94 protein-coding genes, 1 rRNA gene and 1 other RNA gene are annotated in these 99,045 nt (G+C 35.1%); 40 read left to right on the forward strand and 56 right to left on the reverse strand.

All coding sequences use genetic code 11. The features are described from left to right. The first annotated feature begins 14 nt into the window (after positions 1–14). From rrf to trhA, 3 genes are all read left to right on the forward strand, one after another. Positions 15–126: ribosomal RNA gene (rrf, locus tag BMY56_RS16710) — 5S ribosomal RNA — on the forward strand. 106 nt (positions 127–232) lie between these two features. Then, positions 233–1,570, forward strand: a complete 1,338-nt coding sequence (locus tag BMY56_RS16715; protein WP_091626900.1) for an amidohydrolase family protein — start codon at positions 233–235, stop codon at positions 1,568–1,570. Between the two features lie 9 nt (positions 1,571–1,579). Continuing rightward, entirely contained in the window at positions 1,580–2,212 is a 633-nt protein-coding gene (gene trhA / locus BMY56_RS16720; RefSeq protein ID WP_091626903.1) for a PAQR family membrane homeostasis protein TrhA, read from the forward strand. Between the two features lie 38 nt (positions 2,213–2,250). On the opposite strand, the gene BMY56_RS16725 is transcribed toward trhA, so the two are convergent. Continuing rightward, positions 2,251–2,676, reverse strand: a complete 426-nt coding sequence (locus BMY56_RS16725) for a DUF4268 domain-containing protein (protein WP_091626906.1) — start codon at positions 2,674–2,676, stop codon at positions 2,251–2,253. After that, positions 2,677–3,348 carry a ZIP family metal transporter gene (locus tag BMY56_RS16730; RefSeq protein ID WP_091626908.1) on the reverse strand — a complete coding sequence of 224 codons (672 nt, stop codon included), beginning with the start codon at positions 3,346–3,348 and terminating at the stop codon, positions 2,677–2,679. A gap of 94 nt (positions 3,349–3,442) precedes the next feature. Between BMY56_RS16730 and BMY56_RS16735 the strand changes: the two genes are divergently transcribed. Beyond that, entirely contained in the window at positions 3,443–4,612 is a 1,170-nt protein-coding gene (locus BMY56_RS16735) for a THUMP domain-containing class I SAM-dependent RNA methyltransferase (RefSeq protein WP_091626911.1), read from the forward strand. Continuing rightward, a complete protein-coding gene (locus BMY56_RS16740; protein WP_091626914.1) occupies positions 4,609–4,839 on the forward strand; it encodes a hypothetical protein in 231 nt (76 codons plus the stop codon). The genes BMY56_RS16735 and BMY56_RS16740 overlap by 4 nt, the downstream gene beginning before the upstream one ends. Here the strand turns inward: BMY56_RS16740 and BMY56_RS16745 are convergent. Genes BMY56_RS16745 through rlmD form a run of 3 tightly spaced genes read right to left on the reverse strand, consistent with a single transcriptional unit; the run spans position 4,834 to position 7,502 of the window. Then, positions 4,834–5,601 (reverse strand): DUF6048 family protein, encoded by a 768-nt coding sequence (locus BMY56_RS16745; protein ID WP_091626918.1) that lies wholly within the window; start codon positions 5,599–5,601, stop codon positions 4,834–4,836. The genes BMY56_RS16740 and BMY56_RS16745 overlap by 6 nt on opposite strands. Continuing rightward, positions 5,582–6,088: a DUF6452 family protein gene (locus tag BMY56_RS16750; RefSeq protein WP_091626921.1), complete on the reverse strand. Its 507-nt coding sequence runs from the start codon at positions 6,086–6,088 to the stop codon at positions 5,582–5,584. Before BMY56_RS16750 ends, BMY56_RS16745 begins: the two co-directional genes overlap by 20 nt. Before the next feature lies 1 nt (position 6,089). Next, positions 6,090–7,502 carry a 23S rRNA (uracil(1939)-C(5))-methyltransferase RlmD gene (gene rlmD, locus BMY56_RS16755; RefSeq protein WP_091626924.1) on the reverse strand — a complete coding sequence of 471 codons (1,413 nt, stop codon included), beginning with the start codon at positions 7,500–7,502 and terminating at the stop codon, positions 6,090–6,092. Positions 7,503–7,721: 219 nt separating this feature from the next. On the opposite strand from rlmD, the gene rocD reads away from it, so the two are divergent. After that, a complete protein-coding gene (rocD, locus tag BMY56_RS16765) occupies positions 7,722–9,002 on the forward strand; it encodes an ornithine--oxo-acid transaminase (protein WP_091626929.1) in 1,281 nt (426 codons plus the stop codon). Positions 9,003–9,051: 49 nt separating this feature from the next. On the opposite strand, the gene BMY56_RS16770 is transcribed toward rocD, so the two are convergent. Genes BMY56_RS16770 through BMY56_RS16780 form a run of 3 tightly spaced genes read right to left on the reverse strand, consistent with a single transcriptional unit; the run spans position 9,052 to position 10,049 of the window. Further along, positions 9,052–9,390, reverse strand: a complete 339-nt coding sequence (locus BMY56_RS16770; protein WP_317040639.1) for a CCC motif membrane protein — start codon at positions 9,388–9,390, stop codon at positions 9,052–9,054. Positions 9,391–9,398: 8 nt separating this feature from the next. Beyond that, on the reverse strand, positions 9,399–9,728 hold the full coding sequence (locus BMY56_RS16775) for a CCC motif membrane protein (protein WP_091626934.1): 330 nt from the start codon (positions 9,726–9,728) through the stop codon (positions 9,399–9,401). A 15-nt stretch (positions 9,729–9,743) separates the two neighbouring features. Continuing rightward, the gene (locus BMY56_RS16780; RefSeq protein ID WP_091626937.1) at positions 9,744–10,049 is read right to left on the reverse strand and encodes a DUF2752 domain-containing protein; all 306 of its coding nucleotides are present in this window, start codon (positions 10,047–10,049) and stop codon (positions 9,744–9,746) included. Between the two features lie 60 nt (positions 10,050–10,109). On the opposite strand from BMY56_RS16780, the gene BMY56_RS16785 reads away from it, so the two are divergent. Further along, on the forward strand, positions 10,110–10,652 hold the full coding sequence (locus BMY56_RS16785) for a Smr/MutS family protein (protein WP_091626941.1): 543 nt from the start codon (positions 10,110–10,112) through the stop codon (positions 10,650–10,652). A 1-nt stretch (position 10,653) separates the two neighbouring features. On the opposite strand, the gene BMY56_RS16790 is transcribed toward BMY56_RS16785, so the two are convergent. Next, complete coding sequence (locus tag BMY56_RS16790) at positions 10,654–11,157, reverse strand: hypothetical protein (protein ID WP_091626944.1); 504 nt, start codon at positions 11,155–11,157, stop codon at positions 10,654–10,656. A gap of 114 nt (positions 11,158–11,271) precedes the next feature. Between BMY56_RS16790 and BMY56_RS16795 the strand changes: the two genes are divergently transcribed. After that, positions 11,272–12,420 carry a cysteine desulfurase family protein gene (locus tag BMY56_RS16795; protein ID WP_091626947.1) on the forward strand — a complete coding sequence of 383 codons (1,149 nt, stop codon included), beginning with the start codon at positions 11,272–11,274 and terminating at the stop codon, positions 12,418–12,420. On the opposite strand, the gene BMY56_RS16800 is transcribed toward BMY56_RS16795, so the two are convergent. The 3 genes from BMY56_RS16800 to BMY56_RS16810 are packed head-to-tail and all read right to left on the reverse strand — an operon-like array spanning position 12,421 to position 17,246. Beyond that, positions 12,421–13,074: a hypothetical protein gene (locus BMY56_RS16800; protein ID WP_091626949.1), complete on the reverse strand. Its 654-nt coding sequence runs from the start codon at positions 13,072–13,074 to the stop codon at positions 12,421–12,423. Positions 13,075–13,083: 9 nt separating this feature from the next. Next, positions 13,084–15,549 carry a TonB-dependent receptor gene (locus tag BMY56_RS16805; protein WP_091626952.1) on the reverse strand — a complete coding sequence of 822 codons (2,466 nt, stop codon included), beginning with the start codon at positions 15,547–15,549 and terminating at the stop codon, positions 13,084–13,086. A 5-nt stretch (positions 15,550–15,554) separates the two neighbouring features. Next, positions 15,555–17,246 (reverse strand): M23 family metallopeptidase, encoded by a 1,692-nt coding sequence (locus BMY56_RS16810; RefSeq protein WP_091626955.1) that lies wholly within the window; start codon positions 17,244–17,246, stop codon positions 15,555–15,557. A 194-nt stretch (positions 17,247–17,440) separates the two neighbouring features. Here BMY56_RS16810 and BMY56_RS16815 point away from each other — a divergent pair, with 194 nt between their 5' ends. The 4 genes from BMY56_RS16815 (at position 17,441) to rny (ending at position 19,822) form a co-directional block, all read left to right on the forward strand. Continuing rightward, a complete protein-coding gene (locus BMY56_RS16815; RefSeq protein ID WP_091626958.1) occupies positions 17,441–17,731 on the forward strand; it encodes a hypothetical protein in 291 nt (96 codons plus the stop codon). 12 nt (positions 17,732–17,743) lie between these two features. Next, complete coding sequence (locus tag BMY56_RS16820; RefSeq protein ID WP_079512228.1) at positions 17,744–18,040, forward strand: cell division protein ZapA; 297 nt, start codon at positions 17,744–17,746, stop codon at positions 18,038–18,040. A gap of 56 nt (positions 18,041–18,096) precedes the next feature. After that, positions 18,097–18,206: non-coding RNA, 6S RNA (ssrS, locus tag BMY56_RS16825), on the forward strand. A 47-nt stretch (positions 18,207–18,253) separates the two neighbouring features. After that, entirely contained in the window at positions 18,254–19,822 is a 1,569-nt protein-coding gene (gene rny, locus BMY56_RS16830) for a ribonuclease Y (protein WP_091626961.1), read from the forward strand. A 47-nt stretch (positions 19,823–19,869) separates the two neighbouring features. Here the strand turns inward: rny and BMY56_RS16835 are convergent, their stop codons facing one another. From BMY56_RS16835 to BMY56_RS16915, 17 genes are all read right to left on the reverse strand, one after another. Next, on the reverse strand, positions 19,870–20,190 hold the full coding sequence (locus BMY56_RS16835; protein ID WP_091626963.1) for a hypothetical protein: 321 nt from the start codon (positions 20,188–20,190) through the stop codon (positions 19,870–19,872). Between the two features lie 70 nt (positions 20,191–20,260). Continuing rightward, complete coding sequence (locus BMY56_RS16840) at positions 20,261–22,282, reverse strand: DUF349 domain-containing protein (RefSeq protein ID WP_091626966.1); 2,022 nt, start codon at positions 22,280–22,282, stop codon at positions 20,261–20,263. 148 nt (positions 22,283–22,430) lie between these two features. Continuing rightward, complete coding sequence (locus tag BMY56_RS16845) at positions 22,431–23,183, reverse strand: shikimate dehydrogenase family protein (protein ID WP_091626968.1); 753 nt, start codon at positions 23,181–23,183, stop codon at positions 22,431–22,433. Then, the gene (locus tag BMY56_RS16850; RefSeq protein ID WP_091626971.1) at positions 23,161–24,174 is read right to left on the reverse strand and encodes a DUF368 domain-containing protein; all 1,014 of its coding nucleotides are present in this window, start codon (positions 24,172–24,174) and stop codon (positions 23,161–23,163) included. The genes BMY56_RS16845 and BMY56_RS16850 overlap by 23 nt, the downstream gene beginning before the upstream one ends. A 12-nt stretch (positions 24,175–24,186) precedes the next feature. After that, positions 24,187–25,101 (reverse strand): DUF368 domain-containing protein, encoded by a 915-nt coding sequence (locus BMY56_RS16855; RefSeq protein ID WP_091626973.1) that lies wholly within the window; start codon positions 25,099–25,101, stop codon positions 24,187–24,189. 17 nt (positions 25,102–25,118) lie between these two features. Next, positions 25,119–26,522, reverse strand: coding sequence for a tetratricopeptide repeat protein (locus BMY56_RS16860; RefSeq protein WP_091626976.1), 1,404 nt, complete (start codon positions 26,520–26,522; stop codon positions 25,119–25,121). Between the two features lie 102 nt (positions 26,523–26,624). Next, complete coding sequence (locus BMY56_RS16865; RefSeq protein WP_091626979.1) at positions 26,625–27,800, reverse strand: aspartate aminotransferase family protein; 1,176 nt, start codon at positions 27,798–27,800, stop codon at positions 26,625–26,627. Between the two features lie 9 nt (positions 27,801–27,809). Next, a complete protein-coding gene (locus tag BMY56_RS16870; protein ID WP_394332507.1) occupies positions 27,810–29,513 on the reverse strand; it encodes an OstA-like protein in 1,704 nt (567 codons plus the stop codon). Positions 29,514–29,584: 71 nt separating this feature from the next. Beyond that, entirely contained in the window at positions 29,585–30,568 is a 984-nt protein-coding gene (locus BMY56_RS16875) for a ThuA domain-containing protein (protein WP_245737269.1), read from the reverse strand. Between the two features lie 25 nt (positions 30,569–30,593). Next, positions 30,594–33,755, reverse strand: coding sequence for a PVC-type heme-binding CxxCH protein (locus BMY56_RS16880; protein ID WP_091626984.1), 3,162 nt, complete (start codon positions 33,753–33,755; stop codon positions 30,594–30,596). A gap of 92 nt (positions 33,756–33,847) precedes the next feature. Beyond that, positions 33,848–35,284 carry a Gfo/Idh/MocA family protein gene (locus BMY56_RS16885; RefSeq protein WP_091626987.1) on the reverse strand — a complete coding sequence of 479 codons (1,437 nt, stop codon included), beginning with the start codon at positions 35,282–35,284 and terminating at the stop codon, positions 33,848–33,850. 11 nt (positions 35,285–35,295) lie between these two features. Beyond that, positions 35,296–36,093, reverse strand: a complete 798-nt coding sequence (locus tag BMY56_RS16890; protein ID WP_091626989.1) for a 3-keto-disaccharide hydrolase — start codon at positions 36,091–36,093, stop codon at positions 35,296–35,298. Positions 36,094–36,230: 137 nt separating this feature from the next. Beyond that, complete coding sequence (locus tag BMY56_RS16895; RefSeq protein WP_091626992.1) at positions 36,231–37,502, reverse strand: adenylosuccinate synthase; 1,272 nt, start codon at positions 37,500–37,502, stop codon at positions 36,231–36,233. Between the two features lie 19 nt (positions 37,503–37,521). Next, positions 37,522–37,998, reverse strand: coding sequence for a Fur family transcriptional regulator (locus tag BMY56_RS16900; RefSeq protein WP_091626995.1), 477 nt, complete (start codon positions 37,996–37,998; stop codon positions 37,522–37,524). Between the two features lie 49 nt (positions 37,999–38,047). Next, positions 38,048–40,252, reverse strand: a complete 2,205-nt coding sequence (locus BMY56_RS16905) for a RelA/SpoT family protein (RefSeq protein WP_091626998.1) — start codon at positions 40,250–40,252, stop codon at positions 38,048–38,050. 44 nt (positions 40,253–40,296) lie between these two features. After that, positions 40,297–41,529 (reverse strand): M48 family metallopeptidase, encoded by a 1,233-nt coding sequence (locus tag BMY56_RS16910; RefSeq protein ID WP_091627001.1) that lies wholly within the window; start codon positions 41,527–41,529, stop codon positions 40,297–40,299. A gap of 45 nt (positions 41,530–41,574) precedes the next feature. Next, complete coding sequence (locus BMY56_RS16915; RefSeq protein ID WP_091627004.1) at positions 41,575–42,387, reverse strand: TrmH family RNA methyltransferase; 813 nt, start codon at positions 42,385–42,387, stop codon at positions 41,575–41,577. Positions 42,388–42,472: 85 nt separating this feature from the next. Here BMY56_RS16915 and BMY56_RS16920 point away from each other — a divergent pair, with 85 nt between their 5' ends. The 7 genes from BMY56_RS16920 (at position 42,473) to BMY56_RS16950 (ending at position 47,022) form a co-directional block, all read left to right on the forward strand. After that, a complete protein-coding gene (locus BMY56_RS16920; protein ID WP_091627006.1) occupies positions 42,473–43,267 on the forward strand; it encodes a hypothetical protein in 795 nt (264 codons plus the stop codon). A gap of 99 nt (positions 43,268–43,366) precedes the next feature. After that, positions 43,367–43,609 carry a MoaD/ThiS family protein gene (locus BMY56_RS16925; RefSeq protein WP_091627009.1) on the forward strand — a complete coding sequence of 81 codons (243 nt, stop codon included), beginning with the start codon at positions 43,367–43,369 and terminating at the stop codon, positions 43,607–43,609. Next, complete coding sequence (locus tag BMY56_RS16930; RefSeq protein ID WP_091627011.1) at positions 43,609–44,028, forward strand: molybdenum cofactor biosynthesis protein MoaE; 420 nt, start codon at positions 43,609–43,611, stop codon at positions 44,026–44,028. Before BMY56_RS16925 ends, BMY56_RS16930 begins: the two co-directional genes overlap by 1 nt. A 112-nt stretch (positions 44,029–44,140) precedes the next feature. After that, entirely contained in the window at positions 44,141–44,614 is a 474-nt protein-coding gene (gene moaC, locus BMY56_RS16935) for a cyclic pyranopterin monophosphate synthase MoaC (protein ID WP_091627014.1), read from the forward strand. Beyond that, positions 44,598–45,188, forward strand: a complete 591-nt coding sequence (gene mobA / locus BMY56_RS16940) for a molybdenum cofactor guanylyltransferase (RefSeq protein WP_091627017.1) — start codon at positions 44,598–44,600, stop codon at positions 45,186–45,188. The genes moaC and mobA overlap by 17 nt, the downstream gene beginning before the upstream one ends. A gap of 2 nt (positions 45,189–45,190) precedes the next feature. Continuing rightward, positions 45,191–46,258 (forward strand): HesA/MoeB/ThiF family protein, encoded by a 1,068-nt coding sequence (gene moeB, locus BMY56_RS16945; protein ID WP_091627019.1) that lies wholly within the window; start codon positions 45,191–45,193, stop codon positions 46,256–46,258. Beyond that, complete coding sequence (locus BMY56_RS16950; RefSeq protein WP_091627022.1) at positions 46,249–47,022, forward strand: sulfite exporter TauE/SafE family protein; 774 nt, start codon at positions 46,249–46,251, stop codon at positions 47,020–47,022. The genes moeB and BMY56_RS16950 overlap by 10 nt, the downstream gene beginning before the upstream one ends. Before the next feature lie 15 nt (positions 47,023–47,037). Here BMY56_RS16950 and BMY56_RS16955 read toward each other — a convergent pair whose 3' ends face one another. The 4 genes from BMY56_RS16955 to moaA all read right to left on the reverse strand — a co-directional run bounded on the left by BMY56_RS16955 (position 47,038) and on the right by moaA (position 50,337). Further along, on the reverse strand, positions 47,038–47,514 hold the full coding sequence (locus tag BMY56_RS16955) for a hypothetical protein (protein WP_091627025.1): 477 nt from the start codon (positions 47,512–47,514) through the stop codon (positions 47,038–47,040). Between the two features lie 67 nt (positions 47,515–47,581). Beyond that, the gene (locus BMY56_RS16960) at positions 47,582–48,046 is read right to left on the reverse strand and encodes a hypothetical protein (RefSeq protein ID WP_091627028.1); all 465 of its coding nucleotides are present in this window, start codon (positions 48,044–48,046) and stop codon (positions 47,582–47,584) included. Between the two features lie 9 nt (positions 48,047–48,055). Continuing rightward, the gene (locus BMY56_RS16965) at positions 48,056–49,279 is read right to left on the reverse strand and encodes a molybdopterin molybdotransferase MoeA (RefSeq protein WP_091627030.1); all 1,224 of its coding nucleotides are present in this window, start codon (positions 49,277–49,279) and stop codon (positions 48,056–48,058) included. Positions 49,280–49,353: 74 nt separating this feature from the next. Next, the gene (moaA, locus tag BMY56_RS16970; protein WP_091627033.1) at positions 49,354–50,337 is read right to left on the reverse strand and encodes a GTP 3',8-cyclase MoaA; all 984 of its coding nucleotides are present in this window, start codon (positions 50,335–50,337) and stop codon (positions 49,354–49,356) included. 89 nt (positions 50,338–50,426) lie between these two features. Here moaA and BMY56_RS16975 point away from each other — a divergent pair, with 89 nt between their 5' ends. Continuing rightward, positions 50,427–51,533 carry an XdhC family protein gene (locus BMY56_RS16975; protein ID WP_143057839.1) on the forward strand — a complete coding sequence of 369 codons (1,107 nt, stop codon included), beginning with the start codon at positions 50,427–50,429 and terminating at the stop codon, positions 51,531–51,533. Here the strand turns inward: BMY56_RS16975 and BMY56_RS16980 are convergent. After that, positions 51,530–52,801: a cysteine desulfurase family protein gene (locus BMY56_RS16980; protein ID WP_143057840.1), complete on the reverse strand. Its 1,272-nt coding sequence runs from the start codon at positions 52,799–52,801 to the stop codon at positions 51,530–51,532. The two genes, BMY56_RS16975 and BMY56_RS16980, sit on opposite strands and share 4 nt — an antisense overlap. A 105-nt stretch (positions 52,802–52,906) precedes the next feature. Here BMY56_RS16980 and BMY56_RS16985 point away from each other — a divergent pair, with 105 nt between their 5' ends. The 8 genes from BMY56_RS16985 (at position 52,907) to BMY56_RS17020 (ending at position 60,994) form a co-directional block, all read left to right on the forward strand. Then, positions 52,907–53,776, forward strand: a complete 870-nt coding sequence (locus BMY56_RS16985; RefSeq protein ID WP_091627041.1) for an FAD binding domain-containing protein — start codon at positions 52,907–52,909, stop codon at positions 53,774–53,776. Between the two features lie 6 nt (positions 53,777–53,782). Further along, entirely contained in the window at positions 53,783–54,274 is a 492-nt protein-coding gene (locus BMY56_RS16990) for a (2Fe-2S)-binding protein (RefSeq protein ID WP_091627044.1), read from the forward strand. A gap of 24 nt (positions 54,275–54,298) precedes the next feature. Further along, the gene (locus tag BMY56_RS16995; RefSeq protein ID WP_091627047.1) at positions 54,299–56,665 is read left to right on the forward strand and encodes an aerobic carbon-monoxide dehydrogenase large subunit; all 2,367 of its coding nucleotides are present in this window, start codon (positions 54,299–54,301) and stop codon (positions 56,663–56,665) included. Between the two features lie 225 nt (positions 56,666–56,890). Next, positions 56,891–57,361, forward strand: coding sequence for an SRPBCC family protein (locus tag BMY56_RS17000; RefSeq protein WP_079512196.1), 471 nt, complete (start codon positions 56,891–56,893; stop codon positions 57,359–57,361). A gap of 66 nt (positions 57,362–57,427) precedes the next feature. Further along, positions 57,428–58,300 (forward strand): AAA family ATPase, encoded by an 873-nt coding sequence (locus BMY56_RS17005; RefSeq protein ID WP_091627049.1) that lies wholly within the window; start codon positions 57,428–57,430, stop codon positions 58,298–58,300. A gap of 91 nt (positions 58,301–58,391) precedes the next feature. Further along, positions 58,392–59,528, forward strand: a complete 1,137-nt coding sequence (locus BMY56_RS17010) for a vWA domain-containing protein (RefSeq protein ID WP_091627052.1) — start codon at positions 58,392–58,394, stop codon at positions 59,526–59,528. Next, complete coding sequence (locus tag BMY56_RS17015) at positions 59,521–60,522, forward strand: XdhC family protein (RefSeq protein ID WP_091627056.1); 1,002 nt, start codon at positions 59,521–59,523, stop codon at positions 60,520–60,522. Before BMY56_RS17010 ends, BMY56_RS17015 begins: the two co-directional genes overlap by 8 nt. A gap of 64 nt (positions 60,523–60,586) precedes the next feature. After that, positions 60,587–60,994 (forward strand): hypothetical protein, encoded by a 408-nt coding sequence (locus tag BMY56_RS17020; protein WP_091627058.1) that lies wholly within the window; start codon positions 60,587–60,589, stop codon positions 60,992–60,994. Positions 60,995–61,087: 93 nt separating this feature from the next. Here BMY56_RS17020 and BMY56_RS17025 read toward each other — a convergent pair whose 3' ends face one another. The 4 genes from BMY56_RS17025 to BMY56_RS17040 form a co-directional block, all read right to left on the reverse strand. Next, positions 61,088–63,487, reverse strand: a complete 2,400-nt coding sequence (locus BMY56_RS17025; RefSeq protein ID WP_091627061.1) for a penicillin acylase family protein — start codon at positions 63,485–63,487, stop codon at positions 61,088–61,090. A 205-nt stretch (positions 63,488–63,692) separates the two neighbouring features. Continuing rightward, positions 63,693–64,985, reverse strand: coding sequence for an amidohydrolase family protein (locus BMY56_RS17030; protein ID WP_091627149.1), 1,293 nt, complete (start codon positions 64,983–64,985; stop codon positions 63,693–63,695). 45 nt (positions 64,986–65,030) lie between these two features. Continuing rightward, the gene (locus BMY56_RS17035) at positions 65,031–67,985 is read right to left on the reverse strand and encodes an amidohydrolase family protein (RefSeq protein ID WP_091627064.1); all 2,955 of its coding nucleotides are present in this window, start codon (positions 67,983–67,985) and stop codon (positions 65,031–65,033) included. Positions 67,986–68,159: 174 nt separating this feature from the next. After that, entirely contained in the window at positions 68,160–69,227 is a 1,068-nt protein-coding gene (locus BMY56_RS17040; protein WP_091627066.1) for a DUF3810 domain-containing protein, read from the reverse strand. Positions 69,228–69,294: 67 nt separating this feature from the next. Between BMY56_RS17040 and BMY56_RS17045 the strand changes: the two genes are divergently transcribed. Beyond that, positions 69,295–70,740 (forward strand): aminoacyl-histidine dipeptidase, encoded by a 1,446-nt coding sequence (locus BMY56_RS17045; protein WP_091627069.1) that lies wholly within the window; start codon positions 69,295–69,297, stop codon positions 70,738–70,740. Between the two features lie 59 nt (positions 70,741–70,799). On the opposite strand, the gene BMY56_RS17050 is transcribed toward BMY56_RS17045, so the two are convergent. Genes BMY56_RS17050 through BMY56_RS17060 form a run of 3 tightly spaced genes read right to left on the reverse strand, consistent with a single transcriptional unit; the run spans position 70,800 to position 73,514 of the window. Continuing rightward, positions 70,800–71,936 (reverse strand): peptidylprolyl isomerase, encoded by a 1,137-nt coding sequence (locus BMY56_RS17050; RefSeq protein WP_394332508.1) that lies wholly within the window; start codon positions 71,934–71,936, stop codon positions 70,800–70,802. 13 nt (positions 71,937–71,949) lie between these two features. Beyond that, positions 71,950–72,501, reverse strand: a complete 552-nt coding sequence (gldI, locus tag BMY56_RS17055) for a gliding motility-associated peptidyl-prolyl isomerase GldI (RefSeq protein ID WP_091627071.1) — start codon at positions 72,499–72,501, stop codon at positions 71,950–71,952. Next, a complete protein-coding gene (locus tag BMY56_RS17060) occupies positions 72,498–73,514 on the reverse strand; it encodes a DHH family phosphoesterase (protein ID WP_091627073.1) in 1,017 nt (338 codons plus the stop codon). The genes gldI and BMY56_RS17060 overlap by 4 nt, the downstream gene beginning before the upstream one ends. Before the next feature lie 75 nt (positions 73,515–73,589). On the opposite strand from BMY56_RS17060, the gene BMY56_RS17065 reads away from it, so the two are divergent. Together BMY56_RS17065 and BMY56_RS17070 are read left to right on the forward strand one after the other, a co-directional pair. Beyond that, positions 73,590–74,618, forward strand: a complete 1,029-nt coding sequence (locus tag BMY56_RS17065) for an alkaline phosphatase D family protein (protein WP_091627075.1) — start codon at positions 73,590–73,592, stop codon at positions 74,616–74,618. 45 nt (positions 74,619–74,663) lie between these two features. Beyond that, a complete protein-coding gene (locus BMY56_RS17070; protein ID WP_091627078.1) occupies positions 74,664–75,083 on the forward strand; it encodes a nucleoside-diphosphate kinase in 420 nt (139 codons plus the stop codon). 68 nt (positions 75,084–75,151) lie between these two features. Here the strand turns inward: BMY56_RS17070 and BMY56_RS17075 are convergent, their stop codons facing one another. From BMY56_RS17075 to recF, 3 genes are read right to left on the reverse strand one after another with little or no spacing between them, the layout of a single operon-like run. Then, on the reverse strand, positions 75,152–75,448 hold the full coding sequence (locus BMY56_RS17075) for a DciA family protein (protein WP_091627080.1): 297 nt from the start codon (positions 75,446–75,448) through the stop codon (positions 75,152–75,154). Beyond that, entirely contained in the window at positions 75,448–75,864 is a 417-nt protein-coding gene (locus tag BMY56_RS17080) for a hypothetical protein (protein ID WP_091627084.1), read from the reverse strand. The genes BMY56_RS17075 and BMY56_RS17080 overlap by 1 nt, the downstream gene beginning before the upstream one ends. After that, on the reverse strand, positions 75,864–76,946 hold the full coding sequence (recF, locus tag BMY56_RS17085; protein ID WP_091627086.1) for a DNA replication/repair protein RecF: 1,083 nt from the start codon (positions 76,944–76,946) through the stop codon (positions 75,864–75,866). Before recF ends, BMY56_RS17080 begins: the two co-directional genes overlap by 1 nt. Positions 76,947–77,069: 123 nt before the next feature. Between recF and BMY56_RS17090 the strand changes: the two genes are divergently transcribed. The 7 genes from BMY56_RS17090 (at position 77,070) to BMY56_RS17120 (ending at position 83,241) form a co-directional block, all read left to right on the forward strand. Next, on the forward strand, positions 77,070–77,837 hold the full coding sequence (locus BMY56_RS17090; protein WP_091627089.1) for a tetratricopeptide repeat protein: 768 nt from the start codon (positions 77,070–77,072) through the stop codon (positions 77,835–77,837). Further along, positions 77,837–78,319, forward strand: coding sequence for a 6,7-dimethyl-8-ribityllumazine synthase (gene ribH / locus BMY56_RS17095; RefSeq protein ID WP_091627092.1), 483 nt, complete (start codon positions 77,837–77,839; stop codon positions 78,317–78,319). Before BMY56_RS17090 ends, ribH begins: the two co-directional genes overlap by 1 nt. Positions 78,320–78,407: 88 nt before the next feature. After that, positions 78,408–78,743 (forward strand): riboflavin synthase subunit beta, encoded by a 336-nt coding sequence (locus BMY56_RS17100; RefSeq protein ID WP_245737271.1) that lies wholly within the window; start codon positions 78,408–78,410, stop codon positions 78,741–78,743. Beyond that, positions 78,743–80,587, forward strand: a complete 1,845-nt coding sequence (gene mutL, locus BMY56_RS17105) for a DNA mismatch repair endonuclease MutL (RefSeq protein WP_091627095.1) — start codon at positions 78,743–78,745, stop codon at positions 80,585–80,587. The genes BMY56_RS17100 and mutL overlap by 1 nt, the downstream gene beginning before the upstream one ends. Beyond that, a complete protein-coding gene (locus tag BMY56_RS17110; protein WP_091627098.1) occupies positions 80,588–81,331 on the forward strand; it encodes a rhomboid family intramembrane serine protease in 744 nt (247 codons plus the stop codon). A gap of 3 nt (positions 81,332–81,334) precedes the next feature. Then, on the forward strand, positions 81,335–82,213 hold the full coding sequence (locus BMY56_RS17115; protein ID WP_091627101.1) for a rhomboid family intramembrane serine protease: 879 nt from the start codon (positions 81,335–81,337) through the stop codon (positions 82,211–82,213). Between the two features lie 5 nt (positions 82,214–82,218). Further along, the gene (locus tag BMY56_RS17120; protein WP_091627104.1) at positions 82,219–83,241 is read left to right on the forward strand and encodes an endonuclease/exonuclease/phosphatase family protein; all 1,023 of its coding nucleotides are present in this window, start codon (positions 82,219–82,221) and stop codon (positions 83,239–83,241) included. Here BMY56_RS17120 and BMY56_RS18945 read toward each other — a convergent pair. The 9 genes from BMY56_RS18945 to udk form a co-directional block, all read right to left on the reverse strand. After that, positions 83,222–83,542, reverse strand: coding sequence for a DUF6122 family protein (locus BMY56_RS18945; protein WP_091627108.1), 321 nt, complete (start codon positions 83,540–83,542; stop codon positions 83,222–83,224). The genes BMY56_RS17120 and BMY56_RS18945 overlap by 20 nt on opposite strands. Next, positions 83,542–84,165, reverse strand: a complete 624-nt coding sequence (locus BMY56_RS17130) for a WbqC family protein (protein WP_091627111.1) — start codon at positions 84,163–84,165, stop codon at positions 83,542–83,544. Before BMY56_RS17130 ends, BMY56_RS18945 begins: the two co-directional genes overlap by 1 nt. Before the next feature lie 31 nt (positions 84,166–84,196). Continuing rightward, a complete protein-coding gene (lepB, locus tag BMY56_RS17135; RefSeq protein WP_091627114.1) occupies positions 84,197–85,897 on the reverse strand; it encodes a signal peptidase I in 1,701 nt (566 codons plus the stop codon). Positions 85,898–85,994: 97 nt separating this feature from the next. Further along, positions 85,995–86,696, reverse strand: coding sequence for a 4-hydroxy-tetrahydrodipicolinate reductase (gene dapB, locus BMY56_RS17140; RefSeq protein ID WP_091627116.1), 702 nt, complete (start codon positions 86,694–86,696; stop codon positions 85,995–85,997). A gap of 2 nt (positions 86,697–86,698) precedes the next feature. Next, positions 86,699–87,346: a DUF5683 domain-containing protein gene (locus tag BMY56_RS17145; RefSeq protein ID WP_091627119.1), complete on the reverse strand. Its 648-nt coding sequence runs from the start codon at positions 87,344–87,346 to the stop codon at positions 86,699–86,701. Next, positions 87,339–88,247 (reverse strand): ParB/RepB/Spo0J family partition protein, encoded by a 909-nt coding sequence (locus tag BMY56_RS17150; protein WP_091627122.1) that lies wholly within the window; start codon positions 88,245–88,247, stop codon positions 87,339–87,341. Before BMY56_RS17150 ends, BMY56_RS17145 begins: the two co-directional genes overlap by 8 nt. Positions 88,248–88,249: 2 nt before the next feature. After that, a complete protein-coding gene (locus BMY56_RS17155) occupies positions 88,250–89,023 on the reverse strand; it encodes a ParA family protein (protein WP_091627124.1) in 774 nt (257 codons plus the stop codon). A gap of 187 nt (positions 89,024–89,210) precedes the next feature. Then, a complete protein-coding gene (locus tag BMY56_RS17160) occupies positions 89,211–89,543 on the reverse strand; it encodes an FtsB family cell division protein (RefSeq protein ID WP_091627127.1) in 333 nt (110 codons plus the stop codon). Then, a complete protein-coding gene (udk, locus tag BMY56_RS17165; RefSeq protein WP_091627130.1) occupies positions 89,543–90,157 on the reverse strand; it encodes a uridine kinase in 615 nt (204 codons plus the stop codon). The genes BMY56_RS17160 and udk overlap by 1 nt, the downstream gene beginning before the upstream one ends. Before the next feature lie 108 nt (positions 90,158–90,265). Between udk and BMY56_RS17170 the strand changes: the two genes are divergently transcribed. Then, positions 90,266–91,489: a multidrug effflux MFS transporter gene (locus BMY56_RS17170; RefSeq protein WP_091627133.1), complete on the forward strand. Its 1,224-nt coding sequence runs from the start codon at positions 90,266–90,268 to the stop codon at positions 91,487–91,489. 227 nt (positions 91,490–91,716) lie between these two features. Here BMY56_RS17170 and acs read toward each other — a convergent pair whose 3' ends face one another. The 3 genes from acs to BMY56_RS17185 all read right to left on the reverse strand — a co-directional run bounded on the left by acs (position 91,717) and on the right by BMY56_RS17185 (position 95,686). Continuing rightward, entirely contained in the window at positions 91,717–93,624 is a 1,908-nt protein-coding gene (acs, locus tag BMY56_RS17175; RefSeq protein ID WP_091627136.1) for an acetate--CoA ligase, read from the reverse strand. Between the two features lie 72 nt (positions 93,625–93,696). Continuing rightward, positions 93,697–95,391 carry a sodium:solute symporter family protein gene (locus BMY56_RS17180; protein WP_091627138.1) on the reverse strand — a complete coding sequence of 565 codons (1,695 nt, stop codon included), beginning with the start codon at positions 95,389–95,391 and terminating at the stop codon, positions 93,697–93,699. A 34-nt stretch (positions 95,392–95,425) separates the two neighbouring features. After that, a complete protein-coding gene (locus BMY56_RS17185) occupies positions 95,426–95,686 on the reverse strand; it encodes a DUF4212 domain-containing protein (RefSeq protein WP_091627141.1) in 261 nt (86 codons plus the stop codon). 825 nt (positions 95,687–96,511) lie between these two features. Between BMY56_RS17185 and BMY56_RS17190 the strand changes: the two genes are divergently transcribed. Next, positions 96,512–99,045 (forward strand): BspA family leucine-rich repeat surface protein (locus tag BMY56_RS17190; protein WP_091627143.1); only part of this gene is annotated, 2,534 nt, incomplete at its 3' end.

The raw sequence follows: 99,045 nt of genomic DNA on the forward strand, positions 1-99,045 counted from the left end.
TCCCGATCCAAAACTTAGGTGGCCATGGCGACGGGGCCCACCCCTTACCATTCCGAACAGGGAAGTTAAGACCGTTTGCGCCGATGGTACTGCTATACCAAGTGGGAGAGTAGGTAGCCGCCTTTTTCGAAAGCCCCTTACAGAAATGTAAGGGGTTTTTTTATGCCCGAAAAACAGATAATCTTTTACCGAGTAATTCCTTTTAGTATATTTAAATATCAAAATAAACAATATGAAAAGGATATTCTGCTTACTTCTTCTGGGTTCCATGGGAATCTTGGGTATAGCCCAAGAAAATAATATTAAAGCTCTGGTAGGTGGCACTCTTATAGATGGCTTTGGTTCAGAGCCTATTAAGAATAGTGTCATTATTATAGAGGGACAAAAAATAGTTTCTGTGGGTAATCAAGACAACACAGAAATCCCTGATAATGCAGAGATTATTTCTACGGAAGGAATGAGTGTTTTACCTGGCTTATGGGATATGCATGTTCATACGATGTTAAATGGCCATGCAGATTATGCATATTGGGATAAAACCTATCCACCTCTTTTAGAAAAAACTATCATGCCATCTTCTGCTCATCAATTATTAATGGCTGGTGTTACTAGTGCACGTGATCTAGGTGCACCTTTAAAAGAAAGTATTGCGGTAAGGGATGCAATTAATAACGGTGAGATTCCTGGAGCCACTTTATATGTGTCAGGACCGTTTATTCAGCATAAACCTTATCCTGGGACAGAAGATTTTAGATGGGGAATTGATGGTGTTGAAGATGCGCGAAAGAAAATAAGAAAACTAGCTGCCGCAGGTGTCGATATGATTAAGCTAATTGACCAAGATCAAATGTCGATGGCAGAAGTTCAGGCTATAGTAGATGAAGCCCATAAGAACAATTTAAAAGTTGTAGCTCATAGTCATAGACCTGAGGAGATTAGAAGAGGATTAATGGCTGGTGCCGATTGTTTTGAACATACTGGTTTATCATCTGCACCTGAATACCCTAATGATATTATGGAAATGATAAAGGAGCGTACTGCAGATATGAGCCAGGGCCCATTATTTTGGACACCTACAGTAGAAGTATTGTATAATTATGAATATATGCGAGATAATCCTGAATTTATTGATGAGGATTCTTGGCATAGAGGTTTACCGGATAGTGTGGTAACGGATATTAAAAAAAGTATTGAACATTCTGATCGTCTTCCATATTTTCAATTAACTTCAAGTCGAAGACCCACTCTTGAGACTAAAGTAAATCAATTATTAAATGCTGGTGTTGTTTTAATGGTTGGTACCGATAGTGGAATACCAATGAAATTTCATAGTCAATCGACTTGGAATGAGCTCGATGTCTGGGTAAATGAATTTGGAATTGATCCAATGTATGCAATTCGTGGCGCTACATATTGGCCATCATTATGGATGGGAGTATCAGATAAAGTAGGTACAATAACTCCTGGTAAATATGCTGATATTATAGCTGTAAAAGGTGATGTGTTACGATATATAAGTCTTTTGCAAGATGTAGATATGGTAATTAAACATGGTAAACGATATAAATAAAAGATATTAATGTCATATTTAGACACGATTGAAGAACATGAGAAGCTTAATGTCTTTTCTCATGCGGTAGGTTCCATTTTGGCAATTTTTGCCATGGTAATTTTACTAAAAGAGAATAGTTTTAAATCTTTCTATGCGGTATCTGGTGTAGTCATTTATAGTATTACATTAATTAGTATGCTTACGGTTTCTACCGTTTATCACGGTGTTACTAACAGAGTTTGGAAGCATAGACTGAGAATCCTTGATCATATTAATATTTATTACCTAATCGCAGGTACTTATACTCCTGTAGCACTAATTACCTTAATTGATGGTAATGGTTGGTTTATTTTTTTTACGGTATGGGGTATTGCCTTGTTTGGAACATTTTTAAAACTGTTTTTCACTGGTAAATATGAAATTCTGTCTTTATTGCTTTATTTGGTAATGGGCTGGCTTATAGTTTTTGATTTGGATAATCTAATTAAGAATACCTCAGAAAATGGTATTCAACTTCTTATGCTTGGCGGGGTATTTTACACTGTTGGTATAATATTTTACGCTATAAAAAAGATTCCTTATAATCACTTTATATGGCACTTGTTCGTGCTAGGTGGCGCAGTGAGTCATTGGTTTTTTATATACTTAGATGTAATATAAAAACAAAAAATAATTATTAGGTGTTAGGGTATTAAAAGCTAAGAATCAATGATGTCATTATACTCTTCAAAAAATATCTCAATCTTAAGCATAGATTGATTTAAAAACTCCATTGTTTCTCTCCAAGTATTTTTGTTGTGGATAGATACATTTATTAATTCTACATAGATTCTTGAAATTTCTTTTTTATTATCTAATAAAAAGAAATCTTCATAAACTGCTTCTGGAAGATACTCATCTAATAATATAGACTTTAGTGCTACTAATTTTTCCCAAACTTTTATCCGTTGCTCAAAATCGGTATCAACATCTATGGATACCATTGCCATTCTTAAATCGAAATGAAATTTAAAGGATAAGCCTTTTATTTTAGTTTTGTATAAAATCCATTTGTTCGGGAATGACTTTCCGAAGGCAATCCAAAATTCTTCACGTAATTTTCTAGAATCTTCCTTACTGAACATTTATAAAAAATAAGCTATAGTTATACCAAAAATGATGACTAATAGTTTGCGTAAGTTAAACTTATGGCCTTCAGAGCTTTCAAATAAAATTACAGTAGAAATATGTAAGAACACGCCTATTACCAATGCATTTAGATAGACCGCATATGTAGACAATATTTCTACAGTATGTGCTAAAAAGGTTCCAATAGGGGTCATAACTGAAAAAAGGAACATGAATAACCCTGCATGAAATGGTTTAATATTAGAACCTAGTAAAAAGATACTCAGAATAATAGCTATCGGAATTTTATGAATTAAAATACCATAAATAATAGTATCGTTCGAGCCAATCGGTAAGCCTTCTAATAAAGAATGTATACAAAGACTAATGAATAGTAACCATGGAAAATTTGTACTATCCTTTGAAATATGTACATGACCATGTTCTGCACCCTTAGAAAAGAATTCAAGAAATATTTGAAAAAGTATTCCTAACATTATAAATATTCCAATCGTTTTTGGATCACTGTGGTTGTATACCTCAGGTAGTAATTCAAATATCGTTAGTGCCAATAAAAATGCGCCACTAAACGCTAATAGAAGTTTGAAATATTCATTTTTTTGAGGTTTGGTTATCACCACAAAAAGAAAACTCAGGAGCACTCCCAGAACAGGTAAAATATAAATCATGTAAATGCTGCTTAGGCTTAAATAAAAGGAAATAGGTCTTAAATTAATCTAGCGTCAAAATTAGCGTATTTTTGCGGTACGAGAAAAAGTAGATATGGGTAATAATTTTAAAATGGTCGCAAAGACCCTATTTGGTTTTGAGGAACTACTATCTAAAGAACTTAGAAATCTTGGTGCTAGTAATGTTATCGAGGGTGTGCGTAATGTATCTTTCGAAGGGGATTTGGGTTTTATGTACAAGGCAAATTTATGTCTAAGAACAGCTATAAAGATTATTAAGCCTATACATTCATTTCGGGTTAGAGATGAAAATGACTTATATAAAAAGATTTATGCAATGGACTGGACAGAATATCTTTCTGTCAGTGAAACCTTTGCCATAGATACTACGGTCAATTCTGAAGAGTTTACCCATTCTTTATATGTATCACAAAAAACCAAGGATGCAATAGTTGACAAGTTTCGCGATACTGAAGGGACACGACCAGATGTAGATATAAAGGACCCAGATTTACGTATTAATATACATATTCATAATAATGAGTGTAATGTTTCTTTAGATAGTTCTGGTAGCTCGTTACATCGTAGGGGCTATCGTACGGCAACTAATATTGCACCAATAAACGAGGTATTAGCTTCTGGATTATTGCTTTTGAGTGGTTGGGACGGTCAATGTGATTTTCTTGATCCCATGTGTGGTAGTGGTACTATGTTGACAGAGGCGGCTATGATTGCATGTAATATTCCAGCGAATATTAATAGAAAAGGATTCGCTTTTGAAAAGTGGTCGGACTTCGATGCTGAATTATATGAGAAAATTATTGATTCGAGTTTAAAGAAAACTAGAGAGTTTCATCATAAGATAATTGGATACGATAAGGCACCTTCTGCGGTAAGAAAAGCATTGGATAATATTGAAAATGCAAACCTGACAGATTATATTACCGTAGAAAGAAAAGATTTTTTCAAAACTGAAAAGGAATCTGAAGGTACCTTACATATGTGCTTCAACCCGCCATATGGAGAACGATTGGATATAGAGATGGAAAATTTCTATAGCGCCATTGGAGACACCTTAAAACAAGGATATCCTGGTACTAATGCATGGTTTATAACCAGTAATCTTCCTGCTTTAAAGTTTGTGGGCCTTCGACCTTCTCGTAAAATAAAAGTATTTAATAGCCATTTAGAATCACGTTTGGTTAAATACGAAATGTATGAGGGTAGCAAAAAAGCTAAACATCAAAAGAATAACGAAGAATGAAACCTAAACACAAAGTACTTGTCTTTAATTTTTTAGGATTTGCTATTCTTTTTGTCTTGTTTCGATTTGGATTAAGCTTATTTCTAAAGCTAGATTCGTTCTATATGTCTTTAATTGCAGCGATAGCGGCATCTTTTCTTGCTCCCAAGTTTGCAGTAGTAAAAAAAGAAGGTGTAGATAAAATTGTAATGAAATGGATTTTCTTGAAAGGCTTTAAAGAACTATAATTCTTCGACTTCATTCTCGGCTTGATCAATTTTCTTTTTTACTTTATTCTTTTTCTTGTATAATGGTAAGAAATAAGAAATACTATAATTATATCCTACACCGAAACGGCTGTTATCGGTAACTTTGTTAAATCCCGGTATCCATAAATTTGGGAAACGGTCATCTTCCTTTTGTGCTAAAATTATTCCTAAACGAATGCTGGCTCCCATATAAATATTGGAAAATAGCTCAACTTTAGTTCCAAAAACAGCTTCTAGCCATGTAGCAGAAAGCCCTGAAAATTTTTCGGGAACATCAGAGCCAGTAGCAAAATCATCTGGGTTCCAATAACGGTTCGTGTCAAAGTATTGGTAATTGTTTAATGTATTTTCGAAAGTGCTAAAAGCCAATCTTCCTCCTAAATAAATTAGATTGCGCTCGCCATACCAATTTGCATAATTATTTTTATTAACACCTACTTTTAAATAACTACCTGATGTGGTAAAATTAAATAGGTCTTCTTGTCTTGTTTTTTCTTCGTTACCTAATTCAGCTGCGATATATAAATTTTGAGTCAATCTATAATCTGCAACTATTTCAAAACCCCTATAATTATCGGCTAACGAAGATATTATAATTCGGCTTAGATCTAACCCTAGGCTTATGCCATAAGACTGGTTATATTCAACAGTATCTTTTGGATTAAGGTCTATCGGTTTGCTTTGGCCAATCGCCAAGAATACGAAAAATAAAAAATAAAGATTAATGAAAAATCTTGACATGTGTAGAATCTGAATTGATAACTTGTGATCTTATTATTTCTATATCTTTAATCCAATTATTGGTGTCAGCTGATACATTTGCTTGCAAACTATCATAGTTAACCACAAAACCACATCCGCGAGATAAAAAATCTTCTAACCTTTTATAAGAGAAATTAACGGTATCTATATTGCCTGTCTCTGAACCGTCTTCTGCTGAAGCTGAAGCTGAGATCATTATAAAACTTGTAACGTCGACATCTGTTTTTAATGGAATAGATATGGTATTCAACGCCGTTCTATCGGCAACGGTACTTACGGTTACGTTTTGACCAACACCAACAACCCTTAATGTAGGTACGGTTTTTAAAGCCGATGTGTCGTTGATATTATAAAATTCTATGACCAACAAAGGTGTATCGCCTTCTACACAAATATCATCTTTCTCACAAGAAGCTACAGCTAATATGCCTATAAATAGTAGTATGCCAATTCGAAAACTTCTCATTTTAAACTTTCTTTTCTAAAAGTACAACATTTTCGACGTGGTGGGTTTGTGGAAACATATCTACAGGTTGCACTTTTGTTATCACGTACTTTTCTTTCATCATTTCCAAATCTCTTGCTTGGGTTGCACTATTACAGCTAACATATACTACCTTATTAGGCGCAATTTTTAGTATTTGTTGTACCACATCTTTATGCATACCATCTCGAGGTGGATCAGTAATAATTACATCTGGGACACCATTCTGTGCAATAAACTGTTCATTGAAGACATTTTTCATATCCCCAACAAAGAAGTCTACATTGTTGATATTATTACGTACCGCATTTGCCTTTGCGTCTAATATTGCTTCAGGAACCGATTCAATACCCACTACTTTCTTAGCTTTTTTAGACACGAATTGGGCGATTGTGCCAGTACCTGTATAAAGGTCATAAACAAGTTCATCACCTTTTAAATCAGCAAAATTTCTTGTTATTTTATATAATTCGTATGCTTGTTCTGAATTAGTTTGGTAGAAAGATTTAGCATTAATCTTGAACTTAAGTCCTTCCATTTCCTCGAAAATATGGTCCCTACCCGCAAAACAAATTATTTCTTGATCATATATAGTATCATTCTGTTTTGGATTGATAACATATAATAGAGACGTTATTTCAGGAAAGGTGATTGAAAGATGATTTAAAAGTAGTTCTCTTTTGTTTTCATCATTTTCAAAGAATTGAATTAGAACCATAATTTCACCGTTAGAAGAGGTGCGAATCATTAAGGTTCGTAACATGCCATATTGGTTTCTAGGATTAAAAAAAGTTAATCCATTATCAATAGCGAATTTTTTTGTCTCTAACCGAATAGCATTTGATGGATCTTTTTGAAGATGACATTTTTTAATGTCCAATATTTTATCCCACATGCCAGGTATGTGAAAACCTAGGGCATTTTTATCTTCAATTTGGTCGTCAGATTGTATTTCATTTAATGTTAACCAACGGCTATCTGAAAAAGAAAATTCCATTTTATTTCTGTAGAAATATTGTTCTTTAGAGCCAAGAATGGGTGTTAGTTCTGGCAAATCTAGATGGCCAATTCTTATTAAGTTATTTTCTACCTCTTTCTGCTTATAGAAAAGTTGGTGCTCGTAACCCATGTCTTGCCATTTACATCCACCACACACACCAAAATGTTGGCAAACCGGGTCAACTCTTTTATCTGAAAAAGAATGAAATTTAATTGCTTTTCCTTCGAAATAAGCTTTACGTTTTTTTGTTGTTTGAACATCAACCACATCTCCTGGTACGGTATTGGTTAAAAATATAACCCTACCATCGGGTGCTTTTCCAATGGTTTTACCTTTGGCTGCCGCATCTACTACCGTAACATTTTCAAAAATCTCTCGATTTGTCTTTTTTCGCATGCCGCAAAAATAAAAGGTTTCTTTGGATTGAGAATACTGTTGTTGATAGTATTAACAAGATATTGAAACCATTCGCCGTAATTTTTATTTTTGATTGCAATTATTTGTATTTTTGAGTTGCTACAAGGATGATTTCTCTCCCACGCTGAATTTTCGACTCTTCGAAAGGAAAAAGGTATAGAAGGAATTGCTAAAGTTTTATTTAAAGTAATTTTTATCATGTCAATTTTAGAAAACATCTCTTCTAAGGATGCTATTGCATTAGAAGAAAAACATGGAGCTCACAACTACCATCCATTACCCGTAGTATTAAGTAGGGGTGAAGGAGTATTTGTTTGGGATGTGGAAGGAAAAAAATATTATGATTTTCTTTCTGCCTATTCAGCAGTAAATCAAGGTCATTGTCATCCAAAAATCGTAAATGCGATGACAGAACAGGCTAAAACATTATCGTTGACGTCAAGAGCGTTTTATAATGATATGTTGGGCAAGTATGAAAAGTATGCAACCGAAACTTTTCATTTCGATAAGCTTTTACCAATGAATACAGGTGCAGAAGCTGTTGAGACAGCTCTAAAAATTTGTAGAAAGTGGGCTTATGAAAAGAAAGGTATTGCTGAGAATATGGCAGAAATAGTAGTTTGTGAGAATAATTTTCATGGTCGTACAACAACTATTATTTCTTTTTCAAACGATGCTGTCGCACGTAAAAATTTCGGTCCTTATACAGACGGATTCATAAAAATAGAATATGATAATCTGAAAGCCCTAGAAGAGGTGTTGAAAGCAAACAAAAATGTTGCAGGATTTTTGGTCGAGCCTATACAAGGTGAAGCAGGAGTTTATGTGCCTTCTGCTGGATATCTTAGTGGCGCGAAAGCACTATGTGAAAAGTATAATGTGCTTTTTATTGCTGATGAAGTTCAAACAGGTATTGCAAGAACAGGGCGTTTATTGGCTACTTGTGGTAATTGCTCTTGCGAAGACAAGCATTGTAGTGGTACACCTGAAACAAAACCAGATATATTAATTTTAGGAAAAGCATTATCTGGTGGTGCTTATCCTGTTTCTGCCGTATTAGCTAACGATGCTATTATGAATGTAATTCAGCCAGGTAATCATGGAAGTACGTTTGGCGGAAACCCTATTGCTGCTGCAGTAGGTATGGCAGCCTTAGAAGTAGTGAAGGATGAAAAGCTAGCGGATAATGCCTTTATATTAGGTGAGCTTTTTAGAGATGAGCTAAACAAATTTATAGCCACTACTGATTTGGTAAATAGTGTTCGTGGTAAAGGTCTTTTAAATGCAATTTTAATTAATGATACCGAAGAAAGTAGTACGGCCTGGGATATTTGTATGGCTCTAAAGGAGAATGGACTTCTTGCTAAGCCTACTCATGGTAATATTATTCGTTTTGCACCGCCTTTGGTCATGACGAAGGAAGAACTTCTAGATTGTGTTTCCATAATTATTAAAACACTTAAAGAGTTTAAAAAATAGAAATAAAAAATCCCCGATGAAAATCGGGGATTTTTTGATTATAATTTAATTATTGGAAATCTGCAGTCGCAAAAAATGCGATAATCAATCCAAAATAAATAATTGTAAATATTAAAAGAATCACGGCTAATGCAAGCCCAATATAAGATAAAATCTTACCGGTATTTACATTTTCATAACCCCTATAATTTCCAGGATTTGCTTCATAAAAGTTCTTAGCTTTTTTCGCATTGCTTAAACCAATTATACTGAAAATAGCTCCGAAGGGGCCACAACAGAATAAGGTTAAAACGATAGATAATATACCAAAAGTAAGGGCATTACTGGCGCCTGGTATTGATTTGTATTCTACAGAATTGTCCATTAATTTATCATGAATGTTATTCAATTAATATTTTATTCTTCAATTCCCCATTGTTCTAAAAGTTGCCTGGATTGTTCCATTTGTACATCCCAACCCGTTTGGTAAATTGACCATGCTGTCATTAAGAAATAAATAACGCCTATTGCAAGAACAACAATAGCAATTATTTTAGTCGTTTTTAAGGTGCTAAAATTTGAATAATTTTCAGGGTTTAGTTGATACGTTTTTTCATCTTTATTTACTAAAAACAAAGCGATTCCTCCTAGAATAATTCCGGGTAATCCTGCGAAACAGCAACATAAAAATCCTAAAATAGAAAGTACTAATGCTAAAGTAACATTAGGTAATTTTTGTTGTTCCATAATTTAAGGGTTTAGTTAGATAAATTTTAAAATGTAATTGGTCAATATAAAACCTACGGTGCTAATCATAAGTGTAATCGTAATGGCATTAGAATATTTTATGGGGGATAACTTATTGAGACCTAAAAAGGTAAATAACAATAACATAGGATAAATAGCCGGATACATATGAAAAGCGTTCCAAAATTCTCCTTTTAGCAAAAATAATGCTGAACGTTGTAGGCCACAACCAGGACAGTCTATACCTATTATTTGTTTAGTAAAACAAGGCAACATAAAGTTTTCCAATCCCAAAATAATAACTACCGCTTTAAATCGCATTTTTAATTTGAATTATAAGTCGGAAAATTACCATTATTTTTGAGCATACAAAATAAAAATATGTCTCATTTTCAGATAGGTGATATCGTAGAAACTATTGACGACGTTATAAAGGGCGTTGTTGAATCAATTAATGGTGAACAAATAACGATAGTTAGTGATGATGGATTTTCGCTAGATTTCATGGCCAAAGAATTGGTTTGTATCTCAAATGAGATTCGTGTTTCGAATTCTGAAATTGCCGAAATTAAAAAGGAAAAAGAACTACCAAAGCGTAAAAAGGCTACAGTGCTTAGGGTGAAAGAAAGAACTGCCCCTAAAATGGAGGTTGATCTCCATATAAATCAGTTAGTGAAAAACCCTAAACAGATAGGAAAATTTGAAATGCTGAACCTACAATTAGATACGGCTAAAAGACAATTAGATTTTGCTATTAGTAAACGAATTCAAAAGATTGTTTTTATACACGGGGTAGGTGAAGGGGTGCTTAAAGAAGAATTGGGTTATTTGTTTGGAAAATACGACAACGTTAAATTTTATGATGCCGATTATCAAAAATATGGCCTAGGTGCTACTGAGGTTTATATTTTTCAGAATTTCTAAATTAACCTCCGGTAGTTACTGTTCCAAATTCATTTATTTGTAAATCAGTAATTCTGCTCCCATTTTCATTTAAAAAAGAAATTCCGCTTAATTTAATAGTATGCGTAAAAGTTATATTATCGGTAGAACTCGTAGTAACTATTACGCTTCCACCTTGAGCTTCAATTTCTTCCATAACAGTTGGTGTTAGTGGTGGTGGTGAATCACAGAAATATGCACTAGTTACATTATCTGAAAATATTCGGTAGCTGACCTGCGAGTTTCCAGGTACGGCGCTTTCTATGTCGGTTGTAGTTACTGTATTTTTCAAAAGTCCGCTGGGTAATGTAATAATTAAAGCTTCATCACCATTTATTTTGAACAAGACATTCGAAGTTAAAATGGACACAACATCACAGTTTTGAACAGTATCAATACTATCAAAATTAACAGTTTCTATTTGTAAATCACCGTCATTACAACCAAAAAATAAAATTGAACAACCAATAAAGAGGTATTTTTTCATAATTCAAATTTAATTTAAAATTTGGAAACCTATAAGTAGCATGGCTGTCATTTATGGGTTAATTAACTTTAATTGAGCTATTTTTGTGCTTTAGATATTAAAGAGTACGCTTATATGAAACATGTATATTTAGACAACGCAGCAACTACACAAGTGCATAAAACGGTTATCGCCAAAATGCAAGATGCTTTAGCAAATTCATATGGAAATCCATCTTCTACACATAGTTTTGGTAGAACAGCGAAAACTGCTATTGAAAGTGCTAGAAAAACTATTGCTAAGTATATTAACGCTCAGCCTTCTGAAATTATTTTCACCTCTGGTGGCACTGAAGCCGATAACATGATACTGCGGTGTGCAGTGCGTGATTTAGAGGTTAAAACGATTATTACTACCAAAATTGAACATCATGCTGTTTTGCATACGGTTGAAGAATTGGAACAAAAGGGTTTAATTAAATTGCTATTCGTGAATTTGGATGCTTTTGGTAATCCTGATATGGCTCATTTAGAAACCTTATTACAAAGTGATGATTCTAAAAAACTGGTGAGCTTAATGCATGTAAATAACGAAATTGGAAATAAAATAGATTTAGAAGCTATTACTATTTTATCAAAAAAATACGGTGCATTAGTACATTCGGATACAGTACAGTCTTTAGGTCATTATAATTGGGATGTGAAGGCATTTCCTATTGATTTCTTAGCTGCTGCTGCGCATAAATTTCATGGGCCTAAAGGAATAGGCTTTGCTTTTATTCGTAAAAATTCAGGATTGCATTGTATGATTTCTGGTGGTTCTCAAGAACGTGGTCTTAGAGCAGGTACCGAATCTTTTCATAATATCGTTGGCTTAGAGGAGGCTTTTGTGCATGCATATGAGCACTTAGAGGATGAAAAAAAGTATGTAGAAGGACTTAAGCAATACTTTATATATAAAGTGAATAAGGATATTCCAAATGCCAAATTCAATGGCTATTCTGGCGATATGGAAAAAAGCACTTATACGTTGGTTAATGTATGCTTGCCTATTTCTGAAGAGAAAGCAATGATGTTATTATTCAATTTAGATATTAAAGGTATTGCTTGCTCAAAGGGCAGTGCGTGTCAATCTGGCAGTGATGCCGGGTCACATGTTCTAACCCAAATTTTATCTGAAGAAGATCTAAAAAAACCTTCAGTTCGTTTTTCATTTTCAACGTATAATACAAAAGAGGAAATTGACTATACGATTGGTGTATTGAAAGATATTATTGAGGCTTAATTAATTTTTAATTCGGTCACGTTTGCGTTCTCTTTCATATGGAAATTTACGAATAGCTAATTTCATCATACGGTCAATCAGATCAGTGGTATTTTTGCCTGTCTTTTTATTGATTTCCTTTTCGTATTTCCACAATAATTTACCCGATTTGCCATCACTGATTTTTATACCGATGCGGCCGTAATTAGCACCACCCGAGATATAATCTGTAAAGCTAAACTCGGTTGGTACACCACTAGACAATAAGATGTTTAAATCTAAGGTGCCACTAATTATACCATCAACTCCTAAGATTTCACTAAGCTGCTTTGTTGTGTACACATCAATATTTTCATAGGTGATATTGTTCTGTGCTAAAATAGCAGTTGTGTTTTTTATATTTTGAAATTGTACAGGTAGCTTTTTCTTTTTACTACGTTTAGAAAAATAAGTTTCTAGGGCATTCTGTACTGCATAGCCTTCGTTTTGCTCCAGTCTTTTCTGTTCTGATTTAGTCACTTTTTCATTAAGGTCTAAATTGGTGAGAAAAGGAATTATAGCCAAAAGGTTATGGTCAGCACTTAAATCATCAAAATTAGGGCTTTCGTAAATGTTCTTTTGAGCCATTACAGTAAAGCAAGAAAGTAATGTTATAAAAAAAAGTATTCTTTTCATTTGATTTTTTTAAAGACGTATTCCTAATCTTAAATTTAATACTCTTGATGTTAGATAATTAGGAACCGCATATTCGTTCTTACTGTCTGCGTCTCTCACCCAAGTATTTGTTATTGAATTTTGATTATTGAATAAATTGAATATTTCGAAACCAAAGCTTAATTCTTTAAAAGAATGAAGCCAGTGTGTTGTTGGGTATTGTTTATCCTTACTTGCAAAAATATAGGAAATTCCTAAATCTGCACGTTTATAATCTCTTAATCTATTCTGAAAAATGTATGGGTCTGCATAACTTGGTGACCCACCAGTAACCCCTGTTTGATATACTAGGTTCAAATACATTTTTAAATCAGGAATTGTAGGAATATAATCTTGAAAAAGAATCCCCAATTTTAAGCGCTGGTCTGTAGGTCTAGGTATGTACCCTCGGTTATTTCTATTTTCTTCAGTTTTTAAGTATCCGATACTTACCCAAGATTCCGTTCCTGGTACAAATGCACCGTTCATTCTTACTTCAGCACCATATACATAAGCTTCTGTGTCATTATTCGCAGAATATCGAATACGTACATCTTCTAAAGTATACGGATTTACATTCTCTAATTTTTTATAGTAGGCCTCACTGATTAAAGTGAATGGGCGTTCCCATAATAAAAAACTGTACTCATTGCCTGCCACTAAATGAAAGGCTATCTGCGCTTTTACGTTGGGCTGTATGGTTCCTGAACTATCTCTTAATTCTCTATAAAAAGGAGGTTGATGATATATACCTGTAGATAAACGAAATAACATATCCTTATCCCAATTAGGTTTTATGGCGATTTGCGCCCTAGGGCTAAAAACAGTTTGCGATACTTTTTCAACATCGGTACCACTAACTGTCCAATGATGAGAGCGTACTCCTATATTATAGTAAATATCTGTGTCGTTCCAAGTTTTTTGTGTACCTAATTGAACAAAACCAGAAAATCGATTCGTTTTTACGAAGTTCAATGTATTAATACCAGTATAGGCTACTAAAGGAGCTTCAAATGGTTCCGCTGGCTGATTATTAATGAATTCAGCTCTTGGAGGTCTTATAGAGAATCCTGCGGAATCTATAAATTCAGATTCTCTTAATTGATCTCTTATATCTTCATGTGTGTATTTAGCGCCCCATTCTAAAACAGAATTGTTCATAGTATGAAAACCTTTATGTGCCACATTAAAGATAAGTGCATCTAGATCATTTCTCGTACGATTAAATTGAGATCCAATACCGCGTGAAGTAAGAACTTCACCTGTCGAATCACTACCTAAATTAATGTCGACTTCTCCTAATTCATACGATGCAATTACATCTGAATATTCTTCTTCGATAGTATGATATATAGATGATATTAGTTTTAGCGTAGTATTTTCATTTAGAAAATAACTCCCTTTTAAGGCTCCTAATGCAGTGGTATATCTGTTTTTCTCCTGCCCTTGGTAATAAACTACCAATGCTTGCGGATTTTCCAAGGTGCCAAAATTGGTCTGCCTGTTTAAAGGTTCATTGGTATAATCATTAACAGCCAAGTTGCCTAAAAAGTTCAGTTGTAATTTAGATGAAACAGTATAGGTCAAGTAGCTTTGCACATCAGTAAAAGAAGGAGTGAAATTACTTTGTGTTTGCTGACTATTTACCAACAACGAGTTGTTACGATACCGAATTCCGGAAACAGAGCTGAATTTATTGTTTTTAGAGACGGTCTCAAGACTAGCGCTAGCACCTAGAAAACTTAAATCGGCCCGAAGAGAAAATAGGGTAGGAGTTTTATATGTAATATCTAAAACGGAAGCTAATTTATCTCCGTATTTTACTTGAAAACCACCTGCTGAAAATTTTACATCTTTAACTAAATCGTTATTTACAAAACTGAGTCCTTCTTGTTGTGCTGATCGTATTAAAAAAGGCCTATAAACTTCTATCTCATTTACGTATACCAGATTTTCATCATAGTTACCGCCCCTAACTGCATATTGTGTACTTAGTTCATTGTTTGATGATACACCTGGTAACAATTTTAAGATTGTTTCTACCCCAGAATTTGCACCGGGAATTTTTCTAATGGTTTCTGGCGTAATATTTAAAATGTTTTCTAACGTTCGTTGACCTGTAGCAGATACGGATACTTCGTCTATCTGAATGATATCTGTTCTTAGAACAGGGTTAAATTCAAAAGTTTCATTTGTAGTGAGTAATAAATTTTTCAGTATTAAATCCTTAAAGGCAATATGAGAGAAGGTAATCGTGTTTTCTATATCCGCAGTTATTTCTAGAACATAAAATCCGTCAGGCGAGGTTGTGGCACCAACTCCTTCGGTTGAAATATTTACATCTGCCAAGGGTTGATTATTCTCATCAAGAACAATACCCGAAATAGTGGCGTTTTGAGCAAAACTAATAGCATTGCACAGAAATAAAAAAAGGCCAAGAATGCTATAATGTTTCAAGTATACTATTTTCTGTAAAAAGATGTAGTAAGGGTATTCTCATTACCTACATTATCAGTAACGGTAACTTTAAGGACACATTGCGTCTGATCAGCAATCTTATCGTCAAAATTGTAAGTTAATGTTCTTCGCTTAGGCTCGTATTCCATTAGAATCCATTCGCCATTTAAAGTTGCTGAATAGGTGTCGACACCGCTTAGGTCATCCGCTATTTGTACACTTAAATATTTGTAATTATTCAACCATTGTTTTTCCTTGAAGTTTTTAGTTCGAATGGTTGGTGCTACTGAATCTCTAGCTAAGGTGTATGTCCCTAAATTTCTAGTACGAGTTGTGAATACATCGCCTCGTTTATAGGTGTTCATATGGTTAGGTTGAAGTTCAGAATCTAGTCTTGCAATAAATAATTGTTTTTGTATTTCTTTTGGATATTTCGAAGCATCAAAAGTAATAGTGAAATTTCTATGGGCTGGTACCGTGTTATTATGAATAGTAACAGTATCATTTCCTTTTTTTAAATCGATATAGAAATCTTCGTAAAAAGTATTGGTGGGAAAATATACTTTGGCACTGCCTAAATCAAAATTATTCGGCTTATTGGCAATTACGTAATTTTCTGTGGTTTCTTTTTCTCGGCTTCTAGTTTCATTGTTTTTCACCCCTTCAATAGGTATATTGAGTACTGTTTTATTACCTGCATAATCTTTAATTAATAACTTTGCAGTATAACTCAACCCTTCGTTAATGTCAATTTTTCCGTTATTATATAATTCTTTATAGATGCCTAAATTATTGCCGGCCGACTTAAAGCTTTTCTGTATACGTTGCCTATTTCTACCTAAATAATCATAATCGACAAGAGTGTTTATATATCTAGTTTCTCCAAAAGAGAAAGATTCGAAATCGTAAAGAGAAAATATTTTACCATTAACACTAAGCTCTACGGAGTAAACTCCATTTTTATTTGCAGCCATATCTAGACGGTCAAAGCCTATAAACCCTATTCCTATGTTGCCTAGTGCAGTAACCTTATCTGCTAAATAGGTTCCATCACTTTCTCTACTGAAATTAACTTGTGTTCTTTCGTCATTGCCATTTACATGCGATTTCTCTGTCAAAGGATAAACAAAGAGCTTCTCTAAGATAGGGTTGGTAGCGTCGGCCACATCAATGCCATATAATAAAGGATTCGTTGGTTTTTCTGATATGCTGCTTCTAATTTCAAAATGTAAATGAGGTCCCGCAGAGCCACCTGTATTTCCGCTATAGGCAATAAGTTCACCTTTATCAACCTTTAATTCTCCATAATCAGGGAAAACTTCAACCTCAAAAGATTTTTTATCATACTGTAACTTCTTAATATACGCTTCTATTGAAGGGGAAAATTTTTGAAGATGGCCATATACCGAAGTATAGCCATTTGGGTGCGCAATGTACAATACTTTTCCATAACCCCATAACGAAACTTTAATTCGGGTAATGGTACCATCGCCAATAGACAAAACCGGTATGCCTTCGCGTTGTTGTGTTTTAATATCAATGCCAGAATGAAAGTGATTTGAGCGAAGTTCACCAAAGGTTCCAGCTAATATGATAGGAATATCCATAGGTGGTCTAAACGCATCTTTAGGATATTCTACTTGCGCAACAAGTGTAAAGCAAAATAATAATAGAAGGGCAAGAGATATTTTTTTCATAAGTAGATAGCAATAGTGCGAAAATAATTAATCAATAACAATTCTCTTGAGTTGCGTTCGCCAAAATTATAATAAAGAGCTGTATCATATTCGTTTATCAATTTAAGTTGTACTGATTTAGGAATATTTCACAAAACTATTGCTAAGTCATCGAATCTATGTTAACTTTGTGTAAATCGCATTGACTTTGATGTATGAGCGAGTTGATTAAAATCGTTGATTCTTTAGAAAATAAAATAAGTAAATTGTTGCATAAACTTGAGGTTGTGAACAATGCTAATTTGGAGTTGGAAAAAGAATTGCATCATATTAAATCTTCTCAGGAAAACGCAAGTAAAACGGATTCTGAGTGGGAAGAGAAATATAATTCTCTCAAACTTGCAAATTCAATGCTAGGCAGTAATACCAATAAAACAGAAGCTAAGCTTAAAATAAATACATTGATACGAGAGTTGGACCATTGTATAGCTCAATTATCGGAATAATGTTAGTATAATATGTCAGATAAGCTCAAAATAAAACTTTCGATTGCTGATAGGGTCTACCCTTTAACGATTGATCCTGCGCAAGAAGAAGGTTTGCGAAAGGCAGCTAAGAATATAGAACAGTTGGCTAAGAAGTTTGAGCAAAATTATGCAGTTAGAGACAAACAAGATGTTTTGGCCATGTGTGCCTTGCAGTTTGCCTCTAAAATCGAGCAAAATGGCATAGAGCAAACAGAAGGAACCAAAGAAGCTGAAGAGCGTTTAAAAGCGCTTGAAGAGTTGGTGAGTTCTAAATTGGCTATGAAATAAAAACGTTCTTTTAAATACATTAAGTTACTGCCCACATTGGTAATACCTTTTGACAAACTCAACATTTATTTTTTTAAAAAGGGTGAGTTTAGATTGTAAAAGCAAGCCCTACTCGTATAGGGATCCTTGATCAGTCTGTTAGCCCTAAACCTGTTTACCGGAGTTTGATCAAAACTTCTCCAATGTGGGCTTTTTTTATTAATAAATTACACTATGGATAGTACAATGATAATTATTGCCGCAATAGTTGGGCTGGCAATCGGTTTTGCAATAGCAAAATTTTTGGAAAAAGGGAAAGCCTCTAAAACCATAATAAATGCAAAAAAAGATGCTGAACGCATATTAAAGGATGCCAATGCTGAAGGGGAAAGTGTCAAGAAAGAAAAAATATTACAAGCGAAAGAGAAGTTTTTAGAATTAAAAGCTGAGCACGAAAAGGTTATTAATGGCAAGGATAGAAAAATAAATGAAGCAGAGAAACGCACTAGAGATAAAGAATCTCAAGTTAGTAGCGAGCTTGCTAGAAACAAACAATTAAATTCTCAGTTAGATGGGAAATTAAAAGAAGTAGAGCAAAAAAGAGAGTTGTTCGAAAAGCGCCATGAAGATTTAGATAAAATGCATAAGAGTCAAATTCAGCAATTAGAAGTAATTTCTGGATTATCGGCCGACGATGCGAAGAACCAATTGGTAGAGAGCTTAAAAGAAACTGCAAAGTCTGATGCTATGGCCTATATTCAGGCAACTGTAGAAGAATCTAAGTTAACCGCACATCAAGAGGCACGTAAAATTATTATCAACACTATCCAACGAATAGGTACTGAGGAAGCTGTTGAAAATTGTGTTTCTGTTTTTAATATTGAGTCTGACGATGTTAAAGGGCGAATTATTGGAAGAGAAGGTAGAAACATTAGAGCTTTAGAAGCTGCTACAGGGGTTGAGATAATTGTAGATGATACTCCAGAAGCAATAATACTTTCTTGTTTTGATTCTGTTAGAAGAGAGGTGGCTAGATTATCTCTTCATAAATTAGTTACCGACGGAAGAATTCACCCAGCGAGAATTGAGGAAGTTGTTAAAAAGACAGAGAAGCAGATAGAAGCTGAAATAGTTGAGATTGGTAAGCGTACAGTAATCGATTTAGGTATTCATGGCTTACATCCAGAATTGATACGTGCGGTAGGTAGAATGAAATATCGTTCTTCATATGGCCAGAATCTTTTGCAACACTCAAGAGAGGTTGCGAAACTTTGTGGTGTTATGGCTGCTGAATTAGGACTTAATCCTAAGATAGCTAAACGTGCTGGTTTATTACATGATATAGGTAAAGTTCCGAATACTGAAAATGAGGTAGAAACGCCCCATGCAATATTAGGTATGCAATGGGCAGAGAAATTTGGAGAAAAAGAGGAAGTCTGTAATGCTATTGGTGCGCACCACGATGAAATTGAAATGAAAACACTAATTGCCCCTATTGTACAGGTTTGTGATGCTATTAGTGGCGCTAGACCAGGTGCACGAAGACAGGTGTTAGATTCTTATATTCAGCGTTTAAAAGACCTTGAAGAGGTTGCTTTTGGATTTAGCGGTGTACAGAAAGCTTACGCAATACAGGCTGGTAGAGAGCTGCGTGTTATTGTTGAGAGTGAGAAGGTAACTGATGATAGAGCATCACAATTATCATTCGAAATCTCACAAAAAATACAAACTGATATGACTTATCCTGGTCAGGTAAAAGTTACGGTAATACGTGAGACAAGGGCTGTCAATGTAGCTAAGTAATTTCATCTTATACCATAAAAAAAGCCTCTATTTAATAGAGGCTTTTTTTATGGATTATCTAAAGAATTTATCCAGGTATTTAATTTTTCTTCTTCTGCCATGTTAAGTTTGTTTTTTCTGCCCTTTGGCATCTTCTTATTTATAAACACTTGTTGCTCAATAGAAGTCGAAAAACTATTCATATTATCTAAAGTAAAAATCACTCCATTTTTCTTCTTTGCATGACAAAAATTGTATTTAGTGTTAAGGATAAGATACACTTCCTTTTTAAGTTCTACTTTTTGAATGATTGAATCTATATAGGTTGATAAATTAATTTCAGTATTCCAATTTGTAAATAGAATTATTAAAATTAATAAATAACTCATATGTGATTTTTCATCCTACTGACGATGTGATATTTTTGATGACCTACTTATTTTATTGCCTATAATTTAGCTATTCTTCTGTGTTTGTCTCTTCAGTATCTTCACCTTCCTCAACCTCTTTATTTAAATTATTCTTTAAGATGTTCAGTTTTTTCAATTTGCTTTTCCAGGCATCTAATGATTCTTTATGCTGATTTACCCTTTTGATTACGTCTAGAACTAACGGATTGGTTTCAGATGCGTTAGAGAAAAATTCTAAGTTATTTTCCAATTGTCTTATTTCAGTTTTACTCTCATCAATCTTTTTTCTAATAAAAGCACGCTCGTTTTGAATCGCACGTTCTTGATTATCATCATTAGAAAGTTGCTGAATTTTATTGCCATATTTTAACAGTTCAGATTCTTGCTTGCTAACTCCCATTTTAAGGAATAGGGCATCAATAATTTTATCAAATTTTTGATTAATGTTTTTCTTTTTAAATGGCACTCTACCATAGGTTTTCCATTCCTCAGTAAATTTTTTGATTGAAGCCAAGTCCTTCTCTTGCTTACCACTTAATTCAAAACTTTTAAGACGTTCAATACAAGCGTCTTTTTGTTTGAAGTTCTCTTCTTCCTCTTTAAATGCATCATTTTTAAGCGCATTTAACCTATCGAAATAATGATTACAAGCGCTCTTAAAGTCTTTCCACAATTTATCTGAAAACTTACGAGGAACATGTCCGACTTTCTTCCACTCGCCCTGTATACGCTTCATTTCAGATGTAGCTGCATCCCAATCTTCACTTTCTTTAAGTGAAATAGCAACTTCTAATAAAGCTCTTTTTTTATCTAAATTCTCTTGTTGCTCTTTCTTAAGATTCTTGTAAAATGCATTCTTATTGTGATTAAACTTACGTACCGCACCTTTAAATGAATTCCAGGTTTTTGAATTTACTTTTTGAGGTACTTGGCCAGCTTTAAAAAATGCCTCTCGTAGTTCTTCAATTTTTTTAATTTGTTGCTGTAAGGTACCGTGGTTGGTAGAAATGGTTTCGGAAATATTGGTTATTTTTTCAATTATAGCATTTTTACGCTCTAAATTTTCCTCCTTAATTTTATCAAGATTTTTAAAATAATCTTGTCTTCTTTCATGAATAATTTTTGTAGCAGCGCTAAATCTATCCCAAATATCTTCCCTATGGTCTTTGCCAACAGGACCTAAGTCTTCTTTCCATATTTTATGTAATACCTGTAATTCCCTAAAAGCGCGGTTTAAGTCTGGTTCTTGGGCAAGTTCTTCAGCTCTGGCAACAATTTTAACCTTTTCCTCAAGATTATGTTTAAAATCTAAGTCTCGTAATTCTCTATTTATATTTAAGAAATCATAGAAAATTTCGATATGGTGATGATATGTTTTCCAAACATTATTGTAGTCGGCCTTAGGTATCGGCCCTGCATGTCGCCATTTGGCTTGGATATCTTTAAAGTTGTTATAGGTAGTATTTATATCTTCTTCAACATTAACCAAGGCTTTTAATTGCTCAATTAAGTCTAATCGATATGCTAAGTTTTCTTTGTGGCTTTTTTCTAAGCTTTTGTAATGTTGATTTCGCTTATCACGATATTCATTATATACTTCGTTGAATTGCCTTTTATCTACCGAATTATATCTGAAATCAATTTCATTTCCACCATTCGATATAAAATCCTCTTTTTTCTCTTCCAAAAACTCATCGAACTTTTGATTGAACTCATCTTTTATGGTGTCAACATGTTTTCTAATAGCTTGAACCTTTTCATTTTTCACTAAACGTTGCAATTCACCTACTAGGTTCTCCATGCTCATCTCATGATAATCAGGCATGGGAATATCATGTCTTTTTACCGTATCAGTATCTTCCGCATCCTCTGCATTAGAGTCATCAATTTCTTCTAAAACATCAGTTTCTACTGTAGCTTCAGCCATCTTTTCGGTTGGTGCTTCTGGTATTGTTTCAATTGGAATTTCATTTGGCTCTACTGTATTTTCCACTATGTTTTCAGTGGTTTTAGTTTCGGCTTTTTGCTCAATTGAACTTTCTGGTGTTTTTTGTTCTTTATCCTCAGACATAATCCTAAATTATATGTTTACAAGATAGTAACAACCCCTAGAATTGCAAAGTATTGCAGGTTCTTTTTGGTTTTGTTTTCAATGAGTTATTTGAGTGAATTGTAGTATTCACAGCAATCTGAAAAGTATATTTTGTGGTTAATTTGAATTATTGGTTCCAAATAGACCATGATTTTTCGGCTTGAAATTCTAACATGCTATGACCATTGCAGATCGTAGCATCGTTTGCTTTTCCTGTAGCTAAAAAAGCGGTCTCTTCAGGATTGTAAATGAGGTCGAAAAGTAGATGTTCTTTATTTATAGAATTATAGGGTATTGCTGGTTTTTCTTCAATATTAGGAAAAGTACCTACAGGTGAACAATTTATTATTAAAGTATGCTGACTAATAATGTCATCCGTTATTTGCTGATATTTGAAACCCTTGTTTTTTCCATTTCTAGAAACAAATGAAAAAGCTATACCAAGTTCTTCTAATACAAAAGCGATTGCCTTTGAAGCTCCGCCAGTACCAAGTATCAATGCTTTCTTGTGATGATTTTTTAAAAATGGCTCTATTGATTTTTGAAATCCGTAAGCATCGGTATTGTATCCGATCATGCCATGTTCAGTAAATTTTATGGTATTGACGGCCCCTATTTTTTTTGCGGCCACATCCATATCGTCTAGAAATGGAATTACCTCTTCTTTGTAGGGTATAGTGACATTAATACCTTGTATGTTCGGAGTATTTTCAAAAATGGTGGGAAATTCTGAAATTGATTGTAGATCAAAATTATTATAAGAGTAATTAGTCAAGCCAAGCGCATTGAATTTTTTTTTGAAATAACCTCTCGAAAATGAATAGGAAATATCCTTGCCTACTAAACCAAAATTAACTTTATGTTTTTCTGTTTTTTCCATACCAATCTAAAAGTAGCAAAATGCTAATACCAAAAATAATAAAGAAAATGGCTGTCCAATTTTCTAATGTGGTCATATCTGGTAGAAATCGCTCATAGTTCATTATTATTTGCTTTCCGTTTGTGTCAAATATGATTTCTCCATCAAGTCCGGTTTTATAAATAGTTTTTTTCCATGGCCAAACAACACCTAGCGAACCAGTTATAAAACCTAAAATTGTTGCTGTGGTTACGTGCTTAAAATGCTTAAGAACGTAAGTTAATACATGAGATAAAGTAACAAGGCCAGTAGCAGAACCTAAAGTGAATACGGCTAAAATCTTAAGTGTATGAAGTCGTTCTGAATTTGAAGTGACGCTGAAATCTCCAACAATTAGTTCTGAAAATGTGTCAAACAACGCGTTGACCGAATCAACTAATAACAGTACATAATTACCTAATAATATAAGGATAAATGACCCAGAAAGTCCAGGTAGGGTCATACCGGAAACACTTATCATTCCACAAAGGAAAATGAATAAGAGATTGTCGTTTTCTTTTGCAGGGCTAAGAAAACTTATAGCCACGCCAATACTTAGACCTATAATGGCGGCTGTAAAGGTTTTCTTTTTCCAATAATCGAAATCTTTTCCGATATAGTAGATAGATCCCAAAATCATTCCGAAAAATGATGCCCAAACAAAAAGCTCCCTTTTTACTAAAAAATAATCAAGAATTTTAGAGATGCTAAAATAACTAACCAGCATTCCAAAAATAAGAAGGGTTAAAAAGGAACCATTTATATAACGGTAAAAACTTTTAAACCTTCCGCTAATTAATAATTTAAAAGCCTTAGCGTTAATTTTTTGTAGTGAATAAATAAACTCTTCGTAGAAACCGCCGACAAATGCAACAATACCACCAGAAACCCCAGGTACCTTATTAGCCGTACCCATACATAGCCCCTTAATGACCAAGAAAAATTTATCGGTTGAGGTTCGGGGTTCATTCATGTAGGTGTGCGCTTACTTCTTTGAAGCTGATTTTTCTAATATAAAAATAAGAGAAAAACCGATGATAGCGGCAACAATGGCAAAGGTTAATTGATTATTTCCTGTAAAAGCAAATGGAGAGATATTTTCGTCTATTATAATTTCTTTTTTGCCAATTTGAATTATCTCAATTACATTTTTCCAAGGCCAAATTTTATTTAATGATCCTAATATAAATCCGGTTAAAATAGCAAGTGTGGCATCTTTATAGTTGGTGAACATCCATTTTAAAATTCTTGCGAAGCTTAAAAGGCCGAATACAGCACCAAATGCGAAAGTCGCTATAATGCTAATTTCTTTATCATTTACGGCTTCTAAGACGGTTTTGTATGAGCCTAATAGTACTAAAATAAACGAACCTGAAATTCCTGGTAAAACCATAGCGCAAATGGCTATTGCTCCAGAAAAGAAAATAAACGGTAAGCTGCCTGAGCTTGTAGATGGTGGTAAAGTAGTTATGAAAAATGCACTTGCCGTACCAATAATAAATAGAAAAATGGCTAAAAAATTCCATTTGTTAATTGACTTGGCAACAAAAATTACACTTGCTAATACCAATCCAAAAAAGAATGCCCAAGTAGGGATGGGATGTTCTTCTAAAAGCCATGCAATCACTTTCGACAAAGAAAAGATGCTGATCATCATTCCAACCAACAAGGCTACAAGAAAATTACCGTTCAATTTCTGCCAAAACTGTTTAAACCCTTCTTGTTTTAAAACATTTAAAGTTTTTAGATTAACATTATTGATAGATGTGATGAACTCTTCGTAAATGCCAGTAACAAAAGCAATTGTGCCGCCAGATACACCTGGCACCAATTCTGCTATGCCCATGGCCATACCTTTTAGTGTTATAAATATGTAGTGTTTTAATTTTCTATCTTCCATGGAATGTAGAACCCGTTCTACGAGGCTTTATTGTATTTGTTTACAATTTTTTGGGTCCATTCAGAATCGCCAAATTCTGGGAATTTATCCTTGAAAAGATGTAGCTTTTTCTGATTCTTATCAATTTTTAAGGCATCCATTAGAGTTATTCTAGCATTTATTGGGTCTTCAGCTATTAATTGGAATCCTACAGATTTATATAATAACTTCAAACTCTCAGGATAAAATTCCCTTCCTTGAGATAAGATTTGTACGGCAGCAATAGTTTCTCCGTTTGTGTGAACAACATCAGCCCATTTCAACCAAGTATCCAATTCATAATTACCTAAATCTACAGCTTGTTTAAATGCAAAATCTGCCTGGTCGTAATTTTTTAATTCAGTATGTATCTGGGCGCATTTTTTCCAGTACGATGGGTTCTCTCCATCAATATTGAGTGCTTTATTTATATAGTAAACAGCCTTTTCATAATCTTTTGTATTAAAATACAAATTAGTAATGGCCAACCAGCCTTTATCCAATAATGGGTCTTCATGAACTGTTTGATAGAAATAGTATTTCGCCATTTCGGTATCTTTCAATTTTTCATAACATTTTCCAATTCTAAGAAAAGCATGAGATGTTGGGTCTTCAATTGAAATGGTGGTCTCGTAATTTTCTATTGCTTCTTTATGTCGCCCTAATTTTTCAAGTACTTTTCCTTTTTCAAAATAAGCACCAATAAACGAGTCATCTGAAATAATGGCAAAATCAAAAGCTGTTAATGCATCGGTATATAATTCTTTATAGTAATATTGCTTACCTAGCTGATGCCATGCTACTTCACAATACGGATTTTTTTCTAAGTATTTGTTCAGGTAAATTATAGCGCCATCATAATCTTCTAAAAACTCAAAACAGTAGATTACGTTATATAGCGAAGAGTAATCTTCTTCATCAAACTCAACACATTTCATAAAACTTTCTTTGGCCTGTTTGAAGTTATCCATGAATAAATACTCCATGCCGAGAAGGCTATAAATATCAAAACTATTGGTAGTTATACTTAATGCTTGCTGTAAAAGGTGTACAGCACCTTCATGATTATCTTGTTTAGAATATATATTCGCCCGTTGAATATAAATTTCTTCGTTCTGATTATCTAAAAGTTGTAATTCGTCTAAAAGTGCTTCCGCTTTTTCTGTCTGGTTCTCAAAAACCAAAACCTCCACTTGAAGCAACTTTAACTCTATTGAACCTGGATGTTGTTGCAGGCCAATTTTAATCCCTTTTTTAGCTAAAGAGATTTTACCGTGATTTAAATAGTGGTGTACTATGTCCTCAAAATCTTCTGCATCAAAGAAGTAGACATCGTCTGTCTTTAACATTGATTCGAATTTGGTAATAGGCTTGTCCGGTCTCTCGTTAGATTCTAACGCCATAGAAACTTTTGGTTTTACTAGATAATTAAAAGTAGTTGTTTGTAAGTGGGTTGAGCCTTTGTTATGTTCTTTATTATTAACAAATTAGTTAACAACTAGGGTTTACATGGTATTCAAAACCTTTAAAATAGTAGTGCAACCTTCACGAATTTCAGCATTTGAAATAGTTAAGGGAGGTGATATTCTAACGGCCCTATTTTCGAATAATAACCAAAATAAAATTAGTTTTTCTTCTTTTGCTCGCAATATCAATTCATTTGCTGTTTCAGCAGAATCCATAATTAGAGCTAACATTAAACCTTTGCCTCGAATTTCTTTTATCCTTGGGTGTTTCAATAATTCTTTGAATAGTGCTTCTTTTTTTAAGGTATCTTTTATTAAAGAAGATTTCAATAGAACTTGTAAGGTAGCCAGACTGGAAGCTGCAATTACCGGATTTCCACCAAAGGTTGTGATATGACCCATTTTAGGATTTTCACTCAAGGTTTTCATAATTTCCTCACTAGAGGTAAAAGCACCAACAGGTAGGCCTGAAGCCATTCCTTTACCTATTACCAATATATCTGGCACGCAATTAAAATGTTCAAACGAAAATAATTTACCTGTTCTACCAAAGCCCGGTTGAATTTCATCAAGAATAAGTAGTGCGCCCATTTCAGTGCAACGCTCCTTTACTTTACATAAGTAATCATTTTCTGGAACAATAAAACCTGCACCGCCTTGTATGGTCTCTAAAATTACACAGGCAGTTTTATTGGTAATTTTATCTAAATCTTCCTCATTATTAAATCTTATGTGATACACATCTGGTAACAAGGGTCTAAAAACACTTTTGCGCTCTTCGAAATCCATCAAGCTTAAACTGCCCATTGTGTTGCCATGATAGGCTGATTTAGCCGAAATAATTTGAGAACGACCTGTAAATCTTCGGGCTAATTTTAACGCACCTTCGATAGCTTCTGTTCCCGAATTTACCAAGTAAGTAACTTTCAAAGGTTTAGGTAAATTTTCTGCCAGTATCTTGGTGTAGTTGGTAGCTGGTGATTGTGCATACTCACCATAAACCATAACATGCATATATTTTTCTGCTTGTTCTTTAATAGCACCAACCACTTCTGGGTGACAGTGACCAAGTGTACAGGCTGAAACACCGGCCACAAAATCTAAATGAGCATGGCCATTGGAATCATAAATATAACTGCCTCGGGCATGTGAAATTTCCATTCCCAAAGGGTACGGTGAAGTTTGTGCTTGGTATTTTAAAAAATCGTCTTTCATGTGAAATTTCTATTTCACTTTTTTAGGGGAAGTGGACTTTTTGGGGTCTGTGACCTTATTCTTAGGCTGAATGTTATTTATTGGATCCGTTTCATTTTGGCTACGCTGCTGTTCTTCTGCATCAATATCTATAGGGTTGTCGATTCCTTTTATAATTACCAGTTCTAGATTATTATCATCTTCATCGAAAATATCATCTTTGGTTAAAATACGTTCATCGCCACGCCACACAAATCCTTTTAAGATTCTGCTATTCTCTGGCAAGTCTTTTTCAGGGAATATATCTCCGTCGGGATCCGTATAAAAAGTTAGGTCTTCAATATCATTTTCAGCCATCGTAATTCGAATCTTGCTACAAACTGTTTTATCAATACCGATGAGTTCATCGTCATCGTTGTACATATAATATACAACCTCAGTGTTTTGAATAAGGTCAATAATTTTTAACTCATTTTCTATAAACTGTCCGAATAGATTTATTCCTTTAGCTTGGTTATACCCGGTCATGCTAACACTATCTAGAGAAATAATAAAGGCATTTTCAAGAACTTTTAAGGAATCTAATTTTTCAGTTTCTAAATTCGATTTTAAATGTATACTATCACCCGTCATTTGATTTGCACCGTTCCAAATAATCGGATTTTTTATGAGTTGGGTAATACCGGTTTTCTGTTCTGAGTGAATACTGTCGCACTTACCGCTTAAGTCCGTTTTATAAAACTTTGCATTTCTAAAAGCACGAAGTAGGCGTTCTTCTGGTTTTCCTGTAACCATTAGCGTATCGCCATGTACATAAAGAGAATCTCGTTCTTGCACAGAAATAGAAACAGCTCTTCTAGTAGCGAAAACAGAATCTTTTGCTTTATATACCTCGGCATAGTGGGCACGTATGATTCCATTGTTTATGGTGTCAGTGACAGTAATGTTATTAGTTGCTGAAGCAAATTCATTTACCTTATTAAAGTATACGCTATCTCCCTCAATTATTCGATTGTTGTAGTCTATACGTGTATTTTTAATGCCATAACCACTTTCTACCTTGGTGTCGTAAAAACCTCTTTCGCAATAAATTTTATAAGTCTCGCCAACTATTGTTGATGGACCATACATATATGCATTTTTGGATGTCTGATAATAATCTAATTGTTCGGAATCTACGGTATATTTTGGATTTTGGATATGTACACTATCCAAGAATTGGTACTTTTTCAGCTCCATAAAATACTTACCAATCTTACTGGTTAAGGTGTTTGCAGAATCAATTACAGTACCATTGTCTTGATAAAACGCTTCTTGTTTTTCACGATCTAAGCGAAGTGTGTCTGTTCGTAAGGTCATGTCAGAATTGGTCAAAACTACATTGCCCCATGCCTTTGCAAGTTTTACATCTCCTAAATAATTAATTTTTTTACTGGTCATTTCAACGGAATCTCCCTGTTTTAAAATGACATTACCTATTGCTTCTAACCTATTATCTTTTTGGTAGTAAATAGCAACATCGCACCAAAGGTCAGCGCCTTGATGTTCGAATTGAACCTGACGGTCATCTTTGCTGAAAATGGAGGCACCTGGATATTCAACTTCATTTTTAGTGAAGTTGGCTCCATAAACTATATTAATTTGTTTTGATTCTTCTTCATCACCTTTTTCTTGGGCTTGGCCCAATAATGAGAAGCCTAAAAATAAAAGAATGGATGCGCAAAAGGTTTTCAATCTACTTTTTTTTCAAAAATAGAACATTTTAAAAGAGCGAATAACACTATTAGCATACATTTAGTAAAGAGCTATTGTATAGGTGTTGGTTTTTGGTTCTTTTTAAACTTTTGTCCGAAACCAGAATTGTTTGGCAAGAACGGTTCGTCTAAAGTTACGTTTACACCATCTTCAGGAATTTCACCTTCTTTTCCTAAGGCCCAATATATTCCATTCATGGCTATCTTGCGTACCACGGGCATTTTAAAATCATATGGATGCCCTAAAGTGGAGAAGAATACTCGGGCTTCATTTCCTGAAGTACCAGTATAGCTTTTGGTCCATGCCACTGGGTTGTCTAAAGAAAATTTGTCAAGGTCCCCGTCAATCTCATGTTGTGACTTTGTAGAATGTCCCATCAATAAAGGTTTACTGTCCCCTTGAAGTTTCCAATCTCCACCATCTACATGATACAGCCAAGAGTATGCTTCAAATTCTTCGAATCCGTTCAATATTGGATTTTTAGCTTCACTTTCTACAATTGTTATATCGGTTACCGGAAATTTACCATCATCAAAGTGACCATGATGAGTAATCCATTTTTGGCCGAATACTTTTGCAGGCCATTCTTCATTAAATTCTACCAACGTTGAATCGTTATCATATTTAAAGGCATGGGTTGTTGTTCTAAAACCGACCATTGGCTTTCCAGATTCTGCATAACTGGTAATATAATCCCGTTCATTTTTTGGGAGGTTTCTAAACCTTGTAAAAATCACCATTAAATCTGCCGTTTCTAATGCCTCTAATCCTGAAATATGGTCTGTTCTGTTTGGGTCTATATACCCTAAACTATCTATGGAATATACCACGGTTACCTTGGCGGATAGTTCTCGTTTTGCCAGTTTTGCTAACATCGGTAAAGATTCTTCAGACCTATATTCCTCTTCCCCAGTCACGAAAACTATATGAGGTGGATTGTTGGTATCCTCTTCAGTTGCTATTTTCTGCTTAGTCTTTTCACCACAAGATATAAGTATAATAGTGAAAAAAATGAAAACGTATTTAAAATTCATTCTTTGGTTTTTCATAATGGGTTGATTACTTCATTGGATGTTCTTTCAATAATTCTTCTGGCGTGTAAAAACCGTTTCGGTCTTTTGTTGCTTCTCGAACCTGTTTCACTTGCTCCGGATTAATTACTGATGCCTTGTTGCCAAATGCATTTCTGACATAGGTAAGAACAGCTGCAATTTCATCATCCTTCAGTAGACCCTTAAAAGCCATCATAGGTACCTGACCTTCATAGTGGTTACCCATAATATTCAAAGGGCCATAAAGACCGTGAAGGGCTAATTTTATCAATCTTTTTTCATCACCTAAAACCCATTCTTGATCTACCAATGTTGGGTATCCGGCTTTTTGTAAACCACTACCACCTTCTTGATGACAGGTAATACAATAACCTTCTGTCTCGTATATTTTTTTTCCTTTAGCGAAAACGTCAAGTTCGGCTTCTTTTAAATGTGAAGCTAGTATTTTTTCATCTGCCTTTTCTGAGAAATTACCTGTTAATCTTGTTTCTGCAAAGTTGAAAGAATCCTGCATCCATTCGTCTAAAGGATGTTTTCTGGCAACTTCCAATATTTCCATTCCTTGTGATCTGGGTAGCCACGATGCAGCTGTAATCGCTTCAAGTCTAACCCTACCATGTGTATCTGAAGCAGCTACTTTTAATAAGTCCACAGCATTATTTAATTGATGGCCCATATAGCGAACTACACGCACCGCAGCAGCACGTACTTTATGAGCATCTGATTTTAACAAGGCTTCCAATAGATTTGCATCAACTTTATTCATACCCCATGACACCCATAAAGCTTCAAGACGGTTGTGTTCGTAATTAGGATCTGATGTATCAAGATTTGAAACCCAAGTTTTCATCGCTGTTAAAACTTCATCAACATTTCTTCCACGCAGTTCACGACGGGTTCTATAACGTGTTCTGTATTCTGGTAATTTTAGATTTTCAAATAATTGCTCAATAGAAGCGCCATCTATTTTTGCAGGTTTTACTAATGGCCTAGAAGGATACGTAATTCTGTATATTCTGCCATGCACATGATCTCGTAATGGATCACGAGCATTATGTTGCATATGTCCAATTAACACATTATGCCAATCAACAATGTATAGAGAGCCATCGGGAGCGAATTCCATTTCTACTGGTCTAAAATTCGGGTCATTACTAGTAATTAAATCTTGGCGATGTTTAGAGGTGTATCCTGTTCCATCTTCCATCATTTGATGCTGCTTAAGACCAAGGAATCCTATAGAATTAGCTAAAAGCATGTCGCCTTGAACTTCATCGGGAAAGTGTCTACTAGAAATAAATTCCATGCCAGAAGTTGGTCGAACTCGATGGGCTTCTTCAATAAGCTCTTCAGTTAAAGGAGAAGAAATTCCATAAATACTTTTTAGCGAACTTGGCATCATCCAATTCACCTTTGGTCCTGAAGTGTGTAAAAAGAAATCTTGGCCCCATTCGTCAAAAGCGATTCCCCATGGGTTTGGTATCGCAACCTGTAATGTACGCTCTAATTGTTTTCGTTGTGGATTGTATCTGTAAAACCCTCCATTCGTAGCTCTAACAGGACCATAGGAAGTTTCTACATTCGTGTGCAAAAAAATACCTTCAGACATATAAAATGCTCCAGAAGGATCTGCACAAAATGCAGAAATAGCATGGTGTGTATCATGGTCATCAAAACCACTCAGTACAATTTCAACCTTGTCGGCTTTGTCATCGCCATCGGTATCTGTATATAATTTTAGATTTGTGCCTTGGCTAACATAAACACCTTCAGGTGCAAATTCAAATCCTATAGGTAAATGCAATTTATCAGCAAACACTATTTCCTTATCGGCCTTGCCATCATTATCGGTATCTTCTAAAATGATAATCTTATCATTTGGTTTTGGGTCTCCGGGTTTATAATGAGGATAGGAGGGGAGTGTGGCTACCCATAAACGACCTTTATTATCAAAAGAAATTTGAGCAGGATTCGCTAAATCTGGAAATTCTTTCTCTGAAGCAAAAAGAGAAACTTCATAACCTTTAGGTACTGTCAACGTTTTTAGGGCTTCATTTCCATATTTGTATTGTAAAATAGATTCCTTATTACCCAGATTATAGTTGGTTTCTACAGGTGGCAACTTACTGGTCAATCCATCAGCAGATGCTACATTATACGATTGGTTTTGTACGGTTGCCCAAATCATTGAATCGCGAATAGCAGTGAGTTCTCTCGTTTTCTTTAGTTCATAAGGATAATTGTCTGGACCGTATGGTGCATGACGCCTGCCGAAAACATGTACACCGTTCGGAATTTTATAATCATTATGCCAATAGAAGTTTTTTTCTTTGATAGCTTCATTTAGGGCAAGTCTTTTTCCTTCTGACTTTATTGATTTATTTCCGGTAAGTTCATCTGCTAAGAATTGAGCAAATTTTTCATATCCTTCTTTGTTCAATTGTGAACCATCTATGGTAAGGTCATTATTAACTGTATCGTACCAATTCTTTGATGCTTGAAATACATTTATGAAGGGAATGTTATTCGTTAAACAAACTTCTTTCATGGCCTCTGAATACAATTTGAGATTCTGATTTGCAGTTTCTCCATTTGGTACATCTATATGGTCAGAAAGGTCTTCAAAAGCAATAGGGGAAACGATTATTAATTGAGGTGGTGTTGTACCATTATATTTTTGCTTTAAGGAGTGTTTAATGAATGCATCTAATTCTTCCTTATAGTTTTCTAGACCTTGTGGCCCTTCAAAAGATTCGTTGTAGCCAAAAAAACCTAATATGATATCAGCTTGTAATCTTGATAACCATTCATCAGGTGTTTCAAAAACACCTTCACTTCCAGAATTCTGTGCTAACTCGGTTTGAAATTTCTCAGCACCTGGAAAAGCCCATGGAGATACTCTGCCTGAATGAGGTCTAAAACCTGGTGTATCGCCACCATCGCACATGTTTCTAATAACCAATGAATCTGTAGGATAACGAAGTTGCATCTCGGTTTCAAATGTGCCAAAATTCAACATTCTAGATCCTAAATTATTTCCGATTAAAACAATTGAAGAATGTGGCTTTACCACTATCAAGGGTTCTATGTTCTTGGTGCAACTATGGGTAACCAGTATTGAAATTAATACTAAAGGCAATCTAAAAGATGTTTTGAAGATTTCTTTCATGGTTGAGGTAGGTAGTTTAAATTAATTTCTTCTTTAAATATAGATATAAAAAAACCACTCGAAAGTGGTTTTTGTGATATTAAAAAGGAGAATTAAAAATTTCTATAATCGCCTTCTAAAAAAGCATTTGCTTCATCTTCAGCAAATTTAGCATTTTCACTATCCCAGTGTAAAACTTGATTAGGAAATCTTCCTGCTATAACGCCGAGGAGTATAGTTTCTGTAAGCCTTGATGCATATGAAAAAGGGGCGGTAGTTTCATCGTCACCTAAGCAGGCATCAACAAACTGATGATAATGTTTAGGTCCTTCCGAATCATAATCACGAATAGGTTTACCCATATTATTCGCTTTTTCAACGGCTTCAATTTCTGCCGTAATATCTACATATTGCCCATCTACAATTTTCTTAGGTAACTGCATAAAGTGAGGTAATAACAGTCTGCCCTTTTCACCTATAAACATGGCGCCTTGGTCTGGTAAGGTTCCTTCACTTGCTATCTTGGTTTCCAAGGACATTTTGTCTTCTATAGAATCTTCAGTAGCGTCGTTTGAGGTTTCCATTTCGCTGGAACCCGGAAGTTTTAAATCTTCATGGTCTTGTGGAGCACCTGGCCCATCATACCAAACCCATTTCAAAGTTTCTGTAGTATAATTGGTTTGAGGAAATTCGTAGGTAACAATATTATTTTGTGGAAATCCGAATCCATTAGGTTCTCTACATTCATTTTTTATGGTCATAGGTACTTGTAAATCTAATGCGTTATATGGGGTGTCAAATATATGCACACCCATGTCGCCTAATGTGCCACAACCATAATCCACTAATTTCCTCCAGTTGCCTGGGTGATAAAAACCTTCTTTGTAAGGCCTTTCTGCCGAAGTGCCCAACCAAAGATTCCAATCTAATGATTTAGGAATTGGGTCTGAACCTGTTGGCTCAGGTCCGTCATAGCCCCAATCTTTTGGAGACCATGCACGTACAGTATGTACTTTGCCAATAATTCCTGATTGAATTAATAGGGTAGCGAGTTTATAATCGTAAAATGAATGAACCTGAATTCCCATTTGTGTTACCAATCCTTTTTCTGCAGCTAGCTTGTTCATCGCTCTCGCTTCGGAAACGTAATGGGTTAGTGGTTTTTGACAATAGACTGGTTTATCCATTTCCATGGCCATCATTGATGCGGGTGCGTGAGTGTGGTCTGGGGTTGATACTACCACAGCGTCTATTTTATCACCCATCTCCTTTAGCATCACTCTATAATCGGTATATGTTTTTGCATTTGGATGTAGTTCTTTTGCTGCGGCCAAATTATTTGCATCTACATCACATAAAACGGTAACATCTACCTTGCTATGGGATGAAATTGCCTTTAGGTCTTCAGCACCCATATTGCCAACGCCAATATGTGCGGTTCGTAATCTGGTTAATTTTTTAACTTCTTTTTTACATGACCATAGTCCAGATGGTAATAATACAAATGTGGACAGCGCCGCTGCGCTTTTTATAAAATCTCTTTTGTTCATTGGTGTGGTGGTTAAAGTTTTTTAATTTTTATATTTCGGAACCAAATAGGGCTTGAATGATCTTGAAATCCAATATAGCCTGTTTTGAACTTTCCGTAATCTTTACTGTTTTTCCATTTATCGGAATTTTTTTTCGCGTACCAAGCTTCGTCCCATGGTACAAAAGATACTACTTTTTTCCCGTTCAACCAGTGTTCAACCTGCTCTGGTGTAAAGATGATTTTAGTGGTGTTCCATTCTCCAGCAGGATTTAAAATTTTGCCATTTGGGTCTGCAGCATGCATAGCATAATCAGAAGCTGTTTGTTGAAGCGGTTTTAGTTCTTCTGGCTTGTCGGTATATCCTAAACTTAAATTGTAATCGGTTAAATCATGAATGCTGGCATAGTTCTCATCATCTATTAGTTGATATTCTGGGGAAACTTCCGGTGGGCTGTCATACCCTTCTTTTAGGTGATAGAAGATGCCACTGTTTCCTCCTTTGGGTAATTTCCACTCAACATAAAGTTCAAAATTATCGAACTCTTCGTCACCATAAATGATATCGGTTCCACCAGTGTAATCTTGTTCCTTTCCTAATTCGGTGTCGAATTGTAGTTCTCCGTTTTTAGCTATCCAACCCGGGGGTAATTCCTTGCCATTGTATGCACGCCATCCTTTTGTAGTTTTACCATCGAATAAGGTAATCCATTCATTTTTGGTTTCAACTTCAGTAGTGACTTTTAAATCTTCTTTTTTGTTTTTATCCGTTTTACAGGATACTATGGAAAGTAACAAAAATAATATAGTAGGGTAGGTGAATTTTCTCATTTTTTCAGTCGTGTTTTAGTAGCGTAAGTGAAAACCTCACACAGTACTGAAATTACAAAAAAAAATAATGGCGATAAAGGTATTTCCCTATATCGCCATTCTCGTTAGTCGAACAACCTTTTCAGGCCGCTAAATGTTTATCTGTGAATTGTTTGAATTCTGTCTGGGCCAACAGAAACAATTTTAATAGGCACTTCTAATTCTTTTTCTAGAAAATCGATATAGTCGTTCAATGATTTTGGTAATTGGTCGGCAGAAGTCATTTTTGTTAAATCTTCTTTCCAACCATTCATTTCTGTGTATATCGGAGTTACATTTTCTGCTTCTATATTGTATGGAAAATGCTCGATTTTTTCTCCTTTATAGTTGTAAGCAGTACAAACTTTTAGTTTATCGAATCCGCTCAATACGTCACCTTTCATCATCATTAACTCGGTAACGCCATTTATACGAACTGCATATTTTAAGGCTACTAAATCTAACCATCCACAACGTCTTGGTCTGCCTGTTGTAGCGCCAAATTCATTACCTACGCGACCCATTGTTTCGCCATCTTCATCAAATAATTCAGTGGGGAACGGACCGCTACCTACTCTTGTGGTATATGCCTTGAATATTCCTTTTACTTCACCAATTTGATTTGGAGCAACACCTAAGCCGGTACATGCACCAGCTGCGGTAGTATTAGATGAAGTTACGAAAGGGTATGTTCCAAAATCAATATCCAGAAGTGATCCCTGTGCACCTTCGGCCAATATTTTTTTACCTTCTTTTTGGGCTTGGTATAAGTATTCTTCACTATCTATAAAAGTTAATGCTTTTAACTCGGTTACAGCTTTAAAGAAATCGGCTTCTAGCTCAGCAAGATCATATTGAATATCTACATCGTAGAAACTTATCATTGCTTCATGTTTATTTGCTAGACTACGATATTTTTCTTTCCAATCACTTAGTTCTAAATCACCAATTCGCATTCCGTTTCTACCAGTCTTATCCATGTAAGTAGGACCAATTCCTTTTAAAGTAGAGCCAATTTTCGCTTTGCCTTTAGAGGCTTCAGAAGCAGCATCTAACAAACGGTGGGTTGGTAAAATCAAGTGTGCCTTTCTAGAAATAAATAATTTGGACTTAATATCCAGATTAAATTTCTTCAATGCATCTAATTCTTTTTGAAAAATAACTGGGTCGATAACAACACCGTTACCAACAACGTTAACTGCATTTTTATGAAAAATTCCTGAAGGAATAGTATGTAACACATGCTTTATTCCATCAAACTCCAATGTATGACCAGCATTTGGCCCGCCTTGAAAACGAGCAATAATGTCATAATTTTCGGTTAATACATCAACAATTTTTCCTTTTCCTTCGTCACCCCATTGTAGGCCTAACAATAAATCTACTGCCATCTAAATATTATATACTTGGTTAGTTCTTATTATTTTCTTTCGTACCTACTTCTTTTGCAGGTGTATTTTTGGTCCCATAAAAATAAAGTGAATGTGCATTTATTTTAATGTTAAAAACCTCTTCAATTGTTTTTTTGATAGATTGAATTCTAGGGTCGCAGAACTCCATTACTTCTCCGGTATCGGTAAGTATAACATGGTCATGTTGATGGTCAAAATAAGACTTTTCATATTGAGCCTGATTTTTACCAAACTGATGTTTGCGTACTAGTTTGCAATCTAAAAGTAGTTCTATGGTGTTATATAAAGTAGCCCTACTAACTCTATATTTCTTGTTCTTCATGTTAATATAAAGTGACTCTATGTCGAAATGTTCGTCACTTTCATAAATTTCTTGAAGTATAGCGTAGCGTTCAGGGGTTTTTCTATGTCCTTTGTCTTCTAAAAAGGTAGTGAAGACGTTTTTTACAATTTCTTGATTTTTATCCGAAGACATATTTACTGCATTAATATACAAATGTACAGTTAAATTTTAATTTCCTTTTCTAAATTCGGGTTACTTTGTCAATACCATTAATCTCTCTTAATGAATCGGTCAATTTTTTAAGGATAGCCTTGTTTTTTACCACCACGGTAATTTTTCCTTTAAAGGTGCCGCCATCTGTACTAAAGTTTAGATTACGCATATTCACATGCATAATATCCGATATCACTTCTGTAATGTCACTGACCAAACCAAGGTTGTCTATACCTGTTAGCTCTATATCTGCCTGATATTCCTGTTGTGAAGAATCAATCCATTTGGCACTTATAATGCGATACGCATAATTAGATTGCAAGGATATCGCATTCGGACAATTCTTTTTATGAACTTTAATACCTTCAGATACACTTACGAATCCGAATACTTCATCGCCAGGTATAGGGTTACAACATTGAGAAAGTTTATATTCTAATTTTTCTTCCTCTTTGCCAAAAACCAGCATGTCATACTTAGATGTGATTTCTTCTTTATTGATATCTTCATGCACAGGAGTTCTACGCATTCGATTTTTGAAGAAACTGATAAATGCATTGTTGTAAGAAGATGCAAAATCTTTCAACATCGTATTGTCTATAGAACCAATACCGACACGATAAAAGAGGTCTAAACTAGTTTTAAGTTTAAAAAAGGTGACCATTTTATTAATCGAATCCTCATTTAAACTTACTTTTTGCGATTTTAGTTTTCTACGTAAAATTTCTTTGCCATCTTCAGCAACAGACTTTCGCTCTTCTCTTAATACCGACTTTATTTTTGCTCTAGCCCTAGCGGTGGTGGCATAATCTAACCAGTTTTGATTTGGTGTGGCTTGCTCGGATGTAATGATTTCTACTTGATCACCACTCTGTAATGTTGTATTTAGGGGAACTAATTTTCCATTTACTTTTGAGCCTCTCGTACGCATGCCTACTTCAGTATGAATATTAAAAGCAAAATCTAATGGCGTGGCTCCTTTGGGTAGCGATTTTAATTCACCCTTTGGGGTAAATACAAAAATCTCTTTAGAATATAAATTGAGCTTAAATTCTTCAACAAAGTCAACAGCATTGGTATTTGCATTTTCCAATGCTTCTTGAAGTTTATTTAACCATACTTCAATACCTTGTTCTTTTTGATCTCCATGCTTGTATTTAAAATGTGCTGCATACCCTTTTTCGGCTATTTCATGCATGCGCTCACTTCTAATTTGTACCTCTACCCATTTGCCTTTGGGTCCCATTACTGTAATGTGTAATGCTTCATAACCTGTAGATTTAGGAGAAGATATCCAGTCTCTTAAGCGAACTGGGTTTGGAGTGAAGTGGTCTGTTACTATAGAATATATCTTCCACGCGAGAAATTTTTCATTCTCTGTATCAGACTTATAAATTATCCTAATAGCAAACTTATCGTAGATTTCTTCGAAGGTTACGTTCTGATTAAGCATTTTTCTACGCATAGAAAAAATGGACTTCATTCTCCCTTTTATGACGTAGTTAAGACCTTCTTTTTTAAGAGAATTATCTATGGTATCTGAAAATGCATTGATATACGCTTGTTGCTCTTCTTTGCTATCTTCTATCTTATCCTTAATAGATTTATATACTTCTGGTTCGGTATACTTTAAACTTAAATCCTCTAGCTCTGTTTTAATATTGTACAGTCCAATTCTATGGGCTAAAGGAGCATAAATGTACAAGGTTTCAGATGCTATTTTAACCTGTTTATGCTCTGGCATAGAATCCATGGTGAGCATATTGTGATAGCGGTCTGCAATCTTAATTATAATAACGCGCACATCATCATTTAAGGTCAATAACATTTTTCTAAAATTCTCAGCTTGCTGAGAAATGTTCATGTCCTTTTTTAAATGTGATATTTTAGTAAGACCGTCTACTATGCGGGCAACTGTTTCACCAAACATACGATCAATATCATCTAAAGTATACTCGGTATCTTCAACAACATCATGAAGTAAGGCAGAGGCTATCGAAACAGCATCAAGACCAATTTCAGAGGCAACAATTTTTGCTACTGCTATAGGGTGGAATATGTAAGCTTCGCCAGATTTTCTACGTTGATTTTTATGCGCGTCAACAGCCACTTCAAAGGCACTACGTATAAGTGTTTTGTCCTCATCGGTAAGGGTTTGGTAGCTAATACGCAATAATTCCTTATACTCTTGAGCTATTAGCTTGTTTTCCTCTTCTATCGCTGCCTTTGTCATACTATATTAAAAATAAGATAAACTTAGATGATGGACAACAAAAATTACGCCTTTAAATTACGTATGCGATCTATAAGTGGCGGATGTGAATAATGCATGAATACATATGCCGGATGCGGCGTCAAATTACTAAGACTATTTTTGGATAGTTTTTTTAAGGAACTTATCAATGGATCTGCTGCATAAGTGTCTTTTGCATAATCATCGGCTTGATACTCGAATTTTCTAGAAAAGTAGTTCATTAATAATCCGGTAATCTCGGAAATCGGACTATACAAAATACCAAAACCAATTAGGGCGGCATGAAAGCTAGGCCGTTCAACACCAATCGCTAATGATACTTCAGGATTGTTAATGAAAAGGGATAATAGAAACAACATAAACCCGGCAAGTAAAATTGATGTTGCTAAATTGAAAATAATGTGCTTGCGTTTATAGTGCCCAATTTCATGCGCTAAAACAGCAACGATTTCTTCTTCTTCCAAATCATTGATCAGCGTATCATAAAGCGTTACTCTTTTTTCTTTCCCAAAACCAGAAAAATAGGCATTGGCTTTAGTTGAACGCTTAGAACCATTAATAACAAATATATGTTGCAAGTCAAAACCAACACTTGCAGCATAATGTTCAATTTTTTCTTTTAAGCTACCTGCTTCTAATGGCACTTGTTTGTTGAACAAGGGTACAATTAGTTTACTATAGAACAAGTTCATGATTAAGGTGAAGATTGTAATTAGACCCCAAGTATATAACCAAAAATTTGAACCTGACCATTGAAAGAACCAAATCACCAACGATAAGATACCACCTCCAATAATAATGGTCATGGCCCATTGCTTCAATTTATCGATTAAGAATGTTTTGTGAGTGGTTTTGTTGAATCCGAATTTTTGTTCGATTACAAATGTTTGATAGTAAGAAAAGGGAATATTTAAAATATCGCTACCGAGCATTATTATTCCGAAGAAAATTAAAGCTTGTATAATGGTATTGCTAGTGTAATTAAAAGCAACTTCATCTACCCATTCAAAACCTCCAAAAAATAAAAAACCTAGAATAAGGGCTAAGGAAAATGTAGAGGTTATTATACCGAACTTGTAATTACTTAATTTATAAGCTTGGGATTTTTCATATTCTTGAGCGTTATACACATCGTTAAGGTCATTTGGGATAGGGTCTTTGAAGCGTTTGGCATTCAGATAATTCATTACAGTGTCGAGAATAAATTCGCCGACTAGAATGAAAAGAATACAGTAAAAAACAAATGTTTTGTCCATAGAATATATTGAAAAATGGAATATTAAAAAGCGATTTTAAGCTTTTTAGATATTTAATTTTCGTTGGCGTTTAGCTTCAAAGATAAGTATTGCCGCAGATACTGAAACGTTCATAGAATCAATTTCACCCTCCATCGGTATAATAATATTCTGAGTAGAATTTTGCAGCCATTCATCACTTAGACCAGAGTTTTCTGTTCCGACCACTATAGCGGTAGGTCCTTTGAAATCCACTGTTGTATACTCCTTAGAGGCAGATAAAGCTGCACAGTAAACTTGAAACCCTTCTTTTTTTAAGTAGGATACTATTTCTGTTGTGCTTCCCATTTTAATATTTCTAGAAAATACACAACCGACACTAGAACGGATAATATTTGGATTGTAAAGGTCTGTTTTAGGATTAGCTATTAGTACAGCATCAAGGTTAGCAGCATCAGCTGTGCGTAATAATGCACCAATATTACCAGGTTTTTCAGGTGCTTCTGCTATAAGAACCAAAGGGCTTTTATGGCTGAATTTCAATGATGATACAAAGTGGTCTTTACTTTTTACTATCGCTAGCACACCTTCAGTTGTGTCTCGGTAAGCCAATTTTTTATAAACTTCGTTACTAACTGATATTAGTTTTTCGGGGTTGAATGATTTTAAAAAACGATTATTCTGAACATCGTTTAAAATATTTGCACAATAGAAAATAGTGTCTATTTCATAATTTGTTCTATTGGCAATTTGAAGTTCACGCATTCCTTCCAAAACAAATAAGCCAGTTTTTTTTCGTTCTCTAGATTTTTCCTTTAATAAAAGAACCTTCTTTATTAGGGGGTTATGTAAGCTAGATATATGTTTTGATGAATGCATGAATTGCAAAAGTAATGTAATCTGTTAAGTAGTTCATAATTTATCGACCAACGGATTTTTATAAACCAATAACGTAATTTTAATTATGAACAAGTTTTTTATTATCGTTTTAACCTTCTGTCTGTTTGCCTGTAAAGATAAGCCCAAGAAAGTGGGCTCTGTAGAGTCTGAAGAAACCGAGGTGAAGCAAGTTGAACAAACTATATATCCAAAGGAATTATTTAAGGTTTTTGAAGCTCATGGAGGATTAGATACATGGAAAGTTTATAAAACATTAAGTTTTGAGATACCAAATCCAGAATTTAATGAAGTTCAAACTATTGATCTTCAAAAACGATTTGATAAAATTTCTACACCAGTATATACCATAGGTTATGATGGTAGTGATGTTTGGCTTACAGACAATACAGGTGATTACAAAGGAAAACCAAAGTTCTATCATAATCTAATGTTCTATTTCTATGCTATGCCATTTGTACTTTCAGATGACGGAATTACGTATGAAAAAATTGATGCATTAGTTCATGAGGGTTTTAATTATCCAGGTTTTAAAATCACTTATAATAATGGCATTGGTGCATCATCTACCGATGAATATTATATTCATTATGATGCAGAAACATTTCAAATGAAATGGTTAGGGTATACAATGACGTATTTTACCGGTGAGCCTTCCGAAAAAATAAACTGGATCAACTACAATGAATGGGAAAAGGTTGATGAGTTTTTATTGCCAAAAGCGATTACATGGCATACCTTAGATGAGGGCGTGATAAAAGAAGCTAAGAAAACGGTTAATTTTGAAAAAGCTAATTTATCTATTGAAGCTAAGCCTGTAGAGTTTTATTCTAAACCTGAGAAAGCAGTAATCATAGAGTAAAAATTTTCTCTAACTCATATAATTTTTTTAAAATAGGGGCCATCTTTATGGCACCTTATTTTTTATAAGTAACTTGAATTTGAATAAATTTTTTGAAAAATGAACGTACTTTTTTTTGGAATTGCCAAAGATATTGTGGGAAGTTCTCAAATTACATTTTCTGATGAATTTAAAAAGCCTAATTCTGTTGCGGCATTGAAGGCTCAGTTGATGTTGTCTTATCCAGAACTTTCAAAATTAACTTCTTTGGCGGTAGCTGTAAATAGTGAATATGCAGAAGATGATGTATCTTTAACTGTGGGTGATGAAATAGCTATCATACCACCAGTAAGTGGAGGATAATGAGTGAAAAGATAATAGAAATAGTAGATAAGATAGATGCGTCAAAAGTATTTAACGAACTCTCACACCCCAAAAGTGGTGGTATTTGTGTGTTTGTTGGTACAGTTAGGGAATTTACCAAGGGTGAAGAAGTAGTTTCTTTAGAATTTGAGACCTATAAGAAAATGGCCTTAAAGGAAATGGATAAAATTGCTACCGAAGCCGTTGTTAAATGGAATTTAAATAAAGTGATTATTCGTCATGCAGTTGGTTTAAAAGAAGTTGAAGAGCCTGTAGTTGTCGTGGGTGCTTCTTCTGCACATAGAGATGCTTGTTTTGAGGCTTGTAGGTATTTAATAGACACCCTTAAAAAAACTGTCCCAATTTGGAAAAAAGAACGTTTTGAGAACAAATCTGTTTGGGTATCGGCACATCCATAAATTTTAAAGTTTTTTTGAATTATGGAGTTAAAGAGTTTTATTTGAATATGAAATAAACTCGATAAACCTAAGATTAAAACAACCTCCATCTTATAGGTACATAACAATACATATGACTAAACAACTTTCACATATAGACGAATCTGGCAATGCCTCAATGGTAGATGTGTCAAATAAACAAGTATCAGTGCGAACAGCGGTTGCTACAGGAAAAGTTGTTTTTCCTTCAGATGTTTTTGATACCTTGGCCTCTCAAGACTTTTTGGGACATAAAGGAAGTATAATTCAAACAGCCGTTATTGCAGGAATTCAAGCGGTTAAAAAGACTGCTGAGTTAATTCCGCTTTGTCATCAACTCAATCTTTCCAAGATACAAATAGATATTGCCCCAGTAAAAAATGCTTTGCAAATTACCTGTAAAGTAAAATGCAACGAGCAAACAGGGGTTGAAATGGAAGCCCTAACAGGAGTTTCTGTCAGTGCATTAACTATTTACGATATGTGTAAGGCCTTGTCGCATGATATCAAAATTTCTGAAATACAATTAGAACAAAAAACAGGAGGTAAGAATGACTTCAATCGCTAAACTATACGGTCTCGTTTTATCTGGAGGTAAAAGTACTCGAATGGGTACAGACAAAGGATTGATTGAATATCACGGCGTTCCTCAACGTGAATACTTATACGATTTACTTAGTCAAGTTTGCGAAAATACTTTCATTAGTCTACGTGAAGAACAGGAAGATGAACTGCCAGCGGCTATTAAAACAATTGTTGATTTAAATGAATTCAAAGGACCTTACAACGGACTTTTGTCAGCGCACAAAAAATATCCAGATGTGGCTTGGCTGGTTTTAGCCTGTGACCTTCCTCTAATGGATTTAGACGCCTTAAAAGAATTGATTTCCCAACGCGATAGCGCAAAAGAAGCAACTGCCTTCGCTTTAAAAGAGAATCCGCTACCAGAACCTTTATGTGCAATTTGGGAACCGCATGCGTTGCAACAATCTATTACTTATTTAGAAAGTGGGAATGGGACCTGCCCAAGAAAATATCTAATCAATCATAATACGAAATTGGTGTTTCCGAAATATCAGAATGTTTTGTTGAACGCCAACTCTGAGGAGGATTATAAAGAGGCATTGAAGAAGTTGGCGTAAGCATGAATAACGAACGTTACACCAGACAAACCACCCTTAAAGGCTTTGGCATAGAAGGTCAAAAAAAACTTACCGTAGCAAAAGTTTTGGTGATTGGTGCTGGAGGACTTGGTGTTCCAGTACTTACATACTTGAACGCAATGGGTGTAGGTGCCATTGGCATTGTGGATAATGATATTGTTTCGCTTACTAATTTACACCGCCAAGTACTATATTCGGAAAGTGATATAGGCCAATCGAAGGTAAAAGCGGCGCTAAAGAAACTAAAGGCACAAAATCCAAATACCGAGATAGTCATTTTTAATACATTTTTAACCACAAAAAATGCTCTTAAAATTATAGCGGATTATGATATTGTGGTTGATGCATCAGACAACTTTCCTACCCGCTATTTAGTGAATGATGCTTGCGTAATTCTAAAAAAGCCTTTTGTGTATGGTGCATTGCATGGTTACGAAGGACAAGTAAGTGTTTTTAATTATAAGGATGGGCCAACCTATCGTTGTCTTTTTCCAAATATGCCTAATGAAAATGAGGTCCCAAATTGTAATGAACATGGCGTACTAGGAATCATTCCAGGTATCATAGGAAACTTACAGGCTTTAGAAGCTATTAAAGTAATTACAGGAATTGGGGAAGTGCTTTCCGGAAAACTGTTGATTTTTGACGGACTCGTACAATCTTATCAAAAAATAAAATTCAAATTACAGCCTGAAAATCTCAAAATAGAAAAATTGCAAGATTTTTATGAGTGGAATGACCCTTGCGAAATCGTTCCAACAATTGAAGTAAAAGAGATTCAACAATTGTTAGTTGATAAGGCACAAATTATTGATGTACGTACAATTGAGGAATTTGAAAATTATCATCTACCAGATTCCGTTCATATTCCTTTAAATGAATTAAAAGCTAATACAGGGAAGATCAATTTTTCACTCCCCGTGTATTTATTATGCCAATCTGGAAAACGAAGTGAGACCGCTTTAAAACAATTGCGCGAACAGTACCCGGAAAGTTCGCTTTTTAGTATTTTAGGAGGTCTAAACCAGTATTTAGCTATATGCTCCTAACGATTACCGAACTTGTAATATTAATGCTTGGCTTTATGGTCATTGCAACGCTGTACTCTTCAGTAGGTTTTGGGGGTGGTTCTAGTTATTTAGCCTTATTGGCATTGGTTTTGACAAGTTTTTTCGCCATTAGAAGTACGGCTTTGATTTGTAATCTGGTCGTCGTTTCTGGAAGTACGTATCTCTATTGGAAAAACGGACACTTAGATTTTAAAAAGTTTTTACCTTTCATAGTTGCAAGTATTCCTTTTGCCTTTTTAGGAGCGCGATTTCGATTATCTGAGCAAGTCTTCTTTATCATTTTAGGAGGTGCTTTAATTATTTCTGCCTTAGCGCTGATATTTCAGACTTTAAAACTGAAGAAATCGGAAGAGGTGAATCCGAATTATCCCCCATATGTAACGTATTTGTTAGGGGCAGGAATTGGTCTGCTGTCTGGATTGGTAGGAATAGGAGGAGGTATTTTTTTAGCACCTATTCTTAATCATATGAAGTGGGATAAATCAATCAAAATTGCAGCGTTGGCTAGCTTTTTTATTCTGGTGAATTCTATTTCGGGCATAGGTGGTTTATTGACAAAAGGAATGTTCGAACTCCCTTGGATAGAAGCTAGTGGTCTAATTGTTGCCGTGTTTATAGGAGGACAAATTGGAATTCGTTTAAGCTTAAGTAAACTTACAGGAAACGGTATTAAAGTTGTTACGGCAATTTTGGTGTTGATTGTTGGAATTCGGGTTCTGTTTGTTAATGGGTTGCAGTTTTGAAATCACCAAGATTTTTCAAGGATATTGCTCAAGTAAACCAAACTGCCATAGGTGATATTTAATATGCATGTAATGAAATAACTCTACATCTGCATAAGAGACCTCACCCATGAAAGAAGCGTAAGGTATGTAATTTGGGTTATTGTCTTGAAAGGCATAATATTTTTCGACTGCATCAGGAATGTTTGTAATTGCTTCTTCTAGTGATGCGTATTTCAATGGCGGTAAATCTGCTTTTGTTTTTTCACTTGGTCTGTGAACCAAAACAGAACCACTTTTTATAAACTGCTGCATACCCAATTGTTGCTCAGAAGCAGGTTTTATTCTTTCCCCTTCAAATTTAGTCGTAGCAATCCCTAAAGCCATTATTAAATGTTCAACCATATGTTGAGGTGTCATGAGTCCGAAATTTGCTTTTGTGTCTAGGTCTAAGTTGTTCAAAAGCTCAGGAAATGTGTTGGTAAGAAATTCTCTTTTACTAAGGGAGGTCATTTTTTTTGTTGCTATTAAAAATTGTTCGGTTTTGTTACAGTTGGCCGAGTTAATGAAAAGTTATTGATTATGGTTTAGTAACCACCTGGCTATTTTTCTTAGATTTCAAGAATCGATAAAAATATTGAAAGTTACCATTATACCAAATCGAAAATATAAATGCGACATACAGTATCCAATCGGGTAATAACAAAGCGGTAGCGAAATATGTTTTTAAAACCAAAAAGGTCAATGCAAGTCCTGAAATACCTAAAGAAATATAGGTTCTCTTATCTTTTTTATTTAGCAAAATCATGGTGATAATTAATAGCCCCATAACAGGTTTGGTATGCAATAAAACAGGAACCAAGGTCGAATACTCAACATCAAAGAATAAGACCATAGCGCTCATATAGGCGGTCAAACAAAGCGGGCATTTGGGAATGAGAATCATTAAAATGGTGGAAAGAAAAGACATAGAGCCGCTTGCAGCTCCTGCTTTTTTGGCTGAAACAAATTTAGATTTACAGCAAGATGTCTTTATGGTTTCCATGCCAATAGTTTACCATTTTGTACGGTAAGGTACAAAAGGATAGACTTCATTCGCAAAAAATTGGCTTTTATTTTGCGGTAATATTAAAAAACCGTCTGTTTTTACAAGATTCGCAAAATCTCCTGAACCATTCCCTTTAATTGCTTCAGCAACTAATTTCCCATCTGGTTTACTTTCCAAAGTAGCTTCTAAGAAATAGACAAGGTCAGGTTTAAACTCCACATCGTTTTTGAGTTGCACGTAAAGTGTTTCCGACACAATTCCTAGAGATTTATGCAGCCAAAACTGTAAATACATATACACACAAACAAAAGAAGAAACTGGATTCCCAGGAAGGGCAAAAATCTTTTTACCATTGGTGTTGCTTCCAAACCAGAAAGGCTTCCCAGGGCGTTGTTGAATTTTATGAAAATGTTTTTTTACTTGTAGCTCCCCCAAAACATCGGGTAGGTAGTCGAACTTTCCTTTAGAAACACCACCTGTGAAAATAAAAAGATCATATTCCTTCAATAATCGTGAAATGGTTCTCAACATTTCTTCTTTGTCGTCGGCAAGATGTTGAAGTTCAGATAAAATCCCCCATTCTTTTAATGTTGCTTGAATACCGTAAATATTTGATCTACGAATCTGATGTAATTTAGGGGTTTCATATACTGGTACCAATTCATCTCCGGTAGAGAAAATAACCACTTTAGGCATTTTCTTGACCAGCAAGGAAGCTTTTCCTACTGCAGCAGCAATATTTATTTCTGCACTCGAAAGCTTTTCTCCTTGTTTGACAATTATGCTTCCTTGTGCAATATCTATTCCTTTGAAATGAACATTCTGTTTGTGATTTAAGATATCAAGATTAATTGTCGCTTGATTGTCTTCAATTGTAAGGTCTTCATAACGGATTACGGTATTAACACCATTTGGCATAATAGCACCTGTCATCACTTCAATACAATTTAAACTATTCTGTAACGATTGTTGTGGAGTTCCGGCAGCGGCAGTTGCTTCAATAGTGAACTTTCGCTGTCCCTTTTCGAAGGTTTCATAAGCAATAGCAATTCCATCCATTGTGACTCTGTCAAAAGGTGGGAAGTCACGGTCGGCGATTAAATCTTCAGCAAGATATGCTCCTATACAGTCTTCTAAATTTTTGTTTTCTGTTGAGAAATTACCTTTGTGTTCTTCTAAAATTGAAAGGGCTTTTTCGTAAGGGATAAAAAGGTTTTCCATTTCCTGCATTGGGAGTATTCATTTTTTTTATTAAAGTTAGTCTCTTTAATTTTTGAAGCAATTTGAAATTCCAGAGAGTTTGTTTATCCGCCGATACTACTCATACTTTGCATTGCCGATGCAGGAGAAGTACGCATTTTTTCAGCTTCAAATCCGTCTTTTGGTTTCAAGCGAACGATTTCTCTGAATTTATTTGCCAGTTCTTCATCGGAAACTCCTGATCGCATATAATCACGAATATTAAAAACACCATCATCATATAAGCAACTTTTAATTTCTCCTTTGGATGAAATCCGAAGTCGATTACACGTATTACAGAACGTTCTTGAAAATGCTGCAATAATACCGATATTTCCTTTATACTCGGGAACGGAAAGTAAACTTGCTGTATCACCATGTTTGCCTGGAAGTTTTTCCAATTCAGAATAATGGGCTTTTAAATCCGTATATATATCACGGGCAGAATACATTTCTACATTTTCTTTATAACCACCGTTAAATGGCATTTCTTCAATAAAACGAACATCTACTGGATGGTCCTTGGCCAATTCTGCCAAGGATATAATATCCTGAGTATTGATACCTTTCATGATAACCGCATTAAGTTTGATTTTAAAGCCGTTGTCGACCAACATATGAAAGGTCTGCATCACTTTTTCAAAATCATCACGACGGGTGATTTTATGAAAACGTTCCTTATCCAACGAATCGATACTAAGGTTGATTTTTGTGATTCCTAATTCCTTTAATTTCGGAATATGTTTTTGCAAAAGAGTACCATTTGATGTAATGTGAATAGACTTGTAATCGTTTAGACCTGCGGTATTCTCTAATAATTTCATGAAATCTTTACGAAGAAATGGTTCTCCACCGGTAAACCTTACTTTTTGAAAACCCAGTTTGCCCAACACTTTTAGTAATCGGGTAATTTCTTCATAACTTAGCAAATGTGCCTTGGGTTCATAGGTGATACCTTCTGAAGGCATGCAATAAAAGCACCGTAAATTACAGCGGTCCGTCACGGCAATACGCACATAATCTATCGTTCTGTCAAAGGAATCTTTCATTTTCTTTATTAGCAATTAGAACATTGAATATAGCTAAATTTAGATATATTAGAGGAGATATTGCTAAAAGAAAAAGAACTTATACGAACATGAAAGAAATAAAATCAATTCTGCAGCTTTATAATTCATTTAAGAATTCAGGTGAAAAATGTGCCATTGCACAAGTAGTTCGCGTAGAAGAATCATCATATCGAAGAGAAGGTGCTAGAATGCTAGTTTTCGAATCGGGTGTTTTCGAAGGTGGAATTAGTGGTGGATGTTTAGAGGGTGATGCCCTGCAACGCTCTCAAATAGCTATTTTAAAACAACAACCATCAATAGTTACCTATGATACATCTAAGGAAAACGAAATAGGGGTGGGTCTTGGCTGCAATGGAGTTATTGATGTCTTGATTTCACCAATTTCGGAAGACTCCTCCACTTTGAAAATGCTACAGAAATGTGTTTCAGACAGAGATTTTCATGTTATCGCAACCGTGACTGCGCTAAATACTGATATTGATACGATACATTTGGGTAGAAGCTTTTATTATGATAAGAATTCGGCATCTTTAGAAGATTGTAAGCATGATGGATTGCGGAATTTTCTTCAAAATAAAATTCAAGACGTTTTGGGAAATCAAAAATCGATGACCTTTCATTTTGAGGAGGAAGGGGTGAAGGCTAGTGTTTTTATTGAAATGATTCCGCCACAATTTCACTTGGCAATTTATGGCGATAATTATGATGTTTACCCGTTACTGGAAATGGCCAAGTTGATGGATTGGGACGTGAGTTTGGTTGGTAATGTCCAAAAACTCAAAAAGGAAAAGTTACAATCAGTAAAAAATATATACCCAAAGGATTTTGAAGAACGGCCAGTAATCGATAACCGAACAGCTATCATTCTAATGGCCCATGACTATAAAACAGATTATGCAAATTTGCAAAAATTGATAAAAAGTGCGTCGCCATATATTGCTTCTTTGGGTCCGAGAAAGCGTTTTGATAAAATGATAACTGAATTTAAGGCAAACGGAATCGAATTTTCCGAGCAAGAAACACAACGTATTTTTGCTCCTTGTGGTTTAGAAATCGGGGCCAATACTCCCGAAGAAATAGCCATGAGTTTGTTTAGCGAAATTTTAAGTGTTTTTTCTGGAAATACTGGTGGGATGCTACGGAACAAGGTTGGACCTATTCATCAGCGTGTTTAAAGAGCTCTCCGCTCCCAAAGAATATTACTATCCCGTTGCTTAGCAACCTCATTAGTTATAATTTCAATTGCCTTTTCAATATCACTTTCTGAAGTATATCGTCCAATACTCAAGCGCAAAGAAGCATAGGCTAAACTACGTTCAACACCCATGGCGGTTAGAACATGGGAAGGTTCTACCGAGGCAGAATTACATGCTGATCCGTTTGAGAGAGCAATTTGTCTACTAAGAGCCGTTAGTAGATTGGTTCCGTCCACATAAGGGAAAGAAATATGTACTGTATTTGGTAATCGCTGGGAAGTAGTACTATTCGATATTGCTAATTCAATTTTGAGCAAACCTTTTTCTAGCTTATTTCGTAAAGTTCCCAAGCGTTCTATTTCTACCTTTAAATTATCATTGGCCAATGCAATAGCTTTTGAAAAACCGACTATTAAAGGTGTGTTAAGTGTACCACCTCTTTGATTTTTTTGTTGACCTCCTCCTTGGATCAAACTAGGTAAACCATTTCCGTCCTCATTATCCTTTATAAATACCAATCCAATTCCTTTAGGACCATATATTTTATGAGCTGAAAAACACGCGAAATCTACTAGCTTAAATACTTTGCTTAAATCTACTTTCCCTAAAGCTTGGGTAGTATCGGAAAATAGCAAACTTCCATTTTCATGAGTTAGTTTTGATATTTCATCTAAGGGTTGAATTGTACCTGTTTCATTGTTGGCGTATAAAATAGACACCAGAATGGTATCAGGGCGTAGCATTTTGTTTAACATTTCCGTGGAAATCAACCCTTCAGAATCAACGTCCAAATAAGTAACCTCAAAACCATCTTCTTCCAAGAAAGCACATGTATCCAAAACAGCCTTATGTTCTGATTTTGTTGTAATGATATGATTTCCTTTGGATTGCATTTTGCGAGCAATCCCTTTTAAAACCATATTAATACTCTCTGTAGCACCAGAAGTATATACTAAACTTCTTGGCGAAATACCTAAATTCTTGGCAATTATAAGTGTAGCATCTTCAATAGCGCTTTTTGCTAACCAACCATAGGGATGATGACTACTTGATGGATTTCCAAAATCCTGATAAAAATAGGGTAGCATACAATCTACTACTTCTTTAAGGCAAGGAGTCGTTGCATTGTAATCAAAATAGAGTTGGGAGTACATTTGTTGGGCTTCGTCGATTTCTACATTAAAGGTAAGTATTAAATAATTTTTGATGCTTACAAGTTTCAGAATGTTGTAATAAGAATGAGTCAAGGTTATATTTTTATTAAATTTTTGACAAATGACCTATGTCATTGTTATTTTAATGTATTTAGGGTATATTTATTACTTATTACGTAATTTAATTCCTAAAATATTATGATTCCAGCTAATTTCAATTACCACAAGGCTACTACTTTGAAAGAAGCGATTGCCTTGTCACAAGAGCTTGGCGAAGAAGCGAAATACATGTCTGGCGGACACAGTCTATTGCCGATGATGAAACTTCGTTTTGCCACTCCAGAACACATTATCGATATCAGTAAAATTAATGGGCTCTCTTATATTAAAGAGGAAGGTGACCTTTTGAAAATTGGGGCCTTGACTACTCAAAGCGAGTTGGAGCATAATGATTTACTGAAAAAATCATATCCAATATTTGGTGATGCGGTTTGGTTAACTGCTGATCCTTCGGTTAGAAACTTTGGAACTATAGGAGGTAATATCGCCCATGGTGATGCAGCCAATGATCAACCTGCATTAATGTTAGCACTGCGAGCGACAATAATTGCTGAAGGCGTTGATGGAAAAAAATCAATTTCAATCGATGATTTTTTTCATGGATTTTATATGACAGCTTTGGAGTTTGGTGATATTCTAACTGAAATTCAAATTCCAAAAACAAAAAAGAATAGCGGTGGGGCATATCATAAGGTTGAACGTAAAGTTGGTGATTATGCAACGGCTGGTGTTGCCGTTCATGTTGAACTAGACGACGATGGGATATGCCAAGAAATAGGTATCGGACTAACTAATGTTAGCGCAGTGCCGATGCGATTGGAAAGAGGAGAGGAAATACTTCGTGGTAAAAAAATAACTGACGATTTAATTGAGCAGTTAGGTGTAATTGCAAGCGAAGATTGTGAGCCGGAATCTGATTTAAGAGGTTCGGAAGCGTATAAACGGTCGATAGTAAATACGATAACAAAACGAATGTTGAACAAGGCTTTAGAGAGAGCAAGAAAATAAAGAATTATGGCAAAACATAAAGTAACAATGACAATAAATGGAAAGAGCGTTACTGCCGAGGTAGATTCGCGCTTGCTCTTGGTTCATTTTATTCGAGAAAATTTAGATATGACAGGTACACATATTGGATGTGATACATCGAGTTGTGGTGCGTGTACTATTTTAATAGATGGGAAATCGGTCAAGTCTTGCACCTACTTGACGGTTCGAGCTGACGGCGCCGATATTACGACTATCGAAGGTATAGCTGTTGAGGGTACAAACCATCCGTTGCAAAAAGCATTTCATGACCAGCATGGTCTGCATTGTGGCTTCTGTACTCCTGGAATGATAATGAGGTCAATAGATTTGTTGAAAACAAACCCGAACCCTACTGAAAAAGAAATACGTTGGGGTATTTCGGGAAATCTTTGTAGATGTACTGGGTATAACAATATCGTAAAATCTGTACAGCAAGCTGCGGCAGAAATGGCTAAAGAAAAAGAAGCTTCAGTCTAAGTCTAACCTCTAAATAAATTAAATATGTTTAAATGTAAAACATCACCAGAGGTTGGCGGAATGGGCCACTCTGTAAAACGAAAAGAAGATGCACGTTTTTTACACGGCAAAGGTAAATATACCGATGATGTGAAATTACCTGGCATGTTGCATATGGTCATCGTGCGTAGTCCTTACGCCTATGCCAAAATCTTAAGTATCAATAAAGAAAAAGCATTGGCCATTGATGGGGTTTTAGCTGTCATTACTGGGGAAGACCTAGCGCAATACAATTTGCATTGGATGCCTACATTACTTTCAGATTCACAAATGGTATTGCCGACCGATACGGTTATGCACCAATCTCAAGAAGTGTGTGCTGTTATTGCAACAGATAGATATATTGCTGTTGATGGAGCAGAAGCTGTAGATGTTCAATACGAGCCGATGAAGGCTATCGTAAATCCCTTTAAAGCACTGGATGAGGATGCACCTTTGTTACGCCCAGATAAGGAAGGACAAAAAGACAATCATATTTATCATTGGGAACGCGGCGAAAGGGAAAAAACGGATGCTGCTATTGCCGCTGCTGATGTGGTTGTAAAGGAACGTATTCATCTACCAAGAATTCATGTTGCTTCTATAGAAACTTGTGGTGTAGTTGCCTCTTATGATAAGGATACGGAAAAAATGTTGATTTATTTAACATCTCAGGCACCACACGCTATTCGTACTATTTTAGCCTTGGTTGCAGGGCACGTTGGACTATCTGAAGAAAAAATTCGAATTATTGCCCCGGATATTGGAGGCGGTTTTGGAGGAAAGGTACCTGTATATCCTGGCTATGTGATAGCCATTGCAGCTTCTTTCTTAATAGGAAAACCAGTGAAATGGATTGAAGATCGTTCTGAGAACCTGGTTAATGGCTTTGCACGTGATTATCATATGGATTGCGAATTAGCCGCTACCAAAGATGGTAAAATTCAGGCCTTTAAGGTTTCGACTTTAGCGGATCATGGGTATACCGATTCTTCTGCGAATCCTTCGAAATATCCTACGGGAATGTTCTCTATCTGCACAGGTTCTTATGATTACGAACATGCTTTTGCAGAATTAGACGCGGTATATACAAACAAAGCACCAGGTGGTGTAGCCTATCGTTGCTCTTTTCGTGTAACGGAAGCTGTGCATGCTATTGAGCGTATGGTTGATAAATTGGCTGCTGAAATAGGTAAAGATCCTGCGCAATTACGTTTCGAAAACTTTATTAAGAAAGAGGATTTTCCTTATGCTTCTCCCTTAGGATGGAGCTATGATAGTGGTGATTACAAACAAACGTTGGAGAAAGCCATGGATATGATTGGCTACGCCGATTATAAAAAAGAGCAAGCTGAAAAGCGAGCCCAAGGAAAATTAATGGGAATAGGTATTTGCACTTTTACCGAAGTAGTAGGTGCAGGACCTTCTAAAGATTTTGATATTTTAGGAATCAAGATGTTCGATAGCGCCGAAATACGTGTACATCCTACAGGAAAGGCATTGGCACGCTTTGGTACCAAGTCACAAGGTCAAGGTCATGAAACTACTTACGCTCAGATTCTAGCGGAAGAATTGGGAATTCCTTACACCGATATAGAAATTGATGAAGGAGATACCGATACCGCTCCTTATGGTTTAGGTACTTATGCGAGTAGAAGTACACCAACGGCTGGTGCGGCAGCAGCAATCGCAGCGCGTAAATTACGTGATAAGGGTAAGAAGATTGCCGCGCATTTGTTGGAAGTAAGCGAAGAGGATATTGAATGGGAAGTGGGCAAGTACTTTGTGAAAGGTGCTCCTGAAAAGTCTAAAACGATTCAAGATGTAGCCTTTGCTGCGTATACGAATTTCCCAGAAGGAATGGAACCCGGATTTGAAGCAACACATTACTATGATCCACCAAATTTAACGTTCCCTAATGGCGCTTATATATGTGTGGTTGAGGTAGAGGAAGAAACTGGTGCGATAGATGTGAAACGCTTTGTGGCTATCGATGACTGTGGAAATATTATCAATCCAATGATTGTAGAAGGCCAAATTCATGGCGGATTAACGCAAGGAATTGCCCCTGCAATGTATGAAGGTATCGTTTATGACGATGAAGGAAATGTTCTAAATGGAACACTTATGGATTATTTAGTGCCTACAGCAGTAGAATCGCCACATTGGGAAACCGGTCACACGATTACACCATCACCACACCATCCATTAGGTGCAAAAGGTGTTGCTGAATCGCCAACGGTAGGTGCGCCACCTGCAATTGCCAACGCGATAATCGATGCATTGTATCCGTTAGGAATTAAGCATTTGGATATTCCTATTACTCCTGATAAGGTTTGGGATGCTATTCAAGTAGCAAAAGCGAAAGCATGATAAAGTATTTGGTTAGAAGTTTCAAATGCAAAGAACAAAGGAAAATAAAGTGGATCCTCTCTTCTAATAATGGGAGGTATCTAACTTTGTTTAACTAAGGGTTTGAAAGCCCAAGTCATTAGGGTAGGGTAGTATTTAGTTTAGAAAGCCCTTTACTTGAATTAGCCATTTAGTAAAAATAAATAGGTTCTCACCTTTGTGGGAATGAAATAAAATTGCACTACTATGAAAACACAATTAGATAAATCATTCGAAGTGCCCCAAAGCACAGAACTGGTCTGGGAACACCTAATAGATCCAGAAAAAATAATGGACTGCGTACCAGGTGTCACGATAGATGAAAAGGTGGGTGAAAATCATTATAAGGGGAAAGTTGGTATGAAATTCGGTCCTATGGGGGTCAAATACGATGCCGATATCCATTATAATGAAATTGATAAAGCGAACCGCAAAATTATTATTACAGGTGAAGGTGTTGATTCTAAGGGTAATGGTAATGCCGAAATGATGATGACCATTGATCTTAGTGAACGTGCTGAAGGTGGAGTGAAATTAGATGCCATTATGGACGTTACGGTAAACGGGAAAATAGCACAATTTGGTTCTCGTTTAATTACAACGGTATCCAATCAACTTTTTAAGCAGTTTGTTTCAAATTTTTCAAAGAAACTTGCCGAGGCAGAGGCAGCAGCATAGCTAGACTAATTATCTATAATAATAAAGCTATGCTGGGGACAGCATAGCTTTTCTAAATTAAAGCTATTGAACAAAGACATCGAAAAGCTTATAAAAGATTTTTATGAGCACGACTATATTCTAAATGAAGAACTGGCAACTTCTATTTTTCTTTTGAAAAATTTAGAGAAACCTTTATTGTTAGAAGGTAATCCAGGAGTTGGTAAGACCATGTTGGCCAAAACTTTGGCCGAACATTTGGGAACAAATTTAATTCGTTTGCAATGTTATGAAGGTTTGGATGTAAGTACTACCATTTATGAATGGAATTACCAAAAGCAGCTTTTACACATTAAGCTTTTTGAGCAGGATGAAGATAAGTTGGCGCTTCAAAATCAGATTTTTGGAATGGATTATATACTTCAACGCCCCTTGTTACAGGCAATTAGTGCTGATAAACCTGTGGTACTCTTGATTGATGAGATTGATAGGGCCGATGAAGAATTTGAAGCATATCTGTTAGAATTGCTTTCAGATTTTCAAATTAGTATTCCTGAATTGGGAACGATAAAAGCAAAATCAAAACCATTGGTGATTTTGACTTCCAATCGAACTCGAGAGCTCAGTGATGCTTTACGACGACGGTGTTTATATCATTGGGTTGACTTTCCATCAAAGATGGGGGAGATTAATATCATTGCAAAAAAACTTCCGAATATAGATGAAGCATTGGCAACACAGGTGGTTACTTTTATTCATAATTTGAGAAAGTCAAGTTTACATAAACCACCAGGTATTGCAGAATCTCTAGATTGGGCAAAAACCTTGTTGTTAATGAATCAAAAGAATATCACTGATGAGATTGTAAAAACAACAATTGGTAGTGTTTTGAAACATAAAGATGATGTAGAGTTTGTGAAGAACAAGTCTGTTCAGGAATTTTTATATCCTATTGATTAGAATGTCATCCTAAGCGGAATTCAAGATTCACAACGTTGTAAAAAAAAAGTAGGCTCAATTACAATTTTAAAAATCAAAATTTCTATAATCCGTGCAAGCTGTAGAAAAAACTTTTAAAGAACGTCTCATCGACTTTACCATGTATTGTCGAGAGCGTCAGTTTGTTTTGGGTCCACAAGAAACTAGGGATGCATTTGAAGTTGCAGGGCGAGGCTGGGTTTTAGACCGTAAACTGTTTCAGTACAGTTTAAAGGCAATTTATTGTAAACGTAAAGAGCATTTTGATCGATTTGATGAAATGTTCGATCGTTTTTGGAGTCGTTATTACGAAGAGAAATTAGAACAACGTAAAAAACAAATCAAACAACTTAAAAAGGAAAAAGAAACAGCCACAGTTATATTCTTGGGAACTGAATTTAAAGTACCCAAGAAGGAAGTCAAAGAACAAGAGGCTAAGGAAACTGTTGGAGCAAATGAGAGTATACGCCTAAGACTTACCGATTTTTCTAAGGTAAATGTTGCCGACAAGGAAAAGTTGGAAGAATTGGCCGAAGAGCTTTTTCATCAAATGAGTATGCGTTTTAAACGTAGGCTTGAGAATGCTAACAAAGGAACAATCGATATTCGAAATACGATTCGCCACGGAATTTCTAAAGGAGGAATGTTGTTGGATTTATCCTATAAAAGAAAACGCAAAGAAAAGCGAAAAGTAGTTTTTATTCTCGATGTAAGTGGTTCTATGGATACTTATAGCTATTATCTTTTACGATACGTGATGGTGTTAAAGAAGTATTTTAAAAGCCTTGAATTTTTTACCTTTAGTACAACCTTGACACATGTTACCCCAATGCTGCGACAAAACAACGAACAGGAAGTTTTAAAGCAGATTGGTAAGAATGTAAATTCGTGGTCAAGTGGCACTAAGATAGGGGAGTCACTTACGGAATTTCTTTCTGAATATGGGAGTAAATTTTTGAGCCAAAAACATATTGTAGTGATTTTGAGTGACGGACTTGAAACCGGAAATGTAACAGTGCTTAGGGAAGCTGTAAGAACGATACGCAGAAAATGCAAAACCTTAGTTTGGCTGAATCCGTTAAAAGGTATGGAAGGTTATCAGCCCATTCAAAAAGGAATGGTGAATGTAATGCCTCATTTAGATGCATTTGAATCAGCACACAACTTGGATAGTTTATTAAAATTAGAAAAATTATTAATGGATGTTTAACGAACTCGCGTTACAAATAGAAAAGCACTTGGCCAAAGGCTCCAACTTTGCCATTGCACAAGTGGTAGACCGTATAGCCCCAAGTTCAGGTAAAATAGGGGATAAGGCTATTATTTTGGAAAACGGAGAGCTTATCGGTTGGATAGGTGGTGGTTGTGTGCGTGGTATCGTTATCAAAGAAGCCTTAGACGTTATTAAAAGCAAACGCTACCGACGCGTGCGTATTTCTCCTGAAGGTGGTACACGTTCTACAGCTACGTTTAAAGAATATGTTATGTCATGTCAAAGCAAAGGAACCCTAGAAATTATGATAGAACCTGTAATACCACAACCCGAATTGATTGTAGTGGGTAAGAGTAATATTGCACGTAAATTGGTGCAAATGGCTTCGGCCGCTGATTTTAGAGTATCTGTGATGGCGACTGATGCCGATTTACTAATGTTTCCATCGGCCAATAGTGTTTCTGATAAAGTTGATTTTAGCACTTTTAAAAATTTAACAAATACATATATAATTATTACAACCCAAGGCGAAGACGATGAGCTCTCTGTAAAGAAAGCCTTAGAAACTTCTGTAAATTATGTTGGCTTTGTAGCTAGTTCTAAAAAGTCAGTTGACATAAAAACGTATTTGATTAACGAAGGTATTTCCGAAGAGCGTATTGCTGATTTACGTAGCCCAGTAGGATTGGATATTAATGCCAAACTTGCTAGTGAAGTTGCAATTAGTATTCTTGCCGAAGTTATTGACGATTTTCGTAAAGAAAAATCCAGTACTGGTTCTTGTTGTGGTAGTGCTGAACGCTCCAAAACCGAGGATGATGTAAATGATCAATTTAATGAGGAGTATTATATAAATCCTGTTTGCAATGTACCTGTTTCCAAGAAAAATCCAAAACATATAGTAGAATACGCAGGGCAGAAGGTGTATTTCTGTTGTGATGGTTGTAAGGTCAGTTTTGAGAAAGAACCTGAGAAATACTTGAAAATTTAGTTTTTATATAGTTAATATTTTACATTTAATATCATTAGGAATAATAAGAAATTGTAAGACAATTATGAATCCAATACTCAAAAATGTTCTGGCTGTTCTTGTAGGCATCGTCATTGGTAGCATTGTAAATATGGGAATTATAATGATTAGTGGGTCTGTTATTCCACCACCTGAAGGAGGTGACATCACAACTATGGAAGGTTTGAAAGCTACTATGCATTTATTTGAACCTAAACATTTTGTATTTCCGTTTTTAGCTCATGCCTTGGGTACCTTAGTGGGGGCATTTGTAGCGGCGAAAATTGCAGCAACCAGAAAGCAACTTATGGCCTTATTAATTGGTGTGTTTTTCTTAATCGGTGGTTCTATAAATATATCAATGTTAGGCGGCCCTATGTGGTTCAATACCTTAGACGTACTGATGGCTTATATTCCAATGGCTTATTTTGGCTGGTTGTTGGCTAAAAAATAATTTTCTTAAACATAGCTATTCCCACTTAGTAAGTAATGATTCATTGCTTATATAGTGGGAATACGTTTTTTTTGACCAATGCTATTGTAGTTATTATTTCTCTATAGGATTTAAAATCTGGGTACGTACCGCTACAGAATCAATTTTAGATTTAGAGTAGTATAATGGGAAATATTGGTCATTTGCCCAAGGTTCAAATAGATTGCTATAGAATGGACTGTCTGGATTTCCAGATTGCCCAGGGCCATTGGTGGCTAGCGATGCATCCCAATCACCAGTATTGATTATTACTCTAAATGAGGCACCGCTGCTTTGTCTTGAATTTCCGCCTGTTGAACCTACGGTTTGGCCGTTCCCTCCCCTCGGTAATGGGCCTAAATCTAAATTGTTTTTGGTTGTCTCATTTACAACACTACTTAAAGCATGCTCCATATAGGTATGTTTGTTGTTCACTTGACCATATTGCCAATGGTTTATGTCTGATCCCAATTTGGTTTCTAAATTGGTCACGGCAGCTTTGAAAGCTTCACCTAAAAATTTATTTCTGCCAACTATTGGGTTTGTTCCGAATTTGTTGTCTGGTGTAATGAGCCAATCTAATACTCGCTTCAACTGTAAATCAGGAACAATGCCTTTGCCAGCTTTGGGGACAAACATGTCATAGGATTTCTGCATTATTTGCTCTTCCCATGCAACATAAATTGCTGCAGATATAGAATTAGCCTCCAATTTATAATTCCATTGCTTCAGTTTATCCTTCGCTTCCAAAACCTTATCATTAAAACTAATTGGCTCTAATAAGGGTACTAATTCACGAGCAGGAATAGAAAGATAATCCGTTTGAAGAGCCTTCATATCATTCATTGTCATTTTGTTACCTGATTCCAGCACTTCCTTTATGCGATCACCACGATAAGGATCGGCCCAGGAATATCCTATAGCATCCCAATGGGTATAATCATTTGGCGTTACGTTTTGGTTGGCGGTGGCCAAAAAGCCTTCTTCAGGATTTACACTGTGGGGTTTTTCTATAATTGGTAAATAACCATCCCATTCATAACGTCCATCCCCAGGTACTGGAACAAGACCACTAAAATTTCTACGAATAGGAGCAATGCCTACAGCTTGCCATCCTATTGTTCCTTCTTTATCCGCCCAAATCATATTCTCCCCTGGTATATGACTATAATTACACGCTTCTCTAAATTCTTCCCAATTTTTAGCTTGGTTCATTCTTAGCGATGCTAAATAAGGAGATCCACCAGGCTCGAGCCAAGCACAGCGTACGGCATAAGCAACATTATTTTCTTTGTCCTTAAACGTTACAGGGCCATGAAGGGTATAGGCTAAATCTACTATACTATCTTTTTGACCTTTAATATTTATAGTTTCTGAAATATGTTTCATGTCTACCCATTGGTCCTTATACTTATATTGATTTTGATTCTCAGGATTTAATTCATACACATATAAATCTTCCCCATCAGTTTCAAATACCGTTAGGCCCCAAGCACCATATTCATTATGCCCTATAGAAATACCGGGAATTTCAGGTTCTCCACCTCCTATAACATTCCAGCCAGGAGCAACTAAGTGAGTCATATATCGTAATGATGGAATTGCAATGGTTCTATGTGGATCATTTGCCATGTACGTATGACCATCCTCCATTTGTGAACCATCAACCACCCAATTATTACTTCCAATACCTAAGGAATCAGATTTAACGCTTATAAGGGACATTATCGCTTTCTCTTCACTCGTATTTCGAAATGATGGAATAATGTCTTCTTTTTTAAACTTAACGGTTTTACGATAGGCATTATAAAGTTCTAGGATGTCATTACTTAATAAATTTGTATTGATAACTGGATCAATTTCTATATTCGGTTCTTTTGGGTGTAACCAAAACAGTTCTTTAGTTTTAATGGCACCCAACTTTGCGACGGTACGACCTATCTGAAGTTCTTCGCCTATATTTCCTAAAAGCCCCTGATGTCTAGAAATAACAACTTCTGGTGTCCATTTCTGGGGTTTAATATCTAAAATTTGAAATTCAATAGGTAATAGTTCTGGTGTTTTTAAAATGTTTTCTATGTATGCATTTACCCCATCAGTGTAGGCGGTTATAATTTCAACCCCATCTTCATGGTAATGATTCATTTCGGTCTTCATATCACCTCTAAATTTGAAGAGACGTGTACCGATATCTCTTTTCAGTTCACGTTCTCCTAATATTTCAGAAACTGTACCTGTAGCTTGTCTTCGCCAAATTTCGAATTGAAAAAGGCGGTCTGCCGCAGCGGCATAGCCTTGGGCATAAAAAAGATCATGTTGATTTTTTGCATAGATGTGGTTAATGCCCCATTCATCCCTAACCATCTCAACAGGTTCTTGAAGCCCATCTAGCACCAATTTATCTGATTTGGTTGTTTGTGATTCTTTACAGGAAAAGGTTATGGCCAGGACAAAAAGAATAAAAATGTTTTTCATATGAATATGAGTTTGATGGTTCTAAAAAAAGGGTATGTAAAAAGTCCATAAATTGATCAATTGAATCTTTTGACTATTCGAATTGATTGGACTTTTTAAATACCCTCTTAGTGTTTATATTCAGAGTTGTATTAAAACTGTGATTTTAAAGCTAATGGGTATCAGCTTAAATTTACAGTTTTATTTTATTCTTCCTGCTACTTTTTTATTCTCCTTCGTATTTACCCAAATAACGTTTCCATAGTTCGGTTTGGTGTGTTTCTAGTGAAACTGATCTACCATCTATAAAAGCATGTGTTAGCTGATTACCTGCCATATCTAAGGCATCGCCTTCAGATATAAACAGTGTTGCGCTTTTACCGTTCTCTAAAGTTCCATATAGGTCATCGATTCCTAATATTTTAGCTGTATTACCAGTTAAAAGCTGTACAGCTACTTCTTTATCTAAGCCCTGTTGCACAACTTGTCCAGCATAGAAAGGTAAGTTTCTAGTCTGAAAATTTTCGGCATCACTATTTTGAATGGCTACCATTAACCCTGCATCTACCAATAATTTAGGAAGCTTATAAGGTAAGTCATAGTCATCATCATCATAAACAGGTAAATTGTGTGTGTACTGAACTAAAACCGGAATGTTATTACTCTTTAAAAATTCTGGAATTTTATATGCGTGATATCCTCCTATAAGAACAATCTCTTTGGTGCCGTTGGCTTTTAATGTATTAATGGCATCAATGATTTCCTTTTCACCGTCGGCGTGCACGTATAGCTTCTGACTACCATCAAAAATACCTTTCATTGCTGCAAAAGCAGGATTCACCTCTTTAGAAGTAGATTTGCCATACGCAGCTGCATTTTTGAAAAAAGTAACTACAGCTTGTGTTTGTTCGCCGTAGTCCTTATTTGGTTGGTATCCTCTTTCTTCACCAGCCCACCAACGACCTTGTCTAAATGTATTCGGCCAATTTAAATGCACACCATCGTCTACTTTTATAGCTGCGTCTTCCCAGTTCCATGCATCAAATTGTACTATCGATGAGGTACCAGAAATTCTACCACCTGTAGGCGCTATCTGTGCAATTAAAACCCCATTAGGACGCATGCTTTCAACAACTTTTGACTCTGCATTGTAGGCGATTAAACTTCTTACATGCGGAATAAAGTCACCAAGTTCATCTTCATCTTTAGTTGCTCTTACCGCATCAATTTCAATTAGGCCCAAAGTTTTTGCTGGAGCTATAAACCCGGGATATACATGCTTTCCAGTAGCATCGATTACCTTTCCTTTGCGGGCGATTTTCATTTTAGAATCTCCAACAAAAGTTAGTTTACCATCTTCGAACATGATTAAGGAACTTTCAATTACTTCTCCATTACCCAAATGAGCTGTTGCACCTTCAATGGTGATAGCTTCTGTTTGTTTTGGAGCCGGTGTTTGTTGTGCCATGGTTTGTAAGACCAAACCACAGGCTATTAATAAGGTTATATATTTTTTCATTTTTGTAGTTTTAAATTTTGTGATACTTCGCATAAGTTGATAAATTTAAAGACTTTCACAAGTGAAATCTCTTTTAACACTTTGCTTAGGGCCTTGCGTTTTTTTACCACCGCTTTTTTCTTTAAGCATCATAGTAACCAACTCATTTCGCTCTTTTTTAATCTTTTCACGGTTTTGCTTATCCGTTTCTAAATCGAAATACGTAGTTCCTTCTATCATTGTTCTTTCTGCTTTAGAATAAACTGATAATGGACTACCAGACCATAAAACTACATCTGCATCCTTTCCTTCTTTTATGCTACCTACGCGATCGTCTAAGTGTAAAAGTTTAGCAGGGTTAATGGTAACCATTTTCCACGCTTCCAATTCGGTCATGCCGCCATACTTTATAGTTTTTGCAGCTTCTTGATTTAACCTTCTTATCATTTCTCGATCATCGCTATTAATAGCAGTAACAACACCTTGTTTTTGCATTATAGCAGCGTTGTATGGTATAGCATCATTTACTTCATATTTATACGCCCACCAATCACTAAATGTACCGGCACCTGCACCATGTTCTGCCATTTTATCGGCAACCTTATAACCTTCAAGAATATGAGTAAAGGTGTTTATTCTAAAACCGAAATGTTCTGCAACCTTCATCATCATATTTATTTCGCTCTGAACATAAGAGTGACATGAAATAAAACGTTCGCCATTTAGTATTTCAGCTAAAACTTCCATTTCCTCATCATAACGATACGGCTCTCCATTTTTCTTTTTGGTGTCATATTCCTTAGCTCTTTGAAAATAGTTCATGTAAAGTTGCTCTACACCCATTCGTGTTTGTGGAAAACGAGAGAAACTACCCCAATTACTTTGCTTTACATTTTCACCTAAAGCAAATTTGATAAACTTAGGCGAATTGTCATAGATCAAACCATCGGCCTCTTCGCCCCATTTTAATTTTAAAATTGCTGATCTACCACCTATTGGGTTAGCGGAGCCATGTAATAATTGAAGGGATGTTACGCCCCCGGCAAGGGAATGATATATACCCATATGTTCAGGGTCAACGACATCTTCCATTTTTACTTCGGCAGTGCTATTATGACCTGATTCGTTTACTGCTAATGCAGCTATATGGCTGTGCTCATCAATAATACCAGCAGTTAAATGCTTACCTGTAGCATCTACCACTTTAGCACCTCCTGCGCTTAAGTTGGTACCTATCTTAGCTATTTTTCCATTTTTGATGAGTACATCAGTATTTTTTAGAATACCGGCTTCTTCGCTTGTCCATACCGTAGCATTTTTAAATAAAACGGTTTCTGATTTTGGTTTTGAAGCAAAACCATACCCAACATTCGGGTACATTACAGGCATTACTTTAGGTGCATCCTTAGCTTTGTCATCTTTACCCTCTTTTTCTTCAAAAGCTTTAGATTTAGTAGCTGTGAATTTAGTTTCTGTTCCGTTTGGAAGAACTAACAGACCAGAAAGATTATCAGAGCCTTCTGTTGTGGCTCCAGTCATTCTATACGTATGCTCACCTTTATCTGTAGCAAATGACATAGTCAACCAATTGTTGTCATATGCTATTTTAGAAGTAAGTTTCATGGTATCTTGTTTTACCTCTATTGAAGGTTTTGAAACTTCACCCATTATTGACATAGCGTACATTTTGCCTTGTACGTTTAAGTTGTAATCTCCTCGGATATCTTTTGTATCTATAGAATTGATGACACTTTTTGAACCTTGTACCCAGTTTTCGAATAAGGTTGTTGAACTGTCAAATATATCACCTGAAGTTATTAAGAAGTTCGCGTAAGCACCAGTTTTTAAGGAACCAATTTGATTTGATTTTCCTAAAATTTGAGCCGGTACAGTAGTTAATGCTTCTAAGGCCTTAGTTTTTGGTAGCCCGTATTCAATGGCTTTCATTAATTTTTCCTTGAAATTTGAAGGAGATTTTAAATCATAAGTAGTTAGAGAAAACTGTATGCCGTTGTCTGCCAATACTTTTGGGTTGGTAGGTGCTTGATTCCAAAACCGCATATCCTGCAATGAAACATAACCAACTGCATATGGGTTAGAAATGTCATAGGCATCAGGGAAATTAATTGGAATTATAAATTTCGCATTAGTTGCTTTAATCTCTTCGATTCTTTCAAACTCATTACCACCACCTAAAATGGTATATTGAATTCCATTAGCATCTCCAATTTTATCGGCACGTAAATCATTTCCTTTGTCTTTCGCTTCAAAAATTTGTACTAAATTTTTATTGGCATTCAATGCTTCTAACGAAAGGTCAGTGGTTGTTGAATTGCCTTTTGAATACCAATCGGCATCGCTATACATTTGTCTTAGCAATGCTAAGGCGCCCATTAATGAGCTAGGATATGATTGACCTTTAGCAATACTTTTGTCTAAAGAAAAGTACTGTGCAGACTTATCATCTAGAATACGGTTAGCGTCTGTACCTTCACCATTTAAAGCAATTAAGACTCCAGTTCCTCTCGCAATACCATCTTGAATATGAGAATTTACGACACCAAAACCAGCTTCACGTAAAACTTTGGCCTCCTTATCATCATATTTAAATTGGGCAATGGCTTTATTCTCTGGCATAATGTGATCGTTCCAATAATAGCCATCTCTAGAAGGAGCGTATTCTGCAGATCGCCCACTACCTGGTTTCTTTTTAGGTTGTTCAACTCCAAATTTTGAATAGACATCGATAAAAGAGGGATAAATTGACTTTCCTTTTAGGTCAATAATTATTGAGTTTTTTGGTATGCTGACTGTACTAGATGCACTTACAATTTTACCATGTTGAATTAGTAATGTTCCTTTTTCAATTATTTGTGTTGGAGTAACATAAATTTTGGCGTTGGTAAAAGCCGTGTAGTTATTGTTGTTGACTTTTACCCCTGCATTTTCGGGAAAATATTCTTGAGCAGTTAAAATAGTACTACACCAAAGAAGGCATAGCGCAAAAATTAGTTTTTTCATTATGTTTGGTTTGAATTAGTGCCTTAAAAATACTTGTATTTACCAGTATGCACCGTCTATTTCACTTTTGTTTAACAGTTGTAAAAGACTTAATTCGTAATATGTATTTTAATCTTAAAATATTATATGAAAGACTGGCATTCTATAATTTGATTGCGGAATGTATAAAAACAATTATAGTGGATGTTCTTTGTGGTAGGCTACTAAAAGAGAAACTACAGCATTATAACTTCTAATGCCTTCAGTTTGATTATTGGCTTTTAGGAAAGAATTGAATATTGACTTAAAAACGGGTTCCATCGGATTTTTGTAAAAATTCCAAAAATCGGCTATTTCCTGAAAGTTGTTCTTTACACCAGGATTTAAAGTTGATAGTAAACTGTTGAATTCTTCTTTATCTGCGCTTCTAATATCACTTAAGCAATATCCTAATGCATATGCATAGGCTGCATATTGGAAATAGATATCATTATTTTTAGCCGTAACCAAATAGCCTATAAAATTAGTTTCGTTCTCTGCGGAATAGCCCAATTGATGACCAATTTCATGACCAACTACCACAGGAAATCTAAAATTTGGAAGTAGACCGTTTACTTGGGCTTCATTTGTGAAAGGATTCAGATAGCCAGCGTAACCCATATAGGTTAGTCCCTTACTAAATAAAGAAGTTTTCACACTTGGGGTAGTATATGTTAAAAATGGATGTATGGTTTTAAGTTCATCATACCCAATAATCGTCTTGTCAAAAATTTGCTCATGACTGTATGGTATATTAACGGCCAAACTAGAATCATTAGTAATGTTTAATTGCGCTTCGTTGGTTTTTCGAATTAACTGCTGAGTAAAATTTAACAGTTCGTTGTAGTCCTTAGTTTCTGTTAATGCTAACTTATCGGCTAATGGCTCTCTATAATAGTTCATTCCCCACATAAAATGAAAAGTGAAGTATGCGACAGAAAGTATCATTAACACATTGCGAACAAAAGTCAACTTGTTTTTCCAGATAGATTTTCTATTTCGATATAGATATGCAATTGCTAGTATTATTAGCGCGAAATAGATGAGGTCTCCAACAGAAAAAGGAATCCAACCAAACAATATTCTAAATAGTCTCGAGATAACTGGGTAAAAACCTGTGCTGTAATAATTCTCAACGAATTCTGAGTAGTTGGCGAGCCATTTAACGATTATGATTTGGGGAATCAATGAAAGTGCTACGGCATTTTTAAATGATATCTTCATTGTCTCAAAAATAGCGAAATCCTTTTTCTATAAGTATTTTTGTTCTCGTTAACTATGAAAATAAGCTATGAATATTGATCAGTTAGAACCTAAATCTGTTTGGAATAATTTTTCAAAACTAAATGCAGTACCTAGACCTTCTAGAAAAGAGGAACGAGTAATCGCTTTTATGGTAGGTTTCGGTAAGGAACTTGGCTTGGAAACTTTTTCTGATGGCATAGGTAATGTTATTATTAGAAAGCCTGCAACTTCAGGAATGGAGGGTAGAAAAATGATAACGCTTCAAAGCCATTTAGATATGGTTCATCAAAAAAATGCAAATACCAAATTTGATTTCGATACACAAGGGATAGACATGTTCATTGATGGTGATTGGGTAAGGGCTAAGGGAACCACTTTAGGTGCTGACAACGGTATGGGGGTAGCTGCAATAATGGCGCTGCTTGAGAGTGATTCAATTTCTCACCCTGCTCTTGAGGCATTGTTTACTATTGATGAAGAAACAGGTATGACAGGTGCCTTTGGTTTAGAAGGAGGGGTTTTAAAAGGGGAGATGCTTTTAAATCTTGATACAGAAGAAGATGATGAAATTGATATAGGTTGTGCGGGTGGTATTGATGTTACTGCAACTAGATCATATAATAAAAAGCCAGGTACACATGGTGATACAGGACTTGAAATTACTATTCAAGGATTGAAGGGCGGACATAGTGGAATGGATATTCATAAAGGACTTGGTAACGCAAATAAAATCATGAACCGCTTACTTTATTTGGGTCTTGATTATAATATGCGAATTAGTTCTTTAGAAGGTGGAAGTTTACGAAATGCCATACCTAGAGAAAGCATTTGTCGATTGAATGTAGGTAGAAAGCATGTTGCTGAGGTCATGATAAAATTTAATACGTTAGTTGATGCTATTAAAGCAGAATTAAAAGTACATGAGCCAAATCTCACAATCAACTTAGAAGAAATTAAGCCAGCCACAGAAGTCATGGGATTAGGTGCTCAAGGCAAGTTCGTAAAAGCTGTTTATGCCGCTCAAAATGGGGTATATGCCATGAGTGCTTCTATCGACGATTTGGTTGAAACATCAAATAATATCGCAAGAATTTTGGTTAAAGATGGTAAAATTACTATTGCTTGTCTAACACGGTCTTCAGTTGATTCTGCAAAACTGGACTTAGCAAATTCTTTACGTTCTGTTTTCGAATTAGGAGGCTTCGATGTGGAATATAGTGGCGCATACCCTGGTTGGAACCCAAATCCGAATTCAAAAATACTTTCTATTGTCAAGAATTCCTATATAGAATTATTTAAAGAACAACCAAAGGTAATTGCTTGTCATGCTGGATTGGAATGTGGAATATTAGGACAGAATTATCCAGAAATTGATATGGTAAGCTTTGGTCCTACAATTTTAGGAGCTCACTCACCCGATGAGCGTGTAAGTATCTCTTCTGTTCAGAAATTTTGGAAGTTACTTTTAGAAATTTTAAAGAATACAAATTAAATAAAAGCATAAAAAAACCCGTTGGTGTAAACTAACGGGTTTTTTAGTATGTAGTACTTTTAATTTGCTATACCTGTAATCTCCAAATCAAATACTAAGTCCGCATCAGCAGGTATTGGACCACCACCTTGTGCGCCATAACCTAAATGTGACGGAATAAATATACGGACTTTATCACCGATTTTCATTGTTAATAAACCTTCTCTAAATCCTGCAATCAGTCTAGATTCAGGGGAATAGTCCATAGGTACTGGCATATAACCACCTCCTTGTTCTCTGTTCCAATCGAAAGTACCGTACTTACGGGCAACTTCTTCGTAATTACTATCGAACAAAGTACCGTCCATTAAATAACCAGCGTACATAACGTTAACTTTTTGTCCAACTTTAGGCTTTTCGCCATCTCCGTTTTTTAAAGTTAGTATTTTAAGTCCTGAAGGTAATGCGGTAGCTTTTGCTTTTTCAGCTTCTATTTCTGTTACAAACTCTTCCTTAACTCTTTTAATAGCTTCTATTTTTTCCGCCTTTTCTTTTTCTATTGCAGCTATCCTATCTTCTTCACCATCAAAGTATTCTGTCATAATTTTAATGGCATTAAATTTACGAGCCTCTTTACCATTACGTATGATTTCTACAGTATTCATGGTAACTGGCTCTACGGGTTTGTTGCCAGCACCGACGGCTACATTCGCTATAGAATCAACAACATCCATACCTTCTACAACTTCACCGAAAACCGTATGTTTATTATTTAGCCAAGGTGTAGCATTGTGAGTGATAAAAAATTGACTACCGTTTGTAGTAGGTCCTGAATTAGCCATTGATAGAATACCTTTCTTATCATGAACTAAAGAGTCATTGAACTCATCCATAAATTTATACCCTGGATTTCCAGTCCCTTGACCTAATGGATCACCACCTTGTATCATGAAATCTTTCATGACCCTATGAAATATTAGTCCGTCATAGTACTTTTTACCTTTATATTCTTCACTTACAAAAGTATTTGTGCCCTCTGCAAGCGATATGAAGTTAGCAACAGTAATAGGGGTTTTATCTTGCTCTAAGCGAACGATAATATCACCTTTAGAAGTTTTTATATCGGCAAAAATACCATCACCTAAGTCAGCTCTTTTGCTTGTTTTACAGCTGGTCATAATTAAACCGATAACTGCAAGCAAGTACATTTTTTTAATCATAATAGTCATTTTAATTTACTGTATTATCTTGTTGTTTTTCAATTTGTAAAATAGTAATTGTTGATTTTAAAGGAATGTTGCTACCAATTTTGTTCTCATCACCATGATACCCAAATGCTAATGAAGAAGGAAACAAAAAAGTAGCCCGTTCATTTACTTTGAGCATTTTAACGGCATCACGAAGTCCTAGAAAAAGTTCCTGTTTATTAACCTTGTAGGTGACAATACCAATATCTTCTTTTGAGTATATGGTATCATTATCCAAGGTTAAAATATCGTAGTTGAAAACCACTAAATCATCTGTTTGTGGAGTGTAATCACTTTCTTCGTTGACATTTAAATAATGGTACCATGATCCTGAAGCACTATGCGCATAGTGTTTTAAGGAATCGAGTTTTATGATATCTTGAATTTTACTCTCTTCTGCTTCCAATAATTTTCGACTTCTTTCAATAGATTCTTTGAAAAAACTGCCACTTTTTTTCTGAACTGGTTTTCTAGGTTCTGGACCATCGCAGCTACTAAAAATTATAAAAAGAAATAATAATGAAACTAATCTCATGATTGTAATTGATTCTTATATAATGGTAATAATGAAGTAAAGTATGTAATGGTTTCTTCTATCGAATAATCACTTTTTCCACCAGCCGCATTGGTATGGCCGCCGCCATGAAAGTGTTTCCTTGCGAAGTCATTTACTGAAAAATCACCCACTGATCTAAATGATATTTTAAAAATACCCTCTTCTTTATTTTCAATGAATATTACAGCAAAACGAATACCGTCTAAAGTTAACCCGTAGTTAACAAAGCCTTCGGTATCTCCTTTTTGGTAATTATACTTATCCAGTTCTTCTTGGCTAAGTGTTATATATGCAGTTTGGTACTCTTGTAGAATGACCATGTTTTTTAAAGCACAGCCTAAAAGATGTAATCTACTAGGTGAATTGGTGTCGTAAATTCGGTGATGAATTTCGGTGCCTTTTGCGCCTTTATCCATAAGGTCGGCAATAACTCTATGCGTATTACTTGTAGTAGCAGCAAATTTGAAAGAACCTGTGTCTGTCATGATTCCTGTATAAATACAGTTGGCCATTTCAGAGGTTATACTATTCTCATCACCTAATTTTTTAATTAAAACATAGACCATTTCACAGGTTGAACTCATACTTACATCTGAATACATAATTTTCGCATAATCAGATGGCTCTTGATGATGATCGACCATTACAAAGGTAGCACTCGAAGATTCTAATGTTTCGCTCATGTGGCCTACACGCCCCAAATGATTAAAATCTAACGTAAAAACAATATCTGCATTTTGAATGCATGACTTTGCTTGCATGTTTTCCTTTTCGAAATTTAATATTTTGTCTGCTCCTGGCATCCACTTTAAAAATTTCGGATAATCATTAGGAGAAACTATACTTGCAGTATGTCCGCAATTTATAAGATAGTGCCAAAGAGCCAACGTTGAGCCGATAGCATCACCGTCAGGATTTTTGTGAGGAATAATCGCTATTTTCTTTGAAGAGGAAAGTAGCTTTTTAAGCGCATTAAGGTGCTCTAAATTCATGGCGCCAAAGATACAATTTAATAATATAGGCTTTAAATCGAAAAACTTAATTTTACTCAGACTTAATTGATAGCCATGAAAATTTTCTTAATTTCTATTTTTTCAATTCTATTACTGTCTTGCTCCACCAATAAAAAAGTAACAGTTAACAAGCTAGACAAGATTGATTTTGTTCTTGCTTTTGGTTCTTGTAACAGAACTGATTTACCAAATTTATTATGGGACGATATTTTAAATACTCAACCTGATGTTTGGGTTTGGGGCGGAGATAACATTTACGCAGATACCGACGATATGGAAGCGTTGAGAACAATATATACTACGCAAAAAAAGAATAAAGAGTATAAAAAACTAATTGAAAATGTAGAAATCATCGGCACTTGGGATGATCATGATTACGGACTTAATGACGGTGGTGTAGAATTCGAGGCTAAGGTAGAAAGTCAACAAGAGTTTTTGAATTTCATGAACGTTCCAATGGATAGTCCGTTAAGGAAACAAGAGGGAGTCTATAGTTCAAAGAAATATGATTTAGAGAAGGGCAGTATTAATATAATAGTTCTAGATACCAGATATTTTAGAACGTCTATAACACTAGATACTGAAACAGATAAAAGAGTAAAACCAAATGAATATGGTGTGGGTACTGTACTTGGAGAAATTCAGTGGGCTTGGTTAGAAAAGCAATTGAACCAATCTAATTCAGATTTTAATATTATTGTAAGCAGTGTTCAATTTTTATCTAATGAACATGGTTTTGAGGCATGGGGTAATTTTCCTCATGAGGTAGACCGTTTAGAAAAATTAATTTCAAGTTCAAAGGCTAAAGGAGTTGTGATATTATCTGGAGATCGTCATATCTCTGAGTTTTCACAAAAACAAATAGATGGCATGAACTATCCATTAATCGATTTTACGAGTAGTGGACTCACACATGCTTACAAAGGATTTACAGGAGAGCCTAATCCATACAGGGTAGGGAATGTTGTTTTTACGGAAAGTTTCGGAACTCTAGAGTTCGATTTTAGTTCTAAAAAGGTTGATTTTAAGATAATTGGCGACCATGGTATGGTCTTACAAAAGTTAGAACAAAACTATGAATAGTTGTGAGTTTTGTGGAAAAACGTATTTTTGCGCAAAAATTAAGATATGAGTACGAATAGAACGTTTACTATGATTAAGCCAGATGCCGTTGAGAATGGACATATCGGGGCAATATTAGAAAAAATTACAGCTGCTGGTTTTAAAATAGTAGCTATGAAATATACACAACTTAGCTTAAGAGATGCACAAGAATTTTACGGTGTTCATAGAGAGCGTCCTTTCTTTGGTGAGTTGGTTGAGTTTATGACAAGAGGACCAATAGTTTCTGCTATTTTGGAAAAGGAAAACGCTGTTGAAGATTTTAGAGCATTGATAGGTGCTACTAATCCTGCAGATGCAGCTGAAGGTACTATTCGCAAAATGTTCGCTACTAGTATTGGTGAGAATGCAGTACATGGTTCAGATAGCGATGAGAATGCTGCACTTGAGGGGTCTTTTCATTTTGCTGGAAGAGAAATTTACTAGATCAGAAAAATAATTTTTAAAAAGCCAGTTCGAAAGAACTGGCTTTTTTATTTTCCTTCAACCATCAGTTAACGGAGTATTATTTTTTTCACTAGTTCTTTACCTATTTCTTCATTGATCATTCGAATTATTTTCGATTTTCCTAAGCTTAATTCTTCTCTTAAAACCGAAGAGGATAGTGAAACATAAAGGGTGTCGAAACGTAATTCAATTTCAGTCGTGTAATTATTTACCCCATTCCCCATTAGCCTTACCCATGCCTCTCGTGCATCTACTTTGTCCATTCCCTTTTCTAATTTATTCTTTTGAATAAATGCAGAAAGGGCGTTTTTCATAGATGTATTTTCGTTGTCTTGCCTTGCCATTATGGGTTTATATTAATAGGTTCAAATCGTTCATATGTATAGGTAATACCTTGGTCGTTTTTTACCGAGAAACTTTTTTCTGAAAGAGAGATTAAAACTTCTTCCCAAGTATTAAGTTCGGTGGTGTAATTCATAAAGACAGAATCATTAGCAATCCGAATTAGTATTGGTTCGGCGTCATTAGATGTTTCGAATGTACCATTGAATTTAGGACTCATTTTTTTTCTAAAGCCCTTTAAAGAATCTAAACTAATGTAATCGACTGTGGTATTTACCGAATACTCTTTTTTGGTTCCATCCTTAAAGGTAACCTCTTTTATTTCCCAGTAACCATTTAAAAGATGTAATTGCTCTTGGTTAACTTTTGAGACACATGAGATACATAATAAAGTACAAAATAAAAAAAGTTGTTTCATTAGTATAGTTTGAATATTTTATATGACTGGTGAATTTTTTTTACCACACTCTCTGTCCGTTCTGCATGGGTATCACTTAAGAAAATCTGACCAAAGTTCTCGTCATTTACTAAAGTAATAATATGCGATACACGATGTTCATCTAATTTATCGAAAATATCATCTAAAATTAAAATTGGAGTTGTGCCACTTTGCGATTTCATAAAATGGAATTGCGCGAATTTAAGGGCTATCAGAAATGATTTTTGTTGACCTTGACTACCAAATTTTTTAATAGGAAATTCACTTATTTCGAAATTAAGGTCGTCTTTATGAATGCCAACACTGGTGTATTGTAATGCACGATCCTTATCTAGGTTTTTGTTTAGTAAAGTCAGTAGGTCGTCATGCAGTAATTTACTATCGTAGCTAAGTGATACTTTTTCAGTATTACCGGTAATGGCTTTATATTGTTCCTGAAAAATCGGAATAAATGCTTCTAAAAAAGAAGTTCTTTTATTGAATATTTCAGTGCCGTAGGTACGTAATTGTTCATTGTAAACCGCTAAAGTATCTTTGTTAAAGGTGCGGTTAGCAGCAAAATATTTTAAAAGTGCATTTCTTTGTGATATTACCTTGTTGTAGTTGATAAGTTGCTGTAAATATTTTTTGTCGGATTGAGAGATAACACCATCAATAAATTTGCGACGTGTATCACTGCCCTCAATTATTAGATCACGATCTGCAGGGGAAATAATCACTAATGGTAGTAAACCTATATGGTCTGCAAAACGCTCGTATGCTTTTCCGTTTCTTTTAATTATTTTTTTATTATTTCTTTTTAAACTGCATACAATTTTTTCTTCTCGGTTATCTTTTTCGAAGGTTCCGTCAATTACAAAGAAGTCGGATCCATGACGAATATTTTGAGAAGAAATAGGATTAAAGTAGCTTTTTCCAAAAGAAAGATGATAAATAGCATCTAGAATATTGGTTTTGCCTATGCCATTATCGCCAACAAAACAATTTATTTTAGAATCGAATACAAGTTCTTTAGACTCAAAATTTTTGTAATTGATCAATGATAGTTGTCTCAGCAGCATTAAATTTCTTGAATTTTGGATTTGGAAGGATGAAAACTACCTTAAAATATCCAAAAATAACGAATAAATACACTATAGGATTTCAATAAAACCTTTATTTTTGCGCGACCAATAAATTTAGAGATGGCTACATATAAGAAAAGAGGATATAAACCTGAAACCAAAGCTGAAAAGCAAGAATTTGAAGAACAAGAAAGTACAACCGCTGAGGTTTTTAGTTCTTTAGATGAAGGAGCTTCTAGATCAGAAGAGTGGGTTTCAAAAAATCAGAACTATATATTAAGTGCTATTGTGGTAATAGCGATATGTGGTTTAGGTTATTTGGCTTACAACCAATTTGTTGTAAAACCTAAAGAGACTAGCGCTGCAAATGAAATGTACTATCCACAACAATATTTTGACCAAGCTTTGGCAAGTACAACGGCTAAAGATTCTTTGTTTACATTGGCTTTAGAAGGTGCTGACGGTAAATATGGCTTTTTAGATATCATTGAAGAATATAGTGGTACTCAGGCGGCAAATTTAGCGAATTACTGTGCAGGTATGTCTTATTTGAATATGAACAATTATCAAGAAGCAATAACGTATTTAGAAGATTTTAGTTCAGAAGATGCTATTTTAGGCGCTTTGGCTAAAGGTGGTTTAGGTGATGCATTTATGCAATTAGACCAGCCTTCTGATGCTTTAGGCTATTATGAAGCTGCAATTGCCCATAGTAATAATGAATATACAACTCCGAAATTTTTGTACAAAGCGGGTGTGACTGCTTTAGAAATGGGAGATAAAAGTAAAGCTTTAGGATTTTTTGAAAGAATTAAAAGTGAGTTTCCAAAATCAGAAAATGCAAATTCTATAAACGCTTTTATAGGAATGGCTAAAAGTGGTGAATAATGGCAACAATAAATAAAAATTTATCAGTTTATGATAAAACAACAATCCCAAACGCGAACGGACTTCGGTTTGGGATTGTTGTTTCTGAGTGGAATTCTGAAATTACTGAAGGGTTATTTTCTGGAGCATTAAAAACTTTAATAGATTGTGGTGCAGTGAAAACTGATATTATAAGATGGAATGTGCCAGGTAGTTTTGAACTGACTTATGGTTCAAAGAAAATGATCGAGACACAGAAAGTCGATGCAGTTATTGCTATTGGTAGTGTAATACAAGGGGAGACAAAGCATTTTGATTTTGTATGTGAGGCCACAGCTCAAGGCATTAAAGATTTAAATGTAACCATGAATGTTCCTGTAATATTCTGTGTACTTACAGATAATAATATTCAACAATCGATTGATCGTAGTGGAGGTAAACATGGTAACAAAGGCACTGAGGCTGCAATTGCTGCAATTAAAATGGCCGTTCTAGGTAAATAGTAAATACCAATTTTCTTTCTAATTCTTTGTAGAACCTAACTTTAGTAAAGGTATACTGCAGCTGTTAACAAATTTTGGCATTCCTTATATGCCCTGTTTTTCTATTTTAAGTAACTTTGGTGATATGGGGATGTTGAGTAAAATAACACGGTTACGAAAAAATAGGAAATTCGACTATAATCCTAGATATTATGATGGTAAGGGTAAAGGAAATCCTTTTAAGATGGAACCCAAATTTGACCAATTTCGTAGTACTTTAGATACATCTCGAGGATTAAAAAGAAAAATCAATCGTGCTTTAGAAGATGCTAAAAGAAAAGGGGATCGTAATCTGAAGATTAGGATGCTAGTTATTTTAGCTATTTTACTGCTTATTTTCCTCTATATAATTGATTTTGACCTTTCAATATTCTATTCTTCATAATGGCCGATATTATCAGATTATTACCTGACCATGTTGCAAATCAAATTGCTGCAGGTGAAGTCGTTCAGCGTCCATCTTCTGTAGTAAAAGAATTATTGGAAAATGCTATTGATGCCGGCGCAACCGAAATACAACTAATAGTAAAGGATGGCGGTAAAACCTTGATTCAAATTGTCGACAATGGCAAAGGTATGAGCGGTACCGATGCGAGGTTAAGTTTTGAACGACATGCAACCTCTAAAATTCAAAAGGCAGAAGACTTATTTAATTTACATACCAAAGGCTTTAGAGGTGAGGCTTTGGCTTCCATAGCAGCAATTGCTCATGTTGAAATGCTTACCAAAACTGAAGAGGATGAGGTTGGCACACGAATAAAAATGGAGGGAAGTAAAGTTATTGCGCAAGAAGTTGTTGTAGCTCCTAAAGGGACTTCAATGTTGGTAAAAAATCTATTTTTCAATATACCGGCCCGTCGTAATTTCTTAAAATCTGACCAAGTTGAATTTAGGCACATTACCGACGAGTTTCATAGAATTTCTTTAGCGCATCCGCAAGTAGCATTTAATTTTTATAATAATGGCAGTGATGTTTTTCAATTGCCGGCCAATAATTTTAGAAAGCGTATTGTTCAAATTTTTGGAAGAAAAACTGATGAAAAATTGGTTCCTGTTGATGAAGAAACTCAAGTTGTCAAAATTTCAGGTTACATACAAAAGCCTGAGTTTGCAAAAAAGAGTAGGGGTGAGCAATTTTTTTTTGCTAACAACAGATTTATAAAAAGTCCGTATTTACATCATGCTATTTTAGGGGCTTTTGAAGGATTAATTCGCCCTGGTACCCACCCTGGTTACTTTCTAAACCTAGAGGTTGATCCAGGTACTATAGATATCAACATACATCCTACTAAAACAGAAGTTAAATTTGATGATGAGCATACCTTATATGCCATGCTCAAGTCTACGGTGAAGCATAGTTTAGGTCAATTTAATGTTACACCTGCTCTAGATTTTGAACAAGACCAGAATTTAGATACTCCGTACTCCTATAAAAATAAAGAGGTAGGTATACCGCAAGTTGTAGTAGATTCTTCGTTTAATCCATTTGAAGCGGTTAAAACATCGAAAGGTAATTCTACTAGTAACTATTCTAAGCCTAAGGTTGAAGGATGGGAAAACTTATACTCTGGCATGGAAGTGTCTTTAGATGGTAATAGTAATTTAGAATTTGAGTCTGAAGTTGTAAATAGTAGTATTTTTGATGAAGGTAAAGAAGTTGTAGACCATACGACTACTACTTTTCAATTGCGTAAAAAATATATTATAACGACGATAAAATCTGGTATGGTCGTTATTAATCAGAGCAGGGCACATCAACGAGTTCTTTACGAGAAATTCTTGAAAAATATTACTATTAAGGAAGCGGTTAGCCAGCAATTATTATTTCCACTTACTTTGTCATTTTCGTCAAGTGAGATTTGTATTCTTAATGAAATAAAAGAGAATTTATGTACCGTTGGCTTTGTGTTTGGTGAAGTAGCAGATGATGGTGTAGAAATTAAGGGAGTACCTGTTTTAGTAGCAGAGAGTGAAGTACAAATGATTATGGAGCAATTAATTTCTGATTTTCAACAAGAGGTGCCAGGCGATAGTTTTTCGCAAAGCGATATGCTGGCGAAAACACTAGCAAAAACATTATCGGTAAAAACAGGTGAAACATTAGATGAATTTTCTCAAGTAAAATTGGTAAATGATTTATTTGCCTGTAAAGAAACCACCTTGAGCCCATTTAACAAAAAAGTATATATGACAATCACAGAGAATGATATTGAACGAAAATTTATTTAAATGGGAAGACTAACAGAAACAATCAAGCACTTACTTATAATTAACGTTCTGTTCTTTGTTGCTACACAAATGTATGGCGAACAAATGTATGAGTGGTTTTCGCTATATTTCCCTAAGAATGAGCATTTTCAACTCTGGCAAATTATAACGCACATGTTTATGCATGGTGGCTTTATGCACATATTATTTAATATGTACGCATTGTGGGCATTTGGCACACCATTAGAACGTATGTGGGGTAGAAATAAGTTTTTGTTTTTCTATATATCTGCAGGTTTAGGTGCGGCTTTAATACATATTGGTGTCAACTATTATTATTATAATGCAGGAATGAGCGCCTTGATAGACTCGGGGTTGACAGAAAGTAGCATTTTAGAGATTATTAATAACGGACAATACAATACAGAATGGTATTCCATTGCTGGCAAATCAACTATCGATAATTTTCTAGGAGCATTCAATACACCTGTGGTGGGTGCTTCTGGTGCAATTTATGGTATACTGGTAGCATTTGGTATGTCATATCCTAACAGCGAACTTTTTCTTATATTTCTTCCAATACCTATAAAGGCAAAGTTCTTTATTCCTGTTCTTATTGCATTAGATTTGTTCTCTGGTGTAACAGGGTATAGTTTATTTGGACAAGGAATTGCACACTTTGCTCATGTTGGAGGAGCGCTTTTCGGATTTTTAATGATGTGGTATTGGAAAAAAAATCAATTTAACAAAAATAGGTGGAACTAAGATATGGCTCAACCCAATTTAAAATATCAGTTTAGCAGGTTAAATATTGCGGAGAAGTTAATTGCGATAAACGTTTTAGTTTTTATCATTAATGCTTTGGTGCCTTTTCTATTGGGTATACCTAAAAACAGTATTGTACAGTGGTTTGAGCTGCCAAATGATATCGTTGATATTGCATTTCAGCCATGGTCGATTGTGACTTATTCTTTTTTTCATGGAGGAATTGGGCACCTATTTTGGAATATGCTGATGATATATTTTGTTGGGAAAATCTTTCTTAATCTATTTGATACGAAACGATTTTTGAACGTTTATATACTCGGTGTCATATTAGGAGGATTGTTTTTCGTTTTAGGCTACAACATCTTTCCTGCTTTTTTTAATACTAATGCATACTTAATAGGAGCTTCTGCAGGAGCAAGCGCAGTTCTGATTTTTGTATGTACTTATCTGCCGAATCAAGAAGTAAGAATTATTTTTTTCAATGTAAAACTTTGGATGGTTGGAGCGGCAGTTGTTTTATTAGATTTAGTTCAATTGCCGATAAGTAATTCTGGAGGGCATTTGGCACACCTAGGAGGTGCTTTCTTGGGTTATTTATACGCTAGCCAATTACTTAAAGGAAATGATATAGGATCTGGATTTTCTAGGTTTATGGACAGTATTGCAAATCTATTTAAAGGTTCAGAAAAGAAAGCTCCTATGAAAACTGTTTATAAAAACAAAAAGACGAGTAGCAGCACATCTTCTGCGGTAGATTATGATAAAAAGACTCATCAAAAAAAGATTGATGCCATACTTGATAAAATAAGTAAGTCTGGGTATGAAAGCCTTTCTAAAGTAGAAAAAGACTTTTTATTTAAAGCTGGTAAAGAGAGCTGAGCAAAATGAAAAAACAATCTTTTTTCTCAAAAATCATGTTGCTATTAAACATGATTTTCTCTTTTTGTTTATTAGTGGCATGTATAATTCCATATACGTCATCGGCTAGTTTGGCATTCGTTAGTTTAGCAGTGCCTTTATTGGTTTTTGTAAATATCTTATTCTTTATATATTGGGTATTACGTAAGAAATTTTATTTTCTACTCTCCCTTTCAATTTTGGTTTATGGTTATTTGACTTTAGGTACTTTTATTGGTTTTAACTCAATTAATAAGACTATAAATAATGAAGACTCAATAACAATTATGAGTTTTAATAGTTTGGGTTTTAGAGGTAAAGGGGATGAATGGGAAAGTACCTCCGGTGATACTATAGTAAAGTTTATTCAAAATGAACGGCCAGATATTGTTTGTTTTCAAGAGTTTGATAATAGGAAAATTAGGTCTCATTATTTTGAAGAATACCCCTATAAATATGTTGATTTTGAATATGATAATAATAAGGTTATTCAAGCAGTGTACTCTAAATACAAAATAGTACATAAAGGCATACTAGAATTTCCAGAAACTTTAAATAGTGCAGTTTTTGTAGATATAAAATACAAGAAAGATACAGTTCGTATGTATAATCTTCATTTAGAGTCATTAAAAATTAGACCAAGAAGTATTCAAAGAGAACGTTCAGATAAATTATTTGGAAGATTGCGACATTCTTTTGCCAAGCAGCAAGAGCAGTCTACTATTGTTAGAGAGCATATGAATAATAGCCCTTATAAAAATATTGTTTGTGGTGATTTTAATAATACTCAATTTTCAAACTCATATTTTACTATAAAGGGTGATTTAAAGGATAGTTTTTTGGAAAAGGGTAGGGGTTATGGTAAGACTATAAACTTTTGGAAATTTCCATTTCGAATCGATTATATTTTAGTAGACCCAGCTTTTGAAGTACTTTCTCATAAGAATTATGGTATTAATCTTTCTGACCATGAACCTATAATGGCAGCTATCAAAATTCCGACCGAATAAATAAACAATCTACGGTATCAGCTAGTATATGTAGTAATAAGGCCAAGCCGATTACTCTTGTTTTTTTTAATATAAAGAGAATTATATATACTACTATTGCCCAGTAGCTGTGAAGCGGGTGAAAATTAATACTACAGCGATTTGGGTCGAACATTGGGTTGGCCAATAGATGATCCAAGTCTATAAAGATACCTAACAATAATATTATCGATACCCAAAATCGATTTTCCTTGTAAAAGTAAAAGGCTATAAAAATCGGTACGATAAAATGAATGCCATAATGGGCTACAAACCTAACCATTAGTTGGTATAATGAATTCGTGTTTTTAAGTAATCTATAGTATTTGGGCCAACATTAAAAAGTAAGTCCAAGATGCTTAAATTAGGTATAAAACCATTGCGGTCACCAAATACTTGAACATAGGGTTCTATGTCTAATTGGGGTTTTAATTTGGCGCTAATCAAAGATCTTAAGTCTATGTAGTCAACAGGTTTTTCTTCAAACTTTTCTGTTTTGGTCTGAGGCATTTCTAACTGAAGACACTCGAAAATAGTTTTAATCGTCTTAAAGTTAAAGTCTAGTAAACTTTCAAAGGGTTCTGTGTATAATGGTTTAATATCATCTTCATAAAACTCAAAAAAAGGTGATGTTCTGTAGGCTGTTTCTAAGGTACGCCAATGTTGTCTTTGCCACGGGTACGAGTTGTCTAAGGTAACATCTTTATATTTTTGTCTGCCGTTGGCTTTACCTACATGTACAATAGGGATACTTAGAATATGTTTACCTCGGTCAGTACAAATGTATGTTCGGTTTCTAAATGTCTGTTTTTGATAATTATCCTCTACTTCCCAACAGATATCATGGTGCATAATATAACTGAACGTAAGAATGTTCGGAAAATATGATGGATGAATTAATTTCATCTGTTAAGATTTACAGTTTAAGTGACTAAATTTATTTCTTAGACTTGTTTCTTTTCCAAAACCAGTTTCCAACGAAATAAGCAACCAATAAAATCAAGAAATATTTGAAGTAAGATTGTGGCTCACCTTCTCCGTTTACTGTGGTAAAGATACGGTCCCATCTAGGTCTCCAATTACTAATGCCTTCAGTGAAATTATCGAAACTCATCCAAATGAAAATTGGAGTTCCTACAATATGATTTTCAGGTACATAACCCCACGCTCTACTATCTTCAGAATGATCTCTGTTATCACCCATCATCCAATAATAATCCTGTTTAAAAGTATATGTAGTAGCTGGTTTATTGTTAATGAGAATCTGATTACCTGATATGGAAATTTCATTTTTTTCGTATTCTCTAATAATCTTTTTGTAAAGTGGTAAAACTTTAAGATTCAAGTCTACGGTAGCCCCTTTTTCTGGAATATATATAGGGCCCATCTGACTGTAATTCCAAGGATAATCAGGACTTTGAGGAAATAAATTGACTCCTCTTCGTCCTTTTTCGGCTACATTTTGAATTACTGAATCTATATTAGGGTCAGCTTTAAGTGTTTTAACCATATCAGCGGTTAAAGGCACTGTGCGTTCACGGTCGGTAATTTCTTTCAGAGATAATCTATATTTCGAAATGACATTGGCAGGTATGCCAGAACCTTTTGTGTACAGTTCTATTTGACCATTTTCAGCTTGATTGTAACCTAGAAGATAACTTCGTATTCCGTTAACCTGCTCTTGATTTAAGGGACTAGATAAATATTTTCTGGTGAAGTCCGTAATGCCTAAGGCGTCAAGAGTTCTTGAGGAGACACCTTTAGAACTATATACCCTGTAGTCAAACTGTGGCTTGGCACTGCCTGGTAATTCCAATTGCTTCCCATTAATAAATACATAACCATTTCGAACTTCTAATGAATCGCCTGGAACCCCCACACAACGCTTAACATAATTCGATTTTTTGTCAATGGGCTTATCCACCCCTTTCTCTTTTTTGAAGAATACACGAACGGTATCCGCGGGCCAGCTAAAAACAACAATATCATTTCGCTCGACTTTGGTAAAACCAGGAAGCCTAAAATAGGGGAGTTGTGGCTTTTTTAAATAAGAAGGAATTCCTAAAACTGGAAGTGTATCATGAACCATTGGTGCTGCAATGGTAGTCATTGGTGTTCTTGCGCCGTAATGAAATTTACTTACAAAAAGAAAATCACCCACTCTTAATGTACGTTCTAAAGATCCTGTTGGTATTACATATGGTTGAATGAAATATGTATGGACCAAAGTAGCTGCTACAATTGCAAATAATATAGAACTGACCCATTCACCCATTGCAGTTTTAGGCTGTAAACTTCTATCTTGTATGTAAGTGACCTCTAACGAATAATTGACATAATAAATGTAAAAGCCAAGGGTAAAGACAACAAGCCACGTTTCTAAGGTGCTATTACGACCAAAACTTCTTATCGTTTCAACCCAAATTACTGGAAACATCAATAAGTTGATTATTGGGATGAATAGTAGAATTACCCACCATTTAGGTCTATTTATAATCTGCATCAATACAATAGCATTGTAAACAGGTATAGCTGCTTCCCAGGCTTTTCTACCAGCTTTTACATATAATTTCCAAGTACCTAAAAAATGTATCACCTGTACAAGTAGAATGAAAAGAATCCATTGGGTGGCGTTCATGAGCTTTGTTTTTTATAGAAATAGGATGAATTTTTTTCGATGCTATTTTATACATCAATAAACTATCAGTCTTTTTGTTTAATTATTGTTACGTTTTTTAACCAAGGTTTAACACATCTCGCATAGAGAAAATACCGGATTTACCAATAATCCATTCCGCTGCAGTAACTGCTCCTAAAGCAAATCCTTCTCTATTGTGTGCGGTATGTTTTATTTCAATGCTATCTACAACATTGTCATATGTGACAGTATGTGTACCCGGAGTATTACCTATTCTTTTTGAGGTGATGGGCAATGAGCCATTAGAATCATTATCTAATTTCCATTGGGTATATTCAGAGTTTGATATGACTCCTTCAGCCAAAGAAATTGCGGTGCCACTAGGCGCATCTAGCTTTTGTGTATGATGAATTTCTTCTAATGAGACTTTGTACTCTGGTAAGTTCTGCATCATTTTGGCTAAATAATTATTTAACTCGAAAAAAATGTTTACTCCAAGGCTAAAATTAGATGCGTAGATAAAAGCTCCATTTTTACTTTCGCATAATGCAACGGCATCTTCATATTTATCTAACCAACCGGTTGTGCCTGAAATAACTGGAACGTTGTTTTCGATGCACTTTGTAATATTACTGTAAGCCGCTTCTGGCATACTGAAATCTATAGCTACATCCATAGAATTAAAATCAATATACTGTGTATGCTCATCAATTTTGGCAACGATTTCATGACCTCTATTTAGGGCAACCTGCTCTATCATCCGACCCATTTTTCCGTATCCGAAAAGTGCAATTCTCATTCTTAAAATTTTATAATTAAGGCCATACCGTAATTCGGACTGTTTGTTATTTGATTAAAATCAAAGTAAGGTTCGAAATCTATACTAAGATCATCATCAATATTGAATTGCTTTAAGTGTGCATCTACATTTGCATCTACAATATTCAGTGCATACATGCCAATTGCAACAACCAACCACAGATCACGATCACTTTGAAAACGTTCTTGTTGGTATTCAAGATCATCATTATCTAAGGATGGAATAATACCATTATTTAAATCATAAAATTCATCGTCGGTAAAACCAGCTTGTCTGCTCTTAAAAGCAGTTCTAAAACGTTGATAGTTATCATTGTTAAAGGTATACATATAAATACTACCTCCAATGAGTCCCCATGCTATGGGAGCTTTCCAATACCTTTTGTTGTATATCTGTCCCATTCCTGGTAAAATGGCAGAATAAAATGCTGCTTTACTAGGTGCAAGCGGATTAAATTCTTTTTTAGATTTCTTAAAGGAAACGGAGTCTTGAATAATAATACCTTGTTCAGCCAGCGTAACCTGCAAACTATCTGTTTCATTTTTGGGTACTGTCTCTTGTTCTTCTTGTGAAAAGCAGAAGTTGTTAAAAAAAAGTAGAATAAAGATTAGAAGTAAATTACTACGCACCTGTTATCAATTTTTTGATACGGTCGAACTCTTCCTGAGACTTAAATGGAATAGTGATTTTTCCTCTGGCATTATCAGTAGATTTTATATCCACTTTTACCGATAAAGCATCGGTTAATTCTTTAATGCCCTTGCGAACAAAAACAGAAGGTTCTTTTTGAACCGGTTTTTTTATTTCTTCTGTAATTACATCATCAGAATGATATGCTTTTACTGCACTTTCAGTATCTCTAACAGAGAGATTGTCAAAGATGATTTTTTCATAAAGAGCAATCTGGTCCTGTTTTTTATCGATATTAACCAAGGCTCTACCGTGGCCCATGCTTAAAAAGCCATCTCTCATACCTGTTTGTATGATTGGGTCCAATTTCAATAAACGGAGGTAATTGGCAATTGTAGACCTCTTTTTACCAACACGTTCGCTTAATTTTTCTTGGGTAAGATTAATTTCATCAATTAATCGTTGGTAGGATAATGCAATTTCAATAGGATCTAAATCTTGGCGTTGAATATTTTCAACCAAGGCCATTTCTAAAGATTCCTGATCATTAGCTATACGTATGTATGCAGGTATCGTATCTAAACCTAATAATTTAGAGGCGCGATATCTTCTTTCTCCGGAAACTAATTGGTATTCATTAAAGCCTAGTTTTCGAACGGTAATAGGTTGAATTACACCAAGTTCTCGAATAGAAGTGGCTAATTCTTTTATGGATTCATCGTTGAAATTAGAACGTGGTTGAAACGGATTGACCTCAATATGTTCTAAATCTAGTTCAATAATATTGCCTACTACTTTATCTGCATTTTTATCAGTTGCAGATTTTATATCATTTTCCGGATCTTTTAAAAGTGCCGAAAGCCCTCTTCCTAAAGCTTGTTTCTTTGTCGCTTTTGCCATACTTAAACCGTCTGCTTATTTTTTTTGACTATTTCATCGGCCATATTCAAATAATTAGTCGCTCCTTTACTTGCAGCGTCATATTTGATAATACTTTCTCCATAACTAGGTGCCTCACTTAAACGAACATTTCGTTGAATCACGGTATCGAAAACCATATCTCCAAAATGCTTTCGCACTTCATCCACAACTTGGTTAGATAATCTTAATCTAGAGTCGTACATGGTTAATAACATACCTTCAATATCTAAATCAGGATTGTGTAGTCGCTGAACACTTTTTATAGTGTTTAAAAGTTTACCTAAACCTTCAAGTGCGAAATACTCACATTGTATTGGTATAATGACAGAATCTGCAGCCGTTAATGCGTTTAATGTTATTAACCCTAATGAAGGTGCGCAGTCAATCAATATATAATCGTAATCTTTCTTTAAATCAATAATGGCCTTCTTCAACATATATTCACGCTCATCTTTATCTACCAATTCAATTTCAATGGCAACAAGATCAATATGTGCGGGAATCAAATCAACATTTGGTGATGTTGTCTGTATAATTGTTTCTTTGGCGCTTTTTGTGTGTTCAAATAACTGATAGGAACCAAGTTCAACACTATCTACATCAATACCTAACCCTGAAGTGGCATTTGCCTGCGGGTCTGCATCAATTAATAATACTTTTTTTTCAAGTACACCTAGTGAGGCGGCTAAGTTTACCGTAGTGGTAGTTTTACCTACCCCTCCTTTTTGATTAGCAATAGCAATAATCTTGCCCATATTCAAAGTAAGTTAGGTCGTAAAAATACGATTATTTATGGGGCTAATGAAAGGATTTTGTTAACACTAGGTGAATAACCAAAGGCATTTCATTAAAAAAGCGTTAAACTTTTAATTATGAAAGAGTTAAGTAGCACATTTGTGCGTAGTATATCTATTGGTAATAACTTATTAAAATGATATTAAATTAATCATGATCTTTTTGTTTTAAGCTATCTTCATATTCAATTAGATAAATTTCCTCGTTCTTTTTCTTTAGAAAGTATTCTTCGCGAGCAAATCGTTCTAGTTCACCTTCATCTGATAATTTTTCAATAATTATTTTGTCTTTGGCAATCTCTTCTTTTAAAAAGTCTTGTGTCTTCTCTAGTTTTTTTATTTCCTTTCTTAGTTCTAAATGAATTAATAATGAATTGGTATCAAAAAAAAGCATCCAAACTACAAAAACAGAAAGTACCAATACATACATATTGGTCATAATTTTAAACCATTTATTTTTCTTTAAATCTTTAAATGCCATTACTCTTGCATTAATTTTTCATTGATTATACTCCTTACGATTTCAACCGCAACGGTATTGTATTTGTTATTCGGAATTATAATATCGGCATATTCTTTTGTTGGTTCAATAAATTGCTCATGCATAGGTTTAATGATAGACTGATATTTTTCTAAAGTTTCATCTAAATTCCAACCTCTTTCGTTGACATCTCGTTTTAATCTTCTAATCAATCTTTCATCTGTATCGGCATGAACAAATATTTTTATATCGAACATCTTACGAATGGCCGAATTGGTCATTATCAATATGCCTTCAACAATTATGACTTTGGTAGGGTGGGTAAGAATTGTTTTCGCTGTTCTATTACACTCAAGAAAGGAATATACAGGTTGTTCTATAGACTTTCCGTTTTTAAGCGCGATTAAATGTTGTTCTAAAAGGGTGAAATCTATAGAACTTGGATGGTCGAAATTGGTTTTTCTTCTTTCCTCTAAAGATAAGTTAGTTAAGTCATTATAGTAAGAATCTTGTGAAATTACACCAACTTCCTCATTAGGTAGTTCATTGATAATTTGATTTACTACGGTAGTTTTTCCACAACCAGTTCCACCAGCTATCCCTATAATTAGCATACATTTAATTTTGCTTCAAAAATACATATTTGAATTTCAAATATCCGCAAAACTTAAAAATCAAGTTTAAATAACATCGCTTGAAATACTAAACCTTATTTTTGCACGATGCAAAGTGAACAGGTAAAACCCAATTTTGAGTTTGTTGCCCTAATGGCATCTTTAATGTCTATAGTAGCATTGACTATTGATGCAATTTTACCGGCTATAGCTGATATTGGGGTATCTATACATAGCCTTGACCCTACTAGAAATCAGTTATTGGTTACTATGATATTTTTGGGCTTAGGGGTAGGACAATTATTCTTTGGCCCACTTTCCGATAGCCTAGGTAGAAAACCAATAGTATACTTTGGATTCATAATTTTTTTAATCGCAAGTGTTATTTGTATAGTAGCCCCTAATCTTGAGATTATGTTGGTAGGTCGCGTATTGCAGGGTGTCGGACTTTCAGCTCCTAGAACGATTAGTATATCTATAATTCGTGATACATATAGAGGAGATTACATGGCAAAAATTATGTCGTTCGTAACTGCATTCTTTATACTGGTACCCATCGTTGCACCTGCAATTGGTAAAGCGATTTTAGATATTATGGGCTGGCAAGGTATTTTTTATATTCAATTGTTTTTCGCATTAGTAGTAGGTATTTGGTTTTGGAAACGTCAAGAGGAAACTTTGAATCCAATTTTTAAGGTGCCATTTTCTTTATCTGTTTTTATGACAGGAACAAAAGAAATAATGAGGTACAAAGAAACTGTTTCATGCACCCTTATTTCAGGCTTAATTACGGGATCGTTTTTAGTGTATTTAAGTTCTGCTCAACATGTATTTGAAGATTTGTATGGACTAACCGAAACCTTCCCTTATGTTTTCGCAGGTTTAGCATTTTCTGTGGGTATTTCCACGCTTATGAACGGCACTTTGGTATTGCGCTTCGGAATGCGAAACTTATCATTTTTAGCTTTGGTTATGTTTACAACTCTAGCTTTAGGGTATAGTTTGGTATTCTGGAATTCAGAAGATCCTGGTTTAGGGGTGTTATTAACTTTTCTTTTTTTATTATTTCTTTGCTTGGGCTTTATTTGGGGGAATATGAGGTCGATTGCCATGGAGCCTATTGGCCACATTGCGGGTATAGGTGCTGCCATTACAGGTTTCATATCTACCATCTTATCTATTCCAATATCTATATTCGTAGGTAGTTTTATTGAAGATTCTGTATGGGCTCTTTTCGCAGGTTTGGGCTTTTGTGGCTTGTTGTCCGTGCTATTGTTTTTAGCTTTTAAAACACGACCGTTGTTTGCAAACAATCACGCATATACCAATTGAATATTTTTGAGTTTATTGGTATTTCTATGCTTTTATTTATCTTCAATAGCTAAAATTTTATGTTCCGAATTTTATATAAGATAGGGTCCTTTTTACTTGTGGCCTGAATTTTAGCTGTTCGTAATATCCAAAGGGCCTATTTCAAAATTATAATGAATTAAAAAATATCCTTCATTAAACCAATTTTAAATTTGATTTAATGAAGGATATGCTCTACTAATAAAGTTTTACAGAGAATTATCCATAATTTCTTGAACAATCTCCGGATTTAAAAGTGTACTAGTATCCCCTAAATTACTTGTGTCATTACTAGCAATTTTACGAAGAATTCTACGCATAATTTTACCACTACGGGTTTTTGGAAGTCCAGAGACAAACTGAATTTTATCCAACTTGGCAATAGGTCCTATGTGCTCTGTAATTTGTTGATTAATCTCTCTTTTTAAATTCTCTCGGTCTCTACTTTCACCGGTTTCTTTCAAAATAACAAATCCGTAAAGAGCATTACCTTTTACATCATGTGGGAAACCTACAATTGCTGATTCTGCCACTGCAGGATGTTCATTGATTGAATCTTCAATTGGTGCTGTACCTAAGTTATGACCAGAAACAATAATAACATCATCAACACGACCTGTTATTCGGTAATACCCAACGGCATCTCTAAGAGCACCATCACCCGTAAAATACATGTTTTCGTAAGCTGAGAAATAAGTATCTCTATATCGGTCATGATTTCCCCAAATGGTTCTGGCGATTGAAGGCCATGGAAATTTTATACATAGTCGACCTTCAACTTGATTTCCTTTTATTTCTTTGGCGTTCTCATCCATTAGTGCTGGTTGAATACCAATAAATGGTAATGTCGCGTAGGTAGGTGCCGTTGGTGTTACATACGGTATTGGGGTTATCATTATTCCCCCAGTTTCCGTTTGCCACCATGTATCAACGATAGGGCTATTTTTCTTGCCTACGTTATTGTTATACCAGTGCCATGCTTCCTCATTAATAGGTTCGCCTACCGAGCCTAATACCTTTAGACTTGAAAGGTCATATTTTTCAACATATTCTAAATTCTCTTTTGCTAATGCCCTTATAGCGGTAGGTGCGGTATAAAATTGATTTACTTTATGTTTTTGAATAACATCCCAAAAGCGACCATAATCTGGATAGGATGGTACGCCTTCAAACATTAATGTAGTAGCACCATTTGCTAGTGGCCCGTATACAATATAAGAATGACCTGTAATCCAACCTATATCGGCGGTACACCAATAAACATCATTTTCGGTGTATTGAAATACATTTTTGAACGTATAGGCAGTATATACCATGTAGCCAGCGGTTGTGTGGACCATGCCTTTTGGTGTGCCGGTTGAGCCTGATGTGTATAGAATGAAAAGTGGGTCTTCAGCATCCATAATCTCTGCAACACAATCGGCATAAGCTTCATCCAATAAAGGCTGTAACCATTTATCCCTACCAGCTTCCATATAAATTTCTGAACCAGTCCGTTTCACAACAAGAACATTTTCTACTCCAGGACATTCTTCGAGAGCTTTATCAACAATCCCCTTTAAATCGATTGATTTTGTACCTCTAAAAGAACCATCGGAAGTAATAACCATTTTACAATCAGAATCATTGATTCGGGTAGATAATGCATTTGAAGAGAATCCTGCAAATACTACAGAATGTATAGCGCCTATTCTCGCACAAGCTAAAAGCGCTACAGCAAGCTCAGGTATCATAGGTAAATAGATGCAAACACGGTCACCTTTTTTTACCCCGTGGTCTAAAAATACATTCGCCATTCGACAAACTCTTTCGTGTAGTTGTCTATAGGTAATATGAACCGCTTCCTCTTTTGGATTGTTGGGCTCAAATATGATGGCAGTTTTAGTACCCCTTGTTGGTAAATGACGATCTAAACAGTTTTCTGTAATGTTCAATTTTGCGCCTTCGAACCATTTTATTTCTGGCTTTTTAAAATCCCAGCTCAAAACATTGTCCCATCGCTTACGCCAAACAAAATGCTCTTCGGCAATTTCTTCCCAAAAGGCTTCAGGATTACGGACCGATTTACGATATACTTGAAAATATTCCTCTAAATGTTTGATGTGGTAATTACTCATTGTACTCGTTAATTTTAAATTCTATAAGTATAAAAATCTTTATGCTATTTATAAAAGTTGATTTGTTTTGAATTAATGCCCGGTGGCTTCACCAGCACCACTTGGTATTCTAATGTTCTCTACAATTTCTTGTACATCTTCTGGCGGTTCTGGTGTAAATTGTAAAACAATAATTGCTACAATAAAGTTAGCAATCATGGCGATACTACCAAAACCTTCTGGTGAAATACCAAACCACCAATCTGCCTCGGTACCGCCGCCAAACCAACCAAATTTGAATTTAGTCATATAGAAAAGCATCAGAATTATACCGACAACCATTCCACTAATGGCGCCTTCCTTATTCATTTTTTTATAAAAAATACCAAGCACGATAGCCGGAAAAAATGATGCTGCTGCTAAACCAAAAGCTAATGCTACTACAGCGGCCACAAAACCTGGCGGATTGATACCAAAGTAACCAGCAATGGCTACTGCAACTGTTGCTGCACCTCTAGCCACCCATAATTCTGCTTTGTCAGAAATGTTAGGGTTAAATACTTTCTTTACTAAATCATGAGAAACTGATGCAGAAATCACAAGTAAAAGACCTGCTGCGGTTGATAGTGCCGCTGCAAGGCCACCAGCCGCTACTAAAGCTATGACCCATGCTGGTAAATCAGCAATTTCAGGATTAGCCAAAACCATAATATCGTTGTCAATCGTCAACTCGTTTTTATCTTTATCTGCTACATATTGAATTTTACCATCCGCATTTTTATCGTCAAAAGCCAATAATCCGGTTTCTTCCCAATTTTTAAACCAAACTGGCATACTAGAATATTCTTCGTTGCTAACCGTGTTAATCAAGTTCGTTTTTGCAAATACAGAGACTGCGGGTGCTGTGGTATAAAGAATTGCAATTAACAGTAATGCTAAGCCAGCAGACTTTCGTGCATCTTTAACTTTCTTTACGGTAAAGAATCTAACAATTACATGAGGTAAGCCTGCAGTACCCACCATTAAAGCCAAGGTAATTGCAAATACATCGGTTAATGATTTTGAACCGTCCGTATACTTGTTAAATCCAAGTTCAGTAGAAAGTCCGTCTAGTTTATCCAATAAAAAAGTTCCTGAACCATCATTTAAAGTAGAACCCATACCTAGTTGAGGAATAGGGTTGCCGGTCATTTGTATCGAAATAAAAATGGCAGGTACCATAAAAGCGAAAATTAGAACACAATATTGTGCTACTTGCGTGTATGTTATGCCTTTCATTCCACCTAAAACGGCATAGAATAAAACAATTACCATCCCAATGATTACACCAGTGTTTATGTCCACTTGAAGAAATCTTGAGAAAACTACACCTACACCGCGCATTTGACCTGCTACATAGGTAAATGAAACTATAAGGGCACAAATAACAGCAACGATACGTGCTGTTTTTGAATAATAGCGATCACCAATAAAATCGGGTACAGTAAACTTTCCGAATTTACGTAAATAGGGCGCTAACAATAATGCTAGTAGTACATAGCCGCCAGTCCAGCCCATTAGGTAAACAGAGCCATCATATCCTGCAAAGGAAATGATACCTGCCATTGAAATAAAAGATGCGGCCGACATCCAATCTGCAGCAGTTGCCATACCGTTGGCAAGAGGAGAAACTCCACCACCGGCAACATAAAAATCTTTTGTAGAACCTGCTCGAGAATAAATTGCTATTCCTATGTAAAGGGCAAAAGTGAGCCCTACTAAAATATACGTCCAAGTTTGAACACTCATTTATTGTTTTTTTGATGGTTGGTTTTATATTGGTCTATTCGTTATAGCCATATTTCTTATCTAGTTTGTTCATTAAACGAACATAGACAAATATGAGGATTACAAAAACATAGATTGATCCTTGTTGCGCAAACCAAAAGCCTAATTTAAAGCCACCTATTCTAATAGAATCTAAGGCATCTTTAAATAAAATTCCTGCACCGAAAGAAACTACAAACCAAATTGAGAGAAGAATAAATAAGTATTTTACATTTTCTTTCCAGTATGCTGTTGCTTTTTTTTGTTTTTCGGACATAGTAAAACCTTATTGAATTGTTTTATAATGACCTAAGATAACAATTTGAACTGATACCCAATAGGCAATATTTCACTAGGTTAATAAACAACTCAGCTTGAAGGGTAATTACGCAATTATTTGTCATAATACATAACATTGGTATGTTTCTAAATACAAATAACTCTCAGTAAAGCAAAAATAAGTGCCTATTTAAATTCGATGTTCGTTTTTGAGAGGAACACAACATTTTAGTTTTTATAATGCTGAAGGTTGTCAATGAATTTAAAAGGTTTTTTTTGGGTAAAATACTTCATAAGTAAAACAAGCACTTTTTTGAAAACAATGGATGATTATAATTTTATTCTGTTATCAAATATGTTCTAATTGAGGCTTTCGACCATAGTTTGTTATGTTTTCACAACATAAATATTTAAGACGAATAATCTTTTTCAATATTTGGGTGTACATACTGTTTTTAGGTTAGAATTTACTTAGAGGCTTTTTCGTATGCACAAGAATCTTATGATGCCTATAACTTCTTCATTTCTAGTAAAATTGGATAGACCTAGAGTCTTGATTTATAGACGCGACTTTATAAATAGTTGGGTATATATCGCATCTGATATCCGAGCCATATATTTAGATGTCATTTTATTGCCCAAAGTGCGCCCCATACTCTCGAGCTCTTCTTTCTTTAACATATAGCAGAGCCTCAAAAAGGCTAAAAATAATAACAATATTCTTTACGAGTTAACACTAAACCTTTCATCATGGGTTTAAATAGTTGCTAGCTTACTCTTAGTACAAAATTCATAAATAACATAGTATAACCAATCAAAACCAATGAAAAAACAATCATTAAAATTTCTTGTTTTTATTGTTATATGTCTTCTAAATTTTGGGAGCATACTGGCACAAGACGAGTTCATCACCACCTGGAAAACCGACAACCCGGGCACTTCGGCAGCTAACCAAATCACTATACCCACAGGTACTGGTACTTTTGCTTATACGGTGGATTGGGGAGATGGCACGATAGATAATACGGTGTATACAGCACCTGCTACCCATACCTTTGCAGATTTTGGAACCTATACGGTTAAAATTTCTGGAGATTTTCCACATATTAGGTTTGGCCTTACAAGCGACAAGCAAAAAATACTTTCTATTGAGCAATGGGGTACGCAACAATGGACCTCAATGGAACAAAGTTTCGCTAACTGTAGTAATCTAGTGGGGAATGCTACTGATATTCCAGATACCTCATTGGTAAACAGTATGTTAGCAATGTTTATTAACGCAACTGCTTTTAATGGTAATATTAATAATTGGGATGTGAGTAATGTTACTAATATGCAACAAATGTTTCATGGAGCATCAGCTTTTAACCAAAGCATTGATAATTGGGATGTAAGTAATGTGACCAATATGAGGTTTATGTTCACTGGGGCAACATCTTTTAACCAAGATATTGGTAGTTGGGATGTGAGTAAAGTAACTAATATGGACGAAATGTTCTCACGAGCCAATTTATTTAACCAGAACATTGGTTCTTGGGACGTGGCCAACGTTACCAATATGAGCCTTATGTTCAGTAATGCAACTTCCTTTAACCAAGACATAAGTAGTTGGAATGTGAGTAGTGTAACGGATATAAGTGGTATGTTCAGCACTGCAACTTCCTTTAATCAAGATCTTGGAGGTTGGGATATTGGCAACGTCACAAATATGGCTAATATGTTCAATGGCGTCAAGTTATCTACGGTAAACTATACTAATTTGCTTATAGGTTGGACGGCTCTTGACATCGGGGAAACAAAAAGGCCAAGTAATATAACTTTTTCAGGAGGTAATAGTACTTACTGTAATGATCTTGGTTCTCGTCAGTATCTAATTGATAGCTTTGGTTGGACAATTACAGATGGCGGAAAATTTTGTAGCACAGATTTCTTTATAACCACCTGGAAAACAGATAATCCAGGAACGTCCACTTCAACATCTATTACTATCCCAACTACTGGGACAGGTTATAGCTATGATGTAGATTGGGAAAACGATGGTACTTTCGATGATTTTGGAGTTACCGGCAAAATCACTCACGATTATGGTACTGCAGGCACTTACACGGTGGCAATTAAAGGCGATTTTCCTAGAATATTCTTTAATAAAAACGGAGATGTTCAAAAAATACTTTCTATTAATCAATGGGGTACACAGCAATGGACCTCTATGGCGTATAGTTTTTTTGCTTGTATAAATTTAGAAGATAATTCCACAGATACGCCAGACCTTACTTTAGTAACCGACATGACTGCCATGTTGGCTGGGGCAACTTCGTTTAATCGAGATATCGGTGGATGGGACGTTAGTAATGTCACACACATGACGCATATGTTGAGCGATGCAACTTCATTTAATCAAGATATTGGTGGTTGGAATGTGAGTAATGTTGTGCAAATGTATAATATGTTTGGTGGTGCAACTTCTTTTAATCAAGACCTTGGTTCTTGGAACATGAGTAATGTCACAGATTTGAGTTATATGTTCAAAGGAGCTACGGCGTTTAATCAAGACATTAGTTCTTGGGATGTAAGTAATGTAACAAATATGGGTAGAATGTTCTATGGTGCATTATCTTTTAATCAAGACATTAGTTCTTGGGATGTAAGTAATGTAATATATATGAGCGAAATGTTCTATGGTGCAACATCATTTAATGGTGATATTGGTAGTTGGAATGTGAGTAATGTTGTGCAAATGTATAATATGTTTGGTGGTGCAACTTCTTTTAATCAAGACCTTGGTTCTTGGAACATGAGTAATGTCACAGATTTGAGTTATATGTTCAAAGGAGCTACGGCGTTTAATCAAGATATTGGTTCTTGGGATGTAAGCAAAGTGAACAATATGAATGAAATGTTTAATGCAGCGACTTCTTTTAATCAAGATATTGGTTCCTGGAATATAAGTAGTGTCATAGATGGTTTCCGCCGTGGGCGAGGAGGTCTTACCAATATGTTTACTGGAGTAACCTTATCTCCAGAGAACTATGATAATATATTATTGGGCTGGAGTACTTTAGTTGCTGGTGAAACTCAAATACCTACTGGTATTACCTTTAGCGGTGGTAATAGTGTGTATTGTTATGGGGAAACTGGCAGAAATGAATTGGCAACAACCTATGGTTGGACCATTACAGATGGTGGTAAAGATTGTTCTAGTTACGATCAAGATAGTGATGGTATCTTAGATGATGTTGATAATTGCCCTATGACAAGCAATGCAGATCAGGCTAATTTAGACAATGATGCTTTTGGAGATGTGTGCGATACCGATATTGACGGTGATGGTGTTTTGAATGCCGATGATGCCTTCCC

This window comes from Maribacter orientalis, from assembly GCF_900109345.1.
Lineage (GTDB): Bacteria > Bacteroidota > Bacteroidia > Flavobacteriales > Flavobacteriaceae > Maribacter > Maribacter orientalis.

Excerpts from the sequence above, each read along its gene's own strand:
- BMY56_RS16715 (WP_091626900.1), top strand. The coding sequence starts at position 233 with ATGAAAAGGATATTCTGCTTACTTCTTCTGGGTTCCATGGGAATCTTG.
- trhA (WP_091626903.1), top strand. The coding sequence starts at position 1,580 with ATGTCATATTTAGACACGATTGAAGAACATGAGAAGCTTAATGTCTTT.
- BMY56_RS16725 (WP_091626906.1), bottom strand. The coding sequence starts at position 2,676 with ATGTTCAGTAAGGAAGATTCTAGAAAATTACGTGAAGAATTTTGGATT.
- BMY56_RS16730 (WP_091626908.1), bottom strand. The coding sequence starts at position 3,348 with ATGATTTATATTTTACCTGTTCTGGGAGTGCTCCTGAGTTTTCTTTTT.
- BMY56_RS16735 (WP_091626911.1), top strand. The coding sequence starts at position 3,443 with ATGGGTAATAATTTTAAAATGGTCGCAAAGACCCTATTTGGTTTTGAG.
- BMY56_RS16740 (WP_091626914.1), top strand. The coding sequence starts at position 4,609 with ATGAAACCTAAACACAAAGTACTTGTCTTTAATTTTTTAGGATTTGCT.
- BMY56_RS16745 (WP_091626918.1), bottom strand. The coding sequence starts at position 5,601 with ATGTCAAGATTTTTCATTAATCTTTATTTTTTATTTTTCGTATTCTTG.
- BMY56_RS16750 (WP_091626921.1), bottom strand. The coding sequence starts at position 6,088 with ATGAGAAGTTTTCGAATTGGCATACTACTATTTATAGGCATATTAGCT.
- rlmD (WP_091626924.1), bottom strand. The coding sequence starts at position 7,502 with ATGCGAAAAAAGACAAATCGAGAGATTTTTGAAAATGTTACGGTAGTA.
- rocD (WP_091626929.1), top strand. The coding sequence starts at position 7,722 with ATGTCAATTTTAGAAAACATCTCTTCTAAGGATGCTATTGCATTAGAA.
- BMY56_RS16775 (WP_091626934.1), bottom strand. The coding sequence starts at position 9,728 with ATGGAACAACAAAAATTACCTAATGTTACTTTAGCATTAGTACTTTCT.
- BMY56_RS16780 (WP_091626937.1), bottom strand. The coding sequence starts at position 10,049 with ATGCGATTTAAAGCGGTAGTTATTATTTTGGGATTGGAAAACTTTATG.
- BMY56_RS16785 (WP_091626941.1), top strand. The coding sequence starts at position 10,110 with ATGTCTCATTTTCAGATAGGTGATATCGTAGAAACTATTGACGACGTT.
- BMY56_RS16790 (WP_091626944.1), bottom strand. The coding sequence starts at position 11,157 with ATGAAAAAATACCTCTTTATTGGTTGTTCAATTTTATTTTTTGGTTGT.
- BMY56_RS16795 (WP_091626947.1), top strand. The coding sequence starts at position 11,272 with ATGAAACATGTATATTTAGACAACGCAGCAACTACACAAGTGCATAAA.
- BMY56_RS16800 (WP_091626949.1), bottom strand. The coding sequence starts at position 13,074 with ATGAAAAGAATACTTTTTTTTATAACATTACTTTCTTGCTTTACTGTA.
- BMY56_RS16810 (WP_091626955.1), bottom strand. The coding sequence starts at position 17,246 with ATGAAAAAAATATCTCTTGCCCTTCTATTATTATTTTGCTTTACACTT.
- BMY56_RS16815 (WP_091626958.1), top strand. The coding sequence starts at position 17,441 with ATGAGCGAGTTGATTAAAATCGTTGATTCTTTAGAAAATAAAATAAGT.
- BMY56_RS16820 (WP_079512228.1), top strand. The coding sequence starts at position 17,744 with ATGTCAGATAAGCTCAAAATAAAACTTTCGATTGCTGATAGGGTCTAC.
- rny (WP_091626961.1), top strand. The coding sequence starts at position 18,254 with ATGGATAGTACAATGATAATTATTGCCGCAATAGTTGGGCTGGCAATC.
- BMY56_RS16835 (WP_091626963.1), bottom strand. The coding sequence starts at position 20,190 with ATGAGTTATTTATTAATTTTAATAATTCTATTTACAAATTGGAATACT.
- BMY56_RS16840 (WP_091626966.1), bottom strand. The coding sequence starts at position 22,282 with ATGTCTGAGGATAAAGAACAAAAAACACCAGAAAGTTCAATTGAGCAA.
- BMY56_RS16845 (WP_091626968.1), bottom strand. The coding sequence starts at position 23,183 with ATGGAAAAAACAGAAAAACATAAAGTTAATTTTGGTTTAGTAGGCAAG.
- BMY56_RS16850 (WP_091626971.1), bottom strand. The coding sequence starts at position 24,174 with ATGAATGAACCCCGAACCTCAACCGATAAATTTTTCTTGGTCATTAAG.
- BMY56_RS16855 (WP_091626973.1), bottom strand. The coding sequence starts at position 25,101 with ATGGAAGATAGAAAATTAAAACACTACATATTTATAACACTAAAAGGT.
- BMY56_RS16860 (WP_091626976.1), bottom strand. The coding sequence starts at position 26,522 with ATGGCGTTAGAATCTAACGAGAGACCGGACAAGCCTATTACCAAATTC.
- BMY56_RS16865 (WP_091626979.1), bottom strand. The coding sequence starts at position 27,800 with ATGAAAGACGATTTTTTAAAATACCAAGCACAAACTTCACCGTACCCT.
- BMY56_RS16875 (WP_245737269.1), bottom strand. The coding sequence starts at position 30,568 with ATGAATTTTAAATACGTTTTCATTTTTTTCACTATTATACTTATATCT.
- BMY56_RS16880 (WP_091626984.1), bottom strand. The coding sequence starts at position 33,755 with ATGAAAGAAATCTTCAAAACATCTTTTAGATTGCCTTTAGTATTAATT.
- BMY56_RS16885 (WP_091626987.1), bottom strand. The coding sequence starts at position 35,284 with ATGAACAAAAGAGATTTTATAAAAAGCGCAGCGGCGCTGTCCACATTT.
- BMY56_RS16890 (WP_091626989.1), bottom strand. The coding sequence starts at position 36,093 with ATGAGAAAATTCACCTACCCTACTATATTATTTTTGTTACTTTCCATA.
- BMY56_RS16895 (WP_091626992.1), bottom strand. The coding sequence starts at position 37,502 with ATGGCAGTAGATTTATTGTTAGGCCTACAATGGGGTGACGAAGGAAAA.
- BMY56_RS16900 (WP_091626995.1), bottom strand. The coding sequence starts at position 37,998 with ATGTCTTCGGATAAAAATCAAGAAATTGTAAAAAACGTCTTCACTACC.
- BMY56_RS16905 (WP_091626998.1), bottom strand. The coding sequence starts at position 40,252 with ATGACAAAGGCAGCGATAGAAGAGGAAAACAAGCTAATAGCTCAAGAG.
- BMY56_RS16910 (WP_091627001.1), bottom strand. The coding sequence starts at position 41,529 with ATGGACAAAACATTTGTTTTTTACTGTATTCTTTTCATTCTAGTCGGC.
- BMY56_RS16915 (WP_091627004.1), bottom strand. The coding sequence starts at position 42,387 with ATGCATTCATCAAAACATATATCTAGCTTACATAACCCCCTAATAAAG.
- BMY56_RS16920 (WP_091627006.1), top strand. The coding sequence starts at position 42,473 with ATGAACAAGTTTTTTATTATCGTTTTAACCTTCTGTCTGTTTGCCTGT.
- BMY56_RS16925 (WP_091627009.1), top strand. The coding sequence starts at position 43,367 with ATGAACGTACTTTTTTTTGGAATTGCCAAAGATATTGTGGGAAGTTCT.
- BMY56_RS16930 (WP_091627011.1), top strand. The coding sequence starts at position 43,609 with ATGAGTGAAAAGATAATAGAAATAGTAGATAAGATAGATGCGTCAAAA.
- moaC (WP_091627014.1), top strand. The coding sequence starts at position 44,141 with ATGACTAAACAACTTTCACATATAGACGAATCTGGCAATGCCTCAATG.
- mobA (WP_091627017.1), top strand. The coding sequence starts at position 44,598 with ATGACTTCAATCGCTAAACTATACGGTCTCGTTTTATCTGGAGGTAAA.
- moeB (WP_091627019.1), top strand. The coding sequence starts at position 45,191 with ATGAATAACGAACGTTACACCAGACAAACCACCCTTAAAGGCTTTGGC.
- BMY56_RS16950 (WP_091627022.1), top strand. The coding sequence starts at position 46,249 with ATGCTCCTAACGATTACCGAACTTGTAATATTAATGCTTGGCTTTATG.
- BMY56_RS16955 (WP_091627025.1), bottom strand. The coding sequence starts at position 47,514 with ATGACCTCCCTTAGTAAAAGAGAATTTCTTACCAACACATTTCCTGAG.
- BMY56_RS16960 (WP_091627028.1), bottom strand. The coding sequence starts at position 48,046 with ATGGAAACCATAAAGACATCTTGCTGTAAATCTAAATTTGTTTCAGCC.
- BMY56_RS16965 (WP_091627030.1), bottom strand. The coding sequence starts at position 49,279 with ATGCAGGAAATGGAAAACCTTTTTATCCCTTACGAAAAAGCCCTTTCA.
- moaA (WP_091627033.1), bottom strand. The coding sequence starts at position 50,337 with ATGAAAGATTCCTTTGACAGAACGATAGATTATGTGCGTATTGCCGTG.
- BMY56_RS16975 (WP_143057839.1), top strand. The coding sequence starts at position 50,427 with ATGAAAGAAATAAAATCAATTCTGCAGCTTTATAATTCATTTAAGAAT.
- BMY56_RS16985 (WP_091627041.1), top strand. The coding sequence starts at position 52,907 with ATGATTCCAGCTAATTTCAATTACCACAAGGCTACTACTTTGAAAGAA.
- BMY56_RS16990 (WP_091627044.1), top strand. The coding sequence starts at position 53,783 with ATGGCAAAACATAAAGTAACAATGACAATAAATGGAAAGAGCGTTACT.
- BMY56_RS16995 (WP_091627047.1), top strand. The coding sequence starts at position 54,299 with ATGTTTAAATGTAAAACATCACCAGAGGTTGGCGGAATGGGCCACTCT.
- BMY56_RS17000 (WP_079512196.1), top strand. The coding sequence starts at position 56,891 with ATGAAAACACAATTAGATAAATCATTCGAAGTGCCCCAAAGCACAGAA.
- BMY56_RS17015 (WP_091627056.1), top strand. The coding sequence starts at position 59,521 with ATGTTTAACGAACTCGCGTTACAAATAGAAAAGCACTTGGCCAAAGGC.
- BMY56_RS17020 (WP_091627058.1), top strand. The coding sequence starts at position 60,587 with ATGAATCCAATACTCAAAAATGTTCTGGCTGTTCTTGTAGGCATCGTC.
- BMY56_RS17025 (WP_091627061.1), bottom strand. The coding sequence starts at position 63,487 with ATGAAAAACATTTTTATTCTTTTTGTCCTGGCCATAACCTTTTCCTGT.
- BMY56_RS17030 (WP_091627149.1), bottom strand. The coding sequence starts at position 64,985 with ATGAAAAAATATATAACCTTATTAATAGCCTGTGGTTTGGTCTTACAA.
- BMY56_RS17035 (WP_091627064.1), bottom strand. The coding sequence starts at position 67,985 with ATGAAAAAACTAATTTTTGCGCTATGCCTTCTTTGGTGTAGTACTATT.
- BMY56_RS17040 (WP_091627066.1), bottom strand. The coding sequence starts at position 69,227 with ATGAAGATATCATTTAAAAATGCCGTAGCACTTTCATTGATTCCCCAA.
- BMY56_RS17045 (WP_091627069.1), top strand. The coding sequence starts at position 69,295 with ATGAATATTGATCAGTTAGAACCTAAATCTGTTTGGAATAATTTTTCA.
- gldI (WP_091627071.1), bottom strand. The coding sequence starts at position 72,501 with ATGAGATTAGTTTCATTATTATTTCTTTTTATAATTTTTAGTAGCTGC.
- BMY56_RS17060 (WP_091627073.1), bottom strand. The coding sequence starts at position 73,514 with ATGAATTTAGAGCACCTTAATGCGCTTAAAAAGCTACTTTCCTCTTCA.
- BMY56_RS17065 (WP_091627075.1), top strand. The coding sequence starts at position 73,590 with ATGAAAATTTTCTTAATTTCTATTTTTTCAATTCTATTACTGTCTTGC.
- BMY56_RS17070 (WP_091627078.1), top strand. The coding sequence starts at position 74,664 with ATGAGTACGAATAGAACGTTTACTATGATTAAGCCAGATGCCGTTGAG.
- BMY56_RS17075 (WP_091627080.1), bottom strand. The coding sequence starts at position 75,448 with ATGGCAAGGCAAGACAACGAAAATACATCTATGAAAAACGCCCTTTCT.
- BMY56_RS17080 (WP_091627084.1), bottom strand. The coding sequence starts at position 75,864 with ATGAAACAACTTTTTTTATTTTGTACTTTATTATGTATCTCATGTGTC.
- recF (WP_091627086.1), bottom strand. The coding sequence starts at position 76,946 with ATGCTGCTGAGACAACTATCATTGATCAATTACAAAAATTTTGAGTCT.
- BMY56_RS17090 (WP_091627089.1), top strand. The coding sequence starts at position 77,070 with ATGGCTACATATAAGAAAAGAGGATATAAACCTGAAACCAAAGCTGAA.
- ribH (WP_091627092.1), top strand. The coding sequence starts at position 77,837 with ATGGCAACAATAAATAAAAATTTATCAGTTTATGATAAAACAACAATC.
- BMY56_RS17100 (WP_245737271.1), top strand. The coding sequence starts at position 78,408 with ATGCCCTGTTTTTCTATTTTAAGTAACTTTGGTGATATGGGGATGTTG.
- mutL (WP_091627095.1), top strand. The coding sequence starts at position 78,743 with ATGGCCGATATTATCAGATTATTACCTGACCATGTTGCAAATCAAATT.
- BMY56_RS17110 (WP_091627098.1), top strand. The coding sequence starts at position 80,588 with ATGGGAAGACTAACAGAAACAATCAAGCACTTACTTATAATTAACGTT.
- BMY56_RS17115 (WP_091627101.1), top strand. The coding sequence starts at position 81,335 with ATGGCTCAACCCAATTTAAAATATCAGTTTAGCAGGTTAAATATTGCG.
- BMY56_RS17120 (WP_091627104.1), top strand. The coding sequence starts at position 82,219 with ATGAAAAAACAATCTTTTTTCTCAAAAATCATGTTGCTATTAAACATG.
- BMY56_RS18945 (WP_091627108.1), bottom strand. The coding sequence starts at position 83,542 with ATGGTTAGGTTTGTAGCCCATTATGGCATTCATTTTATCGTACCGATT.
- BMY56_RS17130 (WP_091627111.1), bottom strand. The coding sequence starts at position 84,165 with ATGAAATTAATTCATCCATCATATTTTCCGAACATTCTTACGTTCAGT.
- lepB (WP_091627114.1), bottom strand. The coding sequence starts at position 85,897 with ATGAACGCCACCCAATGGATTCTTTTCATTCTACTTGTACAGGTGATA.
- dapB (WP_091627116.1), bottom strand. The coding sequence starts at position 86,696 with ATGAGAATTGCACTTTTCGGATACGGAAAAATGGGTCGGATGATAGAG.
- BMY56_RS17150 (WP_091627122.1), bottom strand. The coding sequence starts at position 88,247 with ATGGCAAAAGCGACAAAGAAACAAGCTTTAGGAAGAGGGCTTTCGGCA.
- BMY56_RS17155 (WP_091627124.1), bottom strand. The coding sequence starts at position 89,023 with ATGGGCAAGATTATTGCTATTGCTAATCAAAAAGGAGGGGTAGGTAAA.
- BMY56_RS17160 (WP_091627127.1), bottom strand. The coding sequence starts at position 89,543 with ATGGCATTTAAAGATTTAAAGAAAAATAAATGGTTTAAAATTATGACC.
- udk (WP_091627130.1), bottom strand. The coding sequence starts at position 90,157 with ATGCTAATTATAGGGATAGCTGGTGGAACTGGTTGTGGAAAAACTACC.
- BMY56_RS17170 (WP_091627133.1), top strand. The coding sequence starts at position 90,266 with ATGCAAAGTGAACAGGTAAAACCCAATTTTGAGTTTGTTGCCCTAATG.
- acs (WP_091627136.1), bottom strand. The coding sequence starts at position 93,624 with ATGAGTAATTACCACATCAAACATTTAGAGGAATATTTTCAAGTATAT.
- BMY56_RS17180 (WP_091627138.1), bottom strand. The coding sequence starts at position 95,391 with ATGAGTGTTCAAACTTGGACGTATATTTTAGTAGGGCTCACTTTTGCC.
- BMY56_RS17185 (WP_091627141.1), bottom strand. The coding sequence starts at position 95,686 with ATGTCCGAAAAACAAAAAAAAGCAACAGCATACTGGAAAGAAAATGTA.